Origin of the sequence: Streptomyces sp. CAU 1734 (assembly GCF_039888735.1) — a bacterium.
Lineage (GTDB): Bacteria > Actinomycetota > Actinomycetes > Streptomycetales > Streptomycetaceae > Streptomyces.
Genome location: NZ_JBDQQP010000009.1, coordinates 1 through 113801 on the forward strand (window position 1 = coordinate 1; position 113801 = coordinate 113801).

Consider the following 113801-nt stretch of genomic DNA (forward strand, 5'->3'; position numbering starts at 1 on the left):
CACCCAGGTCAGGAGACCAAGACCCGATAAGTCAGACACACTCGCAGCCACCTGAACCACCCCCGGGACCCACTACCAAACACAGTACGCCCACCACAAAGACAACGGCATTGGGCCTAGGCCTCCGCCGCCGCACCGTCCTCGATCACCGCCGCCACCTCCGCCACCCGCGCCGACTCCTCCGCCGCGAACCTCTCGCGGTCGAGCCGTTCGGCGATCTCCTCGTCCCGGGTCATCAGCAGATCGAGACTGGAGTCGCCCATCTCGAAGACGCCCATGTCGATATATGCCTTCTGTAACCGCTCACCCCAGAGCCCGATGTCCTTCACACAGGGCACGATCCGGCTGAACAGCAGTTTCCGGAACATCCGCAGGTACTCGGAGTGCTCGCTCAGCTCCCGGGCCTCCTTCCGCGGCACCCCGAAGTTCTCCATGACCTCGACGCCCCGCAGCCGGTCGCGCATCAGATGGCAGCCCTCGATGACGAACTCCTCGCGCTCCCGCAGTTCCGCGTCGCCGAGCTCCTTGTAGTAGTCGCGGAGCGCCATCCGCCCGAAGGCCACGTGCCGGGCCTCGTCCTGCATGACATAGGCCAGGATCTGCCGGGGCAGCGGCTTGTCCGTGAGGTCGCGGATCAGGCCGAAGGCGGCCAGCGCCAGCCCCTCGATGAGTACCTGCATCCCCAGATAGGGCATGTCCCAGCGGGAATCGCGCAGGGTGTCGCCGAGCAGCTCCCGGAGGCTGTCGTTGACCGGATAGAGCAGGCCGATCTTCTCCCGGAGGAACCGGCTGTAGATCTCGGCATGGCGCGCCTCGTCCATGGTCTGGGTCGCCGAGTAGAACTTCGCGTCCAGATCGGGCGCGGACTCCACGATCCGCGCGGCGCACACCATCGCCCCCTGCTCGCCGTGGAGGAACTGGCTGAACTGCCAGGAGGCCGCGTGGCGGCGAAAGTCGGCGCGGTTGCGCTCGTCCATCCGGTCCCAGTGGCGGCTGCCGTGAATGGCCAGCACCTCATCGGGGGTTCCGATGGGGTCGTACGGATCGACCTCCAGCTCCCAGTCGATCCGGGTGACGGCGTCCCACTGTTTGTCCTTGCCCTTCTGGTAGAGGGCGAGCAGCCGGTCGCGGCCGGCGTCGTACTCCCAGCTCAAGCGGGCCGCGCCCGCGGCCGGGACCTGCCAGTCGGGAGACTCCGGGGCATTCGCGCGGGGGTCGTGCATCGACACCGGGCCCAGCTCCTTCGCATCGTGTTCCAGGTGTTCACGGCGGCACTTGGTGCGTGATGGCGCTGTTCGGGGACTCGCCCCGGGCCCTTCCGGACGGCGCCGGAAGCGGACCGGACCCGTACCGCGGGCGGACCGGGCTCGTACCGGATTCGACCGGGGCTCGGCCGGGACCCCCGCGGTTCTCCCCCGGGGCGTGGGACGGTTCCCCGGCAGGCTCACCCGTCGGCGGACAGGAAGTCAACAAGTCGTGCGCGAGGGATTGACGGTCTTACTGACAGGGAGTCTCATAAAGGAGCCTCCGGGCCGCTTCACCCGCCCGGGGCCCCGCACCGCACTGTCCGCCGGCCGTCCGCGAGGTGCCCGCACACCATGACATCCGAGCCCATACGCGATTTCAGCCTGCTGCGCGATGCCCTCGGCCCGCTCCGCGACCGCGAACAGGTCGCCCTGCGGCTGCTGGAGTCCTCCGCCCGGCACTCCTTCGACCCCGATCGGGAGCTGGAGTGGGACCGGCCCCCGGAGGACGGCAAATGGTTCTGGCCCCCGGAGCTGGTCTCGCTGTACGGCACCCCCCTGTGGCGGCGGATGCCGGAGGAGCAGCGGATGGACCTCGCCCGGCACGAGGCCGCTTCGCTGGCCTCGCTGGGCATCTGGTTCGAGATCATCCTGATGCAGCTCCTGGTGCGGCACATCTACGACAAGCCGGTGACCAGCAACCACGTCCGGTACGCGCTGACCGAGATCGCGGACGAGTGCCGCCACTCGATGATGTTCGCCCGGATGATCGAGTACGGCGGGACGCCCGCCTACCCCCTGCCGCGCTTCCACCACCATCTCGGCCGGGTGCTCAAAACCTTCTCCACCACCCCCGGTTCCTTCGCCGCGACCCTGCTCGGCGAGGAGATCCTGGACTGGATGCAGCGGCTGACCTTCCCCGACGAGCGGGTGCAGAGCCTGGTGCGCGGGGTGACCCGGATCCATGTGGCGGAGGAGGCCAGACATGTGCGGTACGCCCGTGAGGAGCTGCGCCGCCAGATGGTGACCGCGCCGCGCTGGGAGCGCGAGCTCACCCGGATCAGCTGCGGCCAGGCGGCCGGGGTGCTCTCGGCCTGCTTCGTCAATCCCCGGGTGTACACCGATGTCGGCCTCGACCGGCGGGAGGCGGTGGCCCAGGTCCGGGCGAGCGGCCACCGGCGCGAGGTGATGCGGTCGGGCGCGCGGCGGCTGACGGAGTTCCTGGACGATGTCGGGGTGCTGCGGGGCGCCGGGCGCACCCTGTGGAAGCGGTCCGGCCTGCTGGCGTGAGCGCCGGCCCGCCGCAGTCACCGGGATCCGTTCACCCGCGCGGCGCGGCTACGCTGCCGCCATGACCCCTCCCGCTCCCGCAACTCCCGCGTACCGACGGCTGAACGTCGACGAGCGCCGCGCACAGCTTCTGGGCGCGGCGCTGGAGCTCTTCGCCCACCGGCCGCCGGGCGAGGTCTCCCTCGACGATGTGGCGGAGGCCGCCGGGGTGTCGCGGCCCCTGGTGTACCGCTATTTCCCGGGCGGGAAGCCGCAGCTGTACGAGTCCGCGCTGCGCTCGTCGGCGACCGAGCTGGAGCTGTGCTTCGCGGAGCCGCCGGCGGGCCCGCCGACCGAGCGGCTGGTGCGGGTGCTCGACCGCTATCTCGCCTTCGTGGACGGCCACGACGCCGGTTTCAGCGCCCTGCTGCGGGGCGGGAGCGTGGCGGAGACCTCCCGTACGAGTGCGATCGTCGACCAGGTGCGGCGGGTCGCGGCGGAGCGGATCCTGGTCCATCTGACGGCCCCGGACAGCGATCCCGGACCCCGGCTGCGGATGCTGGTCCGCACCTGGATCGCGGCGGTGGAGGCGGCCTCGCTGATCTGGCTGGACGAGGGGAAGCAGCCGTCGGCACCGGAGCTGCGGGACTGGCTGATCGACCATCTGCTCGCCCTGCTGGCGGCCACCGCCGCCACGGATCCCGAGACGGCGCGGGCGGTACGCGCCCTGCTGGCGCTGGAGCGTCCGGGCGGCCCGGTGGACCGGCTGGCGCGCCGGATCCCGGCCTTCGACCTGCCCTGAGCACCTGCCCCGAGCGCCTGCCCCGCGATCCTGCTGCCGAGCGGCACACCGCCCGCGCCGGGCCCGATTGGTGGAGCGCTCGCCACTCTCCGGGGTGAAGTCCGCGCCACGGCCCGCGGTGGCGCCCGCACCGTGGAATCCGGCCCCCGGCGCCGCCAGCATGAACGCCATGAAGAAGACCACCCCCCTGAGCGCACTCGCCCTCGCCCTCGTCACCGCCGTCACGGCGGCGGCGCCGGCCCCGGGCGCCGCTCCCTCGTCCCCCGGCGGCGGGGACGGGCTGGACCGGTTCCGCGAACAGACCGTCACCTGGACCGGCTGCCGGGACGCCTCGCTCGACGCGAGCGGAACCGAGTGCGCGCGGATCACCGTCCCGCTCGACTACCGCGAACCGGCCGGGCGCACCATCGAGATCGCCGTCTCCCGCATCGGGTCACCGGACCCGCGCAAGCGGCGCGGCATCCTCCAGACCAATCCGGGCGGCCCCGGCGGCCCCGGTCTCGACATGCCCGCCGAGCTGCGGAAGGTGATGTCACCCGAGGTGGCGGCGGCGTACGACATCATCGGCATGGACACCCGCGGGCTGGGCGAGAGCACCCCGATCGACTGCGGTCTCGACCGGGGCATCTGGCTGCACGCACCGGGCCCCGACCGCGCCGGGTTCGAGAAGACCGCGGCACTGGCCCGGGAGGACGCCCGCAGGTGCTGGGCGAGGGAATCGGGCACCCTGCCGCATCTCTCCACCCGCAATATCGCCCGGGACGCGGACATCGTCCGGGCCGCGCTCGGCGAGCGGAAGACCTCGTGGTTCGGCCACTCCTACGGATCGGTCCTCGGCGCGGTCCACGCACAGCTCTTCCCGCACCGGGTGGACCGGCTGGTGCTGGACAGCGCGCCCGACCCGGTCGGGTACGGCATGGAGATGATCCGCTCCATGGGCCCCGCCAATGAGCGGGCGCTGGACGACTTCGCGGCCTGGGCCGCGCGGCGGGACGGCGCGTACGGTCTGGGCGCCACCGCCGCCGCGGTGCGGGCGGGGGTGGACGAGCTGATCCGGGACGCCCGGCGGAAGCCGATCGCGATCGGCGGGGTCGAGCTGACCCATCACGATCTGCCGCTCACCCTCTTCGCGCAGCTCTCCAACGAGCTGGAGAACCCCGGTCTCGCCGAGACCCTGCGCGCCCTGCGGGACACCGCCGACGGGAAGCAGGTCGCGGTGCCCCCGGTCCTCCAGGGCTTTCTCGACCTGATGTTCAACACCACGGGCTCGGCGCAGGCCCAGAGCTACGCGGCCCAGCTCGGGGTGATCTGCGCCGACGCGGCGATGCCCCGCGACCCCGGCCACTACTGGCGGGCGGTCGAGCGCAGCCGCGCCTCCCAGCCCGTCTTCGGCCCCGCGACCCATGCCCCGCTGCCCTGCGCCTTCTGGAAGGAGCGCCCGCGCGAGCCCAAGACGAAGATCGGCAACAAGGTGCCCGCACTCCAGATCCAGGCGACCGGCGACACCCGCACCACCTATGCCTCGGGGCTCGGAATGCACCGGGCGATGCGCGGATCCAGGCTGGTGACCCTGCCCGCCCGGGCCCACGCGGTCTACGTGTACCACCCCAGCACCTGTGTGCGGGAGACCGTCGACAGCTATCTGCTGACCGGCACCCTGCCCGCCCGGGACACCGTCTGCGCGAAGTAGTCCCGCGCCCGGGGCGTGCCCGGTGACGGGGGCGTCCCGGCCCTGGGTGAGACTGGCCGGTGTGAGAAGCGAGAACACCCCCTTCGTGGGCGGGCCCCTGGACGGACATGTACTGCCGGTGCTCGTCGGGCCGACCGGGCACCCGCCGAAGTGGTACGAGGTCCCCGTGCCCGGCGACGGCGACGGCACCCCTCCGGCGGTGCACGCCTACCGGCGCGAGCCCGCCGGATACACCAAACGGCTCGGCCTCCAGCGCGGGTGGAAGTACGTCTACGCCTCGGCCGGGCGGGAGCGGCGCGAGCTGAAGTGGCCCTGGTCGAAGCCGGGCGGCGGGGGGCGAGCCGACACGCCGTAGCGGGCCGGGGACCGCCGTCACGGGTGACCGGATTGCGCCGTTCCGGCCACCCGGCGGGCGGGCGGGCCCGCGGGCACCCATCCTCGGGCCGGGACGGAAGGGGTCCGTCCCGGCGACGGAGGTGATGTGGTGCCGGGCAGGCTGCTGCGGAGCGTGTGCACGGCGGCGGTGGCGACGGCGGCGGTGGCCGCCGTGCTGCCGGGCGGAATCGGGGCGGCGCGCGCCGAACCCGTACCCGCCGTCTCCGCTCCGGCGGAGACGGGCCCGGGATCCGGAGACGCGGACGCAGTCGGCCCCGGAGCCTCCGCCGGATCCGGAGACGGAGACGGAGACGGAGACGCAACTGGAGACGCAACCGGACCCGGACCCGCCGCCGGGGCGCCCGCCGGTGTGCCCGAGGCGCTCAACCGGCTGCGGGAGCTCTACCACCGGGCCGAGGACGCCGGCGCCGCCCATCTCGCCGCCGGGGAACGGCTCCGGGAGCAGCGCGCCGAGACCGCCCGGCTGGGGCGGGAGCTCACCCGGGCCCGGGAGGCGCTCACCGCCAGCCGGGACGAGGCCGGGCGGCTGGCCAGGGAGCAGTACCAGGGCCGGTCCGAGCTCTCGGCGTATCTGCGGATCCTGCTCGCCCGCGACCCCCGCCGGGCCCTGGACCAGGAGCATCTGCTGGAGCGGGCCGCCGCGCACCGGATGGCGACCACGGTCCGGCTGGCGCGGACCGCCAAGCGGGCCGCCTCGCTCGCCCGGCGCTCCCGGCAGGCGCTCGACCGGGAGCGGACACTGACCGTCCGCCGGGAGCGGGCCCTGGAGACGGCGTCCTCGCGGCTGCGGGCGGTGGAGGAGATGCTGGCCTCCCTCTCCCCCGCCGAGATCACCGCACTGACCTCGCCCGGGGTGGGCCGGACACTCGCCGGGCCGCCCGGCGGTCCGGCGCACTCCACGCGTACGGACCCGCCCACGGAGCGGGGCGCGGCGGCGGTGCGGTACGCGGTGGAGCAGATCGGCAAACCGTATGTCTGGGGCGCGGCGGGGCCGGCCGCGTACGACTGCTCCGGACTGACCTCACGGGCATGGCAGGCGGCCGGGCTGGGGATTCCGCGCACCAGCCAGGAGCAGTGGGACGAGCTGTCCCGGGTGCCGCTGAGGGCGCTGCGGCCGGGCGATCTGGTGGTGTACTTCCCCGAGGCGACCCATGTGGGCCTCTATCTGGGCGACGGCCTGGTGGTTCACGCGCCCCGGCCCGGGGCGGTGGTGAAGGTCTCCCCGCTGACGGCCAATCCGGTGCTGGGCGCGGTCCGGCCGGATCCCGAGGGCGCCCCGCTGGCCCGGTGGACCCCGCCGCGGCTCCCCGAGGGGGCCACGGCGGGCACGGACACCGGGTACGCGGGGACCGAACCCCCCGCGTGACGGCTGCTATCCGGCCGTGAGCCCGCCGAGGTAGCTCTCGGTCAGTTCCGGGTCGTAGAGGAAGTTCTCGAAGTCCGCCGGGTCGTTGAAGCCGTTGGCGAACCGGTCGGCGGCGGGCTGGAGCTGTCCGGCCGCGCCGAGGAGGTTGACGACATGCTCCGGCGGCGGCGCGAGCATGGTGTTGGTCCACTTGGTGACGTGCTGGGCGGTCTCCCAGTAGCGGTCGAAGGTGGCCTGCATCCAGCTCTCGTCGAAGGGCCGGTCGCCGTGCTCCTCGATGGCCGACAGATAGGCGGCGGCGCACTTGGAGGCCGAGTTGGAGCCCTGGCCGGTGATCGGGTCATTGGCCACGACCACATCCGCGACGCCGAGGACCAGCCCGCCGCCGGGGAGCCGGCCGACCGGCTTGCGCACGGTGGGGGCGTACCGGCCGGCGAGGGTGCCGCCCGCGTCGGTCAGTTCGGCCTTGGTCGCACGGGCGTACTCCCACGGCAGGAAGCGCTCCAGCAGCTCCAGGGTGAGGGAGAGATGCTCGGAGGGGTCCTTGATGCCCTGGAAGGCGTCGAGCGGACCGCCGGGGACTCCCTCCCAGAAGAGGATGTCCGCGCGACCGGAGTGGGTCCAGGTGGGCATGACGAAGAGCTCGCCGACCCCGGGGATCAGATTGCAGCGGACCGCGTCGAACTCGGGGTGCTCGGGGCGCGGGCCGAGGCCGTGCACATAGGCGACGGCGAGTGCGCGCTGCGGGGTGTCGTACGGCGAGCGGGCGGCGTCCCGGGCGAACATCGAGACCAGCTCGCCCTTCCCCGCCGAGACCATGACCAGGTCGTACGTACGCGAGAAGTAGTCCAGGTCGGAGACGGCCGCGCCGTGGATGACGAGCTGTCCGCCGCGCTCGGCGAAGGTCTCCATCCAGCCGGCCATCTTCACCCGCTGGTCGACGGACTGGGCGTGGCCGTCGAGCCTGCCGACCCAGTCGATCAGCCGCTGCGACTCGGGCCCGGCCACCGAGACGCCGAGGCCCTCGATCCGCGGGGCCTGGTGCTCCCAGAAGTTGATGCCGAGATCCCGCTCGTGCTGGAGCGCGGTGTGGAACATGCACTGCGTCGACATGACCCGCCCCGAGCGGATCTCGTCGGAGGTGCGGTTGGACATCAGGGTGACCTCGTACCCCTTCGACTGGAGGCCGAGGGCGAGCTGGAGGCCGGACTGTCCGGCTCCGACAATGAGTATCTTCCGCATCCGGGGTGTCTTCTCTTTCGTCAGATCAAGGCGGGGACCGTGCGCGACTATTCGGGGGTGGCTTCGAGCGCGTGGGCCACGAGTTCGAGCAGTGACTCGACCACGGTGGCCCTTTTGCGCGCGTCCATGATCACAATCGGCACATGTGCCGGTATGGTCAAGGCTTCCCGCACGTCCTCGGTCTCGAAAAGCTCCGATCCGTCGAAATGGTTGACGGCGACGACATAGGGCAGTCCGCTGCTCTCGAAGTAGTCGAGAGCCGGGAAACAGTCCGACAGCCGCCGGGTGTCGGCGAGCACGACCGCGCCTATCGCGCCGCGTGCCAGGTCGTCCCACATGAACCAGAAGCGCTGCTGTCCGGGTGTGCCGAACACGTACAGCACCAGGTCCTCGTCCAGGGTGATCCGGCCGAAGTCCATGGCGACGGTGGTGGTGAGCTTCTCGGGCGTGGCGGTGAGGTCGTCCGTCTCCTCGCTCGCCCGGGTCATCAGCGCCTCGGTCTGGAGCGGGGTGATCTCCGAGACCGAGCCCACGAAGGTGGTCTTGCCGACCCCGAAACCGCCCGCGACCACGACCTTGGCGGCGGTGGGCGCGCGGGTGTGGTCCAGCTGCCAGGGCTGTACGCCGTCGTCCGCCGCGCTCCGGGGCCCGTCGCCGGGATGGCTCCGGGCGGCGGGGGGCGGGGCCGCCGCCGGGTGGGTGCCGGGGGGCTCAGTGGTGAGCGCGGCGGAGGCGAGCGTGTCAGAGGCGGCGGAGTCCACTCAGCACCCTTTCCAGCAGTGCGCGTTCCGGGCGTCCCGGGCCATGCCCGGTGCCGTATACACGAATTCTTCCCTGATCGGCCAGATCGCTGAGGAGCACCCTGACGACGCCCAGGGGCATCTTGAGAATCGCCGAGATCTCGGCGACGGTGCGCATCCGGCGGCAGAGCTCGACGATGGCCTGCAATTCTGGCATCACCCGGGTGGAGAGATCACCCTTGGGCAGCTCTTTGCGGTCGGCCGGGGCCTCGATGGCCGCCACGAAGGTCTCCACGAGGAGCACATGGCCGAAGCGGGTGCGGCCCTGGGTGAGCGAGTACGGGCGCACCCGGGCGGGTCTGCGGTTCTCGCCCCGCACCGGAAGGCCGGCCGGGCCGGTGGGCGGGTGCTGGGAGGGTTGAGAGGACGTCACCGGGTGCCCTCCAGGGACTGGCGCAGTTCGCTGCGGAGTTCGGGGGTGAGTACGTGTCCGGCGCGGCCGACGAAGAGACCCATGTGGTAGGCGACGACGGACATGTCGCAGTCGGCCTCGGCCTGCACGCCGAGGAGTGAGCCGTCACTGATCGACATGATGAAGACACAGGCGTCCTCCATGGCGACCATGGTCTGTTTGACGCCGCCGCCGTCCATCAGCCGTGCGGCGCCGATGGTGAGACTGCCTATGCCGGAGACGATGGTGGCGAGGTCGGCGCTGGATCCCTTGGGCCCGTCCTGCCCGGCCGGGTGGGCCGGGGCGCTGTTCTGGGCCGGGTCGGAGGAGAGCAGCAGCAGCCCGTCGGACGAGACGACGGCGACCGAACGCAGCCCTGGCACCTCCTCCACGAGATTGCTGAGCAACCAGTGCAGATTGCGGGCCTCACTGCTCAGGCCGAACGTGCCGGTCGCAGTCAACTGCGTGCCTCCTCGACTGTGTCCCCCGCTTCTCGGACTGCCGTGCGCGCGATCTCCGCCTCGGCTTCTTTGCGACCGCTGTCGGCGCCCCGCTGGAATCCGCCCAGCTTGCGGCGGAGGGCGTCGGCGTCGACGCTGCCGGCGCGCTCGCCGGGTGCGGCGGCGGGCTTGACGACCTTGGGCGTGCGCTTGGGCAGACCCTTGTCGGTGACCTTGTCCCAGACGGGCGCGGGGCCCGCGGCAGGTCCCTCGGTGTCCGGCTCCTCGGGTGTCTCCCCGGCACCGTCCTCCGCGCCGCCGGCACCGGCCTCGTCCGGAAGGTCCGGGAGCCGCATCGCGAAGGTCGGCTCGTCGACGCGGGCCGGGGCGGCGGGCTCCTCGGCCGCCGGGGGCTCGGCGCTCGCCGGATCGCCGTCCGCGGTGCGCTCGTGCACCTCGGGCTCGGCGGCGCGGACGGCCGCCTCGGCGGCCTCCACCAGCGGGTCGGAGTGCGGCCCGGGCCGGACCCGGTCCGGCAGCGGGCGGCGCGGAGTGCTCGGCAGCGCGTTGGAGTTCGCCTCGGCGGCGGAGCCCGGGAGCTGAAGCGAGCGGCTGGTGTCCGACATGGCCTGCGGGCGCTCGGCGTCGGGCTCCTCGGGCAGCAGCCCCTGGGGGAGTACGACCACGGCGGTGATCCCGCCGCCCTTCTGCTGCCGCAGCTGCACCCGGATGCCGTGGCGCGCGGCCAGCAGTCCGGCGACCCGGAGACCGAGCCCCTCGGCGTCGGGCCCGCCGGTGGGCTCCGCGGGGGCCTTGGCGCCCTTGGAGCCCTTGGCACCGGCGGGAGCCCGCTCGTGCGCCCGCGGGTCCTCCAGCCGGGCATTGAGCTCCGCGAGCCGTCCGGCGGTCATCCCGATGCCGGTGTCCTGGACGGAGAGCATCACCTCGCCGCTCTCCAGCAGCCAGCCGGAGAACTCGACCACGGCGTCCGGCGGCGAGAACGCGGTGGCGTTCTCCAGCAGCTCGGCGACGAGATGGCTGAGGTCGTCGGCGGCGAATCCGGCGATCTGCGCGCGCGGCGGCAGGGCCTGGATGACGACCCGCTCGTACCGCTCGATCTCACTGACCGCCGCCCGGGCCACATCCACCAGCGGAACCGCGCCGGGGTGGCCGTGGCCGTGTTCGGCACCGGCGAGGACCAGCAGATTCTCGCTGTGCCGGCGCATGACGGTGGCCATGTGGTCGAGCTTGAAGAGGGTGGCCAGGCGCTCCGGGTCCTGCTCGCGCTCCTCCAGCCTTTCGATGACCGAGAGCTGACGCTCCACCAGGCCGAGGGTGCGCAGCGAGAGATTGACGAAGGTGTGGTCGACGGTGTGCCGCAGCCGCTCCAGCTCGGCCGTCAGCCCGCCGGTGCTGTCGCGCAGTTCGGCGCGGGCGGCGGCGAGCCGGGCGGTCAGGGAGTCGTTGGAGGCGGTCAGCTCGCGGCGGTCGTTCTCCAGCCGCTCGGCATGGGCCGAGAGCTCCCGCAGCCGGCCCTGAAGCAGATTCAGGGAGCGCACGACCTGCGCGAATTCATCATTGCGCCCGGTGAAGCCGACCGGCTCCCCGGCGTCCGGACCGGCCGCGAGGCGGGCGGCGCCGATGCGCAGCACCGCCAGCGGGCGGGTGAGCGTACGGGAGAGTCCGGCGAGTACGCCGATGGTGACCAGGACCAGTCCGCCGAGGACGGCGACCCTGATCTCCAGGGCCGTGACATCGTCGTCACGGAGCTGCTCCGCCGCGGTGATCCGCTCGGAGGCGAGTGACGACTCCACTCCGCGCATCTGCTCGACACGGGCGGTGAGGGAGGTCTCCAGCCGCTTCCGGTTCGACTTGCGGTCGCCGCCCGAGAGCTCGGGTTCATCGGTGAGCCGGCCCAGATATCCCTCTGCGGTCTTCACCTCGGCACCCGTGACGGTGGCGGCGAGGGAGTCCCGGGCCGCACCGCCGGCGGCCTGGTCGAAGTCGGCGAGGGCGGCGAGCTCGCGCATCCGGGACTGGGTGGCGGCGGCGCTGAGCGCGTCCCGGGCCTCCCGGGCGGCCTTCTCCTCCTCGCCCTCCTCCCCCTGGACGGGAAGGCCGGTGAACTCGTCGATGCGCTCGGCGGCCTCCCCGGCGGGCACGGAGAGCGCGGCCAGCAGCAGCCCGCGGGTGGCCGACGCCTGCTCGACGGCGATACCGAGCTCGGCGGTGGCGCGGGCGCCGCCCGGGGCGCGCGGGGGGGTCCTGTCGGCGAGCTCGACGGCGAGGGCCTGGAGGCCGTTGATGACGGCGGTGTAGGCGCGGTGGGCCTCCATCGCGGTGCCCTTGCCGGTGAGCGCGGTCCGGCGGACGGAGACCACGGTCGCCAGCGAGCGGCGCAGCTCGGCGCGTTCGCCGGGGATGTCCGCGCGGATCTCGTCTATCTGCCGGTCCACCCGGGCGCTGCGGGCGCTGGTGACCTCCCGGCGGTCCTTCTCGGCGCCGCGCTGGTCCTCGCGTCCGGCGGCTATGTAGGCGGTGACCTCGTCGCGCTCGTCGGAGAGCGAGTGGGCGAGGGTGACGGCCTGCCGGTTCAGCCCGGCGAGACCGACCAGCCGCTGCGACTCGGAGAGATCCCCGGACACGGCCAGCACGCCGGGGGCGCCCGCGCCCACGACGACCAGACCGACCACGGCGACACCTATGACCAGCCTGTTGCGCACCCGCTTGGCACGGCCGCGTGCGACAGGCACCGGCGAGATGTCCCGTGCCGGATACGTCTCAGGGACCAGGGGGGCCTGAGGCCGCTTCTTCTGCACCGGTGCTCGCAATCCTGCTTGACTCGTCCGCCCTTTGAACCTTGAAGCAGAGATGACGACCGGTAATACACATGATCCCACCCCTGGCACGACATAAGACCATTCCAGTGCTTTTGGGAGGGGGGCGCACCTCGGCCGCTCCGCCACCTGAACGAGTGAACATCACTGGGGAGTTGGCAAACAACTCCTCTCGGTTGCCGCCGGAGTCATTCCCTGGACACTGACTGGATCTTCCGGCCGGGCTTTGGCAGGATGCGCGCCCGCAGCTTCACCTGATGATCGATCAGACACTTCGAACGCCGTCTGACCAGGGTGTACAGAGGGAATTCACGGTTGTGCACATGACGTGAACGACTCATGCAGACTGGGCCTCATGCGCATGGATCTAGCCACTTCACCCGGATCGCCCGAACGCCCCAACGAGGACTGGGCATCCGTTGCCCTGCCGACATCCGGCCAGGGCGGATCGCTCGTGGTGCTGGACGGGGTCACTCCTCCGGAGGGCGACTACGGCTGTGAGCATGGGGTCCCCTGGTTCACCGCCCGGCTCGGGGGTGCATTGCTCGAACTGTCCACTTCTCGGCCGGATACATCTCTGGCCGGGATTCTCTCGTCGGCAATTCGACGCACCGCCGATGCCCACCGAAACAGCTGTGACCTTTCTCACGTTCGAACGCCACAGGCAACGGTCGTCATGGCGCGCTGGGGCGGACCGCCGGATCCGGTGGAACATCTGGTGCTCTCCGATTCGGCCCTGCTGATCGAATCCCCGGACGGCGCGGTGCGCGCGATCCTGGACGACCGCCTCGACCGGCTGCCGCCCGGGGCCCTGCGCACCCACGCCTCGGCGGACGCCCTCCGCAATGCCGAGGGCGGCTTCTTCACGGCGGCGGCCGACCCCGGGGTCGCCGCCCGCGCGGTGACGGGCACCACGCCGCGCGCCCTGGTCCACTCCCTGACCGCCCTGACGGACGGCGCGTCGCGGTGGGTGGAGATGTTCGGCGCGGGCGACTGGGGTGATTGCGTGTCCGTCCTGCGTTCGGAGGGCGCGGAGAGCTTGATCGACCGTGTCCGGAAGCTGGAGACGGTGGACCCGGGGCCGGGGGCCCGCGGCAAGCGGCACGACGACGCGACGGCGGTCTTCGCGAGGCTCTGACGGCTGCCTCCGGCGGGGCCGAATCTTGTGCGCCCTCGCCCCGGGGTACGGGTCCCTTCCCGGGGCGCGGCTGCCTCCGGCGGGGCCGAATCTTGTGCACCCTCGCCCGGGGGTGCGGGTGTTTTCCCGGGGCTCCGCCCCGGACCCGGCGCCTCAATCGCCGGCGGGGCTTGATTTTGCTTGCTCTCGTTCGCGGGTGCGGGTTGGCGTGGGGGCGGTGTCGCGTCCCCGCCCGCGTCGTTCGGGGTCCCGGGTGCGGGGCTCTTCTTGTGCGCCTCGTGCCCTGTGTTGTTCCGGTGCGCGGGTACGGGGCGGGACACCTTCGCATTCGTGCGGCCCGGGGGTCCTCCGGGCTCGACTCCTCAGAGCCGGCGGAAACCGGCCCGCTTGTCCTGTGCACCCGGGTCTTACCGCCGGCTCTTCCGGGGACGACCCTGCACACCCCCTCCACGAGCGTCGCCCGATAAGGAAACATCCTCCGCACGCGCGTTCAGCTGATGCAGAAGCCGCGCGAGCTCCGCGACCTCCCCCCGGTCCCACTCCGCCAGCCTCGCGACATACCGGTCCCGCCTCGCATCCCTCACTCGGCGGAACCGTTCGAGACCTTCTTCGGTGAGCCGGACGAGTGACGCCCGCCCGTCCGCCGGGTCGGGCTCGCGGACGACCAGGCCGAGGTCCTCCAGCGCCCGGAGCTGGCGGCTCATCGTCGCCTTGCCGACGCCGAAGTACCCGGCGAGCTCCGTGGCGCGCAGCGAGCCGGACTCCTCCAGGCGGACGAGGAGCCCGTACGCGGCGGCCTCCAGGTCGGGGTGGAGCTGGCGGGCCATCTCGCCGGAGGAGGCCCGCGCGCGGCGCAGGAAGACGGCCAACTCCCGTTCCAGCGCGAGGAATGCGCGGTCGGCGCCGGCTCCCCCGGTGGGGCCGGGCTCGCTCCCCGTACCGCTTTCCTGCACGTCAGCACCCCTCGTACGGTTTCCGGTTCCTGAAAGTTTCCGCCGGCACGGCTCATCACCGCAGCTCGGTCAGTATTTCGCAGGATTGGACCAACGGCGGCACTCCGGGGCCCTTACGAACCGGTCTTCTCCGCGCGTAGCGTCAAGCGTGGCATGTCCACACCACATTGCTCCATCCCGGGCATGCCGCCCGGTTACCGGGTCCCCCCACGGTGCGTCTTCGGAGGCACGCTATGAACGTGCACAGATACGGAATGATCCATTTCTCCAGCTATGCGATGAGGCCCCGCCGTTCACGTCTGACGTTCGGCGCCGCGCTCCTCGCGGTCCTCTCCCTCCTCCTCACCCTCCCCGGCACGGCCGGTGCGACCGACGCCGACGCTCCCCCGCGCGGTTCCGCTTATCTGGGCATGGGCGTCATCGCGCACGACGGTCAGGGCGGACTGCCGCCCGGGACCCGCAACGCCCAGACGGAAGGCGTCGACGTCTCCAGCCATCAGGGCAATGTCGACTGGCCGGCGCTGTGGAACAGCGGGGTGAAGTGGGCCTATGTGAAGGCCACCGAGGGCACCTACTACAAGAATCCGTACTTCCCGCAGCAGTACAACGGCTCGTACGACATCGGGATGGTCCGGGGCACGTATCACTTCGCCACCCCCGACACGACGACCGGCGCCGCGCAGGCGGACTACTTCGTCAACAACGGCGGAGGGTGGACACCGGACGGCAGAACCCTGCCGGGCGCGCTGGACATCGAGTGGAATCCGTACGGGGACGCCTGCTACGGCAAGACGCCGTCCGCGATGGTGGCCTGGATCCGGGACTTCCTCAACCGGTACAAGGCACGCACCGGACGGGACGCGGTGATCTACACGGCGACGAGCTGGTGGGTCCAGTGCACCGGCGACCACGCGGGGTTCGGGGCGAGCAATCCGCTCTGGATCGCTCGTTACAACACCACGCCGGGGACCCTTCCGGCCGGGTGGGCCGTCCAGACGATGTGGCAGTACACCTCGTCCGGGCCGATCGTCGGCGATCACAACAGATTCAACGGGGCGTACGACCGCGTCGTGGCCCTGGCCACCGGCTGACGGCGGCGGGCCCGCCGCCGTCACCGCCAGTGCGCGGGGCGGTCCAGCGCGGCCGGCAGCGCGGTCCGGGTGTCGCCCCGGGCCGCGCTGAGCTGCGGCCGGGTGAGGAAGAAGGCGTCCGTCAGGTCGGCGCCGGAGAGATCGGCGTCCCGCAGATCCGCCCCCAGGAGGTCGGCCCGGCGCAGATCCGCGCCGGAGAGATCGGCGCCGATGAGGTACGCGCCGCGCAGGCTCACTCCCCGGAGGTCGGCGCCGTCGAGCCGGGCGCCCATGAGATCGGCGCCCCTGCGGTCCTTCGGCCTCCGGCCGGTCCGGGCGCGGGTCCGGGCCCGGGCCCGGACCAGTCCGCTGACGCGGTCCAGAAGGATCCCGGTCCGGCGGCGCCGGCCCGCCACGTCCACGCCGGGGAGTTCGTCCGGGCCGAGCAGAGTGAGCGCCTCGGTCTCCGTCAGCAGCGCCCGGATCTCGGTGTGCAGTGAACGGGCCGGTTCCAGTGTCAGGGCCTCGTTCAGATACCAGAGCAGTTCCTGGAGCTGCCGCACGACGGGGAAGGCCGCGAACATCGGGCCGGCGGTCTCCGGGGCGGTGCGCCAGTCGGTGCCGCCGAAGGTGACCCGGGAGACCTTCTGGCCGGCGCCGAAACAGTCGTACACCGTGCAGCCGGCGAAACCGCTCCGCCGCAGCCGGGTGTGTATCCCGCAGCGGAAGCCGGTGTCCAGATTGCGGCAGGGGCGCCCGGCGGGCTTGCTCACGGCGAAGTCGGCCGAGGCGGTGAAGGGGAGTGCGACACAGCAGAGGCCGAAGCAGTTCGCGCAGTCCGCCCGAAGGTCTCCGTCCCCGGTGGGCCGGGCGGTGATGTCCATCCGGGCCATCCGATCACAGAGGGCTTGAGCAGCGGAAACGATTTTCCGCGAGACGGAGCGGAACGGAGCGGAACGCACCCGCGCCCCGGAGCGGGACGCACCCGTGCCCCGGGCGGGAGACGACATCTCCCGCCCGGGGCACGACACGGCCGGCCGGGTGTCAGGCCGCGGCGGCCACCGCCACCTCCGCCGGGCTGAGGGCGATCTCCAGCACCTGGCGGACATCGGTCACCGGGTGGACCTCCAGCTTCTCCAGGATCTCGGCCGGGACATCGTCCAGATCGGCCTCGTTCCGCTTGGGGATCACCACGGTGGTGATGCCCGCCCGGTGCGCGGCCAGCAGCTTCTGCTTCAGGCCGCCGATCGGGAGCACCCGGCCGGTCAGCGAGACCTCGCCGGTCATGGCCACATCCGTGCGCACCGGACGCCCGGAGAGCAGCGACGCCAGCGCGGTCGTCATGGTGATGCCCGCGCTCGGCCCGTCCTTCGGGACCGCGCCCGCCGGGAAGTGGATGTGCACACCCCGGTCCTTGAGGTCGGCGACGGGCAGCTCGGCCTCCGCGCCCCGCGAGCGCAGGAAGCTGAGCGCGATCTGCGCCGACTCCTTCATCACATCGCCGAGCTGGCCGGTGAGGGTCAGCCCCGAGGCACCGGTCTCCGGGTCGGCGAGCGACGCCTCCACATAGAGGACGTCACCGCCCGCCCCGGTGACCGCGAGCCCGGTGGCGACGCCGGGCACGGAGGTCCGGCGCTCGGCCGGGTCCTGCGCGGACTCCGGCACATGGTGCGGCCGTCCGATCAGCTCGCGGAGCTGCTCGGCGCCGATGGTGTACGGGAGCTCACGGCCGCCCAGCTCGTGCTGGGCCGCGACCTTGCGGAGCAGCCGGGCGATGGAGCGCTCCAGATCGCGGACGCCCGCCTCCCGGGTGTACTCGCCGGCCAGCCCGCGCAGCGCCGAGTCCTCGATGACGACCTCGGCCGGCTCCAGGCCCGCCCGGTCGAGCTGGCGCGGCAGGAGGTGGTCCCGGGCGATGACGACCTTCTCGTCCTCGGTGTAACCGTCGAGCCTGACCAGCTCCATCCGGTCGAGCAGCGCCTCCGGGATGGCCTCCAGGACATTGGCGGTGGCCAGGAAGACCACATCGCTGAGGTCGAGCTCGACCTCCAGGTAGTGGTCCCGGAAGGTGTGGTTCTGCGCCGGGTCGAGCACCTCCAGGAGGGCGGCGGCCGGGTCGCCCCGGAAGTCCGAGCCCACCTTGTCGATCTCGTCGAGCAGGATCACCGGATTCATCGACCCGGCCTCCTTGACCGCCCGGACGATGCGGCCGGGCAGCGCTCCGACATAGGTGCGCCGGTGGCCCCGGATCTCCGCCTCGTCCCGGACACCGCCGAGCGCGACCCGGACGAACTTCCGCCCCATCGCATGGGCCACGGATTCGCCGAGTGAGGTCTTGCCGACGCCGGGCGGGCCGACCAGTGCCAGCACCGCGCCCCCGCGCCGCCCGCCGATCACTCCGAGCCCACGGTCGGCGCGCCGCTTGCGCACCGCGAGGTATTCGGTGATCCGCTCCTTCACGTCCTTCAGGCCGGCGTGTTCGGCGTCGAGGATGTTCTTGGCGCCCTGGATGTCGTACTCGTCCTCGGAGCGTTCATTCCAGGGCAGTTCGAGGACGGTGTCGAGCCAGGTGCGGATCCAGGAGCCCTCGGGGCTCTGGTCACTGGACCGCTCCAGCTTCTCGACCTCCTTGAGCGCGGCCTCGCGCACCTTGCCGGGCAGGTCGGCGGCCTCGACCCGGGCGCGGTAGTCGTCCGACTCCTCGCCCTCGGCCTCGCCGTTGAGCTCGCGCAGCTCCTTGCGGACGGCGTCGAGCTGACGGCGGAGCAGGAATTCGCGCTGCTGTTTGTCGACGCCCTCCTGGACGTCCTTGGCGATGGACTCGGCGACGTCCTGTTCGGCGAGGTGTTCGCGCAGCTGCTCGGTGGCGAGCCTGAGCCGGGCGACCGGGTCGGCGGTCTCCAGCAGCTCGATCTTCTGGGCGGTCGTCAGGAAGGGGGAGTAGCCGGAGTTGTCGGCGAGCGGGGAGACGCCCTCGATCTGCTGCACCCGGTCGACCACCTGCCAGGCGCCGCGCCGCTTCAGCCAGTCGGTGGCGAGGGCCTTGTACTCCTTGACCAGCTCGGCGATCTGTCCCGGCAGCGGATCGGGCTCGCTCTCCTCGATCCGTGTCCCCTCCACCCAGAGCGCGCCGCCGGGGCCGGTGGTGCCGGCGCCGATCCGCACCCGGTCCCGCCCCCGGATCAGGGCGCCGGGGTCTCCGTCGGAGAGCCGCCCGACCTGCTCGACCGTGCCGAGCACACCGGTCGCGGCGTAGTTGCCGTCCACCCTCGGAACAAGGAGCACCTGCGGCTTGCTGTCCCCCGAGGAGCGGGCGGCGGCCTGTGCGGCCTCCACCGCGGCGCGGACCTCGGTGTCCGTCAGATCCAGCGGCACCACCATTCCGGGCAGGACGACCTCGTCGTCCAGCGGCAGCACGGGCAGGGTGATGAACGTCTGGGACTCAGCAGCCATGATCTCCCCTTAGGCAGTGAAGTTGAGCTATGTGCACTCAATGCATGGGAGCCCCCGGATGTTCCCCACCCTGCGTTCACTCTGAGCGAACGACCGGGCGGGGGCCGGCCTCCGGACGGCTTCCTCGCAGGTGAGGTGGGGGGCGGCGGGGGTCGTTGTCAGTGGCCGCGCCTACGCTCCGCCCATGAGCACGATCGGGGAGTACGCACGGCTCACACCCGCCGAGCTGGAGCAGGCGCTCCGGGATCCGGAGTGGGCCGAGGATTTCATCGGCGACATGGCCGGGACGAAGCCGCACGACGGCGCGGATCCGGCCACGGCACGCCGTCTGGACATCGGCAGGGCATGGCACACCCTCGATTTCCTGCTGCGCCCGGCCGGGCTCCCCGTCGACATCGTCCAGGGCGAGGCGGACATCCCCGTCACCGAGCTCTGGGGATCCGTACCGCCCCGCTGTCTCACCCCGGAGCGGGTCCGGACGGCGGCCGAAGCGCTCGCGGAGATCGACGCCGCCGGCCTGGTGGAGGGGGTGACGGCGGAGGATCTGGCGGCGGAGGAGATCCACCCCGCCTTCGTCTGGGAGCACGGTGAGCCGCTCACCTCCGTCACCGCCTGTCACAGCGTGCTGGTGGCGTTCTTCCGGGCGGCGGCCGACGAGGGCGACGCCCTGCTGATCCGGCTGGACTGACCCCGGCCGGGCACCCGCCGGGCGGCCGGCGAACCGATCCACTCCCGCCCGGCGATATACCCGGCGTGAGATGGAAGCGCCCCCCGAGGGGAGACCAGGACGACGCCGGGCTGCTGCGCGCCGTCGCACGCGGCGACGCCGACGCGCTCGCCGTGCTCTACGACCGGCATGCCGGCTGGCTGCACACCCGGCTGGCCCGCCGCTGCCCCGACCCGGAGACCGTGCGCGAGGTGCTTCAGGACACCTTCGTCACCGTCTGGCGCTCCGCCGGTTCCCATCGCGGCGGCGAGGCGGGCGGCTGGCTCTGGGTGATCGCCGCCCGCCGGCTGGTGGACGCCCAGCGCGCCCACGCCCGCCGGTGCCCTCCCCCGCCGGAGACGGCCGCGCCGATCGCACCGGCCGGACCGGCCGGATCCGCGCCATCGGCCGAGGACCGGGTGCTGGCCGGGCTGGAGTACGGGGATGTCGGCGCCGCCCTGGAACGGATCTCCCCCGAACTGCGCGACGTGCTGCGCGCCACCGTCATCGACGGGCTGACCACCCGCGAGGCCGCCCGGCTGCTGGGCATCCCCGAGGGCACGGTCAAAACCCGCGCTCTCCGGGCCCGCCGCGAACTGCGGGCGGCACTGGCCGAACTCGCCCCGGACACACACCCGCTGGGAGGCATGGCATGAGCGGCTGGCATGTGAGCGAACAGCTCGCCCGGGGGTACGCGGACGGCTCGGCCACCGAGCCCGACGCCTGGTCGCTGGAGAAACACCTGGAGTCGTGCGGAGCCTGCGCGGTCCGGGTGTCGGCAGCGGTCCGGGCGGGCTCGGCCGGCCCGGTGATCGGCCTGGTCCGGTCCGCGGTTCTGGCCGAGGCGGCAGGAGCGGAGGGGGTGACCTCCGGAGCCGGGGCGGCCCCCGGGGACACCGCCGGCGCCGGGGCGCCCGTCGCGCGGCGGTCCGGGCGGACGGGCTGGGCGGTGCGGATGTTCTGGGCGGCCGGGCCCGCCCTGCGCGGACCCTGGCTGGTGGCGCTGGCGCTGGTGACCGGCGGCGCGCTCTTCCTCGCGTACGGGGTCGGTTTCAGCCACACCCGCACCCTGCTGCTCACCCTCTCCCCGGCCCTGCCGCTCGCGGGCGTGGCCCTCTCGTACGGGCGGTACGCGGATCCGCTGTACGAGATCGTCGCGGCGACCCCCGGCGGCGGGCTGCGGCTGCTGCTGACCCGCACCGCGCTGGTGCTCGCGGTCAGCGTGCTGCTGCTGGCGGGGACGGGGGCGCTGCTGCCCCCGGGCGCGTCGGGAGTCGCGGGCGTACCCGGCGCGGCGGCCTGGCTGCTCCCGGCGCTAGCACTGACCCTGGCGGCGCTGGCGGCGGGCTCGTACGTGGGGTGCCGGGCCGCCGCATGCGCGCTGAGCGGTGGCTGGATCGCGATCGTTCTGGTGCCGTACCCGGCGAGGGGGACCCAGCGGGCCGCCTTCCTCGCCGACCTGGTGTCCGGCCCCGGCAGCCAGGGCGGCTGGGCCGCCGCGGCGGTGGTGTGCGCCGGGCTGCTCGCGGCGCGCCGTTCCTCATTCGACCATCTGGAGAGAGTGCGATGACGACGATCAGGGTGACCGGGCTGACGGTCCGGCACCGCAGGACGGTCGCGCTCGACGCGGTCGACCTCGGTTTCGGCACGGGAGTGCACGGTCTGCTCGGCCCCAACGGCGCGGGCAAGACCTCACTGATCCGGGTCCTGGCCACGGTCAACGCGCCCGGCGCGGGTGCGGTGGAGCTGCTCGGCCGCGATGTCTCCGTGTCGCGCGAGCGGACCGGGGTGCGGCGGCGGCTGGGGTATCTGCCGCAGGAGTTCGGGTTCTATCCGGGTTTCACGGTGCGGGAGTTCGTGTCGTATGTGGCCTGGCTGAAGGAGATGCCGGGCGATCTGGTCCCGGAGGCGGTCGAGACCGCGGTGGCACGGGTCGGGCTGACGGACCGGATCGACACCCGGGTGAAACACCTCTCCGGCGGAATGGTGCGGCGGGTCGGCATCGCCCAGGCGATCGTCAACGAGCCGGAGGTGCTGCTTCTCGACGAGCCGACCGCCGGTCTCGATCCGGAGCAGCGGGTCGAATTCCGGTCACTTCTCCGGGAGATGGGCACCGCCTCCACCGTGATCGTCTCCACCCATCTGGTGGAGGACGTGGCGGCGGCCTGTACGGAGGTGACGCTCCTGGAGCGGGGCCGGGTCGCCTACCGGGGCACGACCGGCGAACTCACCGAGCTGGGCGGGGAAGCGCCCGCCGATGAGGGCAGCGCCATCGAGCGCGGCTACACGGCGGCCCTGCGCCGCCACCGCGACGGCGGCGTTCCGCGGGACGGGAGGGCCGGCCGATGACGCTCACCGGAGTACGGCCCGCGCCCGCCTCCCCCGCCGGGAAACCCCCGCGGCCCGGCGCCCGGCGCGCCCATCCGTTCCGCGGCGAACTGCTGCGCGGCACCGCGCCCTGGGCCGGGGCCGCCGTGCTGCTGACGGTCTCGGTCACCATGGCGGAGAAGTCTGCGGGCTGGCAGGGAGGCTGGGGCGAGACCCAGGCGCTGCTGCGCACGGTCTCCGTACTGCTCGCCGCCCCCATCGCCGGAGCGGCGGGGTGCTGGCAGGGCGGGCGGGAGTGGCGGCGGCGCACGGAGGAGCTGGGCGCGACATCCTCCCGGGGCCCGCTCGCACGGTTCCTCGCGGCGGCCCTGCCCACCGCCCTCTGGTCGGCGCTGGCCTGTCTGATCGCCCACGCGGCGGCGCTGCTGGCCTGTCTGCCGTACGCGAGTGCCGGGCGGCCGAGCGTGACCGCCCCGCTCTCGGACGCGGTGTTCGTCATGGCGGTGACCCTGATCGGGCATGTGGCGGGCGGAGTGATCCGCTGGCGGCTCGCGGCACCCTTCTTCGGCGGCGGGGTCTACCTCGGGTCCGCTGTCGTGTCGAGCCTGGGGAGCGGATACCGGTTCCTGAGCCCCGTCGCCGTCTCGGACTCGGGGATGGCCCACTCCCTGTATGTGTGGTGGGAGCCGCTGGTGACGGCCGGCTGGTTCGGCGGCCTGGCGGTGGCCGCCGTGCTCGCGGTCGCCGCCGCCCGGCGCTGGACCGCCCTGCCGGCGCTGCTGATCGCGGCCGTCTGCGGGGTCACCCTGGTCAAGTCCGGTGATCGCATGTGGCGGCCCGATCCCCTGCCGGCCCGGCAGGTCTGCGACACCTCCGTCCGGCCGGTGATCTGTGTCAGCCAACGCCACCCGGCGGTGCTGCCCCAGGTGACCCGCGCGCTCTCGCGGCTCACCACCCGGCTGGAGGGGGTCGGTCATCTGCCGGAGAGGTTCGTGGATCTGCCCGGCCGCCGGGGGCCGAATGATGTGCAGCTCCCGATGCTGACCCCGCTGGGCCAGTCCCTGACCCGCGGTGAGCTGACCGACCCGGAGCGGTACCGGTGGGAGGCGGCGCAGATGCTCGTCCACCGGGACGCGTGCGACGTCCGCGATCCGGACCGGGCGGAGCAACGGGTGCAGCTGGTGGACCGCACGGTTGTCGCATGGCTCGCTCCCCATCCCTCGGCCGGTTTCCACGAGACCGCGCTCGGCTGGGCCGAGAAACGGGGTGACACGGCGGAGGCCGCCGGGATCAGAGCGGAGATGAGGTCTTTCGACCGGGCCCTCGGCCGGCTCGGTGCCATGGACCCCGAGGAGCGCCGGCAGTGGCTCTCCCGCTACTTCGAGACCGCCCGCTCCTGCGACCCGGGGAAGGTGCCCGCGCTGTGACCGCCTTTCGGAACACCGGCTTCCCGCTCTACGCCCGCTCCCGGTCCCTCCCGCTCTGCGCGGCGGTCCTCCTGGCGGCGGCCGTGCTCGTGCTCTGGCGCACCGGGCGGACCGACGGCGCCGGACGCTCGTGGGATCCCGGATTCGGCGTCCCCATGACGGCGGTCGGCCCGCTGATCGCCGCCATCGCCATCGGTACGACCCTGTATGTGTACGCCGATGAGCTCGACCGGACCGCAGCCCGCGCCTGGTGGCCGCGGCGGCTGGCGCATCTGCTCGCGCTCGCCGTCTGCGCGGCGGCGGTCCTGGCGCTCGCGACGGCCGCCGCGGGCGTGCCGGACACCCCCGGAGGACCGGCCGCGTTCGAGCCGGGCGCCCCCGCCATGGTGCGCAACACCCTCGGGGCGGCGGGCCTGGCGGCGATCGGGGCCGTGGTGCTGGGGGCACGGCTGAGCTGGCTGCCGCCGCTGATGTATCCGGCCATGGCTCTCCCGCAGGGGCATCAGGACGGCCGGGTGGCGGCACTGGCCCGGATGGCGCAGCCGGACGGGCGGTGGGGCGCGTGGGTGACGGCCGGTCTGCTGCTCACCGCCGGGGCCGCGCTCTACGCCTGGCGGGGCGCCCGCCGGCCGGGGCGCTGACCCGGGTCGGCGTACGCGCGATTCCGCCGGGCCCGCCCCGGCGGAATCGCCCCGTGCCCGCGCCCGGCACGCGCGTGAGCCCCGGCGCACCAGCCGCTTCCGCGCCCGGGTACGCCCCGCACACACCTCACGCGCCCCCGCGCACTCGTCCGAAATCGTTTGTACCGGTCCTCGCGGAACACCACCATGACCAGGAGCACCCATCGGACCGAAGGCACCGGAGGCCCCTGTGCGCGACCGCGCGACCGTGACACTCGACCGCCGTGAAGGGCCGTACGGCGAGGTCGTACTGCGCCGGCGCGGCGAGCACCACGAGATCATCGCCAACGGCTGTTTTCTGATGGACACATCGGACGGCCGCTCGGAGCGGCTGCTCATCGACGCCGCTCGCGACGCCCTCACCACCGCTGCCGGCGGGGCCCCCGGAGCCGGCGGGCCCTCCGTCCTCATCGGCGGTCTGGGAGTGGGTTTCTCCCTCGCCCACGCCGCGGCCGATCCGCGATGGGGCCGCATCGCCATCGTGGAACGCGAACAGGCCATCATCGACTGGCATTTCTCCGGCCCGCTCTCGCACATCTCCGCAGCGGCACTCGCCGATCCCCGCAGCGTGATCCTCCGTACGGATCTGCTCACCCACCTCCGGGAAACCGAGGACCGTTATGACGCTCTCTGTCTGGATATTGACAACGGTCCCGACTGGACGGTGACCGACGACAACGAGAACCTCTACTCCCCCGCCGGACTCGCCCTGTGCAAGCGGAGGTTGCTGCCGGGCGGAGTTCTCGCGGTCTGGTCCGCGCGACCCTCCCGCAGTTTCGAAGAAACCTTGCGGAATGCCGGTTTCACCGGGGTAAGAACCGAAGAGATCCGGGTTGCCCGGGGCGTACCCGACGCCGTTCACCTCGCCGTTCGGCCCGCGTAGCCGCGACCCCGTAACTGCCTTTACGCTGCTGTGTTACACAGATCAGAACGCGCGTAAAACTCGCGATAGCTGCTTACAGGGGCGGGCGATGGAACAGACACACACGACCCAGAACGGCGTCGCGGCCACCCTCGGGGCCCAGCGCCGGGTGCTGGTCGTCGAGGACGACACGACCATCGTCGATGCCATCGCCGCCCGGCTGCGGGCGGAGGGGTTCCTGGTGCAGACGGCCGCCGACGGACCCGCCGCCGTCGACGCCGCCGAGGCGTGGCAGCCGGATCTGATGGTGCTCGACATCATGCTGCCCGGCTTCGACGGCCTGGAGGTCTGCCGCCGGGTGCAGGCGCAGCGCCCGGTGCCGGTGCTGATGCTCACGGCGCGCGACGACGAGACCGACATGCTGGTCGGGCTCGGCGTCGGGGCCGACGACTACATGACCAAACCCTTCTCCATGCGGGAGCTGGCGGCACGGGTGCATGTGCTGCTGCGCCGGGTCGAGCGGGCCGCGCTGGCGGCCGTCACCCCCCGGAGCGGCATCCTCCGCCTCGGTGAGCTGGAGATCGACCACGCCCAGCGCAGAGTGCGGGTGCGCGGCGACGATGTGCATCTGACCCCCACCGAATTCGATCTGCTGGTCTGTCTGGCGAACACCCCGCGGGCCGTCCTCTCCCGTGAGCAGCTGCTCGCGGAGGTCTGGGACTGGGCGGACGCCTCCGGCACCCGGACCGTGGACAGCCACATCAAGGCCCTGCGCCGGAAGATCGGCGCGGAACGCATCCGTACGGTCCACGGCGTCGGCTACGCCCTGGAGACCCCCGCGCCATGAGCCGTCCGCCCGGCGACGAGCCCCCCACCGGGACGGCCCCCGGCGGCACCGCCGCCGGCCCGGACGCGGGGGCGGCCGGGGGCGGGGGCCGTCCCGAGCCGCGGGAGCGCTGCCCGCTGCGCCGTCCGCACCCCGTCCGGCGCCGCAGGACGGTCGCCATCTCGATCAAGACCAAGCTCGGCACCCTGGTGGTCAGCTCGGTCTTCATCACCACCGGTCTGCTGCTGGTCGCCCTGGAGACCGCGACCGAGTTCCGCTTCATCACCGTCTTCTCGGTGATAGCGACCCTGCTGATCACGCAGTTCGTGGCGCACGGCCTGACCGCGCCGCTCGACGAGATGAACACCGTCGCCAAGGGGATATCGCACGGCGACTACACCCGCCGGGTGCGCGGCGCGGACCGGCGGGACGAGCTGGGCGACCTCGCCTCCACCATCAACCGCATGGCGGATGACCTGGAGGCGGTCGACCGGCACCGCAAGGAGCTGGTGGCGAATGTCTCGCACGAGCTGCGCACCCCGATCGCGGCGCTCCGGGCGGTGCTGGAGAACGTCGTGGACGGTGTCTCCGCCGCCGATCCGGAGACCATGCGCACGGCGCTGAGGCAGACCGAGCGGCTTGGCCGGATGGTGGAGACCCTGCTGGACTTGTCCCGGCTGGACAACGGTGTCGTACCGCTGCGCGCCGGGCGCTTCGAGGTCTGGCCCTATCTCTCCGGCGTCCTGAAGGAGGCCAATCTCGCGGCGGCGCAGCGCGGGCTGGCCTCCGGGTCCGGGCACCACACCCGGACCGACGTCCATCTCCATCTGGATGTCTTCCCGCCCGAGCTGACCGCGCACGCCGATGTGGAGCGGCTGCACCAGGTGGTGGCCAATCTGATCGACAACGCGGTCAAGCACTCGCCGCCGCAGGGCCGGGTCACCGTTCAGGCCCGGCGCGGGCCGCAGCCGGAGTCGCTGGTGCTGGAGGTCGTGGACGAGGGCCCGGGGATCCCGGAGCAGGAGCGGCACCGGGTCTTCGAGCGGTTCAACCGGGGCAGTGTGAGCGCCCCGCACGGAAAGGGCAGTGACGGCGGTACGGGGCTGGGGCTGGCCATCGCCCGCTGGGCGGTCGATCTGCACGGCGGGCGCATCGGTGTGGCCGAATCGGCCCGCGGCTGCCGGATCCTGGTCACCCTTCCGGGGATCCCCTCGTCACGATCTTGACGTAGGGTTCGAAACGGAAGCCAATCTTCTACATGGACATGGCGAGGAAGTGACCTGTCCGGCGGGTCACCCGCCAGTGGAACGACGCCGCTCGGTCACTCATACCAGCGGTGCGGGCGAACCGTGCGTGTTTCCCGCCATTACCTCCCCCGAAACCCGCCTTTCGGTGTGACTTGCGCGACTGTGGCCCGCCCGGCCTGCACCTCTCGGCCAGGGAGGCGTAGCCTTGATTCCCGCTGTCCACCACATTGTGAAGCGGAAGAGGGCGGTTGCCGCCGTGTCGTCTCAGTCCCCCAGTAACTCGAGCTCCCCCAGCCTCCGGCCGGGCGGTGCCCCCACGACCGATCAGAGCGCTCAGGGCATTGATCCTGCCGCCGCGTTCGGACCCAATGAGTGGCTCGTCGACGAGATCTACCAGCAGTACCTCCAGGATCCGAATTCGGTCGACCGAGCCTGGTGGGACTTCTTCGCCGACTACAAGCCCGGCGCCAAGAACGCCGCGGCGACCGCCGCGGAGCCGGCCGTGACCCCGGCCGCGCCCGCCGCTCCCGCGCAGGCCGGCGCGGGTACGGCAGTCGCCAATGGGGCCGCTCCGGCGGCTCCCGCGGCGCCGGTCACACCCGTCGCACCGGCCGCGCCCGCCGCGGTCCCGGCCCCGGCCGCCGCGCCCCGGGCCGAGGCCCCGAAGGCGGAGGCCCCCAAGGCGGAGGCCCCGAAGGCGGAGGCTCCCAAGGCCGCCGCCCCGGCCGCGAAGGCTCCCGCGCCGAAGGCCGCGAGCACCCCGGCCGCCGGTTCCGGCGAGGGCCCCGAGCAGATCGTGCTCCGCGGTCCGGCCGCCGCCGTCGCGAAGAACATGAACGCCTCCCTGGAGGTGCCCACGGCGACGTCCGTGCGCGCGGTCCCGGTGAAGCTGCTCTTCGACAACCGCATCGTGATCAACAACCATCTGAAGCGCGCCCGGGGCGGGAAGGTCTCCTTCACCCACCTCATCGGGTACGCGATGGTGCAGGCCCTCAAGGCCATGCCCCAGATGAACTGGTCCTTCGCGGAGAAGGACGGCAAGCCGACCCTGGTCAAGCCGGAGCACGTCAACTTCGGCCTCGCCATCGACCTGGTCAAGCCGAACGGCGACCGCCAGCTCGTGGTGGCGGCGATCAAGAAGGCCGAGACGCTCAACTTCTTCGAGTTCTGGCAGGCGTACGAGGACATCGTCCGCCGCGCCCGGATGAACAAGCTGACGATGGACGACTTCACCGGTGTCACCGTCTCGCTGACCAACCCCGGCGGCCTCGGCACCGTCCACTCGGTGCCGCGGCTGATGCCCGGACAGTCGGTGATCATGGGCGTCGGCTCGATGGACTACCCCGCCGAGTTCCAGGGCACCTCCCAGGACACCCTGAACAAGCTGGGCATCGCCAAGGTCATGACGCTGACCTCGACGTACGACCACCGGGTGATCCAGGGCGCCGCCTCCGGCGAGTTCCTGCGGGTCGTGGCCAACCTCCTCCTCGGGGAGAGCGGCTTCTACGACGAGATCTTCGAGGCGCTGCGCATCCCCTACGAGCCGGTCCGCTGGCTCAAGGACATCGACGCCTCGCACGACGACGACGTCACCAAGGCCGCCCGGGTCTTCGAGCTGATCCACTCCTACCGGGTCCGCGGCCATGTCATGGCCGACACCGACCCGCTGGAGTACCGCCAGCGCAAGCACCCCGACCTGGACATCACCGAGCACGGGCTGACCCTGTGGGACCTGGAGCGCGAGTTCGCCGTCGGCGGCTTCTCCGGCAAGTCCCTGATGAAGCTCCGCGAGGTGCTGGGCGTCCTGCGCGACTCGTACTGCCGCACCACCGGCATCGAGTTCATGCACATCCAGGACCCCAAGCAGCGCAAGTGGATCCAGGACCGGGTGGAGCGCCCGCACTCCAAGCCGGAGCGCGAGGAGCAGCTGCGGATCCTGCGCCGGCTCAATGCCGCCGAGGCGTTCGAGACCTTCCTCCAGACGAAGTACGTCGGCCAGAAGCGGTTCTCGCTGGAGGGCGGCGAGTCCGTCATCCCGCTGCTCGACGCGGTGATCGACTCGGCCGCCGAGTCGCGGCTGGACGAGGTCGTCATCGGCATGGCCCACCGCGGCCGGCTGAATGTCCTCGCCAACATCGTGGGCAAGTCGTACGCGCAGATCTTCCGGGAGTTCGAGGGCAACCTCGACCCGAAGTCGATGCACGGCTCCGGCGACGTCAAGTACCACCTGGGCGCCGAGGGGACCTTCACCGGTCTCGACGGCGAGCAGATCAAGGTCTCCCTGGTCGCCAACCCCTCCCACCTGGAGGCGGTCGACCCGGTCCTCGAAGGTGTCTCGCGCGCCAAGCAGGACGTGATCAACAAGGGCGGCACGGACTTCACCGTCCTGCCGGTCGCCCTCCACGGCGACGCGGCCTTCGCCGGCCAGGGCGTGGTGGCGGAGACGCTGAACATGTCCCAGCTCCGCGGCTACCGCACCGGCGGCACCGTCCATGTGGTGATCAACAACCAGGTCGGCTTCACCGCCGCCCCCGAGTCGTCGCGCTCCTCCATGTACGCCACCGATGTGGCCCGCATGATCGAGGCGCCGATCTTCCATGTGAACGGCGACGACCCCGAGGCGTGTGTCCGGGTGGCGCGGCTGGCGTTCGAGTTCCGCCAGACCTTCAACAAGGACGTGGTGATCGACCTCATCTGTTACCGCCGCCGCGGTCACAACGAGGGCGACAACCCGCAGTTCACCAACCCGCAGATGGTCGCGCTGATCGACAAGAAGCGCTCGGTGCGCAAGCTCTACACCGAGTCCCTGATCGGCCGCGGCGACATCACCATGGAAGAGGCCGAGCAGGCGCTCCAGGACTTCCAGGGCCAGCTGGAGAAGGTGTTCGCGGAGGTCCGCGAGGCCACCAGCCACCCGGCCCCGGCGCTCGTCCCGGACGCGAAGGCCGAATTCCCGGTGGCGGTCACCACCGCGATCTCCCAGGAGGTCGTGAAGCGGATCGCCGAGTCCCAGGTGAACATCCCGGACAATGTCACCGTCCACCCGCGGCTGCTGCCGCAGCTCCAGCGGCGTGCCTCCTCGGTCGAGGACGGCACCATCGACTGGGGCATGGGCGAGACGCTGGCCATCGGCTCGCTGCTGATGGAGGGCACCCCGGTCCGGCTCTCCGGCCAGGACACCCGCCGCGGCACCTTCGGTCAGCGGCACGCGGTCCTGGTGGACCAGGAGACGAACGAGGACTACACCCCGCTGCTCTACCTCACCGAGGACCAGGCGCGGTACAACGTCTACGACTCGCTGCTGAGCGAGTACGCGGCGATGGGCTTCGAGTACGGCTACTCGCTGGCCCGCCCGGACGCGCTGGTGATGTGGGAGGCGCAGTTCGGCGACTTCGTCAACGGCGCGCAGACGGTCGTGGACGAGTTCATCTCCTCCGCCGAGCAGAAGTGGGGCCAGACCTCCGGCGTCACCCTGCTGCTGCCGCACGGCTACGAGGGCCAGGGCCCGGACCACTCGTCCGCCCGCCCGGAGCGCTTCCTCCAGATGTGCGCGCAGGACAACATGACGGTCGCCATGCCGACGCTGCCGTCGAACTACTTCCACCTGCTGCGGTGGCAGGTGCACAACCCGCACCACAAGCCGCTGATCATCTTCACCCCGAAGTCGATGCTGCGGCTGAAGGCGGCGGCGTCGAAGGCGGAGGAGTTCACCACCGGCGGCTTCCGCCCGGTGATCGGCGACGCCTCGGTCGACCCGGCGGCGGTCCGCAAGGTCGTCTTCTGCTCCGGCAAGGTCTACTACGACCTCGACGCCGAGCGGAAGAAGCGCGGGGTCACCGACACGGCGATCATCCGGCTGGAGCGGCTCTACCCGCTGCCCGGCGCGGAGCTCCAGGCCGAGATCGCCAAGTTCCCGAACGCCGAGAAGTACCTGTGGACGCAGGAGGAGCCGGCGAACCAGGGTGCGTGGCCGTTCATCGCGCTCAACCTGATCGACCACCTGGATCTGGCCGTCGGCGCGGACATCCCGCACGGCGAGCGGCTGCGGCGGATCTCCCGTCCGCACTCCTCGTCGCCGGCGGTGGGTTCGGCCAAGCGTCACCAGGCCGAGCAGCAGCAGCTCTGCAATGAGGTGTTCGACGCCTGACCGCCGCATGCGCGGCACCGTGTGATCCGGAGGGCCGGTACCCGTGGGTACCGGCCCTCCGGCCTGTCCGGGGGCGGTCCCGGAGGGGCGGGCGGGCCCCGTAATCTGAGGGAGTAGCCCCCATCCGTCCCGGGAGAATGTTGTGTACTTCACCGATCGAGGCATCGAGGAACTGGAGAAGCGGCGCGGCGAGGAAGAGGTCACCTTCGAGTGGCTCGCCGAGCAGCTGCGTGCCTTCGTCGACCTCAACCCCGACTTCGAGGTGCCGGTGGAGCGCCTGGCCACCTGGCTGGCGCGGCTGGACGACGAGGACGAAGAGGAGTGACGCCGGTGCGCGGCGGCGGACCGCCGCCGCGCACCGTGCTCAGCGGGCGCCCCGGCCGTAGGTCAGCGCGCCGTTGACGAGGAGTACGATCCCCGCCGCGATCCAGCCGGGGCTGCGGCGGCGCACCCCGTAGAGGGTGACCGGCACCCCGGCCGCGAGCTGCGCGGCGCCGAGGGTTCTTGTGCGGGAGAGTTCGCGGCGGTCGCGCAGCCAGTGGTCGAAGCCCTCCTCCACCGCGTGGAACTCCGCCCTGACGGCGTCGCGCCAGCCCGCCCATTCGATGGTCTCCGCGCCCCGCGCGACGGCGGCGGCGCGGAGCGCCTCCCCCGGTTCGGCGGGGGCGAGCCCGGCCGGCAGCCGCAGGCCGGCGCGGCCGAGGACCGCGATCAGCCCGAGGAGCCTGGCCCGGGCGTCCGAGGCCGGGTCGGGGAGGGTGAGCGCCTCCAGCGACTGCACGTCGAGGACGGGATCGAGCCCCAGGCGGGCCGCGAAGGTGTGCATCGCCTCCTCCTCGCCCGCCGGGGTGCCGTCCGCGAGCCATACATAGCCGACCGGCCGGCGGAATCCCGAGGCGAGGGTGTATCCGGCCCGGTCCCCGTCCCACCAGAGCGCGAGGGCCGGCCGGTTGGTGGCGACGGCCACGGCGGACGCCCAGCCCGCGAGTACCCGGTCGACCGGCTCCGCGCCGTCCGCCCACGGTTTCCCCTCCGGCACGAGCACGCTCCAGTCGGCCCCGGCGGGTGCGAGCAGGGCCCGCTCGCGGAGCAGATGGGCCGGGGGGCGTACGGAGGCGGGCTCGGCCCGGCAGAGCAGCAGCGCGCCCACGGGTGTCGCGTTCATGAAACGTACGCTAGGTCAATTTGCACATGAATGGCCCTTTATAAGGGGCCGGATATTCCGCGTCGCCCTTGTATGCCATCCCACTCGCGATATATCGTATTGAGAGAAGAGACGCGATATATTGCGTCGTGGTCCGACGGGGAGGTCAGACGTCATGGCGCAGTCGACGTGGGAGGTGGCGGAGCCCGGAAAGCTCCTCTTCGACCAGCCGGTCACCGAGCTCAATGTCCGTGTCGTCAACGGCACGGTCAATGTGGTCGGCACCGACGAGGATTCGGCCCGGCTGGAGGTCTCCCGGCTGGAGGGCCCGCCGCTGGTCGTGACCCGGGAGGGGTCCTCGCTGACCGTCGCCTACGCGGATCTGCACTGGACGGGCTGGCTGAAGTGGCTCGACCGCAAGGGCTGGCAGCGCGATGTCGTGGTCTCCCTCGCCGTGCCGGCGGAGGCGGCCGTCCGGATAGGCGTGGTCGGGGCGGGGGCGGTGATCTCCGGCATCCGGGGAACCACCTCCGTCCACAGCGTGAGCGGTGACGCCACCCTCGTACGCCTGACGGGCAGCGTCCGGGCCGAGACGGTCTCGGGCAGCCTGGAGGCCCAGTCGGTCACCGGCGCGCTGCGGTACGAGTCGGTGTCGGGGGATCTGACGGTGATCGAGGGCGGCGCGGGCTCGCCGGTGCGGGCGGAGTCGGTCAGCGGCGACATGCTGATCGATCTCGCGGAGACGGACGGGGCGGATCCGCCCGGCCCGACCGATGTCCGGCTGGCCACGGTCTCCGGTGAGCTGGCGATCCGGCTGCCGGACCGGACCGACGCCGACGTCGAGGTGAACACCACCAGCGGCCCCGTCTCCAACGCCTTCGGCGATCTGCGGGTCACCGGCCGGTGGGGCGCGAAGAAGATCACCGGCACGCTCGGCGCGGGCACCGGCACCCTGCGGGCGTCCACGATGTCCGGCTCCATCGCCCTGCTGCGCAGGCCCTCCGACGAGGACGGCCCCGCGGGCGGGGACGATCCCGCCGCCGGGGACGATCCCGCGGGCGGAGCCGATCCCGCGGCCGGCGGTCCCGGCGACTCGGACGGCCCGGCTTCCACCGCCACCGGCGGCCCCACCGGAAAGGTGCTCTGACATGGCTCCCGTATTCGCACACGGCCGTCTGCGCCTGTATCTGCTGAAGCTGCTGGACGAGACCCCGCGCCACGGCTACGAGATCATCCGCCTGCTGGAGGAGCGCTTCCAGGGCCTGTACGCGCCCTCGGCCGGCACCGTCTACCCCCGGCTGGCCAAGCTGGAGGCGGAGGGCCTGGTCACCCACGCCACCGAGGGCGGCCGGAAGGTCTACTCGATCACCGACGCGGGCCGCGAGGAGCTGGCGGGGCGCAGTGGCGAGCTGGCCGATCTGGAGCTGGAGATCCGCGACTCGGTCTCCGAGCTGGCCGCGGAGATCCGGGACGATGTGCGCGGGGCCGCGGGGAAGCTGCGCAGCGAGATGCGGGCCGCCGCCTCCCGGACCCGGACCTCACCGGGCGCGGAGAAGGCCGGGGGCGCCGGGGCGGGGGACCGTCCCGAGCAGGCCGAGAAGGAGGAGTGGGCGCGAGCCACCCACGAATGGCAGGAGCAGGCCCGCCGCGCCCGGGAGGACGCCCGGCAGGCCCGCCGCCAGGCGAAGGAGGCGCAGGACAAGGCCCGCCGCGAGATGCAGCGGATCGCCCGGCAGGTCCAGGACCAGGTACAGGACCATTTCGCGCGCGGCGACTGGCCGACCGGGGTCCGCGAGGGCCTGTCGGAGCTGACCGCCCAGCTGGGCGGGCTGACCCGGGGCGGCATGTCCTGGCCGTCCGCCGCCGCCCCTCCCCCCGCCCCGAAGCGGGAGCCGGCCGCGGAGACCCCGGACCGGCCCGCTCCGGATGCCCCCGGCCCCGTATCGGGGGAAGCGGCGGACGGCGCTGTCGCGGACCGGCTGACGGACACTCCGGTGACCGGTGATCCGGTACGGGATCTGGAGCGGCTGCTGGACCGTTTCCGCGACGACATCCGGGACGCGGCGCGGGACCACGGTGTCAGCGAATCCCAGCTCGGCGAGGCGCGGCGCCATCTGTCGACGGCGTCGGCCCATATCGTGGCGTCGCTGCTCCGGCCGGGGAAGAAGTAGCGGACGGACCGCGCGCGCGGACGACGGGGTGGGGAGTCGCCCCGGCGTCCGCGCGGGCAGTTGGCGCGGGTGGGTGGTTCCTGCGGGGGGGGCGGGCGGCGCTAGGCGGCGCGTTCCTCCCCGTACACCGCGCGGCGGACGGCCGCATGGGTCGCGCCGTGCTCCGCCAGCACCTCGGAGACCACGCCCGGCCGCGCCGTGAGCGCCAGCAGCAGATGCTCGGAGCCGATCTCCCGGTCCCCCCGCCCGGCCGCGATCCGCAGCGACGCGACAAGGGTCTCCCTGGCCGCCGGGCCGAACGGCCGCCGGCTCGACCACCACCGCCTCGGGGCGCGCTGCGGCCCGAGCGCGCCCGCGCCGTGGGTCTCCTCCACCCGGGCGACGATCTCGGCGACATCGATGCCGAGCCCGGCCAGCGCCTCGGCGTCCGCGCGGGAGAGCCCGGCCCGGCGCCGGGCGTCCGCCAGCGCGTCCCTGATGGACGCGTGCCGGTCCGTGACCCCGAGCGCGGCACACGCGCGGGCCGTCCGGGTGTCGCGCTGGTCCAGGATCGCCAGCAGCAGATGCTCCTCGGTGACCGAGTCCGCACCCGCTCGCTCGGCCTGGAGCACGGACTTCTCGACCGTGTCCCGGGCATCCTTGGTGAAGCGTTCGAACATCACTGCCTCCCGTGCTTCTTGTGCACGGCCTGCCGGCTGACGCCCAGTTCGGCCGCGATCTCCTGCCACGACCAGCCCTGATCGCGGGCACCGCGCACCTGTACGGCCTCGAGCTGTTCGAGCAGCCGCCGCAGCGCGGCGACCGCTCGCAGCCCGACCCGGGGGTCGCGGTCACCCGCACGCTCGGCGAGATCCGTTGCCTCAGTCATGGTTGTCAATGTACGTTGACAACCATGACTCGTCAACCAAAGTTGACATCCCGTTCAGGAGGGGGTCAGCACGATCTTGCCGAAGAGCCCGCCCGCCGCCATCCGCTCGAACCCCTCGCGCGCCCGGTCCAGCGGCAGCACCGTGTCGATCACCGGCCGCACCCCGGTCGCGGCGCAGAAGGAGAGCAGATCCTCCAGCTCGTCCCTGGAGCCCATGGTGGAGCCCACCACCCGCAGCTCCAGGAAGAAGATCCGGGTCAGCTCGGCGTGGGAGGGGCGGTCACCGCTCGTCGCACCCGAGATGACGAGGGTGCCGCCGGGCCGCAGCGACTTGACCGAGTGCGACCAGGTGGCCGCGCCGACCGTCTCGATCACCGCGTCCACCCGGCGGGGCAGCCGCGCGCCGGGCTCGTACGCGCCCTCCGCGCCCAGCTCCACGGCGCGCGCCCGCTTCTCGGCGTCCCGGCTGGTGGCGTACATCCGCAGCCCGGCCGCCCGGCCCAGCACGATCGCGGCCGTCGCCACTCCCCCGCCGGCGCCCTGCACCAGCACGGAGTCCCCCGGCCGGACCCCGGCGTTGGTGAAGAGCATGCGGTACGCGGTCAGCCAGGCCGTCGGCAGGCAGGCGGCCTCCTCGAAGCTGAGCTCCGGCGGCTTGGGGAGCACATTCCAGCTGGGTACGAGCACCTGCTCGGCGAAGGTCCCCTGATAGCGCTCGGTCAGGATCGAGCGCGGCTCGTCCGGACCGACGCCGTGGCCGGTCTGTCCGATGACGGAGTGCACCACCACCTCGTTGCCCTCGGCGTCGACGCCGGACGCGTCACACCCGAGGATCATCGGCAGCCGGTCGGCCGCGAGACCGACGCCCCGCAGGGACCAGAGGTCGTGGTGGTTGAGGGACGCGGCCCTCACGGTCACGGCGGTCCACCCGGGCCGGGGCCGGGGGGCCGGGCGTTCACCCAGCTCCAGGCCGTCGAGGGGAGCGTCACGGTCGATACGTGCGGCGTATGCGGCGAACATGCCCCGACCCTAGGGCGGCACGGGCTGTGCCGGAACCGTCCCGATGTGTGACATGCGCCCACGGGTACGGGGCAACCGTGCTCAGCCCCGCCGACGCCTGGGCGGGGGCCAGGACCCCGCGCCCTCCACTCGTCGGACAACAGGGCCCCGGGCAGAATCAGCCTCGCGGGCGATTGAGGCGCGGGGCGGAGCCCGTCCCACCCCGCCGGCCGTCAGCCTCAACCCTCAGGCCCGCCAAAACCAGCCCCGCCGGCGATTGAGGAGCGGGGTGGATCCCGTCCCACCCGCCGGCCGTCAGCCTCAACCCTCAGGCCCGCCAAAATCAGCCCCGCCGGCGGTTGAGGCGCGGGGCGGAGCCCGTCCCACCCCGCCGGCCGTCAGCCGGACACTCAACCCCGCGAAATCCAGCCCCGCCGGCGATTGAGGCGCGGGGCGCGGGGCGCGGGGCGGAGCCCCGCAACGGGCCCGAGGACGCGCCCCGGCAGGACCCGGCACGGCCCTTGCCGGGGCTCGCCCCGGACCCCGCTCCTCAAACGCCGGAGGGCTGAACACGCCCCGCCCGGGGGGCCGGTGCACCCGGCCCGAGGACTACCGCCGCGCCACACCCTCCGCCCGCGCCGCCGCCGCCACCGCCGCCGTGACCGCCGGCGCCACCCGCTCGTCGAACGGCGACGGAATCACGCAGTCGGGCGCCAGCGCGTCACCCACCACATCCGCCAGCGCGTTCGCCGCCGCGATCTTCATCCCCTCGGTGATCCGGGACGCCCGCACCTGGAGCGCGCCCGCGAAGATCCCCGGGAAGGCGAGGACATTGTTGATCTGGTTGGGGAAGTCGCTGCGCCCGGTCGCCACCACCGCCGCGTACTTGTGCGCGATGTCGGGGTGGATCTCCGGGTTGGGGTTGGCCATCGCGAAGACGAACGCCCCGGGGGCCATGGAGGCGACGGCCGCCTCCGGCACCGTGCCGCCCGAGACCCCGATGAAGACGTCCGCACCGGCCAGCGCGGACTCCAGCGAGCCGGTCAGCCCGGCCCGGTTGGTGATCTCCGCCAGCTCGCGCTTCGCGTCGTTCAGATCCTCGCGGTCGCGGCTGACAATGCCCTTGCGGTCGCTGACCGCCACATCGCCGAGCCCGGCGGCGAGCAGGAATTTGGCGATGGCGACCCCGGCCGCACCCGCTCCGGAGATGACCGCGCGCAGTTCGCCGAGCTCCCGGCCGGAGAGCTTGGCGGCATTGCGCAGGGCGGCGAGGGTGACCACCGCCGTACCGTGCTGGTCGTCGTGGAAGACCGGGATGTCGAGCCGCTCCTGGAGCCTGCGCTCGATCTCGAAGCAGCGCGGGGCCGAGATGTCCTCCAGATTCACCCCGCCGAAGGACGGCGCGAGCCGGACCACGGTTTCGATGATCTCGTCCGTGTCCTTGGTGGCGAGGGCGATCGGAACCGCGTCCACGCCGCCGAACTGCTTGAAGAGGATCGCCTTCCCCTCCATCACGGGGAGTGACGCCTCCGGGCCGATGTCGCCCAGCCCCAGAACCGCGGTTCCATCCGTGACCACGGCGACGACCTGGGACTTCCAGGTGTAGTCGTGGACCAGATCGGGCTGCTCGGCAATCGCGCTGCACACCTTCGCGACGCCGGGGGTGTACGCGAGGGACAGATCGTCCCGGTCGCGCACCGGCACCGTGGCCCGGACGGCCATTTTGCCGCCGCGGTGCAGGGCGAAGGCCGGATCGAAGGGCTCCTCGGGAGCGCTCTCCGTACCGGTGGTGCTGCCGGGATTGCTGTCACTGCGTGGGTTGACGATCTCCGCTGCCATGGGATGACCCCTTAAGTCTTCATCAGTTGAGGGTTTCCACTCCTGGTTGAGGAGGGGTGGGCGGGCACCGCGTCCGCGCCCCGCTCGGGGCGGTTGAGCCGCCCGGCGGGGGGAGTACGTACGCGCGGGCGCGCCGCACACGCGCCCTGAGCCCCCGGATGAGGGGTGTAAGGATCCTTCTTACCCGAACGGGACGTCCGGAGACGAGTCCAATTCCCGCCGCCACGGTCACTCTCGGTAGATGTCAGGACACTTCCCCTACGCGCCCTGCATCCCGCCCACAGGGGGCCGGAGGCCGAAGATTTTCCGGTCGGAAGAAGGTATTCCCGTGAATGGTCCGGTGATGTTGTACCGGTCACAGGGAGGCCGGGGGTGTCCCGTTACCCGATTTTGACATGCGTAGAGCCCTGAATGGGCTAGTCCGGATGGCAAGATGCCGAAAACGCTCAAGGTCGCGACACTCGAAGGTGAGTCCGTGACCGGGATACGCACAAGAAATGGCAGCACTCTGACACGCCGGAGGATCCCGAACATGACCGCAAGCATCACGCGCCGCACGACCGCCACGAAGGCCCGGAAGACCCTCACCTCCCGGTTCGCCGCGGTCGGCGTCATCGCGGTCGCCGGCTCCATGCTGCTGACCGCCTGTGGCGACCAGACGAACGACTCCGCCAAGAAGACCGGCGGGGAGAGCAGCAGCGCCTCGAAGACCGCGGGCAACAAGCTGCACGACATGCTGCCGCAGGACGTCAAGGACCGCGGCTCGGTCCGGGTGGGCTCGGACATCGCGTACCCGCCCGTCGAGTTCAAGGACGACGCCGGCAAGACGGTCGGCATCGACCCGGACATCGCCGCGGCCATCGGCAAGGAGCTGGGGGTGACGTTCGACTTCGAGAACGGCACCTTCGACACCCTGGTCACGGGTCTGCGCTCGAAGCGGTACGACGTCGCCATGTCCGCCATGACGGACACCAAGGACCGGCAGAACGGCGTCGACGGCGAGACCGGCAAGAAGGTCGGCGAGGGCGTCGACTTCGTCGACTACTTCACCGCCGGTGTCTCGATCTACACCAAGAAGGGTGACACCCAGGGGATCGCGACCTGGGACAGCCTCTGTGGCAAGAAGCTGGCGGTCCAGCGCGGCACGGTCTCCGAGGACCTGGCCAAGGCCGAGAACAAGAAGTGCAAGGACAAGATCAAGATCGAGGCCTTCGACACCGACCTGGAGGCCCAGACCCGGCTCCGCGCCGGTGGCGCCGACGCCGTGTCGTCCGACTTCCCGGTGGCCGCGTACGCGGTGAAGACCTCCGGCGGCGGCAATGACTTCGAGCTCGTGGGCGAGCAGGTCGAGGCGGCCCCGTACGGCATGGCGATCGCCAAGGACAACGCCAAGCTGCGGGACGCGATCCAGGCCGGTCTGGACGCGATCATCAAGAACGGCGAGTACAAGAAGATCGTCGACAAGTGGGGCGTCGCCGAGGGCGCTGTGACCGAGGCCAAGATCAACGGCGGTTCCTGACCTCAGGGGCGGTTCCGGTCCGCGCCGCCGGCGCGGACCGGAACCCGCTGGTCGGGCACTGATTCGGTACGGAAAGGCTTGTTGTGACTGTCGACATCGAAAAGACGGGCCCGGAGGGCGTGCCACCCACGCCGTCGGCCGGGCCGGAGGCGATCAAGGCCATCCCGGTCCGCCACTGGGGCCGCTATGTCTCCGCCGTCGTCGCGATCGCCCTCTTCGGGCTGGTCGTGTACGCCTTCTCCCAGGGCAAAATCAACTGGGACGCGATCCCGGACTACTTCTTCGACGAGCGGATCCTCGACGGCGTCAAGGAGACACTGCTCCTGACCCTGGTGTCGATGGCGATCGGCATCATCGGCGGCATCGTCCTCGCGGTGATGCGGCTGTCGAAGAACCCGGTGACCTCGTCCATCGCCTGGTTCTACATCTGGTTCTTCCGGGGCACCCCGGTCCTGGTGCAGCTCTTCGTCTGGTTCAACCTGGGACTGGTCTTCGAGACCATCAACCTCGGGTTCTACCAGGACGAGTGGTCCGACTTCATGACGCCGTTCCTGACGGCGCTGCTGGGCCTGGGTCTCAATGAGGCCGCGTACATGGCGGAGATCTGCCGCGCGGGCCTGCTCTCGGTCGACGAGGGCCAGACCGAGGCGTCCCACGCGCTGGGCATGAGCCACAACAAGACCCTGCGCCGGATCGTGATCCCGCAGGCGATGCGGGTGATCGTGCCGCCCACCGGCAATGAGGTCATCAACATGCTGAAGACGACCTCGCTGGTGGCGGCGGTGCAATTCACCGAACTGTTCCGGCAGGCCCAGAACATCGGCTCGACGTCCGGTGCGCCGGTCGAGATGTTCTTCCTGGCCGCAGCCTGGTACCTGCTGCTGACCTCGGTCCTGAGCGTCGGTCAGTACTACCTGGAGCGGTACTACGCCCGGGGCTCCACCCGGACGCTGCCGCCCACCCCCCTCCAGAAGATCAAGTCGAGCGTGTTCTCGGTGCGCCGTCCGAAGGGAGTCTCCGCATGAGCTCCACCGCCATGGTCAAAGCGGAGGGTGTGCACAAGTCCTTCGGTCCGATCGAGGTCCTCAAGGGCATCGATCTGGAGGTCGCCCCGCGTGAGGTCTTCTGTCTGATCGGCCCGTCCGGTTCCGGCAAGTCGACCTTCCTGCGGTGTATCAACCATCTGGAGCAGATCAACGCCGGACGGCTGTACGTCGACGGCGAGCTCGTCGGCTACCGCCAGAAGGGTGACAAGCTGTACGAGCTGAAGGACAGCGAGGTCGCCCTGAAGCGCCGGGACATCGGCATGGTGTTCCAGCGGTTCAACCTCTTCCCGCACATGACGGCGATCGAGAACGTCATGGAGGCGCCGGTCCAGGTCAAGGGCGAGTCGAAGGCGGTGGCCCGGGCCCGTGCCGAGCGGCTGCTGGACCGGGTGGGCCTGGCCGACAAGGCCGGCAACTACCCCTCCCAGCTCTCCGGCGGCCAGCAGCAGCGGGTGGCGATAGCCCGGGCGCTGGCGATGGAGCCGAAGCTGATGCTCTTCGACGAGCCGACGTCGGCGCTCGACCCGGAGCTGGTGGGCGATGTGCTGGACGTGATGCGCGGGCTCGCCGAGGACGGCATGACGATGGTCGTGGTCACCCATGAGATGGGCTTCGCGCGCGAGGTCGGCGACGCGCTCGTCTTCATGGACGACGGGGTGGTGGTCGAGTCCGGCCATCCGCGCGATGTGCTGACCAACCCGCAGCACGAGCGGACGAAGTCGTTCCTGTCGAAGGTGCTGTAGCGGCGGGGACGCGGGTGCTCGAAAGGGCGGTACGGAGCAATCCCGTACCGCCCTTCGCGCGTCCGGAGGAGGTCAGCCCGGCCGGATCCCACAGGCCGGCCGGATCCCCGGGTCCCAGGATCCGGGGCGGGTGGTGCCGTCGCGGGCCGGCGGCCGGCGTGCGCCGCTCATTGCGGCGGGAGCACTTCGGTGCGGAGGACCACCTTGCGGAGTTCGCTCACGGAGACGATGTCGTCGCGCTTGCTCGCCACGGTGGCCATGACGAGCCGTCCGTCCTTCCGCCAGAGCTCGACGGCCCACAGATACGGCGGATGATGGGGCAACGGATTCCTGCGGGGACGGTAGGAGACCACTTCTCCGACGCCCGGGACCGCCCACTTCTCACAGGAGGGCTTGTACATCTTCCCGGCGTAGTGGCAGGAGGGGGTATTGCTCCAGAGTCCACCGAATTCGCCGGCCGTGGAGGCCGGATGGGCCCAGAGCCGGACGGTCGCCTCCCCGGGCCCTCCGTCACGTACCGTGAAGGTGCCGTCCAGCGGCCCGCCCCCCGGGAAGGGCACCGGGTAGACCGAACCGACTCCGGTCGTCCCCTCACTGGGTGGCCCCTTGCGGACATCCAGCCCGGGCGGGAGGAGCCTCTCCACCCGTTCGGCCCGCTCCGAGGCGCTCAGCTCCTTCCCCGTCCCGGGCAGAGCCTTCTCCCCGTGATCCCGCAGCTGCGGGACGAGGCCCGCCAGCCCCGCCACCGCCAGTGCCGCCGCACAGCCCGCCGCCCACCGCCTGCGCCGGACTCGCGCGGCGCGGAGGTAGACCGTCTCGACGGTGCCCCGGGGCGGTCCCGCCTCCTGGGCCGCCCGTTCCAGCAGTGCCCGTACCTCGCTCATACGAATTCCTCCCGCACCTGGACACGGAGCGCGGCGAGGCCCCGAGCGGTATGACTTTTGACCGTGTTCTCGCGCAGACCGAGCAGCCTGGCGGTCTCCGCGACGCTCAGGTCCTCCCAGAAGCGCAGCACCACGACGGCGCGCTGCTTCGGGGTGAGCGTGGTGAGCGCGGCGTTGACCAGCAGGCCGGTGTCCGAGTCGACCGCCGGTTCCGGGAGGTCGGGCAGATCGCCGCAGGCCCGCTCCCGGCGCCAGAAGCGGCGCCGGGAGGCGATGAAGGTGTTGACCAGGGTCTTGCGCGCGTATGCCTCGATGTTGTCGAGACGCCCGTGGCGGCGCCCGCCGAGCACGACCTTGACCAGGGTCGACTGGACCAGATCATCCGCCTCGTCACGGTCCCCGCAGAGCAGATAGGCGCTGCGGTAGAGGGCCGCGCGTCTGCCCTCGACGAAGGCACGCAGGTCGTCCTCGTCGTCGGTGCGCGTCATTCCACCCCTTCCCGGTCCACCTGTGTGGACCCTCCCCTCCCTTCAGTGCGGTGGAGGCGGCGGAGGGTTGCGGGCGATGGCGGAGTTCCCCGGTCCGGCCGGCTACTTCAGCGCGAGCAGCAGACTGTCCGAGGGCGACGCCCACACGGCCCGCGCCTCGCCGAAGCCCGCCGCGAGGAGGGTCTCGGCGTGCCACCGCGCCGAGGGTGTCTCGCCGTCCGCGTGCTCCCCGTAGATCTCGAAGCGGCGGGCGGTCGGCCCGGCGAGCGCGGGTTCGCGCGCGGCGAGCGCCCACCACTCGGACCAGTCGAGGACCCCGCCCTCCTTGGCACGGTCCATCCCGGCGTGGCGGTGGGCGCGCTCGGCGGCGTTGATGCGCGGGGTGGTGCGGTCGATCATGCGGTCGGCGTTCATCAGGACCCCGCCGTCGCGGACGAGCCCGGCGAGCTGCCCGTAGAGGGTCGCGAGCGGTCCGAGCCGCAGCCAGTGCAGGGCGGTCGCGGTGAGGACGGCGTCGTACGAGTCGTGCGGGAGGCGCGCGGTCCACTCCGGGTCGGTGAGGTCCGCGCTGACGAAGGTGACGCGGTCGTCGCCGTCGAAGGTGCCCCGGGCGATGGTCAGCAGGGCGGGATCGAGATCGACGCCGGTACTGGTGGCGTTCGGGAACCGGCGGAGGAGCCGGTCCGTAATACTTCCCGTACCGCATGCGAGATCGAGGACGCGCGGTTCGGGGCCGACAGTGGCCTCGACCATGTCCAGCATGACCCGGAATCGCTCCTCGCGGTCGGGCATGTACCACTCCTGCTGGCGGTCCCAGCTCTGCTGCCAAGCCGCCCAGTCGGTGCCCACTACCGTCTCCGACACGGAAAACCCCTCCATCTGTAATACCCTTATTGCGGAACAGCCCATTACCACCGTCCCGTCGACCATAGACCGACCCGGTAAGGACTACAAGTGGAACTGGCCTATTACTCGGACTATGCCGTGCGCCTGGTCAACACCGAGGAGCCGGCTCGCAACAAGGACTCCCTCACCTCGGTCGACGCCGTGCGGGAGCTCTTCGGCGGCTCCAGGCAGGCGGCCCGCCGGGTCACCGACGGGGATGTGACCCGCTTCCGCTCCGTGCGCGCGCGGCTGCGCGCGGTCTTCGCCGCCGCCGACACCGGCGACGAGACACAGGCGGTGGATCTGCTGAACTCACTGCTGCTGGAGTTCCCGGTCAGCCCGCAGATCTCGGGACACGACACGCGGGACGAGGACGGCCGGCCGGACTGGCACATGCATCTGGCCGACCATCCGTCGAACGCCACCGCCGGGTACGCGGCCATCGCCGCCATGGGCCTGGCGTTCCATCTGACGGAGCACGGGGTCGACCGGCTCGGGCTCTGCGAGGCACCGCCGTGCCGCAACGCCTATCTCGACACCTCGACCAACCGCTCCCGCCGCTACTGCTCCGACCGGTGCGCCACCCGCGCGAATGTGGCCGCCTACCGCGCCCGCAAGCGCCTGGAGGCGGAACGGTCGGAGAACACCGGCCGCACCGCCGAGAGCGCCCAGGAGACCAGCGCGAACACCGAGCGCTGATCCGGCGTACGGGGCCGGTACCGCCCGCACACCCTCCCGAGCAGCAGCTCATGGGGGACGGCGCCGAAGACCCGGCTGTCCCCCTCGGCGCCCGGATTGTCGCCCAGCACCCACCAGCCGCTCTCGCGCCGCTCGACGATCCGTTTCACGATGAGCAGGTCCTGCTGGAGAGGATGCCGCAGCACCGCGACGGAACCGGGCCTCACCTCCGCGCCGTAACGCACCAGCAGCCGGTCGCCCTGCCGGAGTGTCGGATGCATGGAAGGCCCCGTCACCTCCGCGATCCCCAGCGGTGCTTTCGGCTGCCGCCCCTGCTCGGTCATTCTCCACCTCCGGGTCCCGGACCGTGTTCCGCCGCCGGTCCCATACTGACCCCGTACTTTCGTCCTAAGCACCAGGGGCTCTCGCGAAATCGCCTCTCTCACGGAGTAATGTCCCACCTGAGAAGACGATCACGAGGAAGGATTGCTGCATGCTCTCCCGCCTGTTTGCCCCCAAAGTGAAGGTCAGCGCCCACTGCGACCTTCCCTGCGGTGTGTACGACCCCGCCCAGGCCCGTATCGAGGCCGAATCGGTCAAGGCCGTACAGGAGAAGTACCAGGCCAACGAGGACCCGCACTTCCGGGCCCGCGCCACGGTCATCAAGGAACAGCGTGCCGAGCTCGCGAAGCACCACATCTCGGTGCTGTGGAGCGACTACTTCAAGCCGCCGCACTTCGAGAAGTACCCGGAGCTGCACCAGCTGGTGAACGACGCGCTGAAGGCGCTGTCGACCGCGAAGGCGTCGACGGACCCGGCGACGGGCCAGAAGGCGCTGGACTACATCGCCCAGATCGACAAGATCTTCTGGGAGACCAAGCAGGGCTGACCCGCGACCGTCAGGTCAGAGGTGGCGCATGGGGCTCGCCCGGCAGTGGCCGGGCGAGCCCTGTGTTCGTTCTCGCGATCCACCTACGCGGTGAGGTCGAGGATGACGGGGAGATGGTCGGAGGCCGCACGGGTGGTGGGGGTGTCCAGGGTCCGGTAGCTGTGGGTGGGCAGGTCGCGCGTGAGGATGTGGTCGAGCCGGAGGGGTACGGGTTCGTTGGCGTAGGCGTGTCCGACCGTGGCTGACCGCTCCTGGCCGGTGAGCGTTTGCGGGTCGGTCCAGCCGGACTCGATGAGTACGCGGACGGCGCGGCGGTCGGTGGTGCCGAAGCGGCCTTCGGCGGTGACATGCCGGTAGCGGGAGTGCAGATTCCGGGGTACGAGGGAGTCCCAGTCGGGTTCGGTGTCGTGGATTCCGGAGCAGTTGAGGTCCCCGAGAAGAAGTGCGCGGCCGGGAGTGCCGGGGAAGTCTCCGGCGTAGTCGGTGAGGCGGCGGGCTTCGCGGAGCCGGGTTTCGCCGTCGGTGTGGGTGAGGTGGGTCGCGAGGGCGAGGAGGTCCCGGCTGTCGTCGCCGGCGTCGGCGTCGGCGGGTCGGAGGCGGGTGCGGATGAGGGCGTGGTGGAACGCCTGCGGGGCGAGGGCGCGCCGCTCCAGGAGATGAAGTCTTGACGGCCGGTGGAGGAGGGCGGTGTGGTTGCGGCCGTCTCCGATGCGGGAGGGCGCCATCAGGATCGGGGCCATGTCGAGTTGTCGGCACATCCACAGGAGGCGCTGGTCGTCGTGTTCGTCCCAGTGGGTGCATTCCTGAAGGGCGAGGATGTCGGGCCGCAGCCCGGCCAGGATCTCTGCCTGGGCGTGGAAGCGTTGTTCGGATGCTCCGTCGATGCCGCCGCCCTGGAGGTTCCAGGTCACGGCGCGCAGGGGTGTGGGCTGCACTTGTCGGGTCTCCTGCTGTGGTGTGGCCCGGGCCGGAGGGCGGTCCGGCCCGGACCGGTTCCGGGTTGGTCAGCGCTGCCAGACCGGTTCGCGGCTGATGAGTTCGTCCAGGCGGGCGCGGACTTCGGCGAAGAAGGCGGCCGGGTCGGTCTCGAACCGCTCCGCTTGGGCGGTGTACAGGCGGTGGGCTTCGTCGCTGGTCTCGTAGGCGCAGACCGTGCACCGGTGCCAACCGGGTGAGGCGGGTGCCAGGTGGCCGGGGCAGAGTGGGCAGGTGGTGTTCACGCGGGCTCGCTCGTCTGGCACGCGTAGCAGATCCACCAGCCGTCCTGGGTGCGAGTCATCTGCTGGCCGCACTGAGAGCACGTCATCGTGCCTCCCTGATGAGAGTGGGGACCCACCCCGGCCGGAGTCCCCGAGCGGGGAGACGTGTCGGTCGGAGCGGGAGGTCAGGCGGCCTTCGTGGCAGGGGTGCGCGCACTGGATGTCGAGAGCCGGTTTGCCGACCGGGATCCGGCTCTGGACGCGGATGACAGTGGGGCCGTCGCACAGGCCGCATTCGCCGAGGTGACACTCCGGCGATATCCGGCCGGCCCCGGTGGTCACCCGGTCCACGGCGTCAGCTCCCGGCCGCCCCGGTCCGGGCAGTCCTCACGGGGGCAGGCACACGGCGGATAGTCGCTGGACACTATCGGCGCCAGCGGCATCGGCGGCCCCTCCGGATCCCCGACCACAATCGTCGGCGAGACGGGGAGACGCTGCCCTTCAGGGCTCACCCGGTACACCCGCATCGTCATCACAATGGGCTTCCTCCGGTCAGCACGCCGATCCGGTCGGCGCGTCACCGCATCCTGACCCTCATGGAGAAGCCCCCGGTACGTCCCTGGAACGGCCTTCTGAGACCTGCGTCGGGCTTCGGATGGACCTCGATCGGACTTCTGTGACTCGGATCGGACATGTATCGCGCGCCAGAGACATCGGTGGGCCACCATCGAGCCAGACCGACCGAGGAGGACTCATGGAACTGACGACCTTCGGCGCACTGCTCCGGGATAGAGATATGGGGTACGCGGCGTTCTGCCGCAGCTTCACGGCCGCCGCACGCGAGCTGGGGCTGACAACGGCACCGCCGCAGCGACGTCAGTTCGACCGCTGGCGGGTGACCGGACGGATGCGGACACGCCCCCGCGACGACTCCGCACAGATCCTGGAGAAGATGACCGGAATCCAGGCCCGCGCCCTTTTCCGCCCGGCCATCCGGCCACATTCAGCCGGCGCCAACGCGCAGACCGCCCTCGAAGTCCCTTCCGGACTCCTCTCACCGGAGTCCACTGCACTCATGGCCGCGACTCGCGCCCGCCTGGATGCGGCGATCGAAGGCGCCCCCTTCAGCATCGAGACCTTGACTCGCTGGGAAGAGATCGCCCATGACTACGCTCGCGCCTACCAGGCTTTGCCCCCTCAGAGCCTGCTGGCCGACCTGATCGCGGACCTCGGTGAGGTACAGCAACTCCTCGACCAGACACTGCCGATTCGGTACCGCCGCCGCCTGTGCCGCGTCATCGCTCAGCTCGCTGCCCTAGCCGGGATTTTCACCTCGGCTTGCGGGGCCCACCGCGAGGCTCGGCAATGGTTTCACACGGGTGGTCTCGCGGCGGCTGAAGCAGGAGACCTACAGCTCGAAGGCATGCTCGCGGTACGGGCCGCCGTCGTGTCGCTGTACTACGGGACACCGGTGACGGCGTACCGGCAGGCCGCCCGAGCCCGCACCAATCTCCTGCGGTCCGCTCCCGGCCCGGCAACCGTCCGTGGCCTACTTGTGGAGGCGCGAGCCCTCGCACGGCTCGACAGGCCCGCAGAAGCGCTTCCGCTGCTTCGGCAGGCCGAGGACGGGTTCAGCCACCTCACCGCAGAGGACCGCACCGATCTCTGCTTGGGTTACACCCAGAGGCAGTTCCACTTCCACCTGGGCAATGCCTATACGCACCTCGGTCGAACGGCCGAGGCGTGGGCGGTTCAGCAACAGGCCCTGGCCGCGTACGCGCCGACAGAACGCTTGGACCCCACGCTCATCCGGATCGACCGGGCGGTCTGCCTTGCCCGCGCCGGTGAGCCGGAGGAGGCCTACCGGGTCGCGGGCGACGCCATCTCCTCTCTGCCCGCCGAGCACCGCACCGGGATGGTCATCAGATACGCCGGGGACTTCGCGGCCGTGGCCGGCCGCCCGGAACTCCCCGCTGGACGCGACTTCGCCGAACTACTGGCCTGATCCGACACGGTTCAGAAGAGTGCCGATCCCGGAGATGGTGACCGCGACCTCATCCCCCGGCACAATCGCGCCCACACCCGCAGGTGTGCCGGTGAGAATCACATCCCCGGGCTCCAGAGTGACCGCCGCCGTGATGTGGGCGATCAGCTCGGCCACCGAAGTAAGCAGCAGCGAGGTGTGTGACCGCTGGCGTTCCTGACCGTTCACCGTGCACATGATTTCCAGCGCGGCTGGGTCCAGGCCGGGGACGATCCACGGTCCCAGCGGACAGAAGGTGTCAAACGCCTTCGCCCAGCTGGGCTGTCCGTCCGCGCGCTGGATATCGCGAGCGGTCACGTCGTTCGCGCAGGTGTATCCGAAGACGCGGGAGAGCGCGTCGGCCGCCGGCACGTCCCGGGCCGTACGGCCGATGACGACGGCCAGCTCGGCCTCGTGCTCCACCTGCTGAGACTGCACGGGGTGGCGGATCAGCTCGCCCGGGCCGATCACAGCGGACGGAGGCTTGAAGAAAAGCCGGGGCACGGTGGGCGTCCCCATCCCCATCTCCGCGATGTGATCGGCGTAGTTGCGGCCCACTGCCAGGATTTTCCCGGGAACGACGGGGGCGAGCAGGGTCACCTCCCGCAAGGCAACGCTCTCCCCGGTTGGGGTGGCGGATCCGGACACCGGGTCCCCGGTCAGTACCTCCACCACCGCGCCTGTGACTCGCCCGTACCGGACCTGCTCCAGGTACTCGTACCGTACGAACCGCTCTGTCACCAGATTCCCTCCGTCCGTCGCGAGACCCCAGAATCCCAGGCTCGACTCGCTTCGGCTGAAGAGGGCCCTTCCATCACGCCGACAGGCGCGGACAGCGGCATTCCACTGTGATCCGGGTAATACGCAACCCCCGGCCCCCCTCGGAGGTCAAAGGAGTGACCCAGCCGATGTGCTGGAGACATTCAGCGTTCAGGGGGACCACACGCATGACATCGAACAAGACCCTCCGCGGGCTGGGGCTCGCCGCGGCCATCGCCGTGACCGCGTCCCTCACCGCGCCCGTGGCCTTCGCGGCGCCGGGTGAGGCTCCGCAGGCCACGACGGCCAAGGCCAAGGCGGAGGACTTCAACGGCGACGGGTACCGCGATGTCGCCGTCGCCGCGCCGGGGGCGACGGTCAACGGGAAGAAGGGCGCGGGGTACGTCGCCGTCCTGTACGGCTCCAAGTCCACCGCGCTGCCGCCGGTTCGGAAGGTCTTCCACCAGGACACCACCGGGATACCGGACGTGGCCGAGGTCAACGACAGCTACGGCAGCTCGCTGTCCGCGGCCGATCTGGACGGCGACGGCTACACCGATCTGGTCGTCGGCGCCTCCGGCGAATCGGTCCGGGAGGGGACGTCGGGCGCGCTCTCGGTGATCTGGGGCGGGCGCGGCGGGCTCAGCGGGTCGGCCGTGCTGAAGTCCGGTGCGGCGAACGAGTACAACTTCGGCGCGCACCTGGTGACCGGGGACATTCAGGGAGACGGCGCGCAGGACGTCGTGGCGGCCGGTTACGGGACCCACCTCGTGCACCTCTCCGGCCCGTTCAAGCGGGACGGCTCCCCCGCCTCGGTGGCGGCGACCGCGACCGAGGAGTACTTCGGCATCTTCGATCTGGCCGCCGGTGATCTGAACCGCGACGGGAGGACGGATGTCGCGGCCGTCCGGCACTACGAGATCGGCGCGGACATGCACGGCACTCATCTGTGGGCGGGCGGTGCCCAGGGCCTGCTGCCAGGTGCCCCCGTCAAGAACGGCGCGAACAGGTTTCTCGGAAACAGCCTGGACATCGGTGATGTCAACAAGGACGGGTACGAGGATCTGGTCGTCGGCCGGGGCTACGAGGGGATGAATGTCGAGCCGGCCACGCTGGGCGGTGTGATCACCTACATACCGGGCTCGGCCAGGGGACCCGTCGGCGGCAGTGCCCGCGTCATCGGCCAGAACACCACCGGGGTACCGGGAACGGCCGAAGTGAGCGACGGTTTCGGCAACGGCCTCTCGGTCGGCGACATCGACGGCGACGGATACGCGGATGTCTCCACCGGTGTCCCGAGCGAGACCATCGGCAAGGTGCGGAACACGGGCGCCGTGGTCACGCTGCGCGGCGGGAAGAGCGGGCTGACCGGCGCCGGTGCCAAGGTCTTCAGCCAGGACACGGCGGGCGTGCCGGGCACCGCCGAGAACTACGACCGGTTCGGTTTCGCCACCAAGCTCGTGGATCTCAACAACGACAAGCGGGCGGAACTGGTCGTCAGCGCGCTCAATGAGGACGCCGGTGCCGGAGCCGTGTGGATCCTGCGGGCCACGAAGTCCGGGATCACCGCGAAGGGCGCCGTCTCCTTCGGCGCCAAGACGCTCGGCACCACCAGCACCCGCGCCCTGCTGGGCGCGTACTTCAACAACTGAGCCACTCGGCTCCCGTACGGCCGGGCCTCCTCAGAGGGGCCCGGCCGTACGGTGGCGGCTACTTGCCGAACCAGGCGTTGTACGAGGTCACTCGGGCGGTGCCGCCCTGCTTGTCCGTCACCTCGGCCCGGAGAGTGATCGCCTTGCCCTTGGCCGGGTTCTTCACGGTCACCTTGTTCTTGGTCACCGTCAGCTTCTTCCAGGTCTTGCCGCCGTCGTACGAGGCATGCGCCGTCAGGGACTTCACATTCCCCTTCGCCGCCGCGCCCTCGACCAGGAGTGACAGGGTATGCGCGGCCCCCGCCGGAGCCGTGCTGTCCAGTCCGACCCGGGCGCCGGTGAACCGCACCGTGGAGATGGGCAGCGGCGCCCAGTCGTCGGAGACCGCGGCGGGTGCGTGGAAGCTCCAGCTCGCGTCGGTCCGGCTGCCCGCGCGGGCCTGCGCGGCCTTGCGCGTCACCGAGGTGGTGAGGGTGAAGTCGCCCGCCTCGCGACCGCCCATCGGGAGCGGGGCCCGTCCGGTCATCGGGTCGTCGTTCTCGGCGATCCTCGTGGTGCCGCGGTACAGCACGGTCTTCGCCGATTCGGCTTCGGACCAGCCGACATGGCCCTGACCGTCGGAGAACAGCGGCATCGCGTGGGCCAGCGTGTCACCGACCCGCCAGATGCCGGCCCGCTGCGACGACCGGGGCCCGAAGGGGCCGGTGTTGAAGTTCTCCCGGTGGGTCGCGCCGGCCTGATACCGCTTCATTGGGCTCCGGAGGAAGATGTCGCGGAACTGGTGGCCGCTCCCCGGATCCCTGGCACCGAGCTGGCTGGCGTCCATGGCCCACTCGGCGCCGTCCGCGGTGGACATGTACACCACGCGGCCGGCGGGCAGCGGCTGCGCCACGATCGGGGCGACGTTCTGCCATGTGATGCCCGGAATCCGGCCGTGCACCTCCACGGTGCCCTGCTTGCCCTTGACCGACGAGCCGATTCCGACCTTCACCCTGGCGAACTCGGCCGCCGTGAAGTGGCGGGTGTGACCGGTGGATATCCGCTTCGCCGGGCCGCCGGAGGTGGCGTTGTACTCGGTGCCGGCGCCCTTGCGCCAGCTGCCGCGCCACTCCTGGACCAGCGAACCGTCGGTGACCTCCGGGCCGAGGTGGGCGACCCTGAGCCGCGCGAAGGAGGCCGCCTGGTGGACCCCGCCCATGAGGTCGGTGCCGGGCAGGTTCAGCTGATAGGCCAGCATCCCGAAGGCGGGCTTCGCCCCGGCGTCCGGCACCGTGACCCTGCCCGGCCGGGTGGTGCGGGCGTCGATGGTCACCGTCCGGTCGCGGTCGACGGTGAGCCGGGGCTGGACGACCACATCCACCCCCTGGGTGAGGTCCGCCGGGTCGGCGGGCGCGGAGGCGTCGAGGAAGAACTCGCCCCTGGGCACCCGGACCGTGGCGTCGGTGGGGGTGGCGTCGAACTGATACCACTGCCGGAAGTCGGTGAGACCCACCAGCATGGTCTGGAACTGCCCGCCGGGCGCCCCGTCCCGCCCGATGTGCCGGAGGGTGAGGTTGTACGACTCCACCTCGCGGTCGACGACCGCGGCGGTACGCACGCTCGTGCCCGCGCCGGAGGCGATGACCGCCCCGGTGTAGAGGCCGTCGTCGGTGCCGCCGATCCGGGTGTCGGTGGTGACCTCCACGGAGGCGGTGCCGCCGGCCGGTACGGTCACCCGGTCCGTGCCGGTGGTGAGGAATCCGGCGGGAGCCGGCTTGCCGCCGGGGCCCGTGGCGGTCGCCGTCAGATCGAGGGTGACCGCCTCCGTACCGGCATTGCGGTAGGTGACCTTTCTCTTCACCGGCTCGTCATCGGTGTGCGGCCAGAGCTGCTTGCCGAAATCGAGTGAGGTCTCCTCGGCGAAGACGCTCTGGTCGATCGCCTTGTCGACCGCGATCCGGCCGGTGCCCTGCTGGTGCGGGCTGTGTCCGCCGTCCTTCGCGGAACCGGTGAGCACTCCCTTCAGCTCCTTCGCCTTCCACCCCGGGTTCTTCTGCTTGAGCAGGGCGGCGGCGCCGGCGGCGTGCGGGGTGGCCATGGATGTGCCGGACATGGCGGCATAGTCGCCGGCCGCGGTGCCCGAGGCCGCGGCGGCGGTGATGTCGACACCGGGGGCGGTCACATCGGGCTTGATCCCGCCGCCGATGCGGGGGCCGGTGCCGGAGAAGTCGGCGATGGCCTCCCGCGCGTCGACGGCCCCGACGGTGAGGGCGGCGTCGGCGGTGCCCGGTGAGTCGAGGGTGCCCGGTCCGTAGTTGCCCGCGGCGACCGCGAAGAGCACCCCCTTGTCCGCCGTGATCCGGTTGATCTGGGCCTCCAGCGGGTCGGTCTCCGGGGTGTCCGGCCGGCCGAGGCTGAGGTTGACGATGTCCGCGCCCTGTTCGACGGCCCAGTCGATGCCCGCGGCGATGACGGAGTCGCCGGTCTCGCCGGTGGCGTCGAAGACCTTGCCGTTGATGATCTCGGCGCCGGGGGCGATGCCCTGGTACCGGCCGGCGGAGGCGGCTCCGGTGCCGGCCACCGTGGCGGCGACATGGGTGCCGTGGCCGTGCCGGTCCCCGGCGTCCGGTTCGGCGGTGAAGTTCTTCGCCGCGACCACTCTGTCCCGCAGGTCGGGGTGGCCGCTGTCCACGCCGGAGTCGATGACGGCGACCTTGACGCCCTTGCCGTCGTATCCCGCCCGCCAGGCGGCGGGGGCGCCGATCTGCGCGGTGCTCTTCTCCAGGGTGGCCCTGCGGATGCCGTCGAGCCAGATCCGGCTGATGCCGGAGGCGGTGGCCCGCGCGCCGCTGTCCGTCTCCCGGGTGAGGGTCTCCCAGAGCCCGGGAGCGGCGGTGACGGCGTCCGCGCCGAGCGTCCTCAGCGAGCGGTTCAGCTCGGTGCCGTCGGCCGCCCGGACGGCCTGGCGGGCGCTGGTCCCGGCCGACCCGGCGTACGCCACGATGAGCCGCAGCCCGTCCGCGTACGCCCGCCGGCTCTCCGCCCGGCTCAGCTCCGTCACATCGAAGAGCCGCCGGTCCAGCCGGCCCTCAGCGATCAGACGGCGGGCGTCGAGCGGCACCACATGGGTGTGGCCGTCGCGGACATGGGTCCGTACGGGGATGCCGGCCCGGCCCCTGGCGGGTTCGAAGCCGGCGGCCCGGCCCTTGGCGTCCACCCGCACCCGGTCCCCGGTGATCAGGGTGACCCAGTGCATGCCGCCGACCGGTGCCGGTTCCGCGGCACTCGCGCCGGGCGGCGGGGCGGCGCCGATCGATGCCGCGCCCGCCGGTGCCGCTCCGGTGAGACCGGCGAGCAGCGCCAGTGAGACGGCCGCGGCCGGCGCGGCGGCTCCGGCGTGCCGACGTCTGATGAACATCTGACCTCCTGTGGGGAGTTCGGGGACCGATGAGCGGTCCCTTCTCTCACAGGGGTTAGCGAGGTGGCCCCCGCGCCAGGTTGGACGGTCGGCCGATATCTGGCTCAAAATAGCTGCTGAGTAATGACTTTCGGACGATCTCCGGTGATGGGGTGAACGTTTCGGGAGAGGTCACTGTTGCGTCGGACCGCCTCACCGGAACACACGGACGGCGGCCCGCCGGTGTGTCCGACGGGCCGCCGCGCGGTGGTGCTCGATGGGTGCTACTTGCCGAAGAAGGCGTTGTACACGGTCACCTTGGCGGTGCCGCCCTGCTTGTCCGTCACCTCGGCGCGCAGCGTGATCGCCTTGCCCTTGGCCGGGTTCCTCACGGTCACCTTGTTCTTGGTCACCGTCAGCTTCTGCCAGGTCTTGCCGCCGTCGTACGAGGCATGCGCGGTGAGCGCCTTGACGTTCCCCTTGGCCGCCGCACCGTGAATCTGAAGCGGGATGACCTGGGACGCACCCGCCGCGGCGGTGTTGTCCAGACCAACCTTGGCACCGCTGAACCGCACGGTCGAGATCGGCAGGGTCACTTCGTCGTCGGTGGGGGCGGCCTTCGCACGGAAGGTCCAGTCGGCGTCGATCCGGGTGCTCACCCGCGCCGTCGCCGCACTCCGCTTCACCGAGGTGGTCAGCTTGAACAGACCCGCGTCACGCCCGATCGCCAGCGACTCCCGGCCGGACAGCGGGTCGGTGCTGGTGGCGATCTTCTTTCCGTCGCGGTACAGCGCGGTCGCGGCGGAGGTGATGTCGGACGCCCCCGAGTGACCCCGGCCGTCCGAGAACAGCGGCATTCCGACCCGGAGCTGATCGCCCCGGCGCTCGGCGCCCGAGTTCCGGTCGAGCAGCGGCGCGAAGACGGCGGTGTTGAAGGTCTCCTGGTAGCTCTTGCCCGCCTGGTAGACCTTGGGCGCGGAGTCCAGGAACACGTCCCCGTCGTAGCCGCCGTCCGGGTTGTCGCGCACGATCTGGGCGAAGGAGAAGCCCCACTTCGTCTTCTCACCGGCGAGGACGTGCACGGTACGGGTGTCGGGCAGCGGCCGTGCGGCACCGTAGCCGGGCACGCCCCACTCGGCTCCCTGGAGGATCGCATTGGCCTCCAGGACGGCCCGCTTGCCCTTGGCCGTGACGCCGAGGCCCGCCTTCACCGTGGCGAACTCCGCGGCCTTGAAGGCCCGGGTGTAGCCCGTGGGTATGCGCTTCACCGTTCCGCTGGTGGCGATCTTGTACTCGGCGCCGGACTTCGCGCGCCAGCTCCCGGTCCATGTCTGGTTCAGGGAACCGTCGGTGACCTGCGGGCCGAGATGGGCCATGCGGACCGAGCCCAGGGAGTTCATGGGGTAGAAGCCGCCGATGGATCCGCCGTCCGGCCCGGTCCAGAGGTGCTCGGCGACTCCGAAGGTGAAGGCGGCCTTCGCGTCGGGCACGGTGGGCTTCACCGGCTTGGCGCTGCGGGCGTCGATCGTGACCGTCCGCGCCCGGTCGACCGTCAGCTTGGGCTGGACCACGACATCGCGGCCCTTGAGGAAGTCGTCGCGGTCGTCCCTGGCGTCGGCGTTGAGCACATACTCGCCCTTGGGGAGCCGGATCCTGATCTCACCGGCGGCGTCGTTGTCCAGGGAGTCGACGAGGAATCCCTCACCGGGCACGGTCCGCGACATCAGCGCCGTCTCGAACTTCGGGCTGGGCTTTCCGTCCCGGCCGATGTGCTTCAGCGTGACCTCGTACGACTCGGCCTCGCGCTCGATCGCGGCGGTGGACCGGACGGTCTGGCCGCCCCCGGACGCGACGACGGAGGCGGTGAAGTGACCGTCGTCGGCGCCGATCCGGGTGTCCGCGGTGACATCGACCGAGGCGGTGCCGCCGGCCGGCACGGTCACCCGGTCCGAGCCGAGGGTGAAGAAACCGGCCGGGGCCGGCTTGTACCCCGGGGCGTGGCCGGTGACCGTGAGATCGAGGGTGATGTCCGCCGTACCGCTGTTGCGGTAGGTGAGCTTCTTGGTGACCGGCTGGTCGTCGGTGCGCGGCCACAGCTGCTTGCCGAGGTCGAGCGAGACCTCGTCGGCGAAGACGCTCTGGTTCATGGCCGCCTCGACGGCGATCCGGCCGGTGCCCGTCTCATAGGGGGTGTGTCCGGTGCCCTTGGCGGACGAGGCGAGCGCGGTCCGCAGCTCCTTCGCCTTCCACTGCGGGTTCTTCTGCTTGAGCAGGGCGGCGGCGCCGGCGACATGCGGGGTGGCCATCGACGTACCGGACATGGCGGCATAGTCGCCGGCCGCCGTGCCCGAGGCGGCGGCGGCCGAGATGTCGACACCGGGCGCGGCCACATCGGGCTTGATCCCGCCGCCCAGGCGGGGTCCGGTGCTGGAGAAGTCGGCGAGCTTGTCCGCGCGGTCGACGGCGCCGACGGTGAAGGCGCCGTCCGCGCTGCCCGGCGAACCGATCGCATTGCCGTAGGCATTGCCCGCCGCCACGGCGAAGAGCACACCCTTCTCGGCCGTGACCTTGTTGACCTGGGCTTCGACCGGGTCGATCCCGGGGTGGTCCCGGCTGCCGAGGCTGAGGTTGACGATGTCCGCGCCCTGCGCCACCGCCCACTCGATACCGGCGATGGTCTCGGAGTCGCTGCCGTAACCCTCGTCGTCCAGCACCTTGCCGCTGATGATCTCGGCCTGCGGGGCGACACCCTTGTGGGTGCCGTTGGACTTGGCTCCGCTGCCCGCGGCCGTGGAGGCCACATGGGTGCCGTGGCCCTGCCGGTCCACGGCGTCGGGGGCCGCGCTGAAGTTCCGGGAGGCGATCACCCGGCCCTTGAGGTCCAGGTGCTCGGCGTCGACACCGGTGTCGAGGACGGCGATCTTCACGCCCTTGCCCTCGTAGCCGGACTGCCAGGCGCTGGGGGCGCCGATCTGGCCGGTGCTCTTCTCCAGGGTGGCCTTGCGGATGCCGTCGAGCCAGATCCGGCTGATCCCGGAGGCGGTGGCCCGCGCGCCGGTGCCGGTGCCCTTCGTCAGGGTCTCCCAGAGCCCGGGAGCGGCGGTGACGGCGTCGGCGTTCAGCGTCCTCAGCGAGCGGCTGGGCTCCGTGCCGCCGGCGGCACGGACGGCCTGGCGGGCGCTGGTCCCGGCCGATCCGGCGTACGCCACGATGACCCGCAGCCCGTCCGCGTACGCCTTGCGGCTCTCCGCCCGGCTCAGCTCGGTGACATCGAAGAGCCGCCGGTCCAGCCGGCCGTCCGCGATCAGGCGGCGGGCGTCGTGCGGCACCACATGGGTGTGGCCGCCCTCGGTGAAGATCTGCACGGGGACGGTCTCGCGGCCCTTGGCCGGTACGAAGCCGGTGACCTTGCCCTTGGCGCCGGTCCTGACCCGGTCCCCGGTGATCAGCGTGACCCACTCGGTCCCGCCGGCTGCGGCCCGTACGCCGGACGCGCTCCCGCCGGGCGCCGGTGAGGCGGTGGCGGACCCCGCCCCGGTCATTCCGGCGACCAGCGCCAGCGAGACCGCGGCGGTGAGCGCGGCGGCCCCGGCGCGCTGATGTCTGTTGAACACAAATCCTCCTGGGGGGTGTGAGCGAGTCGCTACGGCCTCGCTCACACCCGGAGAAGTGGAATTCACAGGTCCTGGGTTGAGTGGGAGATCGAGGATGGCTGGAATCAGCCTCTTGGGGTGCCGCTTCCGGCCGTACTCCCGGCCCGGATGAACGGACCCGGGGCTGCTGTCGTCCTACGTGGCTCGGGAGCCGCGTTCCGCGCGACGGACGGCGGCCCGCCGGTGTGTCCGACGGGCCGCCGCGCGGTGGTGCTCGATGGGTGCTACTTGCCGAAGAAGGCGTTGTACACAGTCACCTTGGCGGTGCCGCCCTGCTTGTCCGTCACCTCGGCCCGGAGAGTGATCGCCTTGCCCTTGGCCGGGTTCTTCACGGTCACCTTGTTCTTGGTCACCGTCAGCTTCTTCCAGGTCTTGCCGCCGTCGTACGAGGCATGCGCCGTCAGGGACTTCACATTCCCCTTGGCCGCCGCACCATGGACCTCAAGCGGAATGACCTGGGACGCACCCGCCGGAGCGGTGCTGTCCAGACCAACCTTGGCACCGCTGAACCGCACGGTCGAGATCGGCAGCTTCACCTCCGTGTCCGCCGGCGCGGCCTTCGCACGGAAGGTCCAGTCGGCGTCGACCCGGGTGCTCACCCGCGCCGTCGCCGCACTCCGCTTCACCGAGGTGCTCACCTTGAACAGACCCGCGTCACGCCCGATCGGCAGATAGTCCATACCGGTCAGCGCGCCGGAGCTCTCAGCGATCTTCTTCCCGTTCCGGTACAGCGTGGTCTTCTCGGACTCGACCGCGGACGATCCGGCGTTCCCCCGCCCGTCGGAGAAGACCGGAATTCCGGTGAACAGGTCGCCGCCGAGCTGCCAGAAGCCCGCCCACTCGGTGAGGATCGGAGCGACGACCGCGGTGTTGAAGGTCTCCTGGTAGGTCTTGCCCGCCCGGTAGGCGCGGTTCGGGGAGTCCAGCAGCACATCGACCTCGAGGCCGCCCGCCGGGTCGTCGCCGATGACCTGGTCGAAGAGGAGCGACCACTTCGCCTTGTCACCGGTGGAGACATGGACGGTGCGGTTGTCCGGCAGCGCCAGTGCGGTGGTCGGGTAGAAGAGGTTGACGAGGCTGCCCGGTATATCGCCGTTCGCCCTCAGGATGGCCCGCTTGCCCTTGGCCGATGCGCCGAGGCCGACCTTCAGCTTGGCGAACTCCCCCGCCTTGAAGGCGCGGGTGTAGCCGGTGGCGATCCGCTTCACCGGGCCGCCGGAGAGGGCGTTGTACTCGGTGCGGGCGTTCCTGCTCCAGTTCGCGGACCAGGCCTGGGTGAGCGTCCCGTCGGTGACCTGCGGGCCGAGGTGGGCGATATTGATCTCGGAGAAGGAGTTCACCGGGTAGTAACCGCCGACCACCTGGCGCGCGTCCGGGACGGTGCGGTTGTACTCCATCAGCCCGGCGGTGAGCCGGGCCTTGGTGTCGGGGCCGGTGATCTTCACCGGCTTGGCCTTGCGGGCGTCGATCGTGACGGTGGACGCCTTGTCGACGGTCAGCGAGGGCTGGAGCACGACATGGTGGCCCTTGGCCGGGTCGGCGGGGTCGATCTGGACGCTGGCGTCGAGCATGTACGCGCCCTTGGGCAGCCGCACGGTCCTGTCACCCGCCGACGAGTCGAAGAACCGCGCCGATTCGAGGGCCGAGAGCGAGCCCAGCCCCGACTGGAAGCCCTTGCTCGGCTTTCCGTCGCGTCCGATGTGCTTGAAGGTGACCTCGTACGACTCGACCTCGCGCTCGATCGCGGCGGTGGACCGCACGGTCTGGCCGCCCCCGGACGCCTCGATCGTGGCCGTGTGGTGGCCGTCCGAGGCACCGCTCAGCCGGGTGTCGGCGGTGAGGTCGACGGAGGCGGTGCCGCCGGACGGCACGGTCACCCGGTCCGAGCCGAGGGTGAAGAAACCGGCCGGGACGGGCTTGCCGGCCGGGCCGTGCGCGGTGACCTTCAGATCGAGGGTGACCGGCTCCGTACCGCTGTTGCGGTAGGTGATCTTCTTGGTGACCGGGGTGTCGTCGTGGTGCGGCCAGAGCTGGGTGCCGAGGTTGAGCGACACCTCATCGGCGAAGACGCTCTGGTCGATCGCCTTGTCGACCGCGATCCGGCCGGTGCCCTGCTGATACGGGGTGTATCCGCCGTCCCGCGCGGACGAGGCGAGGGCGGTCCGCAGCTCCTTGGCCTTCCACTGCGGGTTCTTCTGCTTGAGCAGGGCGGCGGCGCCGGCGACATGCGGGGTGGCCATCGACGTACCGGACATCGAGGTGTAGTCGCCGGAGGCGGCGGCCGCGGTGATGTTCACACCGGGGGCGGTGACATCGGGCTTGATCGCGCCGTCGCCGACGCGCGGACCGGTGCTGGAGAAGCCGGCGAGCTTGTCGCCGGCATCGACGGCGCCGACGGTGAAGGCACCGTCCGCGCTGCCCGGCGAGCCGACCGAATTCGGGCCCCCGTTGCCGGACGCCACGGCGAAGAGCACACCCTTCTCGGCCGTCAGCTTGTTGATCTGGGCTTCCATCGGGTCGATCTCGGGGCCGTCCCAGCCGCCGAGGCTGAGGTTGACGATGTCCGCGCCCTGCGTCACCGCCCAGTCGATGCCCGCGATGATGTCGGAGTCGGCACCGCCGCCGAAGTCGTTCAGCACCTTGCCGTTGATGATCTCGGCCTGCGGGGCGACACCCTTGTGGGTGCCGTTGGACTTGGCTCCGCTGCCCGCGGCCGTGGAGGCCACATGGGTGCCGTGGCCCTGCCGGTCCTTGTCGTCGGGGGCGTCGCTGAAGTTCCGTGACGCGGTCACCCGGCCCTTGAGGTCGGGGTGCTGGGCGTCGACACCGGTGTCGAGGACGGCGATCTTCACGCCCTTGCCCTCGTACCCGGACTGCCAGACCTTCGGGGCGCCGATCTGCGCGGTGCTCTTCTCCAGGGTGGCCTTGCGGATGCCGTCGAGCCAGATCCGGCTGATGCCGGAGGCGGTGGCCCGCGCGCCGCTGTTCGTCTCCCGGGTGAGGGTCTCCCACAGTTCGGGCGTGGCCGTGACGGCGTCCGCGCCGAGCGCCTTCAGCGAGCGGTTCAGCTCGGTGCCGTCGGCGGCGCGGACGGCCTTGCGGGCGCTGGTCCCGGCCGATCCGGCGTACGCCACGATGAGCCGCAGCCCGTCCGCGTACGCCCGCCGGCTCTCCGCCCGGCTCAGCTCGGTGACATCGAAGAGCCGCCGGTCCAGCCGGCCGCTCGCGATCAGCCGCCGGGCGTCGTGCGGCACCACATAGGTGTGTCCGCGCTCGGTGAGGGTCTGTACGGGGACGGTCTCGCGGCCCCTGGCGGGTTCGAAGCCGGCGGCCCGGCCCTTGGCGTCCACCCGCACCCGGTCCCCGGTGATCAGGGTGACCCAGTGCCCGCCGCCGGCGGCCGGCCGCGCCTCCGCGGCGCCTCCGCCGGGTGTCGGGGTGGCACCGGCCGCGCCCGCCCCGGTCATTCCGGCGACCAGCGCCAGGGACACGGCGGCGGTGAGCGCCGCGACCCCGGCGCGCTTCTGTCTGTTGAACACGCTTCCTCCTGGGGGGAGTTGAGCGAGACCTGAGTGGTCTCACCCACCCGGGGAAGAGGGGATCGGGCCATCGGGGTTGGGTGCGCGGGCAACGATGTCCGGAAGCAGCGTGCCGGACCACGGCTTCCGGCCCGAATCGCGATCCGGGTGAACGGGAACGCTCCGCCCGCCGTCCTACTCACTCGGTGGCATCCCTCGTCTGTGAGAAGGCTGAGCGCCGCCGGCCGGGGCCGTGCCGTCGTGCGGGCTTCACCATCTCGGGGGAAAGTCCGCGACCCGGGGCATCGGCCGGGAAGGGGCCGGGAGGCGGCAAGGGCCGCCGGGCGGGAGCCCGGAGGGCCGGCCGCCGTGGCGGGAGGGGGCCTTCGCGGTCGAGCACAGTGGTGCCCGGCAGCACAAGGAGTGCTCCCTTTCCAAGGAGTTGGGCAAATGCGGTGGACCGTGCACGGGGAACGCCAGATCTACGACAACCCCTGGGTCAACCTCTGGCTCGCCGATGTCCAGCAGCCCGACGGGCTCCGGCTGGAACACCATGTGGTGCGGATGCGCCATCTCGCGGTGGCGGCCGTGGTGGATGCCCGGCACCGGGTGCTGATGATGTGGCGGCACCGGTTCATCACCGACACCTGGGGCTGGGAGCTGCCCATGGGGCTGATCGAGCCGGGTGAGACGCCGGAACAGACGGCGGCCCGGGAGGTGGAGGAGGAGACCGGCTGGCGGGTCGGGGCGATGCGGCCCCTGGTGTACGCACAGCCCGCGAACGGGATCACGGACTCCGAGCACCATGTGTTCCGGGCCGACGGCGCGAGCTGGGCCGGGCCGCCGACCGAGCTCAATGAGTCGGACCGGATCGAGTGGATCCCGCTCCGGGAGGTCCGGGCGATGATCGACCGGCGGGAAGTGGTGAGCAGCGGGAGCCTGGTCGGGCTGCTCTATCTGCTGCTGGACGAGGCGACCGAGGCGGGCCCTTGCCCGGGTACGGGTACGGCTGCGGGAGCCGCCGCGGGTCTGGCTCCCGGCGCCGACGCGGGTCCGGACACAGGACCGGGCAGGGACACCGGCCCGACACCGGAGGCGGACACCCGCCCCGACGCGGACGCGGTCCCGGGCTCCGCCTCCGGTCCGGACCGGGCCCCCGGCCCGGACACCGGCGGTCGCCGCACGGCAGGCCCCCCGCCTCCCGCCGCGTGATTGTTGCCGATATCACGGCGAGGTCGGGCCTGATCGACGCGGAATCCGGCCGAAACAGGCCCCAACAAGCAAGACCAATAACGACATATCAGTAAATAACTCGGTGACTATCCCATCGACAACTCCGGTAACTTGCGGCGAAGGAGTCAACGAAAGGGTGTTCGAGCCGCATGAGTTCACGTCGTTGGTGGGGGGCGGCATCGGTCGTCGCGGCCGCCGTCGCCGGGGTCCTGGTCTTCGAGGGAGTGACCGGGCAGCCCCTGGATGAGCAGGACGGATCCGCGAAGGCGGGCAAGGTCAACGGCCCCGTCCGGGGCGAGGCGTACACCGCCCCGCTCAAGGTCGACGGCGAAACCGCCGTGCTCGGCAAGCGCGACGCCGAGAACTTCTCCATGGTCGGCGTCACCTGGACCGATCCCAGCACCAAGATCACCGGGAAGGTGCAGGTCCGGGCGCGCGGCACGGAGTCCGGGACGTGGTCGCGCTGGCTGACCCTGGAGAACGACGGCGGGCAGGGCGACGGGAACAGCGCCCGGCGCGGCGGCACCGAGCCCGCCTGGGTCGGCCCCTCCGACGGAGTCGAGGTACGCGTCGAGGGCCGGTCCGGCCTCCCCGCCGGGATCCGGCTCGACATGATCGACCCCGGCAAGGGATCCGGCGGGGGATCCGGGATCGCGGCCGGCGCCTTCGAACCGGCCGCCTTCACGGTCAGCGACGGGCCGACGGCACCCGGCGGCGAGACGCCCCCGGCGGAGACCGCGCCCTCCGGCGAGGCGACGGCACCCGCCGGCCCCGGGCCCGGGGCGTCGGAACCGGCCGCCCCCGGCCCCTCCACCGAGGCGCCCGTCCCGACCACCGACCCCCCGTCGGCCACTCCCCCGGCCGCGCCCTCCGGCACCGCGACCCCGCCCGCTTCCCCGCCCGCGAGCCCGCCGGCGACCGCCTCGCCGGGACCGGCGTCGATCGCGCCGCAGCCGCCGGTCACCGCACGGGCGGGCTGGGGCGCCGATGAGTCGATCAGCCCCGAGGCACCCACACACCTGCCGGAGGGGAAGGTCAAGGCCGTGGTGGTGCACCACACCGCCGGATCCAACAACTACAGCTGTGAGCAGGCCCCTTCCGTGGTCCGCGGGACGTACCTGTACCACGTCCAGCAGAAGAAGTGGAAGGACATCGGCTACAACTTCCTGATCGACAAGTGCGGCACGATCTATGAGGGCCGCAAGGGCGGAATCGACCAGCCGGTGATGGGCGCGCACGCCTACGGCTTCAACTCCGAGACCTCCGGTGTCTCGGTGCTCGGCACCTACACGGATGCCGCGCCGACCGCCGCCGCGCTCGAATCGGTCGCCAGGATCTCGGCCTGGAAGCTCGGACAGTACGGCGTCCCGCCGGCCGGCACCGCCACCCTGACGGCGGGGGCGAACGGCACCAGCCTCGCCGGGGTCACCTGGACGAAGGGCGCCAAGCGCACCCTGCCGGCCATCCTCGGCCACCGTGACGTGGACGCGACCCTCTGCCCCGGCCAGTCGTTCTACAACGTCCTCGGCACCGTCCGGGAGCAGGCGGGCGGCTCGGTCTCCGGACTCGCGATCAAGTCGGTCACCGGGGCCTCGCTCTCCGGCTCCGCGTACTACGCCAGGGCCGCGATCACCGTGAACTGGTCCGCCACCACCCCGGCCGCGCAGATCGCCTCCTTCGAGCTGCTGGTGGACGGCAAGGTGGTCGCCACGACCGCCGGCACCGCCCGTTCGGCCAAGGCGACCCTGACCCCGGGCAGCCACAAGGTCGCGGTCCGGGCCACCCACCGGTCCGGCGGCGGCAGGACGGTCACCGCCACGGTGATCGCCGATGTCACCGCGCCCACCTTCCCGGCGAAGCCCGCCCTCGCCCTGCGCACCGGCACCGTGAGCACCACGGCCGTCCCGCTCACCCTGAGCTGGAAGGCGGCGGACTCGGTCGCGCTGAAGGAGGTCAGGCTCACCTCCCCGGTCGCCAGGACCTACACCGGCGCCACCGCCTCCGCGGCGCACACCGCCAAGCCGGCCGCGGCCGGGGTCTGGTCCCTGACGGCGTACGACCGGGCCGGCAACACCGCGACCGCGCGGGCCACCGGTACGCCGGTGATCCTCCAGGAGACCTCGGCGAAGAAGTCCGGCACCTGGTCGAGCAAGTCCTCCACCAGCTACCTCGGCGGCAAGTCGTACTCCAGCTCCGCCAAGAACGCCTCGCTGAGCTGGACCTTCACCGGCCGTTCGGTGGCCTGGACGGTCTCGCGCGCCGCTACCTCCGGACAGGCGCACATCTACGTCGACGGGGTGAAGAGCGCGACGGTGGACCTGAAGTCGTCCACGACCAAGTACCGCGACGCGATCTGGACCAAGACCTGGAGCGGCAGTGCCAAGCACACCGTGAAGATCGTGGTCGTCGGCACCAAGGGACGTCCGGCGGTCACCACGGACGGGCTGGTCTATCTGAAGTAGCCGCCCCGGCGGCACACGGCACGGCCGGCAGGGTCCTCGCGTCTCCGGCGCGGGGGCCCTGCCGCCGTATGCGGGGCTCCACCACCCGCCGTACGCGGACGGCGATGCGCGGGCCCGGCGCGCGGACGGCGGTGCGCGGGCCGTACGCGGGAGGCTCAGGCCGCCGGAGCGGCCAGCAGCGGGCTCTTGTGCCGGAGCAGCCACTGCCGGTACACCGTCACACCCGATGCGGCCTCGCGGTACGCCGCCTCCAGCTCCGCGTAGACCGCCTCGTACGCCTCCCCCGCGCCGGCGTGCCCCCCGCCGGCCGGGGAGTCCGCCTCACCGCCCGCCGGCGGCCCCGCGGCCACCCGCGAGAAGAGCAGCAGCCGCACCGCCAGCGGGTCGCCGCGCAGCGGTCTTATGGCCATGTCGTCGCGCGGCCCGGAGGTCGGCTGACAGGGCGCCACCGCCTCGCCGACCGCGATCAGGGAGGCCGCGGTGTGGTAATCCCCGTGCATCACCCGGGGGTTGAGCCCGGCCTCGCCGAACACCCGGCGCAGCCCGTCCCACTCGCCGTCCACCGTGGGGTCGACGATCCACCGGTCCTCGGCCAGATCGGCGAGCTCCACCACGGGCGCGGCGGCGGCCGGGTGGTCCCGGGTCATGGAGATGAACTGGGGCTCGCGCTCGACCAGTACGCGTGCGGTCAGACCGTCGGGCACCAGCAGCGGACACCCCTCCACCTCATGGACGAAGGCGACATCGAGCTGCCCCGCCGCGACCATCCTGAGCAGTGCGTTCGCCGAGACGTCCATGTGCAGCGAGATCTCGGTGCCCGGCAGCCGCTGCCGCAGCCGGCCGAGCCAGCCGGGCAGCGCGCGGCTGGCCGTGGAGCCGATCCGCAGCCGGGGCTCCCCCGTCCGGCAGGCGGCGGCCTTCGCCTCCACCACGAGCGCACTCATCTCGGCCACCAGCGAGCGGGCCCGGCTCAGGACGGCACGGCCCACCGGAGTGGGACGGCAGCCGGAGCGCTCCCGGGAGAAGAGTTCCGCGCCGAGGGAGTGCTCGATCCGCCGCAGCTGAGTGGTGAGGGAGGGCTGGCTGACGCCCAGTTGGCGGGCGGCCTTGTGCAGGCTGCCCGCGTCGGCGATCGCGCACAGGGCGCGGAGGTGTCGCACCTCAAGCTCCATGTACCCGAGAGTAGAACCGCTCCTTCCGGCACACCAGAGACACACTTCGGTGCAGAGGGGACGGACAGGGACAGGGTGATGCGCCGGTGTTATCGGTGGTTGGCATCATCCCCGCACGGGGGTGTCTCGCGGAGACTCGGCCTACCCAAGTTCGTTCAACGGACGAGTAGGAGACCCCCCATGCGTCACCCCAGAACCGTACTCTCCGCCGCTCTCGGTGCCGTCCTCACCGCCGCCCTCGGTGCCGGAGCCGTCCCGGCCGGCGCGGCGACCGCCGCCGAGTCCCCGCGCTCCGCCGTGCCGTCGTATGTCGCCTATGAGGGTTCCAAGGAGGATGTGAAGGCGACCAGGGCATTCTTCGCCGCCGTGGTGAAGTCGGTCGCCGAGAAGCGTGCCGCCAACCCGGGCGCCCGGGTGGTGACCGTCAACTACAGCACCGCGAACGCCCCCACCTTCCGCGCGCAGATAGCCCGCTCCACCCAGATCTGGAACAGCTCGGTCACCAATGTGCGGCTCCAGGAGGGCGCCAACCCGAGCTTCCGCTACTACGAGGGCAATGACGCCCGCGGCTCGTACGCCAGCACCGACGGGCACGGCCGGGGATACATCTTCCTCGACTACCGGCAGAACCAGCAGTACAACTCGTACCGGGTGACCTCGCACGAGACCGGCCATGTGCTCGGGCTGCCGGACAACTACCGGGGCCCGTGCAGTGAGCTGATGTCCGGCGGCGGACCCGGCACCTCCTGCACCAACGCGGTGCCGAACGCCGCCGAGCGCTCACGGGTCAACTACCTCTGGGCCAACGGTCTCGCGGCGGCGATGAAGAGCGTCTCCTGAGGACATTCCCGTGAGGACCTCTCCCTGAGGACGTCTCCCACGAGACGAGGGGCCGGCCCGCCGGCGGTGCGGCGGACCGGCCCCTCCGGGCGGGTGCTTCGGTGATGGAGCGGTCGGGCGCCGGCGGTCAGACGTCGGCGGTCATATGGGTTCCCAGCTCGGCGCCGTGCGGGAGCTGCTTCTGGATGCGGTCGAGCGCGTCGTCGAAGTCACCGCCCGCGACACCGGATTCATAGGCCGCACCGCCGTAGTGCAGGGTCATATTGAGATCCGCCCGATCGAGGGATCCTTCGGGCCGTGGTTCGCCGAGCGTCAGCAGACAGCTCAGAGTCGCCCGCTCCACCGTGCCGTCCGCGTGGACGGGCAGCGGTATGTCCCATTCCAGTACACAGGAGGAGAGAACACCCTCCCCCTCCACGGTCTCCAGGGCGGCGAACGCGACCCCTTCGTACTCAACACCCCTGATGCGCGTGCGCAGTTGCCGTCCGTGCGCCGCGATCGTGACCGCTTCCGCGCCACGTCGGTCGCGGTACCAGCCCGCCCAGACTTCAGTCGACTCCGATGACATGGCGCGGACTGTAGCGGTACGGGGCCCCTCGCTGAACAGCCGGGATGGCTCAGACGCTACCCAGCGCCGCGCCCGGGCCGTCCCCGGAGCGCTCCGCGTGGTGTTCGGCGGTGTACTCGGCGCACTCGGGATTGCGGCAGGGACCCGGCCCCCAGAAGGGGACGAACGCCCCCAGCGTCTTGCGCCGTGTGATGACCGCGCCGACGGGCTCCCCGCACTCCGGGCACCGCTGCCCGGCCTGCGGGTCGCGGTGGGTCGGCCGCATCCTGTCCGTAGTACCCATATGTCCACAATAATGCGGTACGAGCGGTACGGACAGCGGACGCGGGCGGCGGGATCAGCGCTTCCTGCGGTAGGTGCGGACGATGACCCCGTTGCCGAAGACGCGGTGCGATTCCAGCGCGAACTCGTCCATCCGGAAGTCCGCGCCGAACATCGGCATCCCGGCACCGAGGATCACCGGATATGTCTTGATCACGAGCTCGTCGACCTCGTCACGGAGCTGCCCGGCGAGGTCGGCGCCGCCGCAGAGGTAGATACCGAGGCCCGGCTCGCGCTTGAGCTTCGCCGCCAGGGCGGCGAGATCACCGGAGACGATCTCGACATTCGGGTCGGGGGACTCCCCGAGGGTGCGGGAGGCCACGAGCTCGCGGAGATGGGCGTACGGGCTGGTGATCCCGGCGTCCAGCGCGAGCTGGTACGAGGCGCGGCCCTGGATGACCGTGTCGTAGCGGGTGTTCGGGAGGTGATCGATGCCGAGCGCCGCCCGGCCGGCCGCGGGCACGGTGTCCGCCCACTCACCCGTGAGGTACTCCAGATATTCGCCGGTGGCCCATGCGCCGAAGAATTCGGCGTCGCCGTCCGGGGCCCCGATGAAGCCGTCGATCGAGGCGGCGATGTAGTAGCTGAGCTTGCGCAAACCAGTCCTGTTCGTCGTGGGGCGGGACCGCGGCCGGGCGCCGGGATTCCGCCCGGCGCCACAACCACTCCGCCTATAGTGCTCCACCCGTAGTGGTTTCGCAAGCGTCTTCGGAGCCGTCCCCCCGGTGACCGGAGGCGCGCGGTCACCAGGTGCGGCGGGTGACGAACTCGGCCAGTGACAGCAGATCCCCGGCGGCGGCGAGGTCCGGCACGGCCAGCGAGAGCTGGTGCACCGCGCGGGCCATCCGGTCGGCGGCCTGGAGCTGGGCCCAGTCCCGGCCGCCCGCCCGCTCCACCGCCCGGGCCGCGTCGCGCACCGCCGTCCCGGACATGGGTCCTCGGTACAGCTCCGCCAGCTCGGCCCCGGCGGCGGTGCCGGAGGCGAGCGCGGCCACCACCGGCAGCGACTTCTTGTGGGCGGCCAGATCCGCTCCGGCCGGCTTGCCGGTGCGGCCGGGGTCGCCCCAGATCCCGATCAGGTCGTCGATGAGCTGGAAGGCGAGCCCGGCCTCCCGGCCGAAGGCGTCCATGGCGTCGACCTCCTCGGCGCTGCCGCCCGCGTAGAGCGCGCCGAGCGCGCAGGAACAGCCCAGCAGCGCGCCGGTCTTGGCGGTCGCCATCCGCAGGCAGTCGTCGAGCGACACCTCGTGGGGTGCCAGTGCCTCGAAGGCGCAGTCCTGCTGCTGTCCGGCGCAGATCTCGATCGCACAGGCGGCGAGCCGCTCGGCGGCGGCCGGGGCGGCGGGGTGGAGATCGCCGGCGAGCAGCCGCAGGGCGAGGGCCTGCACGGCGTCGCCCGTGATGACGGCGTCCGCGACGCCGAAGACCGTCCAGGCGGTGGCACGGTGTCTGCGGGTGCGGTCCCGGTCGATGACATCGTCGTGGAGCAGGGTGAAGTTGTGCAGCAGCTCCACCGCCGCGGCGGCCCTGGCGGCCTGCTCGGGCGCCCCGCCCAGGGCGCGGGCGGCGGCGAGCACCAGCGCCGGCCTGATGGCCTTGCCGGCGGCCTCGTCGGAGGCGCTGCCGTCGGCCCGCTGCCAGCCGAAGTGGTACATGGTGACCCGCCGCAGCGGACCCGGCAGTGACTCGATGGCGGCGCGCAGCGGGGGATCGACGACATCCCGGGTGCGTTCCAGCAGAGCGACGGCCTCGTCGCCGACCGCGCCGACCGAACCAACCGACATGGGACTTCCTCTCGATCACGCGCCCGAATCGCGGGGCCGCCGTGTCGCCGGGCCCGCCTGAGGAAGCCTTTCAGCACGCAGAGTCTTCACACCATTACACGAATGAATGGGAATACTTTCACCCCCTTCGGGGTAGCGGGGCGCGAAATCGGCGGCTCCGCCCCCATACCGGCCGGATCGGCTCGCACGCGAATCGAACGCATCGCTGCGCCCGAGTGGTTGGAGTAAAAGCTGTAAATGCACAGTACGGAACATTCCGTACAGACTCCTCGGCACTTCAGGGGGCTCGGCCATGTCAACACCCATGTCCGCGAGCAGCTTTCTCGACTCACTCCGCGACGAAGGACTGACGGTCGTCCAGGTCGGCGACTGGCGCACGCACAACCGCAACTCCAAGGGGCCCTGGGGCCCGGTCCACGGGGTGATGATCCACCACACGGTCACCAGGGGGACCGCGAGCACGGTCGCCCTCTGCCGGGACGGGTACCCCACCCTGCCCGGCCCGCTCTGCCACGGGGTCATCGCCAAGGACGGCTCGGTCCATCTCGTCGGATACGGCCGCGCCAATCACGCGGGCTCGGGGGACGACGAGGTGCTGCGGGCCGTCATCGCGGAGAAGGCGCTGCCGGCCGACAACGAGGCCAACACGGACGGCAACCGGTACTTCTACGGCTTCGAGTGCGTCAATCTCGGCGACGGGGTGGACCCCTGGCCGGAGGCCCAGCTCAGCGCCATCGCGAAGGCCGCGGCGGCGATCTGCCGCCACCACGGCTGGACGTCGCGCTCGGTCATCGGCCATCTGGAGTGGCAGCCCGGCAAGATCGACCCGCGCGGCTTCTCGATGAACTCCATGCGCGAACGGGTGCAGGAACTCCTGAAGTAGCCCACCCCACCCCTCCCCCGGCGCACGGCCCCCGCACGGCGGCGGGCGGGGGCCGTGCGCGAGGCGTCCGGAGGCCCCCCGGAGGACGTACCCGGGACGTACGGGGCGGAGATGACCGGCCGGAGGGGTACGGGGCGGAGATGACCGGTCGCGTCCGCCCAGGTGACAATGGGTGCGTGTCCCCGGAAGCCGCCGATCCCGCCGCCCTGCTGCACCCCCGGCTGCCCTCCCCGCTCCAGCCGGTCGAGGACGAGCGCTTCACCCGGTACGGCGTCCGGCTGCTGCTCAAGCGCGAGGATCTGATCCACCCCGATCTCCCCGGCAACAAATGGCGAAAACTCGCCCCCAATCTCCGGGCAGCGGCCGGACGGCCCCTGCTCACCTTCGGGGGCGCGTACTCCAACCACCTCCGCGCCACGGCCGCCGCCGGGCGGCTGCTGGGCTGTCCGACGATCGGGGTCGTCCGGGGTGACGAGCTGGCCTCCCGGCCGCTCAATCCTTCGCTCGCGCAGTGCGCGGCGGACGGGATGCGGCTGGTCTTCGTGGCCCGGTCGATCTACCGGCGCAAGGCCGAGCCCGAGGTGCTCGCCCGGATCCTGGAGGGAATCGGGGCCGGCGGCGGGGAACTGTTCGTGATCCCCGAGGGCGGCAGCAATGCCCTCGCCGCGCACGGCTGCGCCGAACTCGGGCGGGAGCTCTCGGGGCGGGCCGATGTCGTCGCCGTGGCCTGCGGCACCGGAGGCACCCTCGCCGGGCTCGCCGCCGGACTCGGCCCCGGCCCCCGGGGAAGCGGCCGGGTGATCGGAATTCCGGTCCTCAAGGGTGGCTTTCTGGCCATGGAGATCGAGCGGCTCCAGCGGGCGGCCTTCGGCGGCCGGGCCGGTGACTGGTCACTGGACGAACGCTTTCATTTCGGCGGATACGCCCGCACAACACCAGAACTCACCGCGTTCGCTGAAGAGTTCGAAGTACGCCACCGAATCCCCGTAGAGCGCATATATATCGCCAAACTGCTCCATGGGCTGACCACGCTCGCCGCCGAGGGCGCGTTCGCCCCCGGCACCGTGCTGGCCGCCGTCGTCACCGGCCGCCGCGAGCCGGGGACCGGCGAACCGGAGCCGCGCGCGCCCGGCCGGCCGGGCGGCTCACCGGGGTCATGAGAAGCGAACCGGGAGGGACCGGAGCGGGACGGGCCGGAGCGGGACGGGCCGGAGCGGGACGGGCCGGAGCGGACGCCGGAGCCTCTCACGGCTGCTCGTCGTCCTCCTCGCGGTAGGCCGCCGCCTCCTCCAGGTCCAGCCGGCGCAGCAGCGTCCGCATCATCTCGTCGTCGATCCGGCGCTCGTCCCGCAGCCGCACGAAGACCTCGCGCTCCGCCTCGATCATCTCCCGCGCCAGCCGCCGGTAGGTGTCGTCCGCCGACTCCCCGGTGGCCTCGCTGACCGCCCCGAGCCGCTCCCAGACGGAATTGCGGCGCCGCTCCATCACCGTGCGCAGCCGGTCCGCCAGCGGGTCCGGCAGGGCGTTGCGCGGATCCTCCAGCAGCCGGTCCAGCCGCTCCTCCGCCACCCGGGACGCCTCGCTCTGCGCCTGCGCCTCCGCCAGGGTGTCGGCCCTGGCGTCCCGTTTCGGCAGCCGCAGCAGCCGGATCAGCGCGGGCAGTGTCAGCCCCTGCACCACCAGGGTCCCGATGACCGTGGTGAAGGTCAGGAAGAGGACGAGATTCCGGGCCGGGAAAGGGTCGCCGCCGGTGGTGGTCAGCGGGATCGAGAAGGCGATGGCCAGCGAGACGACCCCGCGCATCCCCGCCCAGCCCACGATCACCGGCGCCTTCCAGGTGACGCCCGGCTCCCGCTCCCGGATCCGGGCGGAGAGCGCCCGGGGCAGAAAGGTCGCGGGGAAGACCCAGACGTACCGCATGGCCACCACGAACACGAAGACCCCGACCGCGTACCCGAGCGACTCGCCGACCCCGTACGCGCCGAGACCGTCGAGGACATACGGCAGCTGGAGCCCGATCAGCGCGAAGACGGCGGACTCCAGGATGAAGGCGACCATCTTCCACACCGCCTCCTCCTGGAGCCGGGTGGCGAAGTCGACCTGCCAGCGGCGGTGGCCCAGATAGAGGCCGACGACGACCACGGCGAGCACTCCTGAGGCATGCACCTGTTCGGCGGCACCGTAGGCCACGAAGGGAATGAGGAGGGAGAGGGTGTTCTGGAGCAGCGCCTCCCCGAGATGGGTGCGCAGCCAGTGGATGGGGACCATCAGCACCAGACCGACGCCCACCCCGCCGAGCGCCGCGAGCGCGAATTCGCCGATTCCCCCGGCCCAGCTCGCGCCCTCGCCGATCGCGGCGGCGACCGCCACCTTGAAGGCGGTGATCGCGGTGGCGTCGTTCACCAGGGACTCGCCCTGGAGGATCGTGGTGATCCGGTTCGGCAGCCCGAGCTTGCGGGCGATGGCGGTCGCGGCGACGGCGTCCGGGGGCGCGACCACCGCCCCCAGCACCAGGGCCGCCGTGAGCGGCAGCTCCGGCACGAGCAGATGGGTCAGCCAGCCGACCGTGACCGTGGCGAAGAGGACATAGCCCACGGAGAGCAGCGCGACGGGCCGGGCGTTGGCCCGCAGATCGAGATAGGAGCTGTCGAGTGCGGCCAGATGCAGCAGCGGCGGGAGCACCAGCGGGAGCACGATGTGCGGATCGAGGGTGTAGTCGGGCACACCGGGGATGTAGGCGGCGACCAGCCCGGCCGTGACCAGCAGCAGCGGCGCCGGTACCGGGGTCCTGCGGGCCGCCCCGGCGATCACGGCGCTGACCGCGATCAGTGCCACCAGTGAGAGTGCTTCCATTCGCCGTCCCATCGGTTCCGGATACGAGCAGGGCATACGGGGGCAGGGCATACGGGCGGGGCGGGGCATACGGGCAGGGCATACGGGCGGGGCGGGCGGGACCGCATCGCCGGGGTACGGCGCCGCTCGCCGTGAGGACGGGCGGCCGGCGCCGTACGCTGGCGGACATGAGCGTCTGCACGCATGCGGCGGAGCTGCCACGGCCGGAGCCCGAGCCGCTCTCCCGGACCTGTCCCGAATGCCTGGTGGCCGGGACCCACCCGGTCCATCTGCGGCTCTGCCTGACCTGCGGCCATGTGGGCTGCTGCGACTCCTCGCCGCTGCGCCACGCCTCCGGCCACTTCGCGGAGACCTGCCATCCGGTGATGCGGAGCTTCGAGCCCGGCGAGGACTGGCGCTGGTGCTTCGTGGACGGGGCGGTGGTCTGAGCCCGGCGGGTGCGGCGGAACCGGCGGACGCCGGGACACGGCGGGAACGCGGCGGGCGCGGGCCGCGTTGAGGGGTGTGAGAGACCGGAGACGGACGGCACACGGCGCGCCCGGCGCATCGAGGGGTGCGGTACCGGCGGGGGCGTGCGGCGGGCGGACGGGCGGCGGTTCAGGCGCCCCAGGGGTGGGTACGTCAACCCTCCACCACTTCCTTGTAATTGGGTCCCGCAAACCCCTAGCCACTGTGTGTGGTCATATGCTTACCATGAGTGACAGCGGCTGAGTGTGGGGGCCCGGCGACAGCGCACCATGGATCGCGATAGCGTCGCCGAGCCAGTACCGGCTACGCACGGACTGCGTAGCGACGGCCTCGGGATTCTTCTCCCGGGGCCCGGAAAGAGCTTGTGTCACCTTGGAGGTGAGGGTGTCCCAGATCGCAGGCGAGCCCGGGACCCAGGACTTCGTGGAAGTCCGGCTGCCCGCTGCGGGTGCCTATCTGTCGGTGTTGCGGACGGCCACGGCCGGTCTCGCAGCACGTTTGGACTTCACCCTCGACGAGATCGAGGATCTTCGGATCGCCGTGGACGAAGCCTGCGCGATTCTGTTGCAGCAGGCCGTCCCCGGTTCTGTCCTCAGTTGTGTCTTCCGGCTCATCGACGACTCGCTGGAGGTCACGGTCTCCGCGCCGACGACCGACGGCCGCGCGCCCGAGCGCGACACCTTCGCCTGGACGGTTCTCTCCGCCCTGGCCGGAAAAGTCGACTCCTCGGTCGCCGAAGACCGTACGGTCTCGATCAGCCTGTACAAACAGCGCGGCGCGGGACCCGGGCCGGCGTGAGAGACGAGGACGGTCCGATGCGGAAGGAGGACGGTCCGGTGCGGAATGAACCACCCTCTGTGCGTGACTTTCCCGAGCAGCAGGCCCGGCCCCATCCGGTGGACGGGCCGGCCGGTCCGCCGCCGGCGGGACAGCCGGAGCGGGCGCTGCCGGAGCGGCCGGATCCGGGACGGCCGGAACAGCCCGAGCCACCGGAGCGGGCCGACCCGGCCGGGGCGCCCGGCCGGAGCGGGCAGACCGGGCAGGCGGCCGAGCTGCCCGATCAGAGCGAGCAGGTGAGCGAGGACAACCACGGCCGGCAGCCGGATCCCCGCGACCGCAGCGGGGCGCGGCTCATGTTCATCCGGCTCCGGGAGCTGCCCGACGGTTCGGCGGACCGCGCCGAGCTGCGCAATCAGCTGGTCCGGATGCATCTGCCGCTGGTCGAGCATCTGGCCCGGCGGTTCCGGAATCGCGGTGAGCCGCTGGACGACCTCACCCAGGTCGCCACGATCGGCCTGATCAAGTCGGTGGACCGGTTCGACCCGGACCGGGGGGTCGAGTTCTCGACCTATGCCACCCCGACCGTGGTCGGCGAGATCAAGCGGCACTTCCGGGACAAGGGCTGGGCGGTGCGGGTGCCGCGCCGTCTCCAGGAGCTGCGGCTGGCCCTGACGACGGCCACCGCCGAGCTCTCGCAGCAGCACGGCCGCTCGCCGACCGTGCACGAGCTGGCCGAGCGGCTGGGGATCTCGGAGGAGGAGGTCCTGGAGGGCCTGGAGTCGGCGAACGCCTACTCCACGCTCTCGCTGGACGTCCCCGACACCGACGACGAGTCCCCGGCGGTCGCGGACACCCTCGGCGCGGAGGACGAGGCGCTGGAGGGTGTGGAGTACCGGGAGTCGCTGAAACCGCTGCTGGAGGATCTTCCGCCGCGGGAGAAGCGGATTCTGCTGCTGCGCTTCTTCGGCAACATGACCCAGTCGCAGATCGCGCAGGAGGTGGGCATCTCGCAGATGCACGTCTCCAGACTGCTGGCCCGCACCCTGGCCCAGCTGCGGGAGAAGCTGCTGGTGGAGGAGTAGCCGGACACCGGTGCACGGCGGTCGCGGACGGGTTCGGTGAGCCCGTCCGCGTCGCTGTTCCCTCCCCCTCGGGCGGACAGCGGCGCGCATGGGGCCCCGCGGACGAGCCGGTCGCGGATCAGGCGTCGCGGGTGCCCGGGCCCCGGATGCCCAGGGCCTCGGTCGTGGTCGGGTTGATGATCAGCACCAGCCCGCCGACGGCCACCGCCGCGACCAGGATTCCCAGCGGGATCAGGCCACCGGAGGAGCGGAGCAGGGTCCACGCGGGGATCAGCGCCATCAGATGAGTGATCAGCGCCGGGCCCCGGCTCCAGCTCCGCCGCAGCAGCAGACCGCGCGCGGCGGCCAGCGGAATGACACCGAGGGCGATCATCGTCAGGCCGCCCATCTCCGCCTGAGTGGGGCTCTCCGGCCGTCCGAGCAGGCCCATGACCAGCATGTAGACGCCATAGGCGACCAGGGTCAGGCCCTCCAGGCCGGAAACCGCCGCGGCGGCGGTCAGACGGGCGGGGCGGGGGGTCTGCTCAGTACTCACCCCAGCAGGGTACTGGGCGCGGGCACCCCGCCCCGGTCCCGGCACCGGGTGCCGGCGGGAGGGCCGCCGGAGCCCGGCACGGCTCCCCGCGGCACCCCCGTGCGGGCACCCCGGCGGGGGCCCGGCGACCGCTCACCGCTCCACCCGGGACTGGGACCGTCCGCCGCCCGTGGGTACGCTGCATCCCATGCGCGCACTTCTCGTGGTCAACCCGGCAGCAACCACCACCAGTGCACGCACCCGTGATGTGCTCATCCACGCCCTCGCCAGCGAGATGAAGCTGGAGGCCGTCACCACCGAGTACCGGGGCCACGGCCGGGATCTGGCCCGCCGGGCCGCCGACTCCGACGACATCGATCTGGTGGTCGCCCTGGGCGGCGACGGCACCGTCAATGAGGTCGTCAATGGTCTACTCCACAACGGTCCCGACCCGGACCGGCTGCCCCGTCTCGCGGTGGTCCCGGGCGGTTCGACCAATGTCTTCGCCCGCGCCCTCGGGCTGCCGAACGACGCCGTGGAGGCGACCGGCGCGATTCTGGACGCGCTGAGCACCAGAAGCGAGCGGACGGTGGGCCTCGGGCTCGCCTCCGGCACCCCGGGGACACCGGACGAGGGGGTGGAGTCCCGCTGGTTCACCTTCTGCGCGGGGGTCGGATTCGACGCGAGTGTGATCGGCCGGGTGGAGCAGCACCGGGAGCGCGGAAAGCGCTCGACCCACGCTCTCTATGTGCGTCAGGTGCTCCGGCAGTTCCTCGACGAACCGCACCGCCGGCACGGAATGATCACTCTGGAGCGTCCGGGCGCCGCACCGGTCACCGATCTGGTGGCCTCCATAGTCGCGAACACCTCACCCTGGACCTTCCTCGGCAATCGCCCGATCTACGCGTCGCCGAAGGCGTCCTTCGACACCGGTCTCGACGTTCTCGGCCTCTCCCGGCTGTCGACCCCCGCGGTCGCCCGTTACGCCACTCAGCTGCTCACCTCGAGCCCCGAACGAGGGCCGCACGGCAAGCACGCGGTCACTCTCCATGACCTGAGTGACTTCACCTTGAATTCAAAGGTTCCACTGCCATTTCAGATGGACGGTGACCATCTGGGAGTGCGTACGAGCGTGACGTTCACAGGCGCACGCCGTGCACTGCGTGTGATTGTGTGAGTGGATAGGCCGAAGGGCCTTTATCTCGAACGTACGGACTGGGGTCCACCCCATAGAAGTACGGCTGTGACCTAGTCGACACCGATGAATCCAAAAAAAGTTTCCAGAAGGGGTTGTATCCGTCGCCGAGGTTTGCGAGTCTCTTCATGGCGATCGGGACGGCCCGCAGAATCGGCCCGCAGATCACCGGAACCCCTCCTCAAAACCCTGGACCACGTCACCTTGCGTGACTGTCGGCCCTTCCGTTGTGGGGGGATTCGTGAAAGCGTTCACATTCACAAGCAACCTGCAAGTAATACCAAGGAGAGGTAGCAGCCATGGACTGGCGTCACAACGCCGTTTGCCGCGAGGAAGACCCCGAGCTCTTCTTCCCCATCGGCAACACCGGTCCTGCGCTGCTGCAGATCGAGGAAGCCAAGGCCGTCTGCCGTCGCTGCCCCGTCATGGAGCAGTGTCTGCAGTGGGCGCTTGAGTCCGGCCAGGACTCCGGCGTCTGGGGTGGCCTCAGCGAGGACGAGCGCCGCGCAATGAAGCGCCGCGCCGCTCGCAACCGGGCGCGCAACGCAACCGCCTGATTGCCACCGCAGCGAGCCTGAGCCTCCGGCGGCGCGTACAGCACGTACGCACTCACCGCCCACGAGTCGCAGCGCGCAGCAGTACATACCCACAGCATTCGAGCCCCGGACCGCATTCCATCGGTCCGGGGCTCGCTGCTGTGCGGAGTGACCCGGCGCACATTCCGGTGCGCACCCCGGCATCCGCGCCCGGCGCATCACTGGAGCGCGGCTCGAAAATGACTCGAACGCCGGTGAACTCGACTGTCGGCACACCCGGTTGGGCGAACACCGGCGGAGTAACACAGATGTCCGAAGAAGGGCCCGGCACGACTCCCGGAAGAGCCCGGGAAGAGCCCCGCGAGAACCTCTCCGAAGCCGGACCGGAATACCGGGTGCACTAATTCGGCAACAGTCGCCGGCCGCTACTTGGGAGCGCGAACGGGAATGTCGAGTACCACCCGTGTGCCGCGCTCGGGAGCGGGTACCGGAAGCATGTCGAATGCGCCGCCCAACTCGCCCTCCACCAGGGTCCGCACGATCTGGAGACCGAGATTTCCGGCGCGCTGCGGATCGAAGCCCCCGGGCAGTCCGCAGCCGTTGTCCTGAACGGTGATGAGCAGCCGGCCCGCGGTCTCCTCACCGCGCGCCTCACCGCGTACCGCCGCGACCTCCACCGCGCCCCGCTCACCCGCCGGGAAGGCGTGTTCCAGCGCGTTCTGGAGCACCTCCGTGAGCACCATCGAGAGCGGGGTGGCCACCTCCGCGTCGAGAATGCCGAAACGCCCCGTACGGCGGCACTCGACCTTTCCCGGGGAGATCTCGGCGACCATCGCGATGACCCGGTCGGCGATCTCGTCGAACTCGACCCGCTCGTCGAGGTTCTGGGAGAGGGTCTCGTGCACGATGGCGATCGAACCAACCCGCCGCACGGCCTCGTTGAGGGCCTCCCGGCCCCGCTCGGAGTCCATCCGGCGCGCCTGGAGCCGCAGCAGCGCGGCGACGGTCTGGAGGTTGTTCTTCACCCGGTGGTGGATCTCCCGGATGGTGGCGTCCTTGGTGATCAGCTCGCGCTCGCGGCGGCGGAGCTCGGTGACATCGCGGAGCAGGACCAGGGAGCCGATCCGGGTGCCCTTGGGCTTGAGCGGGATGGCGCGCAGCTGGATCACCCCGCCGTTGCCCTCCACCTCGGTCTCCCGGGGGGCCCAGCCGCTGGCGAGCTTCTCCAGCGCCTCGTCCACCGGGCCGCGGGAGGGGGCGAGTTCCGCGGTGACCCGGCCCAGATGATGGCCCACCAGATCCGAGGCGAGGCCGAGCCGGTGGTAGGCGGAGAGGGCGTTCGGGCTGGCGTACTGGACGATGCCGTCGGCGTCGAGCCGGATCAGCCCGTCCCCCACGCGCGGGGAGGCGTCCATGTCGACCTGCTGGCCGGGGAAGGGAAAGGTTCCGGCGGCGATCATCTGGGCGAGGTCCGACGCGGACTGGAGATAGGTGAGCTCCAGCCGGGACGGGGTCCGCACGGTGAGCAGATTGGTGTTGCGCGCGATGACACCGAGCACCCGGCCCTCGCGGCGCACGGGAATGGACTCGACCCGCACCGGGACCTCCTCGCGCCACTCCGGGTCTCCCTCGCGCACGATCCGGCCCTCGTCGAGCGCGGCGTCGAGCAGCGGGCGGCGCCCGCGCGGGACCAGATGGCCGACCATGTCGTCGTGGTACGAGGTGGGGCCGGTGTTGGGCCGCATCTGCGCCACCGAGACATAGCGGGTGCCGTCCCGGGTGGGGATCCACAGGACGAGGTCGGCGAAGGAGAGGTCGGAGAGCAGCTGCCACTCCGAGACCAGCAGATGGAGCCAGTCGAGGTCGGATTCGCCGAGGGCGGAGTGCTGGCGTACGAGGTCGTTCATGGAGGGCACAGCTGCGAGCGTACCCGCGCGGTGAACGGAGGGCTCCGGTCGGCCGGGCCGGCCGCCGCCCGGACCGGAAGGGCCGGAAGCAATCCCCGCGCATCCATGGACACCGCGAATGGTCTAGTCCACAATGAATGACACGAGCTTCCGCTCTCCCCGCACAGGAGAGTGGAACGAGGCCCCGGTGCTCTCTGCCCTGACTGCGCCCGGTCCTCCCCATCGGCCGTGCGAGCCCGCACACTCGCCCGGCCGGAGTACTCCGGGCTGCGGTGCCGGGCGGGTTGAGGGTCCCGCCGGGCGCCGCGGCCCGCGGGTTTTTCCGGACACCTCGGCCCCGTGCGGTGAAGTGAAGTGCGCCGCCCCGTGCGGTGAAGTGCGCCGTCCCGCGTCTCAGTGAGTCTCCGTCACCTTGGCCAGCGCCCTGGGCGCGTCCGGGTCCTGGCCCCGGGCGATGGTCACCTCGTACGCCAGCAGTTGCAGCGGCAGGATCTCCAGAATCGGCTGCAGGTCCTCCGGGACCCCCGCCACGGGCAGGACGAAGCCCGCCGACGCCGCCGCGACCTGGGGCCGCGGGCCCACCACCACCAGATCCGCGCCCCGGCCGCGCAGCCGGTCGAGCACCGGTTGCAGCGCCTGGCCGCCCTTGCCGTCGGTGACCACCGCGATCACCGGGGAGATGTTGTCGACCATGGCCAGCGGTCCGTGCAGCAGATCCGCGCCCGAGTACGACAGGGCGGGGATATAGCTCGTCTCCATGAGCTTCAGCGCCGCCTCCTTCGCCGTGGGATAGCCGTATCCCCGTGAGGTGATCACCATCCGCTCGGCGAACCGGTACCGGCCGGCCAGGGCGCGCACCTCGTCCCGGCGGGCCAGGATCTGCTCCGCCAGTGCGGGGAGCCGGTCCGCCGCCGCGCCGTCGCCGCCGCGCAACCCCGCCACCAGGAGATGAAGGGCGAGCAGTGAGGCCGTATAGGTCTTGGTCGCCGGGAGCGCCTTCTCCGGGCCCGCCAGTATGTCGATGTGGAATTCGGAGACCGCGGCCAGCGGGGAGTCCGGATTGTTGGTGACCGCCAGGGTGACGGCGCCCGCCTCCCGGGCCGCCCTGGCCGAGGCGACCAGGTCGGGCGAGCCGCCCGACTGGCTGACCGTGATCACCAGTACGTCCCGCAGCCGGGGCCGCGCCCCGTAGGCGGTGGTGGTGGACATCGAGGTCAGCCCGCAGGGCAGGCCGAGCTGGATCTCCAGCAGGTATTTGGCGTAGAGGGCGGCGTTGTCGGAGGTGCCGCGGGCGGTCAGCAGCACGAAACGCGGCTCCCGGGCGGCGATGGCCCGGGCCACCTCATGGATCTGCGGCGCACCCCTGTCCAGGATGCGCCGCAGTACCTCGGGCTGTTCCGCCATCTCGCCGGACATGATCCGGCCGGGGCGTTCGCTCTGTTCGGCCGACTGATTGGCGGACATGCCAGCTGCCTCCCGTGGGCGTACCGGGTGCCGGGGCGGAGGGCCCGGTGCACTGCGGCCCGCCGGCCCCGGCACAAGCATGGTCCGCGTCGGTCAGGCCCCGGCGGCTCCGCCGGTGATGACCTCCGCGGCGGCCCGTCCGCAGACGCGGGCGGCGCCGTGGGTCGCGATGTGCAGCGCCCCCTTGGGAGCGGCCCGGTTCACACCCATCTCGACCACGACCGTGTCCGGCCGGGCCTCGACGACCGCGTCGAGCGCCGCCGCCATCCAGGGGTGGCGGTGGACATCGCGTACCACTGCGACGATCCTACGGTCTGCCGCCCGGGCCAGCATGTTCCCGACCAGCTCCGCCGTCTGCGCGGACGGGTCACTGAAGGTCTCGGTGACGGTGTCCGGCAGCAGTTTCACCAGCTCGGGAGCCACCCCCCAGGGGGTCTCGGCGCCGACGGCGATATTGGCCTCGGGTGCGAAGGAGGCGACATACGGGCCGGCCGTGACCGGCTCGTACGGCAGCGAACCCGCGGTGACCCGGATGGCGCGGCGGGCGGCGACCAGGCCGACATCGGAGCGTCCGGTGCCGGGCGCGGTCCCCTCCTGCTCCTCCGCGCCCGGCACCGGGACGGCCTTCCTGGCCCGGCGCGTCCAGTCGGCGAGGGCACGTACCCGTGCCGCCGCGTCGGCCAGCCGCTCCTCGGCCAGGTCACCGCTGCGGACCGCGGCGACGATCGCGTCGCGCAGCCGCAGCACGGTCCCCTCGTCCGCCAGCCCGCCGCCGACGCAGATCGCGTCGACGCCCGCGGCCAGCGAGAGAACGGTCCCGCGCTCGATGCCATAGGTGGAGGCGATGGCCTGCATCTCGATGCCATCGGTGATGATCAGGCCCTCGAAGCCCAGCTCCTCGCGGAGCAGACCGGTGAGGATCCGCCGGCTCAGCGTGGCCGGGTTCTCCGCGTCGAGCGCCGGTACGAGGATGTGCGCACTCATCACGGCCTTGGTGCCGGCCGCGATGGCGTCGCGGAAGGGCGGCAGGTCGCGGGCGTACAGGGTGTCCAGACCGACATCGATCCGGGGCAGCGCGTGGTGCGAGTCCACATTGGTGTCGCCGTGCCCGGGGAAGTGCTTCACGCAGCCGGCGACGCCGGCGGCCTGCATGCCCTCCACATAGGCGATGGTGTGCCGGCCGACGAGTCCCGCGTCGGCGCCGAAGGCACGCACACCGATGACGGGGTTGTCGGGGTTGGCGTTGACATCGGCGGACGGCGCCCAGTTGAGGTCGACGCCGCAGTCGGCGAGCCGCCGGCCGAGTTCCCGGGCCACATCACGGGTGAGGTCGATGTCGTCGACCGTGCCGAGGGCGTAGTTGCCGGGGAAGGAGGAGCCGTCGCGCACCTCCAGGCGGGTGACGTCACCCCCTTCCTCGTCGATGGCGACGAGAACGTCGTCGCGCTCGGCCCGGAGCTGGGCGGTGAGCGCGGTCAGCTGCTCGGGGGTGACGATGTTGCGGCCGAAGAGGCCGACGGCGGAGAGTCCCTCGCCGATCTGCCTGAGCAGCCACTCGGGGGCGGTGGTGCCCACAAAGCCCGGCTGGAGAACGGTCAGCGCATCGCGGGTGAGGGTGTCGGACCCGCGTACAACGGTGGTCATGGGTCCGCGTTATCCCTTCACTGCGCCGGAGGTGAGACCCGCGGCCATCTTCTTCTGGATGAACATGAAGAAGATGACGACGGGGATGGCGATCATCGTGGAGGCGGCCATCAGGGCGCCGTAGTCGACTCCGCGCGAGGTGGTGAAGTTGGAGAGCCACACATTGAGCGTGTACTTGTCGTTGTCCTGGAGGACGACATACGCCAGCAGGTACTCGTTCCACGCGTTGATCAGCGAGTAGATCGACGCGGCGGCGAGGCCCGGGGCGAGCAGCGGGAAGATGACCCGCCAGAAGGCGCCCATCTGGCTGCACCCGTCGACCATCGCGGACTCCTCCAGCTCCTTCGGGATATTGATCACGAAACCGCGAATCATCCACGTGGCGAAGGGAAGAGTGGAGACGAGATAGATGACGATGACGCCCCAGTACTCGTTCAGCGCGCCGAACTCATTGAGCTGGAGGTAGATCGGGATGAGCATCGCGGTCGGCGGCAGCAGCTGGACCATGATGAGCACGATCATGAAGGCCCGGCGGCCGAAGAACTTGAAGCGGCCGATGGCGTACGCGGCGACGGTCGCCATGATCATGGCACCGACGACGGCGGTGATGCAGATGATCAGGCTGGACTGGATCGCGGTGTAGAAGTTCTCGTAGTCCGCGGCCCGGGCGAAGTTGTCGAAGGTGATCGACGACGGCCACAGGGTCTGGTCGTAGCTGCGGATCTCGTGGTTGGGGCGCAGGGCGCTGATCACGAGCCAGTACACCGGGAAGACCATGACCAGGGCGGTCAGGACTCCCAGGGCGTTGTAGACGTACCGGTTCTTGCTCTTCGGGTCGCTGCGGAGCTTCTGGGGCTCACGGGCGGCACCGGAGGATTCCGGGGCGTTCACGGTCTTCGGCGTGGAGGCGGTGGTGCTCACTCGACCTCTCCGATCTTGAGCAGCTGGCGCAGGTAGTACACGGCGACACCGGACAGCAGAAGCACGGTGATCAGGGAGACCGCCGCGCCCTGGCTGAAGGAGTTGGACTCGAACGCCTTGTTGAAGGCGTAGAGGCCGAGCACCTCGTACTCGGGCTCGGGCTTGGTGCCGCGCATCAGCCATACCTGGCCGAGGACATTGAAGTCCCAGATCACCGACAGGGTGGCGACCATCTGGAAGACGGGCTTGATCACCGGGAAGGTGACATAGCGGAACTGACCGAAGGCGTTGACACCGTCGATCGACGCGGCCTCCTCCAGCTCCTTGGGGACCTGCGTGAGGGCGGCGTACAGGGTGATCGCGACGAAGGGGATGGCACCCCAGACGACGACCGCGCCGATGATGACGAAGCCCTGCTTGTAGTCGAGCCACCAGTTGTGGCCCTGGAAGTCGAGACCCAGGTACTTGGTCAGGACCATGTTGACGACGCCGTAGTCGGAGTCGGAGAACCACCGGAAGATCGACGCGGCGACCATCAGCGGGATGGACCAGGCGGCGATGAGCACGGCGGTCACGATCAGCCGGGCCCACGTCGACATGCGCTGCATCATGAGCGCGATGGCGAGGCCGAAGACGAGCGTGGTGATCACACAGGCGGCCATGAAGACGATGGTCAGAACGACCGAGTCCCAGAAGGCCGAGTCACCGAAGACGTTGGTGAACTGCTCCAGGCCCACCCACGGCGGGGCCTCGCCTGTCCACAGTTCCTTGCGGCCCACGTCCTGGAAGGACATGATCGTCGTCCGGATCAGCGGCCAGACGAAGACGGCCGCGATGGCGATGACCGTCGGGCCGATCAGGAGGTAGGGCAGGAGCGCGCCGCGCTTGCGTCCGCGGGGTCCGACTCCCCCCGGTGTCTTGGGTTCATGCACTTCGGGGCGTCTCTTGTCGGACGCCGCCGAGTCGGAGGCTTGGGGGTCGGGCCCCCCGGGGGTCTGCAGCATGTCGGCGGCACTCATGGGAGCGTGGCCTTCCGTTCGGACGTTTCACCAGAGGGGCGGGGGGTGGCGGGCCCGCGCATCAGCGCCGGCCCGCGCACCCCCCGCGGGAAGATCAGAGGGTCAGGAGACCTGTGAAGGTCAGGCCCCGGCCTCGTTGATCAGCTTGTTGATCTCCTCGTCGGCCGCCTTGGTGGCCTCGGCGACGGACTTGCCCTTGATGATGTCGAGGAGCATGAGCTCCAGGACTTCCTTCTTCTCGATCGCGGCCCAGCCGGGGGCGATCGGGGTGAACCAGGCGTCCTCGACGGCGTTGGCCGTCGGAGCCGTCTTGGGGTTCGCCTTCAGCGGCTCGAGCTGCTTGGTGTTGTTCGGCAGGATGTCCTTCGCGACGAGGGAAGCCTGGTGCTTCTCGTTCGTGAAGGTGGCGATCCACTCCTGGCCGAGGTCCTGCTGCTTGGACTTCGAGATGGTGGCGAGGTCCGAGCCGCCGATGAAGGAGGGCAGGGCCTTGCCCTCGGGGCCGGGCATACCCGCGACGAGGATCTTGTCCTTCAGCTTCGCGTTGCCGTTGCCGGTCGGGTCGACGACGCTGCCGGCCTCCCAGCCGTTGCCGTAGAGAAGAGCGGTCTTCTCATTGGCCATCACGTTGGCGTGGTCCTGCTCGTCCTTGGTCTTGTCGCCGTTGTTGTACTTGCCGACAAGGTTGATGAAGTGCTCGATGCCCTTCTGGGCCTCGGGGGTGGAGAGCTGCGACTCCCACTTCTTCGCGCCCTCGTCGTACTTGGCGATCTGGCCGCCGTACGCCGCGACGTAGGACATCGCCGCGTACCAGTAACGACCCGGCAGGTAGAGCGGGGAGTACGCCTTGTCCTTGCCGTACTTCTTGCCGATCTTGTCGAGCGCGGCGGTCAGCTCGGCCTCGGTGCCGGGCAGCGTGTCGGCGCCCGTGCCGGCCTTGAACATGTCCTTGTTGTAGATCGCCACTCGCGCACCGGCGTAGTACGGCACACAGTAGAGCTTGCCCTCGAAGGAGCAGGTGTCCTTCAGACCCTTGATCCAGGTGTCCGAGTTGTCGTACTTCGCAGCGTCGACCTCACCGAGGGCGTCGTTGAGGATGTACGTCATCGTCTCGGTGTTGCCGAGCTCGACCACGTCCGGGAACTTGTCACCGGAGAGGGCGGCGTCCAGCTTCTTGGTCTTGTCGCCCCACTGCTGGTACTGGACGTTGACCTTGACACCCGGGTACTTCTTGTTGAAGTCCTCGTTGGCCGCCTTGACGACCTCGGCCCAGTTGTTCTGCGCGTCGACCATCAGCCAGACGGTCAGCTGACCCTTACGGTCCTTGGGCGCTTTTTTGCTCTCGGTGTCGCTGTCCGAACCGCACGCAGCGACCGAAGCCATCATCGCCACAACACCTGCCGCAGCTATGAGCTTACGCTTCACGCCACCCTCCTCAGGGATGCAAGATTTCCCCCCACCGCCCGGGAGTCGCACAACACGCAGAGACAGCGTTTCAGATCTGCCCGTGGGGCTGGGACCTGGTCTTTAATGGTTTAGACCAGTACCCGGAGCTTGGCCTAGACCTTTAGGGGTGTCAAGGGTGTATAAGAAGGGCAGTCGCGTCCGTTATAGGACCGACACCTGAGGGAGGGCGACGACCCGTGACCGGACCGTGCCACCATGTGAGCCGCGACAGACGGAGGAGCCGGTGACGGCAGCAGCGCAGGAGTCGGGAAGGCGGACGATGAGCACGGACGGGGTGGGGACGGAAGTGGAGGGCGGGCCTGCGACCCGCACCGCACGAGTGCCCAAGTACTACCGGCTCAAGCGCCATCTTCTGGACATGACAGAGACTATGCCGCCCGGGACGCCCGTGCCGCCCGAACGCACACTGGCGGCCGAATTCGATACCTCGCGGACCACTGTCCGGCAGGCTCTCCAGGAGCTCGTGGTCGAGGGCCGGCTCGAACGCATTCAGGGCAAGGGCACCTTCGTGGCGAAGCCGAAGGTCTCCCAGGCACTTCAACTCACCTCATACACCGAGGACATGAAGGCCCAGGGGCTCGAACCCACCTCACAGCTGCTGGACATCGGCTATGTGACCGCCGATGACACGCTGGCCGGACTGCTGGACATCACCACCGGCGGGCGGGTGCTGCGGATCGAGCGGCTGCGGCTCGCGAGCGGTGAGCCGATGGCGATAGAGACCACACACCTTTCGGCCAAACGCTTTCCCGCGCTGCGGCGGAGCCTGGTGAAGTACACCTCGCTCTACACGGCCCTGGCCGAGGTCTACGACGTCCATCTCGCGGAGGCGGAGGAGACGATCGAGACCTCGCTCGCGACCCCCCGGGAGGCCGGTCTGCTGGGTACGGATGTGGGTCTGCCGATGCTGATGCTCTCCCGTCACTCACTGGACGGAGGGGGCGAACCGGTGGAATGGGTGCGCTCCGTCTACCGGGGTGACAGGTACAAATTCGTGGCCCGTCTGAAGCGTCCGGTGGGCTGAACCACTGCCCCTCCGAACAACTGGACCAATCCGGGACGAGACCCCTGATCGGCCCGCCGCGCCCCCTCCCGCCGGAGGGGGCGCGCCGCGTTTCGGGGACCGGGCGGGCGGGCGCGATCCGGGCCGCCGGCGGACTCTCCGTGAGCGGCACGGAGCGCGTCGGGCGGAGATCCGCCGGCGGCCTCGGGGCGTCGCCGCCGGACACTCCGCGAGCCGCCCGGGGCATCGCCGGCGGTACGCGATTCCGTCCGGGCCGAGCCGCGCCGCGCGGCCCCCAGGGCCCCGCACGGCCCCTGTCCGGGATCGGGCCCGAAGTGCTCCCGGATGGTCGCGGAGACGGTCCGCACCGGCCCTCCAAGCGGTCCGAAAGCGTCCGCCAAGAGCCGCCGGGCGTCACGATCCGTAGGAGACCCGACACCGCCGCGACACAACATCTGGTGGGTACCTCCGACCCGCGCCCCCACATGTATGCTCATCTCGCTGTCGCCGCAGAGGAATCCGGTGGGAATCCGGAACTGTCCCGCAACGGTGTGAACTGGTGCGCTTTGTCGTACCCACAAGTCCGAGCGTCTGCCGACAGCGCACCCGGTTCGACCCGACCCGGGTGCCGAGACGTCCGGGCCTCGTGGTTGGGCCGGTGGTCGCCGTACCGAACTGTCACCCCTCGCGGGTGGCACAAGGCACGGCGTTGCCCCCTGCCCACGAGCCCGTGAGCCGAGCGAGGGAGAGCACCACGTGACCATCGCGCCAGCCGATCCGGCTTCAGGCATCGATCAGACCTCGGGTATCGCCGTGAAGGCGTCCGGGCAGGTGCCGGGGCAGGTTGCCGGACAGGTTGCCGAGCAGAACGGGGACGGACCCGGGACCGCACTGCTGCGGACCCTGACCGACCTCACCGCCGATCTGCCCGACACCGACCCCGGCCGAGTCGCCGCCGCCGCGCTCCGCGGCCGCAACTCCGGATCGGACGCGGCCGAGCTCCGCGGACTCGCCACCGACGCCGCCGCGGGCCTCATCTCCGAGGACCCCGCGTACTCCCGGCTGGCGGCGAGGCTCCTCACCCGCACCATCGCCGACGAGGCCGCCTCGCAGGGCTCGGTCTCCTTCTCGGCCTCGGTCGCCGTGGGCCACGCGGAGGGGCTGATCGCCGACCGCACCGCCGAGTTCGTCACCCTCCACGCGGCCCGGCTGGACGAGCTGATCGACCGCGCGGCCGACGACCGCTTCGGCTACTTCGGCCTGCGCACCCTCTACAGCCGCTACCTGCTCCGGCACCCGATCACCCGCCAGGTGATCGAGACCCCCCAGTACTTCATGCTGCGGGTCGCCTGCGGACTGGCCGAGGACGACTCCGTGCGCGCCCTGGACGAGGTCGCGGCGCTCTACGGGCTGATGAGCCGGCTGGACTACCTGCCCTCGTCGCCCACGCTCTTCAACTCCGGCACCCGCCACCCGCAGATGTCCTCCTGCTATCTGCTGGACTCCCCGCTGGACGAGCTGGACTCCATCTACGACCGGTACCACCAGGTCGCGCGGCTCTCCAAGCACGCGGGCGGCATCGGCCTCTCGTACTCCCGCATCCGCGCCCGCGGTTCCCTGATCCGCGGCACCAACGGGCACTCCAACGGCATCGTGCCGTTCCTCAAGACCCTGGACGCCTCGGTCGCCGCCGTGAACCAGGGCGGCCGGCGCAAGGGTGCCGCCGCCGTCTATCTGGAGACCTGGCACGCGGACATCGAGGAGTTCCTGGAGCTCCGCGACAACACCGGTGAGGACGCCCGGCGCACCCACAACCTCAACCTCGCCCACTGGGTGCCGGACGAGTTCATGCGCCGGGTCGAGTCGGACGGCCAGTGGTCGCTCTTCTCCCCCGCCGACGTGCCCGAGCTGGTGGATCTGTGGGGCGACGAGTTCGACGCCGCCTACCGCGGCGCCGAGGCCCGCGGCCTGGCCCGCAAGACCATGTCGGCGCGGGACCTGTACGGCCGGATGATGCGCACCCTCGCGCAGACCGGCAACGGCTGGATGACCTTCAAGGACGCCTCCAACCGCACCGCCAACCAGACCGCCGAGCCCGGCCACACCGTGCACTCCTCGAATCTCTGCACCGAGATCCTGGAGGTCACCGACGACGGCGAGACCGCCGTCTGCAACCTCGGCTCGGTCAACCTCGGCGCCTTCGTGGTGGCCGAGGGCACCGACGACGGCGGTCCGGGGATCGACTGGGAGCGGCTGGACGCCACCGTCCGCACCGCCGTGACCTTCCTCGACCGTGTGGTCGACATCAACTTCTACCCGACCGAGCAGGCGGACCGCTCCAACAACCGCTGGCGCCCGGTGGGCCTCGGCGCGATGGGTCTCCAGGACGTCTTCTTCCAGCTGAAGCTGCCCTTCGACTCCCCCGCGGCCCGCGCGCTCTCCACCCGGATCGCCGAGCGCATCATGCTCGCCGCCTATGAGGCGTCCGCCGATCTCGCCGAGCGCCACGGCCCGCTCCCCGCCTGGGAGAAGACCCGGACCGCGCGCGGGGTGTTCCACCCCGACCACTACGGCGTCGAGTCGGCCTGGCCGGAGCGCTGGGCCGCGCTGCGCGAGCGGGTCGCCGCCACCGGGATGCGCAATTCGCTGCTCCTCGCCATCGCCCCGACCGCGACCATCGCCTCCATCGCGGGCGTGTACGAGTGCATCGAGCCGCAGGTCTCCAACCTCTTCAAGCGCGAGACCCTCTCCGGCGAATTCCTCCAGGTCAACTCCTACCTGGTGGCCGAGTTGAAGAGGCTCGGTGTCTGGGACGCCCAGACCCGTGAGGCGCTGCGCGACGCCAGCGGCTCGATCCAGGGCTTCACCTGGGTTCCCGCCGATGTGCGCGAGCTCTACCGCACGGCGTGGGAGATCCCGCAGCGCGGTCTGATCGACATGGCGGCGGCCAGGACCCCGTACCTGGACCAGTCGCAGTCGCTCAATCTCTTCCTGGAGACGCCGACCATCGGCAAGCTCAGCTCGATGTACGCGTACGCGTGGAAGCAGGGGCTGAAGACCACGTACTACCTGCGCTCCCGCCCGGCGACCCGGATCGCCCGCGCGGCGTCCGGCACCGCTCCGGCCGCCGTGCCCGTGCCGGCGCAGGCCACCCCGGAGGACGCGGTCGCCTGCTCCCTTGAGAACCCCGAGTCCTGCGAGGCCTGCCAGTAATGTCCGATTCCCAGAAGAATCTCCTCGACCCGGGCTTCGAGCTCACCCTGCGCCCGATGCGGTACCCGGACTTCTACGAGCGGTACCGCGACGCGATCAAGAACACCTGGACGGTGGAGGAGGTCGACCTCCACTCCGACGTCACCGACCTGGCGAAGATGACGCCGGAGGAGCAGCATCTGATCGGCCGGCTGGTGGCCTTCTTCGCCACCGGTGACTCGATCGTGGCCAACAACCTGGTGCTGACCCTCTACAAGCACATCAACTCCCCCGAGGCGCGGCTCTATCTGAGCCGGCAGCTCTTCGAGGAGGCGGTGCACGTCCAGTTCTATCTGACGCTGCTGGACACCTATCTGCCCGACCCGGAGGACCGCACGGCGGCCTTCGCCGCGGTGGAGAACATTCCGTCGATCCGCGAGAAGGCGCAGTTCTGCTTCAAGTGGATGGACTCGGTCGAGAAGCTGGACCGGCTGGAGACGCGCGCCGACCGCCGCCGTTTCGTGCTGAATCTGATCTGCTTCGCCGCGTGCATCGAGGGGCTCTTCTTCTACGGCGCCTTCGCGTATGTGTACTGGTTCCGGTCCCGGGGTCTGCTGCACGGCCTGGCCACCGGCACCAACTGGGTGTTCCGGGACGAGACCATGCACATGAACTTCGCCTTCGAGGTCGTGGACACGGTCCGCAAGGAGGAGCCCGACCTCTTCGACGACGAGCTCCAGCAGCAGGTCACCGACATGCTGAAGGAAGCCGTCGAGGCGGAGCTCCAGTTCGGCCGCGACCTGTGCGGCGACGGTCTGCCGGGCATGAACACCGAGTCGATGCGCGAGTACCTCCAGTGCGCCGCCGACCAGCGGCTGACCCGGCTGGGCTTCGCTCCGGTGTACGGCTCGGAGAACCCGTTCTCCTTCATGGAGCTCCAGGGTGTGCAGGAGCTGACGAACTTCTTCGAGCGCCGTCCGTCCGCCTACCAGGTGGCGGTGGAGGGTTCGGTCGACCTCGAAGAGGACTTCTGATCCGCCTCCGGGAGCGATGAGTGAGCGCCGGGTCCGTGTGACGGACCCGGCGCTCCTCGCTGTTCACCCGCCGGCCACGCCGTGCCGCAGGCAGGCCGGGGCCGCCTGCGCCGTACGGCCGGAACGGCCCGCCCGCGCCCGGGCGGCGGGGACGGTGCCCCGCTCCGCCGCCCGCAGCTCGCGGTCGATCCGGCGGTCCCGCGCCAGCCCGGCGAGCGACGGAAGAAGGAGGAGAAGGAGAAGAAGGGACAGGACGGCGAGATGGGCGAGGAAGGTGCTCATACCGTCCACTGTCGTCCCCGGCGGGAGGAAACATCAGTGGCAGGACTGTCAGGGAAAGTCGAATTACTGCCACACTGCTCACATGCTGAGAAATGTCGCCGCCGTCCTCCTCGAAGGCGTCCACCCCTTCGAACTGGGTGTCCTCTGCGAGGTGTTCGGCCATGACCGCAGTGACGACGGGATGCCCGTCTACGACTTCGCGGTGGTCTCCGCCGCCGGTCCGGTCCTGCGCACCCACGCCGGCTTCGACATCACCACCCGGCACGGCCTCGGCCGGCTCGCGGACGCCGATCTCATCGCACTGCCCACCGGGGGCGCCTTCCCCACCCGCGACTACCCCGAGGAGCTGCTGGCCGAGCTGCGCCGGGCCGTCGACCGTGGCGCGCGAGTGCTCAGCGTCTGCACCGGCGCCTTCGTCCTGGGCGCCGCCGGGCTGCTCGACGGCCGCCGCTGCACCACCCACTGGCGGCACACCCGGGCCCTGGCCGAGCGGTATCCGCGCGCGATCGTCGATCCGGATGTGCTGTACGTGGACGAGGGGCCGGTCATCACCTCGGCCGGCACCGCCGCCGCCATCGACGCCTCGCTCCATCTGCTGCGGCAGGAACACGGCCCCGAGGTGGCCAACTGCGTCGCCCGGCGGATGGTGGTGCCGCCGCACCGCGACGGCGGCCAGGCGCAGTACATCGAACGCCCCCTGCCGCGCACCCGGTGCGACACCGTCGGCGAGGTGCTGACCTGGATGGAACGGCATCTGGACCGGGAGATCACCGTCGACCGGCTCGCGGAGCGGGCGCACATGTCACCGCGCACCTTCGCCCGCCGTTTCCAGCAGGAGACGGGAACGACTCCCTACCGCTGGCTGCTGCGCCAGCGGGTGCTGCTCTCCCAGGAGTTGCTGGAGTCGACGGACGAGACGGTGGACGCGATCGCGAGCCGTTCCGGTTTCGGTACGGCGGCGGCCCTGCGGCACCACTTCCTGCGGACGCTCGGCACCACTCCGAACGCCTATCGGCGCACCTTCCGGGGTCCGCTCGCCGGGGCGGGGACCCAGGACGCGGCGGTGGGCCGCGTCTGAGCCCGCCCGCGGGCCGGAGCGTCAGTCGTTGGCGACGACGGGGTAGCGCGGAGTGCCCTCGGCCATCTGCTTCAGGGCGTCCTTGCGGTCCCGCTTGGAGAGCCGGTCGATGTAGAGGTAGCCGTACAGATGGTCCGTCTCGTGCTGGAGGCAGCGGGCGAAGTAGCCGCTGCCGCGCACGGTGATCGGATTGCCCTTGGCGTCCTGGCCGCGCACCACCGCGTAGTCGGGGCGGGCGAGAGCGGCGTACGCCGTCGGGACGGAGAGGCAGCCCTCATTGGAATCGTCCAGATTCCGCTTCTCCGGCGGCAGCTCCTGGAGGACCGGGTTGCAGACATAGCCGACATGGCGCGTGCCGTCGTCGTCGGGGCAGTCGTAGACGAAGACCTTGAGGTCCACCCCGATCTGGTTGGCGGCCAGGCCCACGCCCTCCGCCGTCCGCTGGCTGGCGAACATGTCGTCGATCAGCGACGCCAGCTCGTCGCCGAACTCGGTGACGTCCCGGCACTCCTTGTGGAGGACCGGATTCCCGACCACCGTGATCGGGCGGGAGGTGCCGCGCTCCCGGTGGGCGAGCTCGCGGGCCTCGCAATCCTCCGTGTCCACGAGGAAGCCCTCGTCGTCCACGGCGACACCCTCATCGACCTGCCGGTCCGTTGCCTTGACCTGCTGGTCGGTCTCCTGCTGCGACGCCATGTCAGCCGTACGCCTTCCTCAGTACCCGGGAGATCCCAGTGAGTGATGGTGGGTGATCACTCTGTGTGCGTATGTGTCCGTACAGCCTAAGGGCAGAGCTCAGCAGACTTCTTCGAGATCCCGCCACTCACGGGTGTCCGGACTGTCCGCGACCCAGCCGTCGAGCAGTCCGCGCACCAGACCGGCGGGGGCGGCGATTCCGCATTCCCGCTCGGGGGACCACAGCTCACCGGCGGTGCGGTGGCCGAGCGGTCCCGGATGGCCCGGTTCGCTGTGATCGTGCGGGTCGAGGTGCTCGCCCTCGCCCTCCGCGCTCGGCATCCGGCTCTCCGAACAGGAACGGCAGAGCAGCCGCACCGACGACGACCAGTCCTCGGCGGCGAACCCGGCGTCCGAGGCAAGCCGCTCCAGCGCGTCCCGGTCCTCCTCGGCGGCGGCTTCGAGCAGCACCACCCAGGTGGGTACGGGAGAGGGCGCCCAGAGCTCGATCTCGTCGAACACGGGGTAGGAGGGACCGGCCGCGGTGGTCCGCTCGCCATTGGGCACTCCGTCGTGGAGCACGACCTCGCCCCAGCGGCGCCCGGAGGACGGCAGCGGGATCGAGAGCACTTCGATACGTGCTGGATCGAGCCTCCGGCCCCACACGACCTCGGCCTCTCCCTCGGGGGAGAGCCGGACCGCGGCGCTGCCGAGATCCATGCCCAGCGGTTCGCCGTTGGCACCCGCGCCGACGCCCGCGCGGGTGGGCACCCCGGGCACCTTGAGGCCGTACGCCTGCCATGCCCGGCGGGCCAGCGGCCAGTCCTGGAGGGCGGTGGCGGCGATGCCGACATTCCACCAGTCCGGGGCCCCGGTCTCCTTGTCGAGCAGCGCCACGGCCCGCAGTCCGGCGGCCCTCGCCTGCTCCCAGTCGTGCCGGAACTTATGGAGAAGTGCCAGGTTGAACCAGGACTCGGAGAGCCAGGGCTCAAGATCTGCCGCCCGGGTGAGCAGTGCGCCCGCGTCCTCGTACCGGCCGTCGCCGATCAGCGTGAACGCGCGGTCCGTGGCCTGCCGCCACGAGGCGGAGGGCCGATGCCGTACCTTCCCGAAGATCCTCACGTATCCCGCCTGCCGGTCGCTCGGGCTCGTGACCCGGACGCTGTTGGTGTGTCTTTCCGACACCGCTTCGTGTGTCTGCTTGACGCTGGTGGTGTGTCCTCTTTCGCATCCAACCATGCCGGGTCGGAGGCTGGCTCATTACCCATGGGTTACCCAGGTGGAGGAGGGGCCGGACCCGGCGGGCCGGCCCCGGGCGGGGAGCCCCTCCGCGACGGCCCGGGGCACCCGCCCGCGGCCCCGTTCGCGGCCGGTTCACCGGCCGGCCGGGGCCGGGGATTCACCTGCCGGAATCGCCGCCGGGGCCGGGCGGCGGTCCGGCGCCCTCCCGGGTGCCGCCGGGCGCCGCGCACGGCCCGGATTCCGTCCGGCCCGCGGGCAGCCGTACGAGCGCCCCGGCACCGGCCGCGTCCTCGGCGGCGCCGCTCCCGGCCGGGCGGCGTGCCAGCACTCGCGCGAGCGATTCGACCACCTCCGGCTGATAGGCGTGCCCGGTGCCGAGCCTCAGCTGCTCCAGTGCCCCGAGTGCCCGCCCCGTACTCCCCGCGGGTGCGCCGTTTCCGCCGGCGAGATCGTCGTAGGCGTTGACCGCACGGACGATCCGGGCGGGCAGCGGCTGCTCCCGGTACGGGTCGGCCTGCCGCTCCACCACCACGGCGACCGCCGCCGGTACGCCGGTCCGGCGCACCACCGCGCCGCCGAGCAGGGCGATCCGCCGCTGCTGCGCGGGCGGCAGCAGCGCGGTGGCGCCGTCCGGCACCGGGTCGACGAGCGAGAGCTGGCCGATGTCGTGCATCAGCGCGGCGTACTCCAGCACCGTCAGCTCGTCGCCGGTCATGCCCATCTCGCGGCCGACCGCACAGCTCAGCTCGGCGACCCGGGCGACATGCCCCGGTGGGGTGTGGCCGGCGATCTCGGTGGAGCGGGCGAGGGAGGCGATGGTCTGCCGGTAGGTGGTGCGGACGGCCTCGTACCGCCGGAAGGAGAGCTGGGTGAGGAGCAGCGGCACACAGAAGACGGGCAGCGCCCACAGGCCCGCGACCGCCACGGCGAGCGCGATCACCGCACCGCTGGCGCAGATCGCCGAGCCGATCCCGAGGAGGGCGCGGAGCTCGTCGCGCAGGAGGTGTCCGTAGGGGTATCCGGTGCGGGCGTGCAGTATCAGCGCGGCGAGCACCGCGTCGCAGAGGGCGGTGAGCAGGAGCAGTACGAGGACGACCACCGCGTACCAGGCTCCGGTGGCCCAGTGGTGGAGCGCGCCGGAGTTGTAGAGCGGCTGGAAGCAGACGGCGGCGAAGGTGGCGGTGAGGACCCGGCGGGCCACCCGGTCGAGCCCGGGGCCCTGGCGGCGCACCAGATGAGGCAGGGCCCCGGCGAGGGCACCGAGGAAGACGACGGCGATGACCTGGAGCACGCCGTGGCTGGTGGGGCGGCCCTCGCACTCGCCGAGGAGGGCGTAGGCGAGGGCTCCGGCGGCGCCCAGCGGCGCGGGCTCGCGCTCCCCGGCGGCGGCGCCCCGGCGGGCGGTCTCGCCGAGCGCGATCAGGGCGCCGAAGGCGAGGGCGTTCGCGGGCTCGTGGACGCCGCCGGCGAGCACCGTGCCGAGGGCGGCGCAGATCAGAAGGGCGGCGGCGGTGTGGACGAGGAGAATGGCCGGTCCCGCGCCGCGGACGCCCTGCGGACCCGGGGGCGGGCGCCGGTTCATCCGGTGCCGCCGGGCGTGCGGCCGGCGACCCGGCGGTCCGCCTGGGCGGGGATGCCGGGGGCGGCGGATGCGGCGGGGAGCCGGTCGCGCGGGGGCGGGGCCTCGCCGGAGGTGACCTCGGCCTCCCAGCCGTACCGGTCCAGCGCCCGGACGAGCGCGCGGACCATCCGGGGGTCGAACTGACTGCCCGCGCACCGCTCCAGCTCGGCCACCGCGACCGGGACGGGCCGGGCCCGGGAGTAGGAGCGGGTGGAGGTCATGGCGTCGAAGGCGTCGGCGACGGCGACCACCCGGGCGAATTCGGGAATCTGTTCCCCGGCGAGGCCATGGGGGTAGCCGGTGCCGTCCATGCGTTCGTGGTGGTGGAGGATGGCGGCCCGCGCCTCGCCGAGGAAGCCGATGCCGCGGACGATCTCATGGCCGTACTCGGGGTGGAGCTCGATCACCCGCCGCTCCTCGGGGGTCAGCGGCCCCTCCTTGCGCAGTACCCGGGTCGGGACGCCGAGTTTCCCCACGTCGTGGAGGATCCCGGCGAAGCGGATGACCTCGATCCGCTCCTCGTCCATGTCCAGCTCGCGGGCGATCAGGACCGAGGCATGCCCGACGCGCTCGCTGTGGCCCCGGGTGTAGCGGTCCTTGAGGTCGACGGCCTGGACGAGGGCCCGGATGGTGGCCTGGTGGGCGGCGCGTTCGCGGTGGTACTGGGCGAAGAGCCGGCCGGAGATGTACATCGGCAGCAGGACGAAGAGGGCCGAGACAGGTCCGTACGGGCTGGTCCAGAGCACCGCCATCATCAGTCCGGCGAGTCCGTGGACGAGCTGGGGCAGCAGGGAGCGCACCATCGGCCCGCGCCGGGAGGCGCGCAGGGGGCGCCGCTCTGCGGTGGCGCGGATGCCCGCTTCGAGGAGGTTGAGCACCAGACAGAAGACCAGCGCGCCGGCCGCGGCGGGGAGCAGGGCATGCGGGAAGTGCGGCCCCGGCTCGCCGGGGACTCCGAGCGGGCGCACTCCGCCGGCCAGGGTGTGGGTGGCGGCGGCGCTCCAGGTGGCGAGGGCGAGCTGGGCGGCGCGCCAGATCCGCCGGAGGACACCGGGGCCGCCCGGGGGCACCCGTCCGATCAGCGCGCCGGGGACGGCGGCCAGCGGGGCGAGCGCGGTGGGCAGCAGAAAGGCCGCGGCGAGCAGGACCGGGAAGAAGGATCCGGTGCCCGCCGGCAGCGGGTCCCCGGGTCTGCGGCGGCAGGCGGGCAGCTCACAGGCGGTGTAGAGCGCCGTCAGCAGGGCGAGTGCGCCCCAGCACGCGGCGGGGGTCTCCCGGCGGAGGGCGGGGAGCACGGCGAGGGCGGTGCAGAGCACGGCACACAGGATGTACGCGCGGGCCGCCGCCGGTATGGATTTCACTCCGCTGCCCTCTTTTCTCATCTCGCGTGTCACGCTAGCGAGTTGAGGTACGAGGGGCGGCCGGGTCGGCCGTGGTTCACACAGAAGTATGACTGCGGATGCGTACGGAGACGGCCCGCCGTGATATGCGCGGCGGGCCGTCTCCGGCGGCTCCCGGTGGGCCGGTGTCCGCGTCAGTCGCGGCCCGGCACCTCGGCGACGTCATGGTCGGGCACGGGCTCCCCGGAGCGGATCAGATCGATCCGGCCCATGACCTTGGCGCGCAGGTCGGTGGGGACGTCGTCGTGTCCGCAGCACCGCTTGACCAGCTTCTTCACCGCCTGCTCCAGGCCGTACTTCTCCAGGCACGGGGAGCACTCGCCGAAGTGCACCTCGAACTTGGTGCAGTCGCTGTCGGGCATCTCGCGGTCGAGAAACTCATAGAGATGGTCCAGCACCTCTGAGCAGTCCGTCTCGTGCGGCTCTCCGCAGCTCATGAGCCCGAGCCTTTCGCTTCGTTCGACTCCCCCGCTCCGGCCGGGACGAGACCGCGCTCCCGCGCGTAGTCCTCCAGCATCCCGCGCAGCTGGCGGCGCCCCCGGTGCAGGCGGGACATCACGGTCCCGATGGGTGTTCCCATGATGTCCGCGATCTCCTTGTACGCAAAGCCCTCCACGTCGGCGAGGTAGACCGCGATCCGGAACTCCTCGGGGATGGCCTGGAGCGCGGCCTTCACATCGGAGTCCGGCAGGTGGTCGAGCGCCTGCGACTCCGCCGAGCGCAGCCCCGTGGACATGTGGGACTCGGCGCGCGCGAGCTGCCAGTCCTCGATCTCCTCAGCGGCGCTGCGCTGGGGCTCGCGCTGCTTCTTGCGGTACGAGTTGATGAACGTGTTGGTCAGGATCCGGTAGAGCCACGCCTTGAGGTTGGTGCCCTCGCGGAACTGGTGGAAGGAGCCGTACGCCTTGGCGTACGTCTCCTGTACGAGATCCTCGGCGTCGGCCGGGTTGCGCGTCATGCGCAGCGCCGCCGAGTACATCTGGTCGAGGAACCCGAGGGCGTCCCGCTCGAAGCGGGCATTGCGCTCGGCGGTCGTCTCGTCGGACCGCTCGGTCCCGGTCTCCGTCTGAGCGGACCGCTCGCTCCGCGCGGGCCGGGCGTCCTCCGCCCCTCCCGCTGCCTGTGCCGCCTGGCCGTCGTCGGTCCCTGCGTCGGTCCCAGTGACCGGACCCACCTCCTCCAACGCTGTGGCGAGGCCGAATGCGGACCCGCTCGAATCGGAGAATAGTCGACCTTCGGGCGCGAGCCCCTGCCGACCGGCTGCGCCCGACGCCCGAACGGGGGCGGTCTTCGCCGCCGTGAGTACGGACCACTCCAGGCTGTTCCGGTCCGTACGGCGGGGGCAGATGGTCGAACCCATGCGAGGGACTCCCTACTCCGTGCTCAGTTGCTGACGTCCTGACATCCGGCACAACAGAGCCGGGCGGCTCGTCATTCCCAGCGGGCCGCGAGCCAGGCCCGTACCGCGTCTGTGATCACTGTCACGGCGGGAATCCCCGTGATGGCCGCGCGCTTCGGGACGGCGAAGCCGTGATCGGCGGCGGGCACCTCGACGAGCTCGTACCGGCCCTCCGCGTCCGTGGTGCCCGGGGGCACGGCGGGGAATTCGGCGGGTTTCCCGAAGGGGTCGGCGCCGCCCTGGACGACCAGGGTGGGCAGGCCCGCGGAGAGGAGTTCGGCGGCCCGGGACTTCTCCGGCCGGCCCGGCGGGTGGAGCGGGAAGGCGAGGGCGAGCACCCCGGCGGCGCCCAGCTCCCGGCCGGTCCGGCAGGCGACCCGGGCGCCCGCGCTCCGGCCGCCGGCGACGACGGGCACCCCGCGCTCCGCCAGCCGGGGCCAGAGCCCGCGCCAGCCGAGGTCCAGCGTCGCGGGGGCGGGGGCGAGCTTCTTCCCGGCGACCCGCCAGGGCTGCTCGACCAGGGCGACCGTGACCCCGTCCGCGGGGAGCTCCCGGGCGATGGCCCGCAGATCGCGGGCCGCGATCCCGCCCCCGGCGCCGTGGCCGAGGGCGAGCACCAGGCGTTCACCCGGGCCGGCGGCGGCCCGGTACCAGCTCACGCGGGCCGTTCCGGCCTCGGTCACGACCTCGTCGACGGCGTCCGGCGGGGCGTCGGGAAGGGCGTCGGGGAGGTTCGCGCTCTCTTTTCTCGTCACCCGGCCATCCTGCCCGGCGGCGGTTGGTCCAGTGGGGTGGCGGCGCCGGGGCCGGCGGTCAGAAGAGCGTGGCCTCCTCCGGGCCCTCCAGCTCCGCGAGGAGCTCCGGTCCGTTGTTGCGGACATTGCTGACGGCCGTCGTCACCGGATACGCCCGCATCAGCCCCTCCGGCGGCGGCTCCAGCAGCGAGCGCAGCTCCTCCGGGTCCGTTGTGCCCGGGTCGAGCCAGGCGTCCCAGCGGTCGGGGGTCAGCATCAGCGGCATCCGGGGGTGGATCTCCGCCAGCGATCCGGGGCCGTCGGCCGGGGCCACCCCCAGCGGGCCCGTCTCGGCCTCGGTGGTGATCACCGTGCACGTCACCCACCAGGCGCGCGGATGGTCGTCGGGCAGGGTCCGGTCGCGCCAGAACTCGTACAGCCCCGCCATGGCGAGGACGGAGCCGTCGGCCGGGGTGACGAAGTACGGCTGCTTCCTCGTCCGCTTCCGCTTCCCCTGCTCCTCCAGCCGGCGCTCGTCCTCCGCGGTGACCCACTCGTAGTAGCCGTCGGCGGGGATGATGCAGCGGCGGGCGGCGAAGGGGGCCCGGAAGGACGGCTTCTCGTGCACCGTCTCGGCCCGGGCGTTGATCATCCGGGCCGCGCCCTCCGGCGATTTCGCCCAGGACGGGACCAGTCCCCATCTCAGTGCGCGCAGCTGGCGAACCGGACGAGGGTCGTCCGCGTCTTTCACAGGGCGTTCGAGGATCGCGTGGACCTCTTTGGTGGGCGCCACGTTCCAGTCGGGGGCCAGGGTCTCCGCGGGCTCCCACTTCCGGACGTCGAAGATCCCCACCAGATCCTCGGGCCGACGACTTGCCGCATACCGTCCACACATGACTGCCACACTGCCACTTCCGTCCGCCGCTCAAGGAGCCACCCCAGAAATGGAAAGCATCCATTCCGCTTTCATGCTCAGCAGCTCCCCGGCCGGCGGTCTGTGGGAGCGGATCTCGGGCACCCAGTCCGCGCCGGAGCGGTGGCTGGTCATAGCCGCGGCCGTGCTCGCCCTCGCCGCGGTCGTGCCGCGCCCGCTCTGGCGGCTCTCCCGGAACGCCGTGACCATCGCGCACGAGGGCGGTCACGGTCTGGTGGCCCTGCTCACCGGCCGCAAGCTGGAGGGCATCCGGCTGCACTCCGACACCAGCGGTCTGACCGTGAGCCGGGGCAGGCCGACCGGGCTCGGCATGGTGCTCACCGCCGCCGCCGGGTACACCGCCCCCTCACTGCTCGGTCTCGGCGGCGCGGCCCTGCTGGGCGCGGACCGGATCACCCTGCTGCTGTGGCTGGCCACCGCGCTGCTGCTGGCCCTGCTGGTGATGATCCGGAATGTGTACGGCGCGCTCACGGTGATCGTCACCGGCGGCGCCTTCCTGCTGGTCTCCTGGCTGGCCGATGCCGAGGTCCAGGCCGGCTTCGCCTATGCGGCGGTCTGGTTCCTGCTGATCGGCGGGGTGCGCCCGGTCTTCGAGCTCCAGGCCAAACGGAGGCACGGGGGTGCTCCCGACTCGGACGCCGATCAGCTCTCCCGGCTCACCCATGTGCCGCCGCTGATGTGGCTGCTGCTCTTCCACGCGGTGTCGCTCTGTGCCCTGATCGGCGGCGGACGGTGGCTGCTCGCGCTCTGAGCCGGCGAGGCTCCGGCGGGTCTCCGGCGGGTCTCCGGCGGCGGTGCGATGAGGGCCATCCGGCCGTGTTCACCCACCATCACGCCATGATTACGCCCCGGTTTCGGCATATTTGATCAAAATCCGGGCCGCCGTGGAACCACTAAAGTAATGGCCATGACCGAAGCCTCCGTGCACCCTGCCCTCTGGCCTGCCCCGTTCGCGAACGGAGCCGTCGAAGCGACCGTGACCGTGCCCGGTTCCAAGTCGGTCACCAATCGCGCTCTGGTCCTGGCCGGCCTGGCCGCCGACCCCGGCTGGCTGCGCCGCCCGCTCCGCTCCCGGGACAGTCTGCTGATGGCCCAGGCGCTGCGCGCGCTCGGTGTCGGCATCGAGGAGGGCATCGGCCCGGACGGCGAGGGCGAGGTCTGGCGGGTCATCCCGGCCGGCCTGCACGGCCCCGCCACCGTCGACGTCGGCAACGCCGGCACGGTGATGCGTTTCCTGCCGCCGGTCGCGACCCTCGCCGACGGCCCCATCCGCTTCGACGGCGACCCGCGTTCCTACGAGCGCCCGCTGCACGGCGTGATCGACGCGCTGCGCGCCCTCGGCGCCCGGATCGACGACGACGGCCGCGGCGCGCTCCCGATGACCGTGCACGGCGGCGGTGCCCTGGACGGCGGATCGGTCGAGATCGACGCCTCCTCGTCCTCCCAGTTCGTCTCCGCGCTGCTGCTCTCCGCGCCCCGTTTCAATCAGGGGGTCGAGGTCCGGCACGTGGGCGCGCGGCTGCCCTCGATGCCGCACATCCGGATGACCGTGGACATGCTGCGCGCCGTCGGCGCCCAGGTGGACGAGCCCGAGACCGGCGGCGAGCCCAATGTCTGGCGGGTCGCCCCCTCCGCCATACTCGGCCGCGACATCACGGTGGAGCCCGATCTGTCCAACGCGCAGCCCTTCCTCGCCGCCGCGCTGATCACCGGCGGCCGGGTCACCATCCCGGACTGGCCCGAGCGCACCACCCAGCCCGGCGACGCGCTGCGCCAGATCTTCACCGAGATGGGCGGCTCCTGCGAGCTCACCGACGCCGGCCTGACCTTCACCGGCACCGGCCGGATCCGCGGCATCGACGTGGACCTCGGCGAGGTCGGCGAGCTGACCCCCGGGATCGCCGCCGTCGCCGCCCTCGCCGACTCGCCCTCCACCCTGCGCGGCGTCGCCCATCTGCGGCTCCACGAGACGGACCGGCTGGCCGCGCTCACCAAGGAGATCAACGAGCTGGGCGGGGATGTGACCGAGACCGAGGACGGGCTGCTGATCCGGCCGCGTCCGCTGCACGGCGGGGTGTTCCACACCTACGACGACCACCGGATGGCGACCGCGGGCGCGATCATCGGCCTCGCGGTCGAGGGCGTCGAGATCGAGAATGTGGCCACCACCGCCAAGACACTGCCCGATTTCCCCCGGATGTGGACCACCATGCTCGGGTCGGGAAGCTGAACGGGGCCTGAGGAAATGCGGCGCTACGGCAAGAACCCCGACGAGGACGACATCCGCGTACGGCCCAATCGCAAGGGCAACCGGCCGCGGACCAGCATCCGGCCCAAACACGAGGACGCGGCGGAGGGCATGGTCCTCACCGTCGACCGGGGGCGGCTGACCTGTCTCGTCGGGGATCGTGTCGTGGTCGCCATGAAGGCCCGGGAGCTCGGCCGCAAGGCCGCCGTCGTCGGCGACCGGGTCTCGATCGTCGGTGACCTCTCCGGCGACAAGGACACCCTGGCGCGGATCGTGCGCATCGGCGAGCGCACCTCCGTACTGCGCCGCACCGCCGACGACGACGATCCCTTCGAGCGGGTCGTCGTCGCCAACGCCGACCAGCTCGCCATCGTCACCGCGCTCGCCGACCCCGAGCCGCGCCCCCGGCTGATCGACCGATGTCTGGTCGCCGCCTACGACGGCGGGCTCACCCCGCTGCTCGTCCTGACCAAGTCGGATCTCGCCTCCCCGGACGAATTGCTGGAGATGTACGGGGCGCTCGGCGTCCCCCATGTCGTCACCACCCGCGACGAGTTCGTGGACGGGGTCGCGGCCGACCGGGTGCACGAGCATCTCTCGGGCCGCACCACGGCGTTCGTCGGTCACTCCGGCGTCGGCAAGACCACGCTGGTCAACGCGCTGGTGCGGGCGGACCGGCGGCGGGTCACCGGACATGTCAACGCGGTCACCGGCCGCGGCCGGCACACCACCACCTCGGCACTGGCCATTCCGCTCGCGGACGAGGCCGGCGGCTGGGTCATCGACACGCCGGGGCTGCGCTCGTTCGGGCTGGCCCATGTGGATCCGTCCCGGGTGATCCTCGCCTTCCCCGATCTGGTGCCCGGGACGGTCAACTGCCCCAGGGCCTGCAGCCATGACGAGGCGGAGTGCGCCCTGGACGCCTGGGTGGCCGAGGGGCACGCCGATCCGGCCCGGCTGGTCTCCCTGCGCAGGCTGCTCTCGACCAGGGAACGACGCGAAGGCGACTGATCCGCGTTACGTTTGCGCGAATCGGATGTTGGTAAATGCTTAATCGCATCACATCCGACGTAGCAGTCACCGACTGACGGGGAGGCCCTGACCATGGCGTGGCTGCTGGTGGTGGTCGCCGGAATTCTCGAAACGGGCTTCGCGGTCTGTCTGAAGCTGTCCCACGGGTTCACCCGGCTCTGGCCCACCATCGCCTTCGCCGCCTTCGCCCTGGGGAGCTTCGGACTTCTCACCCTGGCACTGAAGAAGCTCGATGTGGGACCGGCGTACGCGGTGTGGACCGGCATCGGGGCGGCGGGCACCGCGATCTACGGAATGATCTTCCTGGGCGATCTGGTCTCCACGCTGAAGATCGTGTCGATCTCACTGGTGATCATCGGGGTCATCGGTCTCCAGCTCTCGGGCTCCGCGCACTGACATCCTCCGCCGGCCGGTCCGCACCGGGGCCGCCCGGCGGCGGTGTTTGCTCCGGTCCCGCGCGGCGGCCGTGTTTGCTCCGGTCCCGCCCGGCGGCCGTGTTTGCTCCGGTGCCGCCCGGCCTCCGTGTCGGCTTTCGGTCCCGTCCGGCGGCGGTGTCCGCTCCGGTCCCGCCCGGCCGCCGTGTCCGCACCGGTCCCGTCCCGCCGCCGCGTCCCCTCCTGTTCACCCGGCCTCCGTGTCCCCGCCGGCGGGGGCGGACCCGACCGCCGTACGGATCAGCCGGCCGACACCCTCCCCGGCGGGAGCGATGACGCAGGAGAGCGCGAGCCGCATCGTGAGTTCGCAGCGGTGCGCGAGTGCCGCCGGCTCCTCCTCGCCCCGGTGCCGGCCGCCCTGCTCCGGCACGAACCCGCAGCCGCCGCGCGTCAGTGCGGCGAGCGACCGGTCCCGTACCAGCGCGACCACCTCGGCGGGCCTCGGAGCCCCCGCGTCCGCGCGGCGCTGAGCCGGTGTCCCGGCCGGCGGGAGATCGCTGTCGGCGGAGGTCGGCAGCGGCAGCCACTCGCCCCAGCAGCCGGTGAGCAGCGCGCGCAGCAGCGGTCTGGCACGCGCCTCGCTCACGGTCCACTCGGCGATCGCGACCAGGGGTTCGACAGCTCCGGAGCCCTCGCCCAGCAGCCGGTCCACCCCGCGGAGATACCCGTCGGCCTCCCGGCGGACCAGCGCGCGGCCGAGTCCGTCCTTGCTGCCGAATTCGTTGTACAGGGTCTGCCTGGACAGGCCCGCGGCCACGGCCACATCGACCATCCGCACCGCTGACCAGGGTCTTTCGGCAAGGGCCGCGAGTGCGGCGTTCAACAGGGACTCACGGGCCGTAGGCATCGTCGCCTCCCCGGCCGCACGGCTCCAGGACCCGGTGCCCACCCAGCCGTACGGCTCGTCGCACAGAGTTGACGTGCCTCCTTCAGGTGTCAAGAGTCGCCGCGGGCCGGAGCGGAGGGTTGGCCCGAACCGCTCGGATCGCGGCCGGGCGGGTGCGCGCCCGCGCGCGCCCGGCGCCGCCGGCCGCGCCCTCCGCCCTCCCGATAGAGTGATCGCCATGCCCGACTATGACGACGACCTGCGTCTCGCCCATGTCCTGGCGGACGCCGCCGACGCCGCGACCATGGCCCGGTTCAAGGCGCTGGACCTGAAGGTCGAGACCAAGCCGGACATGACGCCCGTGAGCGAGGCGGACAAGGCCGCGGAGGAGCTGATCCGGGCACAGCTCCAGCGGGCCCGGCCGAGGGACGCCGTCCTCGGCGAGGAGTACGGCATCGAGGGCACGGGCCCCCGCCGCTGGGTCATCGACCCGATCGACGGCACCAAGAACTACGTGCGCGGGGTACCGGTCTGGGCCACGCTCATCTCGCTGATGGTGCAGGGCGAGGGCGGCTACCGGCCCGTGGTGGGCGTGGTCTCGGCCCCCGCGCTGAGCCGCCGCTGGTGGGCGGCGGAGGGCAGCGGCGCGTACACCGGGCGCTCGCTCTCCTCCGCGAGCAGGCTCCAGGTGTCCCGGGTCGGCCGGATCGAGGACGCCTCCTTCGCCTACTCCTCGCTGAGCGGCTGGGAGGAGCGGGGCGCGCTGCCCGGCTTTCTCGACCTCACCCGCGACTGCTGGCGCACCCGCGGCTATGGCGACTTCTGGCCGTACATGATGGTGGCCGAAGGCTCGATCGACATCTGCGCCGAGCCGGAGCTGTCGCTGTGGGACATGGCCGCGAATGTGATCGTCGTACAGGAGGCGGGCGGCACCTTCACCGGCCTGGACGGCGTCCCCGGACCGCACAGCGGAAACGCCGCCGCGTCCAATGGGCTGCTCCATGACGAGCTGCTGAGCTATCTGAGGACCTGACCCCGGCCGCGCCGGCGCAGGCCTGCGGGGTCCTCGGAAGCGGGGGCGCGGGGTCCGGCCGTACGCCCCCGCCGCCCCGCACGACCCCGGCGGGCCCCCGGTCCGGCCATCGGCGCCCCGGATGCCCCCGGGCGGCCGGTACACGTCTTGCGGAATCCGCCCGGTCCGCCCTCTTGCCCTGTTCCACGGAGCCTGAGACTCTGAAAATCCCCCCGCTTGTGAACTTGTGAATTGGTTCACGGGACCGGTTCTCCGAGGAGGTGGCTCCTTTCATGCTCGTCCGTGACGCCATGAGCACGGTCGTCCTGACCATCGGCCCCGCACACACCCTCCGCCAGGCCGCCCGGCTGATGGCCGCCCGCCGCGTCGGCGCGGCCGTCGTGCTGGACGGCGACTCCGAAGCCATGGGCATTCTGACCGAGCGCGACATCCTCACGTCCGTGGGCACGGGCCAGGACCCCGACCGGGAGACCGCCGGCACCCACACCACCACCGACGTCGTCTTCGCGGCTCCCGCCTGGAGCCTCGAGGAGGCCGCCGAGGCCATGTCCCACGGCGGATTCCGCCATCTGATCGTGATGGACGGCACAGGACCCGTCGGCATCGTCTCCGTGCGCGACATCATCCGCTGCTGGGCCCCGGCCCGCGATCACCGGTCGACCCTGGTCGGCTGACCCGCCCCGCCCCCGAACACAAGGGAGCCGAACACCGGAGAGCCGGACCCCCCTGGACAGGGGTCCGGCTCTCCGTCTCGCGGCAAGCGCCCGATCAGCCGCGCAGGGCCTGGACGGCGGCATCCAGCCGCTTGCCGAAGTCTCCGTCGGCCTGACGGAAGTTGTTGATCGCCCGCTCGGCGATGTCGTCGCGGGAGACCTTCGCGATGAACCCGGCGAGGTTCTCGACGAGGCGGGACTTCTCACCCTCCGACATCAGCCGGTAGAGGTTGCCCGCCTGCACGAAGTCGTCGTCCTCCGCGTGGCTCGGCGCCTCATGGGTGCCGGTGACACCGGAGACCGGGCTCGGCGACCAGAGCGGCCGGTCCGTCTGGAAGGGGCCGCCGAAGCTGTTGGGCTCGTAGTTCTTCGCACCCTTGTGGCGGCCGTCGTACAGGAAGCCGTCCCGGCTGTGGGTGTTCGCCTCGGTGGCGTGCGGGCGGTTCACCGGCAGATGGTCGGCGTTGATCCCGACGCGGTAGCGGTGGGCGTCGCCGTAGGCGAAGAGGCGGCCCTGGAGCATCTTGTCCGGGGACGGCCCGATGCCCGGCACGAAGTGGGCCGGCGAGAAGATCGACTGCTCGACCTCGGCGAAGACGTTCTCCGGGTTGCGGTTCAGCTCCAGCTTGCCGATCTCGATCGGCGGGTAGTCCTCGTGCGGCCACACCTTGGTGAGGTCGAACGGGTTGAAGCGGTAGGTCGCCGCGTCCGCCTCGGGCATGATCTGCACCTGCACGGTCCAGGACGGGAAGTCTCCGCGCTCGATGGCCTCGCGCAGATCGCGCTGGTGGCTGTCGGGGTCGGTGCCCGCGAGGGCGTTCGCCTCGTCCTGGGTCAGGTTCTTGATGCCCTGGTCGGTCTTGAAGTGGTACTTGACCCAGAAGATCTCACCGGCGGCGTTGTTCCACTGGTAGGTGTGGGATCCGTAGCCGTTGAGATGGCGGTACGAGGCGGGGATGCCCCGGTCGCCGAAGAGCCAGGTGACCTGGTGGGTCGACTCGGGCGACAGCCCCCAGAAGTCCCATACGTTGTCGGCCTCCTGGGAGCCCGTGTACGGGTCGCGCTTCTGGGTGTGGATGAAGTCCGGGAACTTGATGGCGTCCTGGATGAAGAAGACCGGGGTGTTGTTGCCGACGAGGTCGTAGTTGCCCTCCTCGGTGTAGAACTTCAGCGCGAAGCCCCGGGGGTCGCGCACCGCGTCCGGCGAACCGAGGTTGCCGGCGACGGTGGAGAAGCGCAGGAAGGTCTCCGTCTCCTTGCCGGCCTCGGAGAGGAACGCGGCCCGGGTGTACCGGCTGACATCGGCGGTGAGGGTGAAGGTGCCGTACGCGCCGGCCCCCCGGGCGTGGACCACGCGCTCCGGGATGCGCTCGCGGTTGAAGTGCGCGAGCTTCTCCAGAAGCGACTGGTCCTGCACCAGAACCGGACCGCCGACGCCCGCGGTCGCACTGTTCTGATTGTCGGCAACCGGAGCTCCGGCCTCCGTGGTGAGCGGTCCCTGCGTCACGTACGCCTCCTGCTGATCTCGTCCTGGCCCTTGTGCTGAACCGATCCTACGATGGACTTTGTCTAAGTCAAGCCAACTTCCAAAGTCACACCCATTCGGGATACGGATCCCCCACTGTTAGGCTGGTTCCCATGAGTGACCTGTTGGAACGACTCCGCGGACGCGGCTGGCGCATGACCGCGCAACGGCGTGTCGTGGCCGAGGTCCTCGACGGCGAGCATGTCCATCTGACGGCCGACGAGGTGCACGCGCGTGCCGCGCGGCGGCTGCCGGAGATCTCCCGCGCGACCGTCTACAACACCCTGGGCGAGCTGGTCTCCCTCGGCGAAGTGCTGGAAGTCGCCACGGACCGCCGCGCCAAGCGCTACGACCCGAACGCCCACCGACCCCATCAGCATCTGGTCTGCGCCGAGTGCGGCGCGATCCGCGACGTCCATCCGGCCGGCAATCCGCTGGCCGATCTGCCGGACTCGGAGCGCTTCGGATTCACGATCTCGAATGTCGAGGTCACCTACCGGGGCATCTGTCCGGGCTGCGCCGGCGCCGCCTGAGCCCATCCCCTGCCGGAGCCGTCGATCCCCCGCGGTCGCACACCCCGGCAACACCGTGTCCCCTCGCTCGTCGGTGGATGCCGCTCCCCTGAGCGCATCCACCCGGCGCCGCCCCGGCCACCGCCGCCGCATCATCCCGGCGCCCGCTCGAAGCCCACTCGACCCGTCACGGGGAGCGGTACCCGTCCGTCCCGGCGGGAATCACGAACCATGGGCAGAACACGACGAAGGCCCGGATTCCTGAGAATCCGGGCCTTCGTCCTGAGTAGCGGGGACAGGATTTGAACCTGCGACCTCTGGGTTATGAGCCCAGCGAGCTACCGAGCTGCTCCACCCCGCGCCGTTGAACACAACCTTACGGGACCGGACCGGGGGGCGCAAATCAACATCGCTGCCCGGGTAAACGCCCCCGTCCGAGTGCTCCCGCCGAGCCGCCCGGAGGCCGGTCGGGATTCCGTTCTCACTGGTCAGCGGCCCGCTGTGGGGATACGGGCCCGGGTGGGGCCGCAGGAGCACGGGAGGGGGCCGGGTCGCGCATGCCGGCAGCCGGCAGCCGGCGGGCTCGGGCATACCGGGCCGCGCATGCCGGCAGCCGGCAGCCGGCGGGCTCGGGCATACCGGGCCGCGGGCGGGAGCGGCCCCGCGCCACCGGGGCGCTCTCATGCCGTGAGCTCCTGGTGGAGCGCCTCCCGGAGCCGGGCGGCGCGCTCGGTGACCTCCGCCGGGCCGAGCTCCATCGCCCGTGCGCACCAGCGCTGGCCCTCGTTCAGCTCGCCCCGGCGGGCGGCGAGGAGCGCCAGCCGCAGGGCGGCCCGGCCGTGGCCCGCGCGGGCGGCGCGGGCCCACCAGAGGGCCGCCTCGCGCTCATTGCCCTCGCGCGCGAGCAGCAGCCCGAGGTTGAACGCGCCGTTGCGGCTGCCGGCCTCGGCCGCCTCGCGGTACCAGCGGGCCGCGTCCGACATGTCGCCGCGGGCCGCGGCGAGCATGCCGACGCGTACCTGCGCACGGCGGTGCCCCTGCTCGGCGGCGCGCTCGTACCACTCCTCGCACTCGGTCTTCTCCCCCACCGGCTCCCCGAGCACGGGCGGCCCGGGGGGCGGCTGGCGGGCGTCCAGCAGCGAGGCCAGCCGGAAGGCGGCCTCCGCGCTGCCGCCGCCCGCCGCGCACCGCAGATGGCGCTCCGCGCCCTGGTCGTCGCCGTCCCGCAGCAGGGCGATGCCGACCTGGAGCGCGGCCTCCGTGTGACCGGCCGCGGCGGCCCGCTCGTACCAGGTGAGCGCGGTGCGGTCGTCGTCCCGGCCGACATGGAGGATGCCGAGGTTGAAGGCGGCGTCCACGCTTCCGGCCTCGGCCGCCTTGGAGAACCACGGCTCGGCCCCGGTCGCGTCACCGGCCTGGAGGAGCAGCACGGCGAGGGCGTTCGCGGCCTCGCGGTGCCCGGCGTAGGCGGCCTGGCGGTACCACTGCTCGGCCTGCGCCGTGCGGTCCTGGGCGGCGCAGAGCAGCCCGAGGTTGTACGCGCCGTTCACATCCCCGGCGGTCATGGCGGCGCGGTACCAGCGCTCGGCGGTCTGCGGCTCGCCCCGGGCGGCATGCAGCGCGCCCAGGGCGTTGGCGGCGTTCCCGTCGCCCTCCTGGGCGGCGCGCAGCCACCAGACGGCGGCACTCTCCTCGTCGCCCGCGTCGCGCAGCAGAAAGCCGAGCGCGCAGGCGGCGCGGGTCTCGCCGTCCTTGGCGGAGCTGAGGTACCAGCGTCCGGCCTCCCGCAGCTCACCGCGCTTCTCCAGGATGGCGCCCAGATGGAGGGCGGCCCTGCGATGGCCGCGCGCGGCTGCCTGGCGGTACCACTGGGCGGCTTCGTCCAGGGTGGAGAGCCGGAGATTGGTGACGCTGTCGATCAGCCCGGTCCCCTGCCCTGCGGCGGGCGCGCCGGCCCCCGTGCGCCGGGGCGGATCCGGGCGCGCGGGAGGCGCGCCGGTGCCGGCCGGCGCCGTACCGCGCGGGTCCGTGCCGCCCGGAACCCTGCCGCGCGGGTCCGTGCCGCCCGGAGCCAGGGCTCTCAGGAGCTTGCCGCCCGGGGTCGCCGGCGAGCCCGTGCCGCGTCCCAGAAGCGCGTGGGCGTCCCCGGGGTGGGACTCGTCGGCCGCCCGCAGCTCCAGCATGCGGGCGAGCCGGTACGCGGCCTCGCGGTGGCCCTGCTCGGCGGCTGCCCGCAGCCAGCGCTCGGCGCCCACGTCCCTGCGGTGCTCCAGCAGATCGGCGAGGGCGTACGCGCCCAGGGCGTGGCCCTGTTCGGCCGACTGGCGCAGCCAGTACTCGGCGGCGGGCTCGTCGCCGCGCTCGCGGAAGTGGCGCCCGAGGGCGTGGGCGGCGGCGGCCGAACCCGCGACGGCGGCGACCCGCCACCAGCCGGCGGCCTCCTCGCCGTATCCGCGCTGATGGAGCAGGACACCGAGATTGTTGGCGGCGGCCCGGTCGCCCTCGGCGGTCGCGGCGCGCAGATAGGACTCGGCCCCGTCGAGATCGCCCCGGCGCAGCAGCAGCGCGCCGAGCACACTCATCGACCCGGTGTCGCCGCTCTCGGCCGCGCGGCGATACCGCTCCTCGGCCCCGGCGGTCTCCATGGCGTCCACACTCGCACCGGTGGTGCGCGCGGCACCAGAGCCGGGACCGCCCGGCCGTCGGGTGTCGCCGTCAGCGCGGTTCGGGGCCGGGGCATCCGCGACATCCGGGACGCCCGGGATTCCCGGAATGCCGTCGAGCCCGTCGAGCCCGTAGTACCCGGCGGTACCGGCCGTTTCGGCGTCGGTGTCATCGGCGAGTGCGGCACCGGTGCCGGGCCCGGCACCGGTCACGGCGCCGCCGGCGCCCGTGATCAGACGAGCGCGGCCGGTGTGATCGGCGGGCGTGGTGCGCGCGATGCCCTCCGCGGCGGTACGGATCCCGTCCGCCGCACTGCCGGCATGCCGCTGCACAAACCGCCCTGTCTCCAACAGAGTTGCCCTGTCCCCCATGAATTCCATCGTCGCACCACCTGCAACCGCTCACACCTGGTATACCGCAACCAGGAAGGTCGTTTCGGCGTTTTGTCGACATGCCCACAGAGAGACAAGTCAAACCCGTACTCCGTCAACTCGCCACCCCCCGAACACAGTTCCCACTTCCCTCAGCACATGACGAGGGCCCGGATCCTCAAAGGATCCGGGCCCTCGTCGATGAGTAGCGGGGACAGGATTTGAACCTGCGACCTCTGGGTTATGAGCCCAGCGAGCTACCGAGCTGCTCCACCCCGCGCCGTTGTGTTCACACACTATCACGGCGCGGGATGTTGCCTGCTCAGCGGCGTGGTGCCGGCCGCCGCCGATCTCTCTCCGACTGCTCTGACTGCTCCGGCTGTTCCGGGTGGGGCACTACGACGCCTTCGACGACGAGCTCGACGGCGAGGGCGAGGCCGATGACCGGCTGCTCGACCCCTGGGCCGCCCGCAGCCGCTCCAGCGCCGCTTCCAGATCCTTCTGGGCCTGGCCGTAGGCGCCCCAGTCCTCGGGATCCTTCTTCAGCGCCGCGTCGGCCTCCTGCTGGGCCCTGAGCGCGTCATTGATCGCGTCCTCCAGCTCGCCCTCACCGGTGACCGGCGGTTTCGGCGGATTCGGCTTGGTGGGTTCGTCACCGTCCGGCGGCTGCGGTGTCGGTGTCGAGCCATCCGTCGCGAAGACCGCGTCGAGCGCCTCGTCCAGGCTGTCCTTGAAGACCGGCTTCCCGCCGCCGTAGGCGACCGCCACCTTCCTCAGCAGCGGATAGTTGGCGCTGCCGCCGCGGGCGTAGACCGGCTCGACGTAGAGGAACCCGCCGTCCAGCGGAATCGTCAGCAGGTTGCCGTACTCGATGTCCGAGTCGGTGCCCCTGAGGTCACGGACGAAGGTCGCGACCTCGTTCACACCATTGAGCTCGGACTGCACCTGTGAGGGGCCCTGGACGGTCTCGGTGACTCTCAGCAGCCTTATCGAGCCGTACCCCGCGCTGTTCGCGTCGGCGTCGACCGCCATGAACGCTCCCAGGTTGGGCCGGCCCGCCGGTGTGAAGGTCGTCGTCAGCGAGAACTT

98 protein-coding genes, 2 tRNA genes, 1 pseudogene and 1 riboswitch (1 of these 102 running past the window's edge) are annotated in these 113801 nt (G+C 71.4%); of the genes and pseudogenes, 48 read left to right on the plus strand and 53 right to left on the minus strand.

Features of this window, described 5'->3' with window-relative positions; genetic code table 11:
* Positions 1-116: 116 nt before the first annotated feature.
* Positions 117-1223: a ferritin-like domain-containing protein gene (locus tag AAFN69_RS18155; protein ID WP_347729901.1), complete on the minus strand. Its 1107-nt coding sequence runs from the start codon at positions 1221-1223 to the stop codon at positions 117-119.
* Between the two features lie 375 nt (positions 1224-1598).
* On the opposite strand from AAFN69_RS18155, the gene AAFN69_RS18160 reads away from it, so the two are divergent.
* The 5 genes from AAFN69_RS18160 (at position 1599) to AAFN69_RS18180 (ending at position 6767) form a co-directional block, all read left to right on the plus strand.
* Positions 1599-2534: a diiron oxygenase gene (locus AAFN69_RS18160; protein ID WP_347729594.1), complete on the plus strand. Its 936-nt coding sequence runs from the start codon at positions 1599-1601 to the stop codon at positions 2532-2534.
* A 61-nt stretch (positions 2535-2595) separates the two neighbouring features.
* On the plus strand, positions 2596-3315 hold the full coding sequence (locus AAFN69_RS18165) for a TetR/AcrR family transcriptional regulator (RefSeq protein ID WP_347729595.1): 720 nt from the start codon (positions 2596-2598) through the stop codon (positions 3313-3315).
* A 169-nt stretch (positions 3316-3484) separates the two neighbouring features.
* Positions 3485-5005: an alpha/beta hydrolase gene (locus AAFN69_RS18170; protein WP_347729596.1), complete on the plus strand. Its 1521-nt coding sequence runs from the start codon at positions 3485-3487 to the stop codon at positions 5003-5005.
* A 61-nt stretch (positions 5006-5066) separates the two neighbouring features.
* On the plus strand, positions 5067-5360 hold the full coding sequence (locus tag AAFN69_RS18175) for a hypothetical protein (protein WP_347729597.1): 294 nt from the start codon (positions 5067-5069) through the stop codon (positions 5358-5360).
* Positions 5361-5486: 126 nt separating this feature from the next.
* The gene (locus AAFN69_RS18180) at positions 5487-6767 is read left to right on the plus strand and encodes an NlpC/P60 family protein (protein ID WP_347729598.1); all 1281 of its coding nucleotides are present in this window, start codon (positions 5487-5489) and stop codon (positions 6765-6767) included.
* A gap of 6 nt (positions 6768-6773) precedes the next feature.
* Here the strand turns inward: AAFN69_RS18180 and AAFN69_RS18185 are convergent, their stop codons facing one another.
* The 5 genes from AAFN69_RS18185 to AAFN69_RS18205 are packed head-to-tail and all read right to left on the minus strand — an operon-like array spanning position 6774 to position 12402.
* The gene (locus AAFN69_RS18185; protein WP_347729599.1) at positions 6774-8009 is read right to left on the minus strand and encodes a styrene monooxygenase/indole monooxygenase family protein; all 1236 of its coding nucleotides are present in this window, start codon (positions 8007-8009) and stop codon (positions 6774-6776) included.
* 47 nt (positions 8010-8056) lie between these two features.
* Complete coding sequence (locus tag AAFN69_RS18190) at positions 8057-8770, minus strand: ATP/GTP-binding protein (RefSeq protein ID WP_347729600.1); 714 nt, start codon at positions 8768-8770, stop codon at positions 8057-8059.
* Entirely contained in the window at positions 8751-9182 is a 432-nt protein-coding gene (locus AAFN69_RS18195) for a DUF742 domain-containing protein (protein WP_347729601.1), read from the minus strand. The genes AAFN69_RS18190 and AAFN69_RS18195 overlap by 20 nt, the downstream gene beginning before the upstream one ends.
* Positions 9179-9661 (minus strand): roadblock/LC7 domain-containing protein, encoded by a 483-nt coding sequence (locus AAFN69_RS18200; protein ID WP_347729602.1) that lies wholly within the window; start codon positions 9659-9661, stop codon positions 9179-9181. Before AAFN69_RS18200 ends, AAFN69_RS18195 begins: the two co-directional genes overlap by 4 nt.
* The gene (locus AAFN69_RS18205) at positions 9658-12402 is read right to left on the minus strand and encodes a nitrate- and nitrite sensing domain-containing protein (protein WP_347729902.1); all 2745 of its coding nucleotides are present in this window, start codon (positions 12400-12402) and stop codon (positions 9658-9660) included. The genes AAFN69_RS18200 and AAFN69_RS18205 overlap by 4 nt, the downstream gene beginning before the upstream one ends.
* Positions 12403-12832: 430 nt before the next feature.
* On the opposite strand from AAFN69_RS18205, the gene AAFN69_RS18210 reads away from it, so the two are divergent.
* Positions 12833-13615 (plus strand): hypothetical protein, encoded by a 783-nt coding sequence (locus AAFN69_RS18210; protein ID WP_347729603.1) that lies wholly within the window; start codon positions 12833-12835, stop codon positions 13613-13615.
* Positions 13616-14022: 407 nt separating this feature from the next.
* On the opposite strand, the gene AAFN69_RS18215 is transcribed toward AAFN69_RS18210, so the two are convergent.
* Entirely contained in the window at positions 14023-14568 is a 546-nt protein-coding gene (locus AAFN69_RS18215) for a MarR family transcriptional regulator (protein ID WP_347729604.1), read from the minus strand.
* 278 nt (positions 14569-14846) lie between these two features.
* On the opposite strand from AAFN69_RS18215, the gene AAFN69_RS18220 reads away from it, so the two are divergent.
* Entirely contained in the window at positions 14847-15659 is an 813-nt protein-coding gene (locus AAFN69_RS18220) for a lysozyme (RefSeq protein WP_347729903.1), read from the plus strand.
* Positions 15660-15679: 20 nt separating this feature from the next.
* Here the strand turns inward: AAFN69_RS18220 and AAFN69_RS18225 are convergent, their stop codons facing one another.
* Together AAFN69_RS18225 and lon are read right to left on the minus strand one after the other, a co-directional pair.
* Positions 15680-16522, minus strand: coding sequence for a pentapeptide repeat-containing protein (locus AAFN69_RS18225; protein WP_347729605.1), 843 nt, complete (start codon positions 16520-16522; stop codon positions 15680-15682).
* Positions 16523-16682: 160 nt separating this feature from the next.
* Entirely contained in the window at positions 16683-19091 is a 2409-nt protein-coding gene (gene lon, locus AAFN69_RS18230) for an endopeptidase La (protein ID WP_347729606.1), read from the minus strand.
* Between the two features lie 184 nt (positions 19092-19275).
* Between lon and AAFN69_RS18235 the strand changes: the two genes are divergently transcribed.
* From AAFN69_RS18235 to AAFN69_RS18285, 11 genes are all read left to right on the plus strand, one after another.
* Entirely contained in the window at positions 19276-19779 is a 504-nt protein-coding gene (locus tag AAFN69_RS18235; protein WP_347729607.1) for a YfbM family protein, read from the plus strand.
* A 65-nt stretch (positions 19780-19844) separates the two neighbouring features.
* On the plus strand, positions 19845-20453 hold the full coding sequence (locus tag AAFN69_RS18240; protein ID WP_347729609.1) for an RNA polymerase sigma factor: 609 nt from the start codon (positions 19845-19847) through the stop codon (positions 20451-20453).
* On the plus strand, positions 20450-21367 hold the full coding sequence (locus AAFN69_RS18245) for a zf-HC2 domain-containing protein (protein WP_347729610.1): 918 nt from the start codon (positions 20450-20452) through the stop codon (positions 21365-21367). The genes AAFN69_RS18240 and AAFN69_RS18245 overlap by 4 nt, the downstream gene beginning before the upstream one ends.
* Positions 21364-22146 (plus strand): ABC transporter ATP-binding protein, encoded by a 783-nt coding sequence (locus AAFN69_RS18250; RefSeq protein ID WP_347729611.1) that lies wholly within the window; start codon positions 21364-21366, stop codon positions 22144-22146. Before AAFN69_RS18245 ends, AAFN69_RS18250 begins: the two co-directional genes overlap by 4 nt.
* Positions 22143-23552: a hypothetical protein gene (locus AAFN69_RS18255; RefSeq protein ID WP_347729612.1), complete on the plus strand. Its 1410-nt coding sequence runs from the start codon at positions 22143-22145 to the stop codon at positions 23550-23552. The genes AAFN69_RS18250 and AAFN69_RS18255 overlap by 4 nt, the downstream gene beginning before the upstream one ends.
* On the plus strand, positions 23549-24193 hold the full coding sequence (locus tag AAFN69_RS18260; RefSeq protein WP_347729613.1) for a hypothetical protein: 645 nt from the start codon (positions 23549-23551) through the stop codon (positions 24191-24193). Before AAFN69_RS18255 ends, AAFN69_RS18260 begins: the two co-directional genes overlap by 4 nt.
* A 229-nt stretch (positions 24194-24422) precedes the next feature.
* Entirely contained in the window at positions 24423-25115 is a 693-nt protein-coding gene (locus tag AAFN69_RS18265; RefSeq protein ID WP_347729614.1) for a spermidine synthase, read from the plus strand.
* Between the two features lie 88 nt (positions 25116-25203).
* Positions 25204-25941 carry a response regulator transcription factor gene (locus tag AAFN69_RS18270; protein ID WP_347729615.1) on the plus strand — a complete coding sequence of 246 codons (738 nt, stop codon included), beginning with the start codon at positions 25204-25206 and terminating at the stop codon, positions 25939-25941.
* Positions 25938-27146 (plus strand): HAMP domain-containing sensor histidine kinase, encoded by a 1209-nt coding sequence (locus tag AAFN69_RS18275; RefSeq protein WP_347729616.1) that lies wholly within the window; start codon positions 25938-25940, stop codon positions 27144-27146. Before AAFN69_RS18270 ends, AAFN69_RS18275 begins: the two co-directional genes overlap by 4 nt.
* 277 nt (positions 27147-27423) lie before the next feature.
* Positions 27424-31314: a multifunctional oxoglutarate decarboxylase/oxoglutarate dehydrogenase thiamine pyrophosphate-binding subunit/dihydrolipoyllysine-residue succinyltransferase subunit gene (locus AAFN69_RS18280; protein ID WP_347729618.1), complete on the plus strand. Its 3891-nt coding sequence runs from the start codon at positions 27424-27426 to the stop codon at positions 31312-31314.
* A gap of 142 nt (positions 31315-31456) precedes the next feature.
* Positions 31457-31639, plus strand: coding sequence for a DUF6104 family protein (locus AAFN69_RS18285; RefSeq protein ID WP_347729619.1), 183 nt, complete (start codon positions 31457-31459; stop codon positions 31637-31639).
* Between the two features lie 39 nt (positions 31640-31678).
* Here AAFN69_RS18285 and AAFN69_RS18290 read toward each other — a convergent pair whose 3' ends face one another.
* Positions 31679-32479, minus strand: coding sequence for a hypothetical protein (locus AAFN69_RS18290; RefSeq protein WP_347729620.1), 801 nt, complete (start codon positions 32477-32479; stop codon positions 31679-31681).
* A gap of 154 nt (positions 32480-32633) precedes the next feature.
* Between AAFN69_RS18290 and AAFN69_RS18295 the strand changes: the two genes are divergently transcribed.
* Both AAFN69_RS18295 and AAFN69_RS18300 read left to right on the plus strand, forming a co-directional pair.
* Positions 32634-33605, plus strand: a complete 972-nt coding sequence (locus tag AAFN69_RS18295; protein WP_347729621.1) for a hypothetical protein — start codon at positions 32634-32636, stop codon at positions 33603-33605.
* A 1-nt stretch (position 33606) separates the two neighbouring features.
* Positions 33607-34629 (plus strand): helix-turn-helix transcriptional regulator, encoded by a 1023-nt coding sequence (locus AAFN69_RS18300; RefSeq protein ID WP_347729622.1) that lies wholly within the window; start codon positions 33607-33609, stop codon positions 34627-34629.
* 101 nt (positions 34630-34730) lie between these two features.
* Here AAFN69_RS18300 and AAFN69_RS18305 read toward each other — a convergent pair whose 3' ends face one another.
* The 4 genes from AAFN69_RS18305 to AAFN69_RS18320 form a co-directional block, all read right to left on the minus strand.
* Positions 34731-35288: a Clp protease N-terminal domain-containing protein gene (locus AAFN69_RS18305; protein ID WP_347729623.1), complete on the minus strand. Its 558-nt coding sequence runs from the start codon at positions 35286-35288 to the stop codon at positions 34731-34733.
* On the minus strand, positions 35288-35497 hold the full coding sequence (locus AAFN69_RS18310) for a helix-turn-helix domain-containing protein (RefSeq protein WP_347729624.1): 210 nt from the start codon (positions 35495-35497) through the stop codon (positions 35288-35290). The genes AAFN69_RS18305 and AAFN69_RS18310 overlap by 1 nt, the downstream gene beginning before the upstream one ends.
* Before the next feature lie 54 nt (positions 35498-35551).
* Positions 35552-36517 (minus strand): zinc-binding dehydrogenase, encoded by a 966-nt coding sequence (locus tag AAFN69_RS18315; RefSeq protein ID WP_347729625.1) that lies wholly within the window; start codon positions 36515-36517, stop codon positions 35552-35554.
* Between the two features lie 588 nt (positions 36518-37105).
* Positions 37106-38335, minus strand: a complete 1230-nt coding sequence (locus AAFN69_RS18320) for an NADP-dependent malic enzyme (protein WP_347729626.1) — start codon at positions 38333-38335, stop codon at positions 37106-37108.
* Between the two features lie 532 nt (positions 38336-38867).
* Here AAFN69_RS18320 and AAFN69_RS18325 point away from each other — a divergent pair.
* From AAFN69_RS18325 to AAFN69_RS18335, 3 genes are all read left to right on the plus strand, one after another.
* Positions 38868-39854: an ABC transporter substrate-binding protein gene (locus AAFN69_RS18325; protein ID WP_347729627.1), complete on the plus strand. Its 987-nt coding sequence runs from the start codon at positions 38868-38870 to the stop codon at positions 39852-39854.
* Between the two features lie 83 nt (positions 39855-39937).
* The gene (locus tag AAFN69_RS18330) at positions 39938-40879 is read left to right on the plus strand and encodes an amino acid ABC transporter permease (RefSeq protein WP_347729628.1); all 942 of its coding nucleotides are present in this window, start codon (positions 39938-39940) and stop codon (positions 40877-40879) included.
* Positions 40876-41643, plus strand: a complete 768-nt coding sequence (locus AAFN69_RS18335; RefSeq protein WP_347729629.1) for an amino acid ABC transporter ATP-binding protein — start codon at positions 40876-40878, stop codon at positions 41641-41643. Before AAFN69_RS18330 ends, AAFN69_RS18335 begins: the two co-directional genes overlap by 4 nt.
* Before the next feature lie 167 nt (positions 41644-41810).
* Here the strand turns inward: AAFN69_RS18335 and AAFN69_RS18340 are convergent, their stop codons facing one another.
* The 3 genes from AAFN69_RS18340 to AAFN69_RS18350 all read right to left on the minus strand — a co-directional run bounded on the left by AAFN69_RS18340 (position 41811) and on the right by AAFN69_RS18350 (position 43894).
* Positions 41811-42527, minus strand: coding sequence for a hypothetical protein (locus tag AAFN69_RS18340; protein WP_347729630.1), 717 nt, complete (start codon positions 42525-42527; stop codon positions 41811-41813).
* Positions 42524-43015 (minus strand): SigE family RNA polymerase sigma factor, encoded by a 492-nt coding sequence (locus AAFN69_RS18345; protein ID WP_347729632.1) that lies wholly within the window; start codon positions 43013-43015, stop codon positions 42524-42526. Before AAFN69_RS18345 ends, AAFN69_RS18340 begins: the two co-directional genes overlap by 4 nt.
* Positions 43016-43117: 102 nt before the next feature.
* Positions 43118-43894: a class I SAM-dependent methyltransferase gene (locus AAFN69_RS18350; protein WP_347729633.1), complete on the minus strand. Its 777-nt coding sequence runs from the start codon at positions 43892-43894 to the stop codon at positions 43118-43120.
* Positions 43895-43969: 75 nt separating this feature from the next.
* Between AAFN69_RS18350 and AAFN69_RS18355 the strand changes: the two genes are divergently transcribed.
* Entirely contained in the window at positions 43970-44599 is a 630-nt protein-coding gene (locus tag AAFN69_RS18355; protein WP_347729634.1) for a CGNR zinc finger domain-containing protein, read from the plus strand.
* Here the strand turns inward: AAFN69_RS18355 and sodX are convergent.
* On the minus strand, positions 44503-44922 hold the full coding sequence (gene sodX, locus AAFN69_RS18360) for a nickel-type superoxide dismutase maturation protease (RefSeq protein ID WP_347729635.1): 420 nt from the start codon (positions 44920-44922) through the stop codon (positions 44503-44505). The genes AAFN69_RS18355 and sodX overlap by 97 nt on opposite strands.
* Positions 44923-45071: 149 nt before the next feature.
* Between sodX and sodN the strand changes: the two genes are divergently transcribed.
* A complete protein-coding gene (sodN, locus tag AAFN69_RS18365) occupies positions 45072-45467 on the plus strand; it encodes a superoxide dismutase, Ni (protein WP_347729636.1) in 396 nt (131 codons plus the stop codon).
* An 83-nt stretch (positions 45468-45550) separates the two neighbouring features.
* Here sodN and AAFN69_RS18370 read toward each other — a convergent pair whose 3' ends face one another.
* From AAFN69_RS18370 to AAFN69_RS18380, 3 genes are all read right to left on the minus strand, one after another.
* Positions 45551-46402, minus strand: coding sequence for an endonuclease/exonuclease/phosphatase family protein (locus AAFN69_RS18370; RefSeq protein WP_347729637.1), 852 nt, complete (start codon positions 46400-46402; stop codon positions 45551-45553).
* A gap of 69 nt (positions 46403-46471) precedes the next feature.
* Positions 46472-46687 carry a hypothetical protein gene (locus AAFN69_RS18375; RefSeq protein ID WP_347729638.1) on the minus strand — a complete coding sequence of 72 codons (216 nt, stop codon included), beginning with the start codon at positions 46685-46687 and terminating at the stop codon, positions 46472-46474.
* A gap of 317 nt (positions 46688-47004) precedes the next feature.
* Positions 47005-47199 carry a hypothetical protein gene (locus AAFN69_RS18380; protein WP_347729639.1) on the minus strand — a complete coding sequence of 65 codons (195 nt, stop codon included), beginning with the start codon at positions 47197-47199 and terminating at the stop codon, positions 47005-47007.
* 221 nt (positions 47200-47420) lie between these two features.
* Here AAFN69_RS18380 and AAFN69_RS18385 point away from each other — a divergent pair, with 221 nt between their 5' ends.
* Positions 47421-48671 (plus strand): hypothetical protein, encoded by a 1251-nt coding sequence (locus tag AAFN69_RS18385; RefSeq protein ID WP_347729640.1) that lies wholly within the window; start codon positions 47421-47423, stop codon positions 48669-48671.
* On the opposite strand, the gene AAFN69_RS18390 is transcribed toward AAFN69_RS18385, so the two are convergent.
* Positions 48660-49430 carry a fumarylacetoacetate hydrolase family protein gene (locus AAFN69_RS18390; RefSeq protein WP_347729641.1) on the minus strand — a complete coding sequence of 257 codons (771 nt, stop codon included), beginning with the start codon at positions 49428-49430 and terminating at the stop codon, positions 48660-48662. The two genes, AAFN69_RS18385 and AAFN69_RS18390, sit on opposite strands and share 12 nt — an antisense overlap.
* 206 nt (positions 49431-49636) lie before the next feature.
* Here AAFN69_RS18390 and AAFN69_RS18395 point away from each other — a divergent pair, with 206 nt between their 5' ends.
* Entirely contained in the window at positions 49637-51100 is a 1464-nt protein-coding gene (locus tag AAFN69_RS18395; protein WP_347729642.1) for an FG-GAP-like repeat-containing protein, read from the plus strand.
* A 58-nt stretch (positions 51101-51158) separates the two neighbouring features.
* On the opposite strand, the gene AAFN69_RS18400 is transcribed toward AAFN69_RS18395, so the two are convergent.
* From AAFN69_RS18400 to AAFN69_RS18410, 3 genes are all read right to left on the minus strand, one after another.
* The gene (locus tag AAFN69_RS18400) at positions 51159-54497 is read right to left on the minus strand and encodes a S8 family serine peptidase (protein WP_347729643.1); all 3339 of its coding nucleotides are present in this window, start codon (positions 54495-54497) and stop codon (positions 51159-51161) included.
* A 263-nt stretch (positions 54498-54760) separates the two neighbouring features.
* Positions 54761-58090: a S8 family serine peptidase gene (locus tag AAFN69_RS18405; protein ID WP_347729644.1), complete on the minus strand. Its 3330-nt coding sequence runs from the start codon at positions 58088-58090 to the stop codon at positions 54761-54763.
* Positions 58091-58353: 263 nt separating this feature from the next.
* A complete protein-coding gene (locus tag AAFN69_RS18410; RefSeq protein ID WP_347729645.1) occupies positions 58354-61668 on the minus strand; it encodes a S8 family serine peptidase in 3315 nt (1104 codons plus the stop codon).
* A 429-nt stretch (positions 61669-62097) separates the two neighbouring features.
* On the opposite strand from AAFN69_RS18410, the pseudogene AAFN69_RS18415 reads away from it, so the two are divergent.
* Positions 62098-62625 (plus strand): annotated as a pseudogene (locus tag AAFN69_RS18415) (NUDIX hydrolase); the annotation flags it as partial.
* A gap of 404 nt (positions 62626-63029) precedes the next feature.
* Positions 63030-65342, plus strand: a complete 2313-nt coding sequence (locus tag AAFN69_RS18420; RefSeq protein WP_347729646.1) for an N-acetylmuramoyl-L-alanine amidase — start codon at positions 63030-63032, stop codon at positions 65340-65342.
* Between the two features lie 155 nt (positions 65343-65497).
* Here the strand turns inward: AAFN69_RS18420 and AAFN69_RS18425 are convergent, their stop codons facing one another.
* On the minus strand, positions 65498-66514 hold the full coding sequence (locus tag AAFN69_RS18425) for a LysR family transcriptional regulator (protein WP_347729647.1): 1017 nt from the start codon (positions 66512-66514) through the stop codon (positions 65498-65500).
* Positions 66515-66694: 180 nt separating this feature from the next.
* Here AAFN69_RS18425 and snpA point away from each other — a divergent pair, with 180 nt between their 5' ends.
* Complete coding sequence (snpA, locus tag AAFN69_RS18430) at positions 66695-67354, plus strand: snapalysin (RefSeq protein WP_347729648.1); 660 nt, start codon at positions 66695-66697, stop codon at positions 67352-67354.
* Positions 67355-67481: 127 nt separating this feature from the next.
* Here snpA and AAFN69_RS18435 read toward each other — a convergent pair whose 3' ends face one another.
* The 4 genes from AAFN69_RS18435 to AAFN69_RS18450 form a co-directional block, all read right to left on the minus strand.
* Positions 67482-67922: a DUF6304 family protein gene (locus AAFN69_RS18435; RefSeq protein WP_347729649.1), complete on the minus strand. Its 441-nt coding sequence runs from the start codon at positions 67920-67922 to the stop codon at positions 67482-67484.
* Positions 67923-67971: 49 nt separating this feature from the next.
* The gene (locus AAFN69_RS18440) at positions 67972-68205 is read right to left on the minus strand and encodes a hypothetical protein (protein WP_347729650.1); all 234 of its coding nucleotides are present in this window, start codon (positions 68203-68205) and stop codon (positions 67972-67974) included.
* A 54-nt stretch (positions 68206-68259) separates the two neighbouring features.
* The gene (locus AAFN69_RS18445) at positions 68260-68841 is read right to left on the minus strand and encodes a dihydrofolate reductase family protein (RefSeq protein WP_347729651.1); all 582 of its coding nucleotides are present in this window, start codon (positions 68839-68841) and stop codon (positions 68260-68262) included.
* Between the two features lie 145 nt (positions 68842-68986).
* The gene (locus tag AAFN69_RS18450; protein WP_347729652.1) at positions 68987-70027 is read right to left on the minus strand and encodes a family 2 encapsulin nanocompartment cargo protein polyprenyl transferase; all 1041 of its coding nucleotides are present in this window, start codon (positions 70025-70027) and stop codon (positions 68987-68989) included.
* A gap of 292 nt (positions 70028-70319) precedes the next feature.
* Here AAFN69_RS18450 and AAFN69_RS18455 point away from each other — a divergent pair, with 292 nt between their 5' ends.
* Both AAFN69_RS18455 and AAFN69_RS18460 read left to right on the plus strand, forming a co-directional pair.
* Positions 70320-70910 carry an N-acetylmuramoyl-L-alanine amidase gene (locus tag AAFN69_RS18455; RefSeq protein ID WP_347729653.1) on the plus strand — a complete coding sequence of 197 codons (591 nt, stop codon included), beginning with the start codon at positions 70320-70322 and terminating at the stop codon, positions 70908-70910.
* 176 nt (positions 70911-71086) lie between these two features.
* Positions 71087-72070, plus strand: a complete 984-nt coding sequence (locus AAFN69_RS18460) for a pyridoxal-phosphate dependent enzyme (RefSeq protein ID WP_347729654.1) — start codon at positions 71087-71089, stop codon at positions 72068-72070.
* An 85-nt stretch (positions 72071-72155) separates the two neighbouring features.
* On the opposite strand, the gene AAFN69_RS18465 is transcribed toward AAFN69_RS18460, so the two are convergent.
* Positions 72156-73763, minus strand: a complete 1608-nt coding sequence (locus tag AAFN69_RS18465; RefSeq protein WP_347729655.1) for a Na+/H+ antiporter — start codon at positions 73761-73763, stop codon at positions 72156-72158.
* Between the two features lie 167 nt (positions 73764-73930).
* Between AAFN69_RS18465 and AAFN69_RS18470 the strand changes: the two genes are divergently transcribed.
* From AAFN69_RS18470 to AAFN69_RS18480, 3 genes are all read left to right on the plus strand, one after another.
* Complete coding sequence (locus tag AAFN69_RS18470; protein ID WP_347729656.1) at positions 73931-74191, plus strand: UBP-type zinc finger domain-containing protein; 261 nt, start codon at positions 73931-73933, stop codon at positions 74189-74191.
* Between the two features lie 424 nt (positions 74192-74615).
* Positions 74616-75029, plus strand: coding sequence for an anti-sigma regulatory factor (locus tag AAFN69_RS18475; protein WP_347729657.1), 414 nt, complete (start codon positions 74616-74618; stop codon positions 75027-75029).
* A gap of 17 nt (positions 75030-75046) precedes the next feature.
* The gene (locus AAFN69_RS18480; protein ID WP_347729658.1) at positions 75047-76093 is read left to right on the plus strand and encodes an RNA polymerase sigma factor SigF; all 1047 of its coding nucleotides are present in this window, start codon (positions 75047-75049) and stop codon (positions 76091-76093) included.
* Between the two features lie 118 nt (positions 76094-76211).
* Here AAFN69_RS18480 and AAFN69_RS18485 read toward each other — a convergent pair whose 3' ends face one another.
* A complete protein-coding gene (locus tag AAFN69_RS18485; protein WP_347729659.1) occupies positions 76212-76628 on the minus strand; it encodes a hypothetical protein in 417 nt (138 codons plus the stop codon).
* A gap of 187 nt (positions 76629-76815) precedes the next feature.
* Between AAFN69_RS18485 and AAFN69_RS18490 the strand changes: the two genes are divergently transcribed.
* Together AAFN69_RS18490 and AAFN69_RS18495 are read left to right on the plus strand one after the other, a co-directional pair.
* Positions 76816-77784 (plus strand): diacylglycerol kinase family protein, encoded by a 969-nt coding sequence (locus AAFN69_RS18490; RefSeq protein ID WP_347729660.1) that lies wholly within the window; start codon positions 76816-76818, stop codon positions 77782-77784.
* Positions 77785-78101: 317 nt separating this feature from the next.
* On the plus strand, positions 78102-78359 hold the full coding sequence (locus AAFN69_RS18495) for a WhiB family transcriptional regulator (protein WP_004937597.1): 258 nt from the start codon (positions 78102-78104) through the stop codon (positions 78357-78359).
* Between the two features lie 404 nt (positions 78360-78763).
* On the opposite strand, the gene AAFN69_RS18500 is transcribed toward AAFN69_RS18495, so the two are convergent.
* From AAFN69_RS18500 to AAFN69_RS18525, 6 genes are all read right to left on the minus strand, one after another.
* The gene (locus tag AAFN69_RS18500) at positions 78764-80245 is read right to left on the minus strand and encodes a PAS domain-containing sensor histidine kinase (RefSeq protein ID WP_347729904.1); all 1482 of its coding nucleotides are present in this window, start codon (positions 80243-80245) and stop codon (positions 78764-78766) included.
* 393 nt (positions 80246-80638) lie between these two features.
* Positions 80639-81709 (minus strand): SIS domain-containing protein, encoded by a 1071-nt coding sequence (locus AAFN69_RS18505; protein ID WP_347729661.1) that lies wholly within the window; start codon positions 81707-81709, stop codon positions 80639-80641.
* Between the two features lie 93 nt (positions 81710-81802).
* The gene (locus tag AAFN69_RS18510; RefSeq protein WP_347729662.1) at positions 81803-83353 is read right to left on the minus strand and encodes a glycoside hydrolase family 3 protein; all 1551 of its coding nucleotides are present in this window, start codon (positions 83351-83353) and stop codon (positions 81803-81805) included.
* Positions 83354-83362: 9 nt separating this feature from the next.
* A complete protein-coding gene (locus tag AAFN69_RS18515) occupies positions 83363-84244 on the minus strand; it encodes a carbohydrate ABC transporter permease (protein ID WP_347729905.1) in 882 nt (293 codons plus the stop codon).
* Positions 84245-84270: 26 nt separating this feature from the next.
* A complete protein-coding gene (locus AAFN69_RS18520; protein ID WP_347729663.1) occupies positions 84271-85293 on the minus strand; it encodes a sugar ABC transporter permease in 1023 nt (340 codons plus the stop codon).
* A gap of 120 nt (positions 85294-85413) precedes the next feature.
* The gene (locus AAFN69_RS18525) at positions 85414-86718 is read right to left on the minus strand and encodes an extracellular solute-binding protein (protein WP_347729664.1); all 1305 of its coding nucleotides are present in this window, start codon (positions 86716-86718) and stop codon (positions 85414-85416) included.
* Between the two features lie 301 nt (positions 86719-87019).
* Here AAFN69_RS18525 and AAFN69_RS18530 point away from each other — a divergent pair, with 301 nt between their 5' ends.
* From AAFN69_RS18530 to AAFN69_RS18540, 3 genes are all read left to right on the plus strand, one after another.
* On the plus strand, positions 87020-87784 hold the full coding sequence (locus AAFN69_RS18530) for a GntR family transcriptional regulator (protein WP_347729906.1): 765 nt from the start codon (positions 87020-87022) through the stop codon (positions 87782-87784).
* Between the two features lie 497 nt (positions 87785-88281).
* Positions 88282-88350: riboswitch (cobalamin riboswitch) on the plus strand.
* Positions 88351-88594: 244 nt separating this feature from the next.
* Entirely contained in the window at positions 88595-90976 is a 2382-nt protein-coding gene (locus AAFN69_RS18535; RefSeq protein WP_347729907.1) for a ribonucleoside-diphosphate reductase subunit alpha, read from the plus strand.
* The gene (locus AAFN69_RS18540) at positions 90976-91989 is read left to right on the plus strand and encodes a ribonucleotide-diphosphate reductase subunit beta (protein WP_347729665.1); all 1014 of its coding nucleotides are present in this window, start codon (positions 90976-90978) and stop codon (positions 91987-91989) included. Before AAFN69_RS18535 ends, AAFN69_RS18540 begins: the two co-directional genes overlap by 1 nt.
* Positions 91990-92052: 63 nt before the next feature.
* Here AAFN69_RS18540 and AAFN69_RS18545 read toward each other — a convergent pair whose 3' ends face one another.
* Positions 92053-92271: a hypothetical protein gene (locus AAFN69_RS18545; protein ID WP_347729666.1), complete on the minus strand. Its 219-nt coding sequence runs from the start codon at positions 92269-92271 to the stop codon at positions 92053-92055.
* Positions 92272-92353: 82 nt separating this feature from the next.
* On the opposite strand from AAFN69_RS18545, the gene AAFN69_RS18550 reads away from it, so the two are divergent.
* Positions 92354-93349: a helix-turn-helix domain-containing protein gene (locus AAFN69_RS18550; RefSeq protein ID WP_347729667.1), complete on the plus strand. Its 996-nt coding sequence runs from the start codon at positions 92354-92356 to the stop codon at positions 93347-93349.
* A gap of 21 nt (positions 93350-93370) precedes the next feature.
* On the opposite strand, the gene def is transcribed toward AAFN69_RS18550, so the two are convergent.
* From def to AAFN69_RS18590, 8 genes are all read right to left on the minus strand, one after another.
* On the minus strand, positions 93371-94045 hold the full coding sequence (gene def / locus AAFN69_RS18555; protein WP_347729668.1) for a peptide deformylase: 675 nt from the start codon (positions 94043-94045) through the stop codon (positions 93371-93373).
* 99 nt (positions 94046-94144) lie between these two features.
* Entirely contained in the window at positions 94145-95146 is a 1002-nt protein-coding gene (locus AAFN69_RS18560; protein WP_347729908.1) for a hypothetical protein, read from the minus strand.
* A 277-nt stretch (positions 95147-95423) separates the two neighbouring features.
* Positions 95424-96848 carry a metal-dependent phosphohydrolase gene (locus AAFN69_RS18565; protein WP_347729669.1) on the minus strand — a complete coding sequence of 475 codons (1425 nt, stop codon included), beginning with the start codon at positions 96846-96848 and terminating at the stop codon, positions 95424-95426.
* Entirely contained in the window at positions 96845-98248 is a 1404-nt protein-coding gene (locus tag AAFN69_RS18570; protein ID WP_347729670.1) for an HD-GYP domain-containing protein, read from the minus strand. Before AAFN69_RS18570 ends, AAFN69_RS18565 begins: the two co-directional genes overlap by 4 nt.
* A gap of 173 nt (positions 98249-98421) precedes the next feature.
* Positions 98422-98724, minus strand: a complete 303-nt coding sequence (gene rsrA, locus AAFN69_RS18575) for a mycothiol system anti-sigma-R factor (protein WP_347729671.1) — start codon at positions 98722-98724, stop codon at positions 98422-98424.
* On the minus strand, positions 98721-99461 hold the full coding sequence (locus AAFN69_RS18580; protein ID WP_347729672.1) for a sigma-70 family RNA polymerase sigma factor: 741 nt from the start codon (positions 99459-99461) through the stop codon (positions 98721-98723). Before AAFN69_RS18580 ends, rsrA begins: the two co-directional genes overlap by 4 nt.
* Before the next feature lie 257 nt (positions 99462-99718).
* On the minus strand, positions 99719-100369 hold the full coding sequence (locus tag AAFN69_RS18585; RefSeq protein ID WP_347729909.1) for an alpha/beta family hydrolase: 651 nt from the start codon (positions 100367-100369) through the stop codon (positions 99719-99721).
* Positions 100370-100499: 130 nt separating this feature from the next.
* A complete protein-coding gene (locus AAFN69_RS18590) occupies positions 100500-101315 on the minus strand; it encodes an SOS response-associated peptidase (RefSeq protein ID WP_347729673.1) in 816 nt (271 codons plus the stop codon).
* A 73-nt stretch (positions 101316-101388) separates the two neighbouring features.
* On the opposite strand from AAFN69_RS18590, the gene AAFN69_RS18595 reads away from it, so the two are divergent.
* From AAFN69_RS18595 to AAFN69_RS18610, 4 genes are all read left to right on the plus strand, one after another.
* Positions 101389-102105: a M50 family metallopeptidase gene (locus AAFN69_RS18595; protein ID WP_347729910.1), complete on the plus strand. Its 717-nt coding sequence runs from the start codon at positions 101389-101391 to the stop codon at positions 102103-102105.
* Positions 102106-102261: 156 nt separating this feature from the next.
* Positions 102262-103584: a 3-phosphoshikimate 1-carboxyvinyltransferase gene (gene aroA, locus AAFN69_RS18600; protein WP_347729674.1), complete on the plus strand. Its 1323-nt coding sequence runs from the start codon at positions 102262-102264 to the stop codon at positions 103582-103584.
* Positions 103585-103599: 15 nt separating this feature from the next.
* Positions 103600-104613, plus strand: a complete 1014-nt coding sequence (gene rsgA / locus AAFN69_RS18605; RefSeq protein WP_347729675.1) for a ribosome small subunit-dependent GTPase A — start codon at positions 103600-103602, stop codon at positions 104611-104613.
* Positions 104614-104706: 93 nt separating this feature from the next.
* Entirely contained in the window at positions 104707-105030 is a 324-nt protein-coding gene (locus AAFN69_RS18610; protein WP_347729676.1) for a multidrug efflux SMR transporter, read from the plus strand.
* 225 nt (positions 105031-105255) lie between these two features.
* Here AAFN69_RS18610 and AAFN69_RS18615 read toward each other — a convergent pair whose 3' ends face one another.
* Positions 105256-105915, minus strand: a complete 660-nt coding sequence (locus AAFN69_RS18615) for a TetR/AcrR family transcriptional regulator (protein ID WP_347729677.1) — start codon at positions 105913-105915, stop codon at positions 105256-105258.
* A 217-nt stretch (positions 105916-106132) separates the two neighbouring features.
* Between AAFN69_RS18615 and hisN the strand changes: the two genes are divergently transcribed.
* Together hisN and AAFN69_RS18625 are read left to right on the plus strand one after the other, a co-directional pair.
* Positions 106133-106927 carry a histidinol-phosphatase gene (gene hisN, locus AAFN69_RS18620; RefSeq protein ID WP_347729678.1) on the plus strand — a complete coding sequence of 265 codons (795 nt, stop codon included), beginning with the start codon at positions 106133-106135 and terminating at the stop codon, positions 106925-106927.
* 272 nt (positions 106928-107199) lie between these two features.
* Positions 107200-107601: a CBS domain-containing protein gene (locus AAFN69_RS18625; RefSeq protein ID WP_347729679.1), complete on the plus strand. Its 402-nt coding sequence runs from the start codon at positions 107200-107202 to the stop codon at positions 107599-107601.
* 94 nt (positions 107602-107695) lie between these two features.
* On the opposite strand, the gene AAFN69_RS18630 is transcribed toward AAFN69_RS18625, so the two are convergent.
* A complete protein-coding gene (locus AAFN69_RS18630) occupies positions 107696-109147 on the minus strand; it encodes a catalase (protein ID WP_347729680.1) in 1452 nt (483 codons plus the stop codon).
* A 131-nt stretch (positions 109148-109278) separates the two neighbouring features.
* On the opposite strand from AAFN69_RS18630, the gene AAFN69_RS18635 reads away from it, so the two are divergent.
* Positions 109279-109698 (plus strand): Fur family transcriptional regulator, encoded by a 420-nt coding sequence (locus AAFN69_RS18635; RefSeq protein ID WP_347729681.1) that lies wholly within the window; start codon positions 109279-109281, stop codon positions 109696-109698.
* Positions 109699-109964: 266 nt separating this feature from the next.
* On the opposite strand, the gene AAFN69_RS18640 is transcribed toward AAFN69_RS18635, so the two are convergent.
* The 4 genes from AAFN69_RS18640 to AAFN69_RS18655 form a co-directional block, all read right to left on the minus strand.
* Positions 109965-110038: transfer RNA gene (locus AAFN69_RS18640), tRNA-Met, on the minus strand.
* A 319-nt stretch (positions 110039-110357) separates the two neighbouring features.
* The gene (locus tag AAFN69_RS18645) at positions 110358-112721 is read right to left on the minus strand and encodes a sel1 repeat family protein (protein ID WP_347729682.1); all 2364 of its coding nucleotides are present in this window, start codon (positions 112719-112721) and stop codon (positions 110358-110360) included.
* Positions 112722-112918: 197 nt separating this feature from the next.
* Positions 112919-112992 (minus strand) — tRNA-Met (locus tag AAFN69_RS18650).
* Between the two features lie 116 nt (positions 112993-113108).
* Positions 113109-113801 carry the 3' portion of a UPF0182 family protein gene (locus AAFN69_RS18655; protein WP_347729911.1) on the minus strand. 2265 nt of this gene lie beyond the right edge of the window, so 693 of the gene's 2958 nt are visible here — the last part of the coding sequence; the start codon falls outside the window, past its right edge; the stop codon is at positions 113109-113111.

Excerpts from the sequence above, each read along its gene's own strand:
- def (WP_347729668.1), bottom strand. The coding sequence starts at position 94,045 with ATGGCGTCGCAGCAGGAGACCGACCAGCAGGTCAAGGCAACGGACCGG.
- AAFN69_RS18170 (WP_347729596.1), top strand. The coding sequence starts at position 3,485 with ATGAAGAAGACCACCCCCCTGAGCGCACTCGCCCTCGCCCTCGTCACC.
- AAFN69_RS18500 (WP_347729904.1), bottom strand. The coding sequence starts at position 80,245 with ATGAACGACCTCGTACGCCAGCACTCCGCCCTCGGCGAATCCGACCTC.
- AAFN69_RS18340 (WP_347729630.1), bottom strand. The coding sequence starts at position 42,527 with ATGAGCGAGGTACGGGCACTGCTGGAACGGGCGGCCCAGGAGGCGGGA.
- AAFN69_RS18490 (WP_347729660.1), top strand. The coding sequence starts at position 76,816 with ATGCGCGCACTTCTCGTGGTCAACCCGGCAGCAACCACCACCAGTGCA.
- AAFN69_RS18345 (WP_347729632.1), bottom strand. The coding sequence starts at position 43,015 with ATGACGCGCACCGACGACGAGGACGACCTGCGTGCCTTCGTCGAGGGC.
- AAFN69_RS18235 (WP_347729607.1), top strand. The coding sequence starts at position 19,276 with ATGAGCACGATCGGGGAGTACGCACGGCTCACACCCGCCGAGCTGGAG.
- aroA (WP_347729674.1), top strand. The coding sequence starts at position 102,262 with ATGACCGAAGCCTCCGTGCACCCTGCCCTCTGGCCTGCCCCGTTCGCG.
- AAFN69_RS18505 (WP_347729661.1), bottom strand. The coding sequence starts at position 81,709 with ATGTCCGCCAATCAGTCGGCCGAACAGAGCGAACGCCCCGGCCGGATC.
- AAFN69_RS18155 (WP_347729901.1), bottom strand. The coding sequence starts at position 1,223 with ATGCACGACCCCCGCGCGAATGCCCCGGAGTCTCCCGACTGGCAGGTC.
- AAFN69_RS18295 (WP_347729621.1), top strand. The coding sequence starts at position 32,634 with ATGGCGCAGTCGACGTGGGAGGTGGCGGAGCCCGGAAAGCTCCTCTTC.
- AAFN69_RS18310 (WP_347729624.1), bottom strand. The coding sequence starts at position 35,497 with ATGACTGAGGCAACGGATCTCGCCGAGCGTGCGGGTGACCGCGACCCC.
- AAFN69_RS18385 (WP_347729640.1), top strand. The coding sequence starts at position 47,421 with ATGGAACTGACGACCTTCGGCGCACTGCTCCGGGATAGAGATATGGGG.
- AAFN69_RS18225 (WP_347729605.1), bottom strand. The coding sequence starts at position 16,522 with ATGGACATCACCGCCCGGCCCACCGGGGACGGAGACCTTCGGGCGGAC.
- AAFN69_RS18270 (WP_347729615.1), top strand. The coding sequence starts at position 25,204 with ATGGAACAGACACACACGACCCAGAACGGCGTCGCGGCCACCCTCGGG.
- AAFN69_RS18610 (WP_347729676.1), top strand. The coding sequence starts at position 104,707 with ATGGCGTGGCTGCTGGTGGTGGTCGCCGGAATTCTCGAAACGGGCTTC.
- AAFN69_RS18290 (WP_347729620.1), bottom strand. The coding sequence starts at position 32,479 with ATGAACGCGACACCCGTGGGCGCGCTGCTGCTCTGCCGGGCCGAGCCC.
- AAFN69_RS18520 (WP_347729663.1), bottom strand. The coding sequence starts at position 85,293 with ATGAGTGCCGCCGACATGCTGCAGACCCCCGGGGGGCCCGACCCCCAA.
- AAFN69_RS18550 (WP_347729667.1), top strand. The coding sequence starts at position 92,354 with ATGCTGAGAAATGTCGCCGCCGTCCTCCTCGAAGGCGTCCACCCCTTC.
- sodN (WP_347729636.1), top strand. The coding sequence starts at position 45,072 with ATGCTCTCCCGCCTGTTTGCCCCCAAAGTGAAGGTCAGCGCCCACTGC.
- AAFN69_RS18315 (WP_347729625.1), bottom strand. The coding sequence starts at position 36,517 with ATGTTCGCCGCATACGCCGCACGTATCGACCGTGACGCTCCCCTCGAC.
- hisN (WP_347729678.1), top strand. The coding sequence starts at position 106,133 with ATGCCCGACTATGACGACGACCTGCGTCTCGCCCATGTCCTGGCGGAC.
- AAFN69_RS18540 (WP_347729665.1), top strand. The coding sequence starts at position 90,976 with ATGTCCGATTCCCAGAAGAATCTCCTCGACCCGGGCTTCGAGCTCACC.
- AAFN69_RS18245 (WP_347729610.1), top strand. The coding sequence starts at position 20,450 with ATGAGCGGCTGGCATGTGAGCGAACAGCTCGCCCGGGGGTACGCGGAC.
- AAFN69_RS18440 (WP_347729650.1), bottom strand. The coding sequence starts at position 68,205 with ATGGGTACTACGGACAGGATGCGGCCGACCCACCGCGACCCGCAGGCC.
- AAFN69_RS18320 (WP_347729626.1), bottom strand. The coding sequence starts at position 38,335 with ATGGCAGCGGAGATCGTCAACCCACGCAGTGACAGCAATCCCGGCAGC.
- AAFN69_RS18635 (WP_347729681.1), top strand. The coding sequence starts at position 109,279 with ATGAGTGACCTGTTGGAACGACTCCGCGGACGCGGCTGGCGCATGACC.
- AAFN69_RS18455 (WP_347729653.1), top strand. The coding sequence starts at position 70,320 with ATGTCAACACCCATGTCCGCGAGCAGCTTTCTCGACTCACTCCGCGAC.
- AAFN69_RS18625 (WP_347729679.1), top strand. The coding sequence starts at position 107,200 with ATGCTCGTCCGTGACGCCATGAGCACGGTCGTCCTGACCATCGGCCCC.
- rsgA (WP_347729675.1), top strand. The coding sequence starts at position 103,600 with ATGCGGCGCTACGGCAAGAACCCCGACGAGGACGACATCCGCGTACGG.
- snpA (WP_347729648.1), top strand. The coding sequence starts at position 66,695 with ATGCGTCACCCCAGAACCGTACTCTCCGCCGCTCTCGGTGCCGTCCTC.
- AAFN69_RS18335 (WP_347729629.1), top strand. The coding sequence starts at position 40,876 with ATGAGCTCCACCGCCATGGTCAAAGCGGAGGGTGTGCACAAGTCCTTC.
- AAFN69_RS18160 (WP_347729594.1), top strand. The coding sequence starts at position 1,599 with ATGACATCCGAGCCCATACGCGATTTCAGCCTGCTGCGCGATGCCCTC.
- AAFN69_RS18325 (WP_347729627.1), top strand. The coding sequence starts at position 38,868 with ATGACCGCAAGCATCACGCGCCGCACGACCGCCACGAAGGCCCGGAAG.
- AAFN69_RS18275 (WP_347729616.1), top strand. The coding sequence starts at position 25,938 with ATGAGCCGTCCGCCCGGCGACGAGCCCCCCACCGGGACGGCCCCCGGC.
- AAFN69_RS18645 (WP_347729682.1), bottom strand. The coding sequence starts at position 112,721 with ATGGAATTCATGGGGGACAGGGCAACTCTGTTGGAGACAGGGCGGTTT.
- AAFN69_RS18380 (WP_347729639.1), bottom strand. The coding sequence starts at position 47,199 with ATGACGATGCGGGTGTACCGGGTGAGCCCTGAAGGGCAGCGTCTCCCC.
- AAFN69_RS18470 (WP_347729656.1), top strand. The coding sequence starts at position 73,931 with ATGAGCGTCTGCACGCATGCGGCGGAGCTGCCACGGCCGGAGCCCGAG.
- AAFN69_RS18435 (WP_347729649.1), bottom strand. The coding sequence starts at position 67,922 with ATGTCATCGGAGTCGACTGAAGTCTGGGCGGGCTGGTACCGCGACCGA.
- AAFN69_RS18420 (WP_347729646.1), top strand. The coding sequence starts at position 63,030 with ATGAGTTCACGTCGTTGGTGGGGGGCGGCATCGGTCGTCGCGGCCGCC.
- AAFN69_RS18220 (WP_347729903.1), top strand. The coding sequence starts at position 14,847 with ATGAGGCCCCGCCGTTCACGTCTGACGTTCGGCGCCGCGCTCCTCGCG.
- AAFN69_RS18545 (WP_347729666.1), bottom strand. The coding sequence starts at position 92,271 with ATGAGCACCTTCCTCGCCCATCTCGCCGTCCTGTCCCTTCTTCTCCTT.
- AAFN69_RS18305 (WP_347729623.1), bottom strand. The coding sequence starts at position 35,288 with ATGTTCGAACGCTTCACCAAGGATGCCCGGGACACGGTCGAGAAGTCC.
- AAFN69_RS18185 (WP_347729599.1), bottom strand. The coding sequence starts at position 8,009 with ATGCGGAAGATACTCATTGTCGGAGCCGGACAGTCCGGCCTCCAGCTC.
- AAFN69_RS18590 (WP_347729673.1), bottom strand. The coding sequence starts at position 101,315 with ATGTGTGGACGGTATGCGGCAAGTCGTCGGCCCGAGGATCTGGTGGGG.
- AAFN69_RS18395 (WP_347729642.1), top strand. The coding sequence starts at position 49,637 with ATGACATCGAACAAGACCCTCCGCGGGCTGGGGCTCGCCGCGGCCATC.
- sodX (WP_347729635.1), bottom strand. The coding sequence starts at position 44,922 with ATGACCGAGCAGGGGCGGCAGCCGAAAGCACCGCTGGGGATCGCGGAG.
- AAFN69_RS18400 (WP_347729643.1), bottom strand. The coding sequence starts at position 54,497 with ATGTTCATCAGACGTCGGCACGCCGGAGCCGCCGCGCCGGCCGCGGCC.
- AAFN69_RS18450 (WP_347729652.1), bottom strand. The coding sequence starts at position 70,027 with ATGTCGGTTGGTTCGGTCGGCGCGGTCGGCGACGAGGCCGTCGCTCTG.
- AAFN69_RS18615 (WP_347729677.1), bottom strand. The coding sequence starts at position 105,915 with ATGCCTACGGCCCGTGAGTCCCTGTTGAACGCCGCACTCGCGGCCCTT.
- AAFN69_RS18250 (WP_347729611.1), top strand. The coding sequence starts at position 21,364 with ATGACGACGATCAGGGTGACCGGGCTGACGGTCCGGCACCGCAGGACG.
- AAFN69_RS18530 (WP_347729906.1), top strand. The coding sequence starts at position 87,020 with ATGAGCACGGACGGGGTGGGGACGGAAGTGGAGGGCGGGCCTGCGACC.
- AAFN69_RS18480 (WP_347729658.1), top strand. The coding sequence starts at position 75,047 with ATGCGGAAGGAGGACGGTCCGGTGCGGAATGAACCACCCTCTGTGCGT.
- AAFN69_RS18425 (WP_347729647.1), bottom strand. The coding sequence starts at position 66,514 with ATGGAGCTTGAGGTGCGACACCTCCGCGCCCTGTGCGCGATCGCCGAC.
- AAFN69_RS18255 (WP_347729612.1), top strand. The coding sequence starts at position 22,143 with ATGACGCTCACCGGAGTACGGCCCGCGCCCGCCTCCCCCGCCGGGAAA.
- AAFN69_RS18210 (WP_347729603.1), top strand. The coding sequence starts at position 12,833 with ATGCGCATGGATCTAGCCACTTCACCCGGATCGCCCGAACGCCCCAAC.
- AAFN69_RS18165 (WP_347729595.1), top strand. The coding sequence starts at position 2,596 with ATGACCCCTCCCGCTCCCGCAACTCCCGCGTACCGACGGCTGAACGTC.
- AAFN69_RS18350 (WP_347729633.1), bottom strand. The coding sequence starts at position 43,894 with ATGGAGGGGTTTTCCGTGTCGGAGACGGTAGTGGGCACCGACTGGGCG.
- AAFN69_RS18565 (WP_347729669.1), bottom strand. The coding sequence starts at position 96,848 with ATGAACCGGCGCCCGCCCCCGGGTCCGCAGGGCGTCCGCGGCGCGGGA.
- lon (WP_347729606.1), bottom strand. The coding sequence starts at position 19,091 with ATGGCTGCTGAGTCCCAGACGTTCATCACCCTGCCCGTGCTGCCGCTG.
- AAFN69_RS18510 (WP_347729662.1), bottom strand. The coding sequence starts at position 83,353 with ATGACCACCGTTGTACGCGGGTCCGACACCCTCACCCGCGATGCGCTG.
- AAFN69_RS18495 (WP_004937597.1), top strand. The coding sequence starts at position 78,102 with ATGGACTGGCGTCACAACGCCGTTTGCCGCGAGGAAGACCCCGAGCTC.
- rsrA (WP_347729671.1), bottom strand. The coding sequence starts at position 98,724 with ATGAGCTGCGGAGAGCCGCACGAGACGGACTGCTCAGAGGTGCTGGAC.
- AAFN69_RS18595 (WP_347729910.1), top strand. The coding sequence starts at position 101,389 with ATGCTCAGCAGCTCCCCGGCCGGCGGTCTGTGGGAGCGGATCTCGGGC.
- AAFN69_RS18300 (WP_347729622.1), top strand. The coding sequence starts at position 33,607 with ATGGCTCCCGTATTCGCACACGGCCGTCTGCGCCTGTATCTGCTGAAG.
- AAFN69_RS18465 (WP_347729655.1), bottom strand. The coding sequence starts at position 73,763 with ATGGAAGCACTCTCACTGGTGGCACTGATCGCGGTCAGCGCCGTGATC.